78 protein-coding genes and 6 pseudogenes (1 of these 84 only partly in view) are annotated in these 115343 nt (G+C 68.0%); 52 read left to right on the top strand and 32 right to left on the bottom strand.

What is annotated here, in order from left to right:
- The 3 genes and pseudogenes from E4A48_RS16690 to E4A48_RS21455 all read left to right on the top strand — a co-directional run.
- Window positions 1-7753, top strand: the 3' portion of a protein-coding gene (locus tag E4A48_RS16690; protein WP_260607981.1) for a hemagglutinin repeat-containing protein. The gene continues 6341 nt to the left of window position 1, outside the view; 7753 of the gene's 14094 nt are visible here — the last part of the coding sequence; its start codon lies beyond the left edge, outside the window; the stop codon is at window positions 7751-7753.
- 2 nt (window positions 7754-7755) lie between these two features.
- Window positions 7756-8253 (top strand): hypothetical protein, encoded by a 498-nt coding sequence (locus tag E4A48_RS16685; protein WP_221887384.1) that lies wholly within the window; start codon window positions 7756-7758, stop codon window positions 8251-8253.
- Between the two features lie 337 nt (window positions 8254-8590).
- Window positions 8591-9307 (top strand): annotated as a pseudogene (locus E4A48_RS21455) (hemagglutinin repeat-containing protein); the annotation flags it as partial.
- A 377-nt stretch (window positions 9308-9684) separates the two neighbouring features.
- Here the strand turns inward: E4A48_RS21455 and E4A48_RS16675 are convergent.
- Window positions 9685-10395: pseudogene (locus E4A48_RS16675) on the bottom strand (alginate lyase family protein); the annotation flags it as partial.
- A 326-nt stretch (window positions 10396-10721) separates the two neighbouring features.
- Here E4A48_RS16675 and E4A48_RS16670 point away from each other — a divergent pair.
- A complete protein-coding gene (locus E4A48_RS16670) occupies window positions 10722-11375 on the top strand; it encodes a YceH family protein (protein ID WP_142742816.1) in 654 nt (217 codons plus the stop codon).
- A 211-nt stretch (window positions 11376-11586) separates the two neighbouring features.
- On the opposite strand, the gene E4A48_RS16665 is transcribed toward E4A48_RS16670, so the two are convergent.
- From E4A48_RS16665 to E4A48_RS16655, 4 genes and pseudogenes are all read right to left on the bottom strand, one after another.
- Entirely contained in the window at window positions 11587-12129 is a 543-nt protein-coding gene (locus E4A48_RS16665) for a DinB family protein (RefSeq protein WP_142742815.1), read from the bottom strand.
- 3 nt (window positions 12130-12132) lie between these two features.
- A complete protein-coding gene (locus E4A48_RS21260) occupies window positions 12133-12279 on the bottom strand; it encodes a hypothetical protein (RefSeq protein WP_230812408.1) in 147 nt (48 codons plus the stop codon).
- Between the two features lie 83 nt (window positions 12280-12362).
- Window positions 12363-12437 (bottom strand): annotated as a pseudogene (locus E4A48_RS21640) (GNAT family N-acetyltransferase); the annotation flags it as partial.
- 515 nt (window positions 12438-12952) lie between these two features.
- Complete coding sequence (locus tag E4A48_RS16655; RefSeq protein ID WP_260607979.1) at window positions 12953-18133, bottom strand: transducer protein car; 5181 nt, start codon at window positions 18131-18133, stop codon at window positions 12953-12955.
- A gap of 1516 nt (window positions 18134-19649) precedes the next feature.
- On the opposite strand from E4A48_RS16655, the gene E4A48_RS16650 reads away from it, so the two are divergent.
- Entirely contained in the window at window positions 19650-21431 is a 1782-nt protein-coding gene (locus E4A48_RS16650) for an autotransporter assembly complex protein TamA (RefSeq protein ID WP_039008540.1), read from the top strand.
- Window positions 21428-25273, top strand: a complete 3846-nt coding sequence (locus tag E4A48_RS16645) for a translocation/assembly module TamB domain-containing protein (protein ID WP_142742814.1) — start codon at window positions 21428-21430, stop codon at window positions 25271-25273. Before E4A48_RS16650 ends, E4A48_RS16645 begins: the two co-directional genes overlap by 4 nt.
- 24 nt (window positions 25274-25297) lie before the next feature.
- On the opposite strand, the pseudogene E4A48_RS16640 reads toward E4A48_RS16645, so the two are convergent.
- The 3 genes and pseudogenes from E4A48_RS16640 to E4A48_RS16630 all read right to left on the bottom strand — a co-directional run.
- Window positions 25298-25849: pseudogene (locus E4A48_RS16640) on the bottom strand (hypothetical protein); the annotation flags it as partial.
- A 185-nt stretch (window positions 25850-26034) separates the two neighbouring features.
- Window positions 26035-27447 (bottom strand): alpha,alpha-trehalose-phosphate synthase (UDP-forming), encoded by a 1413-nt coding sequence (locus tag E4A48_RS16635; protein ID WP_260607978.1) that lies wholly within the window; start codon window positions 27445-27447, stop codon window positions 26035-26037.
- Window positions 27448-28135: 688 nt separating this feature from the next.
- Window positions 28136-28699: a gluconokinase gene (locus E4A48_RS16630; protein ID WP_039008535.1), complete on the bottom strand. Its 564-nt coding sequence runs from the start codon at window positions 28697-28699 to the stop codon at window positions 28136-28138.
- A 150-nt stretch (window positions 28700-28849) separates the two neighbouring features.
- Here E4A48_RS16630 and E4A48_RS16625 point away from each other — a divergent pair, with 150 nt between their 5' ends.
- Window positions 28850-30229 (top strand): MFS transporter, encoded by a 1380-nt coding sequence (locus E4A48_RS16625; RefSeq protein WP_039008534.1) that lies wholly within the window; start codon window positions 28850-28852, stop codon window positions 30227-30229.
- Window positions 30226-32613 carry a GH36-type glycosyl hydrolase domain-containing protein gene (locus E4A48_RS16620; RefSeq protein WP_142742812.1) on the top strand — a complete coding sequence of 796 codons (2388 nt, stop codon included), beginning with the start codon at window positions 30226-30228 and terminating at the stop codon, window positions 32611-32613. The genes E4A48_RS16625 and E4A48_RS16620 overlap by 4 nt, the downstream gene beginning before the upstream one ends.
- A 71-nt stretch (window positions 32614-32684) precedes the next feature.
- On the opposite strand, the gene E4A48_RS21495 is transcribed toward E4A48_RS16620, so the two are convergent.
- Entirely contained in the window at window positions 32685-33365 is a 681-nt protein-coding gene (locus tag E4A48_RS21495; protein WP_345776673.1) for a hypothetical protein, read from the bottom strand.
- 573 nt (window positions 33366-33938) lie between these two features.
- Here E4A48_RS21495 and E4A48_RS16610 point away from each other — a divergent pair.
- Both E4A48_RS16610 and E4A48_RS16605 read left to right on the top strand, forming a co-directional pair.
- Window positions 33939-34349 (top strand): hypothetical protein, encoded by a 411-nt coding sequence (locus tag E4A48_RS16610; RefSeq protein ID WP_141696312.1) that lies wholly within the window; start codon window positions 33939-33941, stop codon window positions 34347-34349.
- 30 nt (window positions 34350-34379) lie between these two features.
- Window positions 34380-37820: a PAS domain-containing hybrid sensor histidine kinase/response regulator gene (locus E4A48_RS16605; RefSeq protein ID WP_058196035.1), complete on the top strand. Its 3441-nt coding sequence runs from the start codon at window positions 34380-34382 to the stop codon at window positions 37818-37820.
- A 161-nt stretch (window positions 37821-37981) separates the two neighbouring features.
- Here E4A48_RS16605 and mntP read toward each other — a convergent pair whose 3' ends face one another.
- The 3 genes from mntP to acs form a co-directional block, all read right to left on the bottom strand.
- Window positions 37982-38557, bottom strand: coding sequence for a manganese efflux pump MntP (gene mntP / locus E4A48_RS16595; RefSeq protein ID WP_039008526.1), 576 nt, complete (start codon window positions 38555-38557; stop codon window positions 37982-37984).
- A gap of 489 nt (window positions 38558-39046) precedes the next feature.
- Complete coding sequence (locus tag E4A48_RS16590; RefSeq protein ID WP_039008524.1) at window positions 39047-39712, bottom strand: response regulator transcription factor; 666 nt, start codon at window positions 39710-39712, stop codon at window positions 39047-39049.
- A 131-nt stretch (window positions 39713-39843) separates the two neighbouring features.
- Entirely contained in the window at window positions 39844-41787 is a 1944-nt protein-coding gene (gene acs, locus E4A48_RS16585; RefSeq protein ID WP_039008522.1) for an acetate--CoA ligase, read from the bottom strand.
- A 215-nt stretch (window positions 41788-42002) separates the two neighbouring features.
- On the opposite strand from acs, the gene E4A48_RS16580 reads away from it, so the two are divergent.
- From E4A48_RS16580 to E4A48_RS16560, 5 genes are all read left to right on the top strand, one after another.
- Window positions 42003-43409 carry a DcaP family trimeric outer membrane transporter gene (locus E4A48_RS16580; RefSeq protein WP_039008520.1) on the top strand — a complete coding sequence of 469 codons (1407 nt, stop codon included), beginning with the start codon at window positions 42003-42005 and terminating at the stop codon, window positions 43407-43409.
- A gap of 130 nt (window positions 43410-43539) precedes the next feature.
- On the top strand, window positions 43540-45198 hold the full coding sequence (locus tag E4A48_RS16575) for an MFS transporter (RefSeq protein ID WP_142742811.1): 1659 nt from the start codon (window positions 43540-43542) through the stop codon (window positions 45196-45198).
- 293 nt (window positions 45199-45491) lie between these two features.
- Window positions 45492-46928, top strand: a complete 1437-nt coding sequence (locus E4A48_RS16570; RefSeq protein ID WP_058196033.1) for a coniferyl aldehyde dehydrogenase — start codon at window positions 45492-45494, stop codon at window positions 46926-46928.
- 137 nt (window positions 46929-47065) lie between these two features.
- Window positions 47066-47851, top strand: a complete 786-nt coding sequence (xth, locus tag E4A48_RS16565; protein ID WP_058196032.1) for an exodeoxyribonuclease III — start codon at window positions 47066-47068, stop codon at window positions 47849-47851.
- Window positions 47848-48279 carry a GFA family protein gene (locus E4A48_RS16560; RefSeq protein WP_058196031.1) on the top strand — a complete coding sequence of 144 codons (432 nt, stop codon included), beginning with the start codon at window positions 47848-47850 and terminating at the stop codon, window positions 48277-48279. The genes xth and E4A48_RS16560 overlap by 4 nt, the downstream gene beginning before the upstream one ends.
- Before the next feature lie 66 nt (window positions 48280-48345).
- On the opposite strand, the gene E4A48_RS16555 is transcribed toward E4A48_RS16560, so the two are convergent.
- Window positions 48346-48597, bottom strand: a complete 252-nt coding sequence (locus E4A48_RS16555; protein WP_003466992.1) for a GlsB/YeaQ/YmgE family stress response membrane protein — start codon at window positions 48595-48597, stop codon at window positions 48346-48348.
- Window positions 48598-48726: 129 nt separating this feature from the next.
- Between E4A48_RS16555 and E4A48_RS16550 the strand changes: the two genes are divergently transcribed.
- Window positions 48727-49350 (top strand): 4'-phosphopantetheinyl transferase family protein, encoded by a 624-nt coding sequence (locus tag E4A48_RS16550; protein ID WP_052235096.1) that lies wholly within the window; start codon window positions 48727-48729, stop codon window positions 49348-49350.
- Window positions 49351-49477: 127 nt separating this feature from the next.
- Here E4A48_RS16550 and E4A48_RS16545 read toward each other — a convergent pair whose 3' ends face one another.
- Window positions 49478-51088 (bottom strand): alkaline phosphatase D family protein, encoded by a 1611-nt coding sequence (locus E4A48_RS16545; protein WP_142742810.1) that lies wholly within the window; start codon window positions 51086-51088, stop codon window positions 49478-49480.
- Window positions 51089-51187: 99 nt separating this feature from the next.
- On the opposite strand from E4A48_RS16545, the gene rsmG reads away from it, so the two are divergent.
- From rsmG to uvrD, 15 genes and pseudogenes are all read left to right on the top strand, one after another.
- Window positions 51188-51829, top strand: a complete 642-nt coding sequence (rsmG, locus tag E4A48_RS16540; protein WP_039008506.1) for a 16S rRNA (guanine(527)-N(7))-methyltransferase RsmG — start codon at window positions 51188-51190, stop codon at window positions 51827-51829.
- 88 nt (window positions 51830-51917) lie between these two features.
- Window positions 51918-52715: a ParA family protein gene (locus E4A48_RS16535; RefSeq protein WP_039008504.1), complete on the top strand. Its 798-nt coding sequence runs from the start codon at window positions 51918-51920 to the stop codon at window positions 52713-52715.
- Entirely contained in the window at window positions 52715-53638 is a 924-nt protein-coding gene (locus tag E4A48_RS16530) for a ParB/RepB/Spo0J family partition protein (protein WP_039008502.1), read from the top strand. Before E4A48_RS16535 ends, E4A48_RS16530 begins: the two co-directional genes overlap by 1 nt.
- 64 nt (window positions 53639-53702) lie before the next feature.
- Window positions 53703-54668 carry an NAD-dependent epimerase/dehydratase family protein gene (locus E4A48_RS16525; protein ID WP_142742809.1) on the top strand — a complete coding sequence of 322 codons (966 nt, stop codon included), beginning with the start codon at window positions 53703-53705 and terminating at the stop codon, window positions 54666-54668.
- Window positions 54669-54776: 108 nt separating this feature from the next.
- Complete coding sequence (locus E4A48_RS16520; RefSeq protein WP_039008499.1) at window positions 54777-55499, top strand: glycosyltransferase family 2 protein; 723 nt, start codon at window positions 54777-54779, stop codon at window positions 55497-55499.
- A gap of 1 nt (window position 55500) precedes the next feature.
- The gene (locus tag E4A48_RS16515; protein ID WP_039008497.1) at window positions 55501-55842 is read left to right on the top strand and encodes a lipid-A-disaccharide synthase N-terminal domain-containing protein; all 342 of its coding nucleotides are present in this window, start codon (window positions 55501-55503) and stop codon (window positions 55840-55842) included.
- A 188-nt stretch (window positions 55843-56030) separates the two neighbouring features.
- A complete protein-coding gene (locus tag E4A48_RS16510) occupies window positions 56031-56678 on the top strand; it encodes an REP-associated tyrosine transposase (protein WP_409976136.1) in 648 nt (215 codons plus the stop codon).
- A gap of 200 nt (window positions 56679-56878) precedes the next feature.
- Window positions 56879-58708: a DUF885 domain-containing protein gene (locus E4A48_RS16505; RefSeq protein ID WP_142742808.1), complete on the top strand. Its 1830-nt coding sequence runs from the start codon at window positions 56879-56881 to the stop codon at window positions 58706-58708.
- Window positions 58709-58870: 162 nt separating this feature from the next.
- Window positions 58871-59159: pseudogene (locus E4A48_RS16500) on the top strand (efflux RND transporter permease subunit); the annotation flags it as partial.
- Between the two features lie 110 nt (window positions 59160-59269).
- Complete coding sequence (locus E4A48_RS16495; protein ID WP_003476675.1) at window positions 59270-59752, top strand: hypothetical protein; 483 nt, start codon at window positions 59270-59272, stop codon at window positions 59750-59752.
- Window positions 59753-60052: 300 nt separating this feature from the next.
- On the top strand, window positions 60053-60289 hold the full coding sequence (gene rpmB, locus E4A48_RS16490) for a 50S ribosomal protein L28 (RefSeq protein WP_003467012.1): 237 nt from the start codon (window positions 60053-60055) through the stop codon (window positions 60287-60289).
- A gap of 10 nt (window positions 60290-60299) precedes the next feature.
- Window positions 60300-60467, top strand: coding sequence for a 50S ribosomal protein L33 (gene rpmG / locus E4A48_RS16485; RefSeq protein ID WP_170867542.1), 168 nt, complete (start codon window positions 60300-60302; stop codon window positions 60465-60467).
- 227 nt (window positions 60468-60694) lie between these two features.
- Window positions 60695-62113, top strand: coding sequence for a cardiolipin synthase (gene cls, locus E4A48_RS16480; RefSeq protein WP_039008489.1), 1419 nt, complete (start codon window positions 60695-60697; stop codon window positions 62111-62113).
- Window positions 62114-62228: 115 nt separating this feature from the next.
- Entirely contained in the window at window positions 62229-63635 is a 1407-nt protein-coding gene (locus E4A48_RS16475) for an FAD/NAD(P)-binding protein (protein WP_142742807.1), read from the top strand.
- Window positions 63636-63682: 47 nt separating this feature from the next.
- Window positions 63683-65884, top strand: coding sequence for a DNA helicase II (uvrD, locus tag E4A48_RS16470; protein ID WP_142742806.1), 2202 nt, complete (start codon window positions 63683-63685; stop codon window positions 65882-65884).
- Window positions 65885-66337: 453 nt separating this feature from the next.
- On the opposite strand, the gene E4A48_RS16465 is transcribed toward uvrD, so the two are convergent.
- Window positions 66338-68275, bottom strand: a complete 1938-nt coding sequence (locus E4A48_RS16465; protein WP_142742805.1) for a M61 family metallopeptidase — start codon at window positions 68273-68275, stop codon at window positions 66338-66340.
- A gap of 366 nt (window positions 68276-68641) precedes the next feature.
- On the opposite strand from E4A48_RS16465, the gene E4A48_RS16460 reads away from it, so the two are divergent.
- The 4 genes and pseudogenes from E4A48_RS16460 to E4A48_RS16430 all read left to right on the top strand — a co-directional run.
- The gene (locus tag E4A48_RS16460) at window positions 68642-69208 is read left to right on the top strand and encodes a sugar O-acetyltransferase (protein WP_142742804.1); all 567 of its coding nucleotides are present in this window, start codon (window positions 68642-68644) and stop codon (window positions 69206-69208) included.
- Window positions 69209-69287: 79 nt separating this feature from the next.
- Entirely contained in the window at window positions 69288-69734 is a 447-nt protein-coding gene (locus E4A48_RS16455) for a universal stress protein (protein WP_039008481.1), read from the top strand.
- A 1062-nt stretch (window positions 69735-70796) separates the two neighbouring features.
- Window positions 70797-71267, top strand: a complete 471-nt coding sequence (locus tag E4A48_RS16440; protein WP_142742802.1) for a hypothetical protein — start codon at window positions 70797-70799, stop codon at window positions 71265-71267.
- A gap of 174 nt (window positions 71268-71441) precedes the next feature.
- A pseudogene (locus E4A48_RS16430) lies at window positions 71442-71882 on the top strand (IS4 family transposase); the annotation flags it as partial.
- Between the two features lie 84 nt (window positions 71883-71966).
- On the opposite strand, the gene E4A48_RS16425 reads toward E4A48_RS16430, so the two are convergent.
- Complete coding sequence (locus E4A48_RS16425; RefSeq protein WP_039008479.1) at window positions 71967-72254, bottom strand: DUF2782 domain-containing protein; 288 nt, start codon at window positions 72252-72254, stop codon at window positions 71967-71969.
- A gap of 258 nt (window positions 72255-72512) precedes the next feature.
- Between E4A48_RS16425 and polA the strand changes: the two genes are divergently transcribed.
- Complete coding sequence (polA, locus tag E4A48_RS16420; RefSeq protein ID WP_039008477.1) at window positions 72513-75281, top strand: DNA polymerase I; 2769 nt, start codon at window positions 72513-72515, stop codon at window positions 75279-75281.
- 639 nt (window positions 75282-75920) lie between these two features.
- Window positions 75921-76400, top strand: coding sequence for a DUF421 domain-containing protein (locus E4A48_RS16415; RefSeq protein WP_142742801.1), 480 nt, complete (start codon window positions 75921-75923; stop codon window positions 76398-76400).
- A gap of 110 nt (window positions 76401-76510) precedes the next feature.
- Here the strand turns inward: E4A48_RS16415 and E4A48_RS16410 are convergent, their stop codons facing one another.
- The 5 genes from E4A48_RS16410 to E4A48_RS16390 form a co-directional block, all read right to left on the bottom strand.
- Window positions 76511-76786 carry a DUF2164 domain-containing protein gene (locus E4A48_RS16410; RefSeq protein ID WP_058196821.1) on the bottom strand — a complete coding sequence of 92 codons (276 nt, stop codon included), beginning with the start codon at window positions 76784-76786 and terminating at the stop codon, window positions 76511-76513.
- Window positions 76783-77682 carry an oxygen-dependent coproporphyrinogen oxidase gene (gene hemF / locus E4A48_RS16405; protein ID WP_142742800.1) on the bottom strand — a complete coding sequence of 300 codons (900 nt, stop codon included), beginning with the start codon at window positions 77680-77682 and terminating at the stop codon, window positions 76783-76785. The genes E4A48_RS16410 and hemF overlap by 4 nt, the downstream gene beginning before the upstream one ends.
- 433 nt (window positions 77683-78115) lie before the next feature.
- Window positions 78116-79090 (bottom strand): LLM class flavin-dependent oxidoreductase, encoded by a 975-nt coding sequence (locus tag E4A48_RS16400; protein ID WP_039008471.1) that lies wholly within the window; start codon window positions 79088-79090, stop codon window positions 78116-78118.
- A gap of 495 nt (window positions 79091-79585) precedes the next feature.
- On the bottom strand, window positions 79586-80149 hold the full coding sequence (locus E4A48_RS16395; protein ID WP_058196823.1) for a hypothetical protein: 564 nt from the start codon (window positions 80147-80149) through the stop codon (window positions 79586-79588).
- A gap of 158 nt (window positions 80150-80307) precedes the next feature.
- Window positions 80308-82689 (bottom strand): S9 family peptidase, encoded by a 2382-nt coding sequence (locus tag E4A48_RS16390; RefSeq protein ID WP_142742799.1) that lies wholly within the window; start codon window positions 82687-82689, stop codon window positions 80308-80310.
- Between the two features lie 372 nt (window positions 82690-83061).
- On the opposite strand from E4A48_RS16390, the gene E4A48_RS16380 reads away from it, so the two are divergent.
- The 3 genes from E4A48_RS16380 to E4A48_RS16370 all read left to right on the top strand — a co-directional run bounded on the left by E4A48_RS16380 (window position 83062) and on the right by E4A48_RS16370 (window position 86976).
- Window positions 83062-84462, top strand: a complete 1401-nt coding sequence (locus E4A48_RS16380) for a cytochrome ubiquinol oxidase subunit I (RefSeq protein ID WP_142742797.1) — start codon at window positions 83062-83064, stop codon at window positions 84460-84462.
- Window positions 84462-85478, top strand: a complete 1017-nt coding sequence (gene cydB / locus E4A48_RS16375) for a cytochrome d ubiquinol oxidase subunit II (protein WP_039008467.1) — start codon at window positions 84462-84464, stop codon at window positions 85476-85478. Before E4A48_RS16380 ends, cydB begins: the two co-directional genes overlap by 1 nt.
- Window positions 85479-85614: 136 nt before the next feature.
- Window positions 85615-86976 (top strand): AMP-binding protein, encoded by a 1362-nt coding sequence (locus tag E4A48_RS16370; RefSeq protein ID WP_142742796.1) that lies wholly within the window; start codon window positions 85615-85617, stop codon window positions 86974-86976.
- 1 nt (window position 86977) lies between these two features.
- Here the strand turns inward: E4A48_RS16370 and E4A48_RS16365 are convergent, their stop codons facing one another.
- The 4 genes from E4A48_RS16365 to E4A48_RS16350 form a co-directional block, all read right to left on the bottom strand.
- Window positions 86978-88546, bottom strand: a complete 1569-nt coding sequence (locus E4A48_RS16365) for a hypothetical protein (RefSeq protein ID WP_260607977.1) — start codon at window positions 88544-88546, stop codon at window positions 86978-86980.
- 601 nt (window positions 88547-89147) lie between these two features.
- Window positions 89148-89417 (bottom strand): hypothetical protein, encoded by a 270-nt coding sequence (locus E4A48_RS16360; RefSeq protein ID WP_080763479.1) that lies wholly within the window; start codon window positions 89415-89417, stop codon window positions 89148-89150.
- Between the two features lie 850 nt (window positions 89418-90267).
- Window positions 90268-91278 carry a chorismate transformation enzyme, FkbO/Hyg5 family gene (locus E4A48_RS16355; RefSeq protein ID WP_039008463.1) on the bottom strand — a complete coding sequence of 337 codons (1011 nt, stop codon included), beginning with the start codon at window positions 91276-91278 and terminating at the stop codon, window positions 90268-90270.
- Window positions 91275-92642 (bottom strand): NAD(P)/FAD-dependent oxidoreductase, encoded by a 1368-nt coding sequence (locus tag E4A48_RS16350; protein WP_260607976.1) that lies wholly within the window; start codon window positions 92640-92642, stop codon window positions 91275-91277. The genes E4A48_RS16355 and E4A48_RS16350 overlap by 4 nt, the downstream gene beginning before the upstream one ends.
- Window positions 92643-92771: 129 nt before the next feature.
- On the opposite strand from E4A48_RS16350, the gene xanC reads away from it, so the two are divergent.
- From xanC to fabG, 9 genes are all read left to right on the top strand, one after another.
- Window positions 92772-93041, top strand: coding sequence for a xanthomonadin biosynthesis acyl carrier protein XanC (xanC, locus tag E4A48_RS16345; RefSeq protein ID WP_003470209.1), 270 nt, complete (start codon window positions 92772-92774; stop codon window positions 93039-93041).
- Complete coding sequence (locus E4A48_RS16340) at window positions 93016-93750, top strand: COG4648 family protein (protein ID WP_039008461.1); 735 nt, start codon at window positions 93016-93018, stop codon at window positions 93748-93750. The genes xanC and E4A48_RS16340 overlap by 26 nt, the downstream gene beginning before the upstream one ends.
- A 54-nt stretch (window positions 93751-93804) precedes the next feature.
- Window positions 93805-94554 carry a lysophospholipid acyltransferase family protein gene (locus tag E4A48_RS16335; protein WP_039009408.1) on the top strand — a complete coding sequence of 250 codons (750 nt, stop codon included), beginning with the start codon at window positions 93805-93807 and terminating at the stop codon, window positions 94552-94554.
- 13 nt (window positions 94555-94567) lie between these two features.
- Window positions 94568-94855 (top strand): hypothetical protein, encoded by a 288-nt coding sequence (locus E4A48_RS16330; RefSeq protein WP_003470206.1) that lies wholly within the window; start codon window positions 94568-94570, stop codon window positions 94853-94855.
- Window positions 94852-95826 carry an LpxL/LpxP family acyltransferase gene (locus tag E4A48_RS16325; RefSeq protein ID WP_039008459.1) on the top strand — a complete coding sequence of 325 codons (975 nt, stop codon included), beginning with the start codon at window positions 94852-94854 and terminating at the stop codon, window positions 95824-95826. Before E4A48_RS16330 ends, E4A48_RS16325 begins: the two co-directional genes overlap by 4 nt.
- Window positions 95750-96397, top strand: coding sequence for a LolA-related protein (locus E4A48_RS16320; RefSeq protein WP_039008456.1), 648 nt, complete (start codon window positions 95750-95752; stop codon window positions 96395-96397). Before E4A48_RS16325 ends, E4A48_RS16320 begins: the two co-directional genes overlap by 77 nt.
- 85 nt (window positions 96398-96482) lie before the next feature.
- Window positions 96483-98849, top strand: coding sequence for an MMPL family transporter (locus E4A48_RS16315; RefSeq protein WP_039008454.1), 2367 nt, complete (start codon window positions 96483-96485; stop codon window positions 98847-98849).
- 10 nt (window positions 98850-98859) lie between these two features.
- Complete coding sequence (locus E4A48_RS16310) at window positions 98860-99342, top strand: phosphotransferase (RefSeq protein WP_039008452.1); 483 nt, start codon at window positions 98860-98862, stop codon at window positions 99340-99342.
- Between the two features lie 148 nt (window positions 99343-99490).
- Window positions 99491-100228, top strand: a complete 738-nt coding sequence (gene fabG, locus E4A48_RS16305; RefSeq protein ID WP_068830402.1) for a 3-oxoacyl-ACP reductase FabG — start codon at window positions 99491-99493, stop codon at window positions 100226-100228.
- A 21-nt stretch (window positions 100229-100249) separates the two neighbouring features.
- Here fabG and E4A48_RS16300 read toward each other — a convergent pair whose 3' ends face one another.
- Genes E4A48_RS16300 through E4A48_RS16285 form a run of 4 tightly spaced genes read right to left on the bottom strand, consistent with a single transcriptional unit; the run spans window position 100250 to window position 104674 of the window.
- Window positions 100250-101875, bottom strand: coding sequence for an NAD(P)/FAD-dependent oxidoreductase (locus E4A48_RS16300; protein ID WP_142742795.1), 1626 nt, complete (start codon window positions 101873-101875; stop codon window positions 100250-100252).
- The gene (locus E4A48_RS16295) at window positions 101872-102693 is read right to left on the bottom strand and encodes a glycosyltransferase family 2 protein (RefSeq protein ID WP_039008446.1); all 822 of its coding nucleotides are present in this window, start codon (window positions 102691-102693) and stop codon (window positions 101872-101874) included. The genes E4A48_RS16300 and E4A48_RS16295 overlap by 4 nt, the downstream gene beginning before the upstream one ends.
- A complete protein-coding gene (locus E4A48_RS16290) occupies window positions 102690-103466 on the bottom strand; it encodes a beta-ketoacyl synthase chain length factor (RefSeq protein WP_039009406.1) in 777 nt (258 codons plus the stop codon). Before E4A48_RS16290 ends, E4A48_RS16295 begins: the two co-directional genes overlap by 4 nt.
- Window positions 103467-103474: 8 nt before the next feature.
- Window positions 103475-104674 (bottom strand): beta-ketoacyl-[acyl-carrier-protein] synthase family protein, encoded by a 1200-nt coding sequence (locus tag E4A48_RS16285; protein ID WP_068830378.1) that lies wholly within the window; start codon window positions 104672-104674, stop codon window positions 103475-103477.
- Between the two features lie 219 nt (window positions 104675-104893).
- Here E4A48_RS16285 and E4A48_RS16280 point away from each other — a divergent pair, with 219 nt between their 5' ends.
- Together E4A48_RS16280 and E4A48_RS16275 are read left to right on the top strand one after the other, a co-directional pair.
- On the top strand, window positions 104894-105154 hold the full coding sequence (locus tag E4A48_RS16280) for a YcgL domain-containing protein (protein ID WP_058197214.1): 261 nt from the start codon (window positions 104894-104896) through the stop codon (window positions 105152-105154).
- On the top strand, window positions 105147-108467 hold the full coding sequence (locus E4A48_RS16275) for an ankyrin repeat domain-containing protein (RefSeq protein WP_039008440.1): 3321 nt from the start codon (window positions 105147-105149) through the stop codon (window positions 108465-108467). The genes E4A48_RS16280 and E4A48_RS16275 overlap by 8 nt, the downstream gene beginning before the upstream one ends.
- Before the next feature lie 169 nt (window positions 108468-108636).
- Here the strand turns inward: E4A48_RS16275 and E4A48_RS16270 are convergent, their stop codons facing one another.
- Together E4A48_RS16270 and E4A48_RS16265 are read right to left on the bottom strand one after the other, a co-directional pair.
- Entirely contained in the window at window positions 108637-110523 is a 1887-nt protein-coding gene (locus E4A48_RS16270) for a S8 family peptidase (RefSeq protein ID WP_039008438.1), read from the bottom strand.
- 64 nt (window positions 110524-110587) lie between these two features.
- On the bottom strand, window positions 110588-112954 hold the full coding sequence (locus E4A48_RS16265) for a YadA family autotransporter adhesin (RefSeq protein ID WP_142742794.1): 2367 nt from the start codon (window positions 112952-112954) through the stop codon (window positions 110588-110590).
- A 230-nt stretch (window positions 112955-113184) separates the two neighbouring features.
- On the opposite strand from E4A48_RS16265, the gene E4A48_RS16260 reads away from it, so the two are divergent.
- Entirely contained in the window at window positions 113185-114570 is a 1386-nt protein-coding gene (locus E4A48_RS16260; protein WP_237655257.1) for a sensor histidine kinase, read from the top strand.
- Here the strand turns inward: E4A48_RS16260 and E4A48_RS16255 are convergent.
- A complete protein-coding gene (locus tag E4A48_RS16255; RefSeq protein ID WP_039008432.1) occupies window positions 114546-115253 on the bottom strand; it encodes a response regulator transcription factor in 708 nt (235 codons plus the stop codon). The genes E4A48_RS16260 and E4A48_RS16255 overlap by 25 nt on opposite strands.
- Between the last annotated feature and the right edge of the window lie 90 nt (window positions 115254-115343).

Raw genomic sequence — 115343 nt, 5'->3', positions numbered from 1 at the left:
CGGACAGACCCGCATCGCCATCACTGGCGCGTTCGACAACGGCAACGGCAAGCTGGCCACGAACGGCCAGGACCTCAACCTCAGCGCAGCCTCGTTGAACAACGCCCAGGGACGCATCGAACACGCCGGCACCGGCACCGCGACCCTGAGCATCGGCGGCGCCGTCGCCAATGCCGGCGGCCGCATCCTGAGCCAGGGCCAGCTGCAACTCGGCGCCAATGCCGGCATCGACAACCAGAACGGCGCGATCGCCGCCGCCGGCGACGCCACGTTGACCGCGGCCAGTCTGAGCAACGTCGGTGGCAGTGTGTCGGCCCGCGGCGTGAACGCCCAGCTCGGTGGCGCGCTCGACAACCGCAGCGGCGTGCTGCAGGCCGCCGGCGGCACCCTGACCGTGCGCGCCGACAGCCTCGACAACCGCAGCGGCACGCTGCAGGCGGTTGCCAATGGCGGCAGCGGCGGCGATCTGCGTGCCGATATCGCGCACACGCTCAACAACGATGGCGGCCTGCTCGGCGCCAGCAACGACGCCACCGTTGGCGCCGAAAACCTCAGCAACAGCGCCGGCACCGTCCAGGCCGGGCGCGACCTGGCGCTGACCGCGCGCGGCCAGCTCGACAACCACCAGAGCGGGCGCATCAGTGGCGGCCGCGATCTCACGGTCGCGGTCACTGGCGCGCTGCTCAACAGCGGCGGCCAGCTCGACAGCGGCAACGCGATGACCATCTCCGGCAGCCGCATCGACAACAGCCAGGGCAGCATCGCCAACAACGGCGGCGGCCTGACCCAGCTCAGCACCGGCGGCGAACTGCGCAACGCCGGCGGCAGCCTGGGCGGCCGCGGCCGCGTCGTGCTCAACGCCGCCAGCGTGGTCAACAGCGATGGCCAACTGGTAGCGGGCGGCGACCTGGTCGCCAACAGCAACAGCTTCGACAACCAGCGCGGCAACGTCTACGCGGGCAATACGTTCCAGCTCCAGCGCGCCGGCGCCACGCTCGACAACCGCAGCGGCACCATCAAGGCCGAGCAGGCGGTGCGCCTGAACCTGCAGAGCCTGAGCAACAGCGGCGGCCGCATCGGCGCCGGCAGCAGCGCCGGCGGCGCCGGCGACGTGGTCATCGACACCGTCGGCTTCGACGGCGGCGGCAACATCCTCGCGCAGAACCTGCTCGACCTGACCGTGCGCAGCGACTACACCCACACCGCCGGCGCCGACATCACCAGTAACGGCGACTTCCGCCTCAACGTCGGCGGCAACCTGGTCAACGCCTCCGCGCTCAAGGCCGCGCGCAGCCTCAGCGTGACCGCTAACAACATCAGCAACCGCGCCGGCGCGACGATGCAGGCGGCCAATACCCAGTTGACGACCGGCGGAACCATCGACAACGCCGGCGACATTTCCGCCAGCAACAATCTGCAGCTCACGGCCGGCAGCATCTACAACACCGGCAGCCTGGTCGGCGGCAACGTACTGGTGGACACCGGCACTCTGGTCAACGGCGCCGACCTGGGCAGCGCCACCGACAACGCCGCCTACGGCTCGGCGTTGATCGGCGCCACCAACGGCATGACCCTGCTGGTCCGCGACCAACTGCTCAACCGCGACGCCAAGATCTTCAGCCTCGGCAACATCGCCATCGGCGGCGCGCGCGACGGCAGCGGCACGATCACTTCGCGCACCGGCGTGCTCAACAACCTGTCCGGAAGCATCGAGGCCGACGGCAGCATCCTGATTGCGGCCAATCAACTCAATAACCAGCGGCGGGTGCTGAGCACCAAGACAGGGCCGCTATCCGATGCCGAGAGGGCCGAAGCGAATGCGGAGATGCCCAGCGAACTCATCGAAGGTCGAGGTATCACCTATCCCAACGTGTCTTACTACATTCGCGTTCCATACAAAGGCAAAAGCCCGGGCGTTTATCGAGAATATTCGGTCGAAGAACGCGAGAGCCTGATTGCCGCCAGCGCCGAGGGCCGTATCGCCGCAGGTGGCAACATAGCCCTGTCCGGGAGCGTGATCAATAATGCATCGACAATCGCTGCCGCAGGTGGATTGTGGATCAATCAACGGGGCGTTGCCGGGCTTTCCGATGCAATGATCAGCAACGGCGAGGTTGTATCGAACCAAGCGTTGGCACTGAATCAGAAAGTGATCCAGCACGATGTCGAACACAAGGTGATCGCTTATATCGATGACTGTGCCGCCACCACCGTCACAGGTCCGAACGCACGCAAGAAGCCGATATGCGGGTATGAGAATGAGACCAATATTCTCTCCAGTACCACGGTAGATTCCAGCTACATCGCCCTTGCCGCCAACATGACCGGTGGGCAAGGCGTCTCGATCAACGGTGCCACCATCAACAACGGTGCCGTCGGCAGTGATGGGCGCAGCATCAGCGGCGCCGCGTTCAACGCCAGGCAAGGTACGGCGCTGAGCCGCCGTAGCGCGCAGAGCGCCAGCGGCGTCGGCAATAAAGCCGTGCAGGCGCAGACCGGCAAGGCCGCTGGCGGGGCAACGGTCAACAATCGCATCGTCAGCGCCAGCATCGGCCCGATCCGCATCGACGACGAACAGGGCGCGCTGGTTAAAAGTACTGAGACATCCGCGGTCGATGTTCATGCGCAAGGCGTACAGGCAGCGCTCACCGGCAGCGGCGACGCCACCCGTAGCCAGATCCAGGCCGGTGGTGCACAGGCCGTGCTGGCCGGCAGCAACGTCGCCGGCCAGCGCCAGCAGATCGACCCCGGCACCGGCACCGTGCCGCAGGTGGTCGGCGGCATCGGCGCCCCGCTGGGCAACATCACCTTGCCCATTGGCGGTCTGTACCGCCTGGTCGGCGCCAACGGCGCCAGCGTCAACGCGCTGGGCCGCGCCGCCAACGGCCTGGGCGGCGTCAACGCCAACCGCAGCGCCGGCCCCGGCCGTCGCTACCTGATCGAGACCGATCCGCGCTTCGTCAATTACGACACCTTCATCAGCAGCGACTACCTGCTCGACAAGCTCGGCGTGGATCCGCAGTGGACCCAGACCCGCCTGGGCGACGGCTTCTACGAACAGCGCCTGGTGCTGGACCAGATCACCCAGCTCACCGGCCGCCGCTACCTGGGCAACTACGCCGACGGCGTGGCGCAGTACCGCGCCCTGCTGGACGGCGCCGTGGCCGAGGCCGGCGCGCTGCACCTGGATGTCGGCGTGGCGCTGACCGCCGAACAGGTCGCCGCGCTGACCCACGACATCGTGTGGATGGTCGAACAGGAATACCAGGGCCAGAAGGTGCTGGTGCCGGTGGTATACCTGTCGTCCAGCACCGCGCTGACCCTGCGCAGCGATGGCGCCCTGCTCGCCAGCGACAACGGCGACGTCTCGCTCAACGCCACTGCCGGCCTGAGCAACAGCGGCACGATCAGCGGCGTCAATGTCAGCGCCACCGCCGGCAACTTGTTGAACCAGGGCCGCATCGCCGGCACCGGCACGGTGGCATTGCAGGCGAAGCAGGACCTGCTCAACCTCGGTGGTCAGATTGCCGGCCGCAACGTGCTGCTGAGCGCGGGCAACGATCTGCTCAGCACCACCCGCGACGCGTTGGCCGGTGGCGATATCCGTTCCGGCATCAGCGCCGACAACACCCTGCTGATGAATGCCGGCCACGACCTGACCCTCACCGGCACCGCCGTGCAGGCCGGCAGCAGCGCCGCGCTGCAGGCCGGCAACAACCTGGTGCTGCAGCCCACCGCGCTGCGCACCGAAAGCGGCTTCACCCGCGGCGGCGACGCCACCAGCCTGACGGTGGGCCAGGACCTGTCGTTGCTCGCCGGCAACGACCTGCAACTGCACGGCGTAGCCATCACCGCTGGCGGCGACGCCGCGCTGCAGGCAGGCCACGACCTGTCGCTGACCCCGGTCGCCGATGCCAACGGCAAGGCCACGGTACGCACCAGCATCGTCACCGACGGCAGCCTGCAACTGGCGGCCGGCCACGACATCACCATTCGCCAAGCCGAAGTAAAGGCCGGCGGCGACCTGATCGCCGCGGCCGGACACGACCTCAATGTGACCTCGGTGCTGGGCGAGAGCACCACCACGACTGACCACAGCCGCCAAGGCAAGACCAAGGTCACCACGACCACCACGACCCAGGACATCGACCAGCAGGCGCTCACTGCCGGCGGCAACCTGATCCTCAGCGCCGGCAACGACGTCAACCTGGTGGCCGCCAAGCTGGACGCGGGCAAGGGCCTGGCGGTGGTCGCCGGCCACGACCTCAACAGCACCACGCTGACCACGGTGGACAGCAGCGACACGCTGGAGACGCGCAAACGCTTCAAGCAGACCACCAGCACCAGCGACGAGACCGTCCACGGCACGGAGTTCAGCGCCGGCAGCGACATTGCCATGCAGGCCGGCCACGACGTCAACCTCACCGCAGCCACGGTCTACACCGACACCGGCAGCGTGTCCGTAGCCGCCGGCCACGACGTCAACCTGCTCGCCGCGCAGGAACAGCACGACGCCGAACAGGACATGCAGAAGAAGAAAAAGGGCTTCCTGTCCAGCAAGACCACCACCACGCACGACGAGTGGCACGACAGCACGGCAGTGGCGACCACGCTCAGCGGCGACAGCGTGCAGATCGCGGCCGGCAACAACCTGCTGTCGCAAGGCGCACAGGTCGCCGGTACCGGCGACGTGGTACTGGCGGCCGGCAACGACCTGACCCTGGAGACTGCACAGAACGAGCACAGCGAGGAGCACGAGAAGAAGACCAAGAAGTCGGGCATGTTCGGCAGCGGCGGGATCGGCGTGACGTTCGGCACGCAAAAGGTGCAGAACAATGCCGACACCACCGGTGTCAGCCATACCGGCAGTACGGTCGGTAGCGTCGAGGGCGATGTGACGCTGGTGGCGGGTAACCGCTATAGGCAAACGGGTAGCGATGTACTCGCCCAAGCCGGTGACATCACGGTGAAGGCCAAGGACATTGCCATCACTGAGGTGCAGGACACCACCGACGCCGAACAGCGCAGCAAGTTCAGCCAGGGCGGCTTGTCTGTCACGCTCAGCTCGGCGGCGATCAGCCTGGCGCAGTCGGCCAATGAAAGCTACAAGGCGAGCAAGGACACGAAGGGCGACACCCGCATGCAGGCTTTGGCCGCGGGGTCGGCCGCCTATAGTGCGTACGGCGCGGCCAGCTCGCTGGCTCAGACCGGCAGCGCGCTTGCCAGCGGCAGCGCGCAAGGGGCGGCTCAAGGCGCCAACGTCAGCATTGCGGTGACCATCGGCGGCAGCAAGAGCGAGAGCAAGAGCACTCAATCCGCGAGCGAGGCAAAGGGTTCCAAGTTGCAGGCTGGCGGTGATGTCAGCCTGATCGCCACCGGCGGCGGTGACGCGAGCAATCTGCTCATCCGTGGCAGCGATATCAGTGCGGGCAACAACGTGCTCCTGGTAGCCGATCACGATGTGACCATCGAGGCGGCAAAGAACACGGCCGAACAGCACAGCACCAGCAAAAGCAGCAGTGCGGCGATAGGCGTGGCGGTCACCTATGGCGCCGATGGATTTGCGGCGGGTGTGACGCTAAGTGCCAGCGGCTCGCGCGGCAAAGCCAACGGCGAGGATGTCAGCTACACCAACAGTCATGTGGCCGCAGGCAACGCTGCCACGGTGATCAGCGGCAATGACACCACGTTGAAGGGTGCACAGTTGTCTGCGGACAAGGTCGTAGCAGACGTCGGCGGCAATCTGAACATCGAGAGCCTGCAAGACACCAGTACCTATGCCAGCAAGGACAAGAGCATGGGCGGCAGTGTCACCTTCGGCATGGGGTTCAGCGCCAGCGCCAGCTACAGCAGCAACAAGGTCAACGGCGATTACGCCAGCGTAGGTGAGCAGAGCGGCATCCAGGCCGGCAACGGTGGCTTCGACATCAAGGTAGGCGGTAACACCGACCTGAAGGGCGCGGTGATCGCCAGCAGCCAGGAAGCGATCGACGAAGGCAAGAACCGCCTGAGCACAGGGACGCTGACCTATAGCGACATCGCCAACAGCAGCAGCTACGACGCCAAGGGCATCAGTCTGTCGGGTGCCTACAGCTATGGCGGCGCGAGGGGGGATGACAAAGCTAAGGGCACGGACGGACAGACGGCCCCGACCACCAACAACGGCAGCAACTGGTCCTGGCAGAACTTCCAGACTGGCAGCAGCGGCACCGCAGCCGGCTACGGCCATGAGAGTGGCGATGCCACTTCCACTACGCACAGTGGCATCAGTGGTGGAGCGCTGGTCATCACGGACGAAACAGGCCAGCAAGCCAAGACGGGCCAGAGCGTGGCAGATACGTTGGCAGGCCTGAAGCGGGATGTCGTCACCGGTGATGGTGCAAATGGGCTGACCAAGCAATGGGATGCGCAGCAACTGCGTGATCGCGTTGCGGCGCAGGCGCAGATCACCGCGACGTTCGGGCAGCAGGCGACAAAGGCGGTTGGTGATTACGCACAGCACAAGACGGATGAGGCTGCAGCGTTGCGGCAGCAGGCCGACGCGACGAGCGATCCGGAACAGAAGGCGCAACTCACGGCGCAGGCCGAGCAACTGGAAAGCCAATGGGGGGACAACGGTACGCTGCGGGTGTTGTCGCATACCGTGGTCGGAGGGCTAACGGGCGGCCTGGATGGCGCGACGGGTGCCGTTGCCGGCACGCTGACAGCACCGACAGTGGCATCGGTACTGAGGGACGCAGGCGTTACGGGTCCGCTGGCAGACGCGCTGACTGCATTGGCATCGACAGCGGCTGGTGCGATGACTGGTGGCACATCGGGTGCTGCGACGGCCAGCAACGAGGTGGCGAACAACTATCTCAGCCACGAAGAAGCAGCTCGGAAGGCTTTGCTTGAGAAAAAGCAAAGCGATGGGTCTATTAGCGATTTAGAAAAGAAAGAACTTGCAGACATTCAGCGTGTAGATAGTGCAAGAGATAAGGCAATAACTGAGGCGTGCGCTCCAGGGAACAAGGCAAGCGCTGCTTGTGTGAGTTTGGCGCAAGGAGCCTTAGACGCCGTAGAAGGCTACGAAAGTGGGCCTAATTGGATGATTTCCTACAAGAATCTCTATTCGAAAGATGCTGCAAACGCCAATAAAATAGCGTCTGGTTTGGATCCTGAGAGTAGGATTTGGGACACAAGCATAGCCAGGATTGCTAAAGACAGTGGGCGTCCTTATGACGCTGTGGCCAAGGATTTAGGGTACGCAATGGCCGCTCAGACTTTGGTAGCAACTTTGGCAGGGCTTCGCTATTCGAGAGGCGGTGCCTCAGAAGCTATAGTTGATCTTCCAGAGTTAACGGTTACAGCAGATAGTTCTAGTTTAGTCAGGCCAACTCCCAGGCAATCTGAAATAGATGTTGGGTCAGGGCTTGGTCCAGGTGCTCGATCACAAGTCAGTTTCAAAAATGGTCAAGAAGTTCCTTATGGAACGAAGAACAGTGTTCGCCCTGATTGGTGTGTTGGAAATGTTTGCAGCATCGAGGTTAAAAATTACAACATTGCAAAGAATCAAAGGGGACTGATTGACAACATTTCTAAGCAAGCGTTGCAGAGAGTGACGGACTTGCCTGCAGGCATGCAACAGAAAGTAGTTATTGACATTCGGGGTCAAAATGTAACTATGGCAGAGAAAAATGAGATAATTAAAAGTATTATGCAAAAAACTAATGGTATAATTGGGCCCACCGACATAGATTTCAAAGACAAATGAGAATGATCGGAATTAACGGCGGACATACAACATATGATTTGGGGACGCCATCGGATGTTGTGCTTTTTTTTGACTGCATAAACGCTTTTGTTACAGAAAAATATCCTGGTAAAGAATGGGGGCTATTAACGGATCGGCTTTATCGGAGATATCTGCGGTTTGATGATTTGGAGAGGTGCTCTGAGCTGATGGGGCTGGTTAAAATTTCATTTAACGAAATTTCAGCGTCATCCATTGAGTGGAATAAGTCAATTTTAGATGGCGATAGTAAGACGTTACTGGCTTTTAGAAGTTCTAATTTGAGTGGCGTTTTTTACAACTATTTCGAAGCCTTTTCAAAGGCCAAAGAATCCGCCACATCATTTTACGGTGAATTCAATATATATCAGCCGGTTAGAATTCTAGTTTCAGATTTTCCGAATTTGGTTATTGAAAAAATGAGGCCATTGAAAGATTATGATAGTCTTGAGCAAGATGCTACGCCCTTTTGGCTTCAATGAATAAATCAATATATTCGTTTTAACGGGATGTTGGTTCTGGTAGCCTGTTCGCTGCCAGTACCAGCAGATCGACCCCGACCCCGGCACCGTGCCGCAGGTGGTCGGCGGCATCGGCGCCCCGCTGGGCAACATCACCTTGCCGATCGGCGGTCTGTACCGCCTGGTCGGCGCCAACGGCGCCAGTGTCAACGCCTTGGGCCGCGCCGCCAACGGCCTGGGCGGCGTCAACGCCAACCGCAGCGCCGGCCCGGGTCGCCGCTACCTGATCGAGACCGATCCGCGCTTCGTCAATTACGACAACTTCATCAGCAGCGACTACCTGCTCGACAAGCTCGGCGTGGATCCGCAGTGGACCCAGACCCGCCTGGGCGACGGCTTCTACGAACAGCGCCTGGTGCTGGACCAGATCACCCAGCTGACCGGCCGCCGCTACCTGGGCAACTACGCCGACGGCGTGGCGCAGTACCGCGCCCTGCTGGACGGCGCCGTGGCCGAGGCCGGCGTGCTGCACCTGGATGTCGGCGTGGCGCTGACCGCCGAACAGGTCGCCGCGCTGACCCACGACATCGTGTGGATGGTCGAACAGGAATACCAGGGCCAGAAGGTGCTGGTGCCGGTGGTATACCTGTCGTCCAGCACCGCGCTGACCCTGCGCAGCGATGGCGCCCTGCTCGCCAGCGACAACGGCGACGTCTCGCTCAACGCCACTGCCGGCCTGAGCAACAGCGGCACGATCAGCGGCGTCAATGTCAGCGCCACCGCCGGCAACTTGTTGAGCCAGGGCCGCATCGCCGGCACCGGCACGGTGGCCTTGCAGGCAAAGCAGGACCTGCTCAACCTCGGCGGTCAGATTGCCGGCCGCAACGTGCTGCTGAGCGCGGGCAACGACCTGCGCAGCACCACCCGCGACGCGTTGGCCGGTGGCGATATCCGTTCCGGCATCAGCGCCGACAACACCCTGCTGATGAATGCCGGCCACGACCTGACCCTCACCGGCACCGCCGTGCAGGCCGGCGGCAGCGCCGCGCTGCAGGCCGGCAACAACCTGGTGCTGCAGCCCACCGCGCTGCGCACCGAAAGCGGCCTCACCCGCGGCGGCGACGCCACCAGCCTGACGGTGGGCCAGGACCTGTCGCTGACGTTCGACGGCCGAGTCGGTAGCAAGCTTAAGGCTAGGCGCAGATCCGCCGTACCGTCACCAAGCTGCGTCGCCAAGCGGGCGCTGTCGGGGTCGTAGGCCGCCGTTAGCGACAGTAACGGCAATGCGTCGCGCGGGGCGTAGGTGCTGCCGATCACATGGCCCGCTTCGCCGTTGCGCGAGCGGGCCTTGTCGAAGGCGACGTCGCTGCCGACGAATTCGGCATGGGGCTTGTCGCCGCGGAGGTAGGGCAGCAGCCATTGCATGCTATGCGCGAGCGATGCGCCGTTGCGCGCTTGCCAGTGATACAGGTCTTCGCCACGCTCGGAGAAGGCCAAGGCGAGCGTCACCAGGGGCCGCAGGTCATAGACATGGTAGGACAGCGCATCGCGCTCGATGAAGTCGATGCTCCGTCCGTCCGGTCGCAGGTTGTCGCCGATCTGTTGCTTGAGTCCATCCCTGGCGTAGGCGATCAATGCGCCGTCATCCAGCGCGATGCCGATCAGGCCGACACTCTTCAGGCGATGGCTGTGCCAGTTGTTGGTCGCGGTCTTGCGCTTGTGATCGCGCGATACGATCTCGGCGCGCGCGATGCGCCGCATCCAGTCGTCGATGTCGTGGCGGGTGCCGGTGGGGAGTTCCTTCCTGACGATGCGGTAGGCAAAGATCGCCGGCTCCAGGCCGGTCTCGTCGATGGGTTGACCGCTAGGCCGGTTCACTGCGGCCCATCGGCTGAGATAGTCGCCGGCCTTGGTCGCATAGCGCCCCTTGCCGGTCAGGGCATAGGCCACGGCCAGCGCCTGGATCTTGCGCATGTCGCCCAGGCTCGCTTCGGTGTCTGCCTTGGCGGGGTCGCCTTTCAGTCGGCCGGCGGTGCTCAGCACAGCGATGGGGTGCGCGGTATCGTGCAGTGCCGCGTCGGCCAGACGCAGTTGCGCGGTAGCCGCGTCGCTGTCGGTCCCGAGTTGGCGCCATTGCTGCTCGGTCGGCCAAAGGCGCTGCATTGCGGCGGCCGGTGCGCATGGAGAAAGCGCGAGGACAGCGATGGCGAGGCTGGCTCGCAACCCGGCGAAAGACATGGGAGGCACTTCTTGAGGCTATGACGGCTTTCGACGTGGGCGAATCTATGACGCGCGGCATGAACCGGGCATGGCTTCAGGCAAGAGGATGGGAGGCAGCGACCGTCGCTGCATCTGCCAGGCATGGCCCTGCACGCTGACGCCAAGATGGTGTTGCAAACGCATGCCTGCATGGAAGGGTGACAGGAAAATCCAAGCTGTTGCCGCACGCCGGGCTATCCTAGCCACCCCTGCCGCTCTGGTATCCCACGATGACGACCGATGCGCAGCCTCCTCTCATTCTCTCCGCCGTCGAGGCCCGTGCGCTCGGTTGCCTGATCGAAAAAGAGGCCACCACGCCGGATGCGTATCCGCTCACCGTCAATGCGACGGTGGTGGCGGCCAACCAGAAGACTTCGCGCGAGCCGGTGCTGTCGCTGAGTCCGGGCGATGTGCAGCATGCGCTGCGCCAGTTGGAAGGGTATGGGCTTGCGCGCCAGCAGTTCTCTTCGCGCGCGGTGCGCTACGAGCATCGCCTGGCGGCGGCGCTGGATCTGACTCAGCAGCAGGTGATTCTGATCGGGCTGCTGTTGCTGCGCGGTCCGCAGACGGCGAACGAGTTGCTGGCGCGGGCCGAGCGCATGGCGCGGTTCGCCGATGCCGAGGACGTGCGGCACCAGCTGGAGCGTCTGGCGCAGCGCCAGTTGGCGGTGCAGTTGCCGCGCGCCAGCGGCCAGCGCGAGGAACGCTACATGCATCTGCTCGGCGGGCCGATCGATGCCGAAGCGTTGGCGGCGTCGTTCAAGGCGCGCCCGGCGGCGTCCGGCAACGACGAGTTGGAAGCGCGGGTGCAGGCGCTGGAGGCCGAGGTGGCGGAGCTGCGCGAGATCGTTGCCGGATTGCAGGCGCAGAGCGGTAAGGCGTAGCGCCTTCGTGGCGCAGGCGGCGGCTGCAGCAGGGCGCTGGCGTCGTCGCTAGCGTGCCTTGGGCTTCGGCATCATAGCCGCGCGCATCGACTCGCCGAAGGCGATGCGGCGAGTTTTCTGCGAACCGCTCGGGGACGCTGGGCGCGTGGATCTTTCTTTCTCTCAGCATCGTTAGCGCGCATTGCTGTCGCGCCGCCGGCAACATCGATCCTCATTCGACTTCCATCTGCGCAATCAACATCAGCAGATCGGTCGCGCCCACTTCCGCGCCGGCCTGGCTGAGCAGGGTGGTGGCCTGGCCGCGGTGGTGGGTCTGGTGATTGAAGAAATGCAGCAGCACATCGCCGAAGCGCTGGCGATGGGCGTCGCCGCGAGTGTTGCGGTAGTGCAGCGTGATGTCCAGGTCCGCGGCGCTTACCTGCGCCATCCAGGTGGCGATGGTGGCGTCCAGCGTCTGGCGCTGCGTCAATAGCGCGACCAGGGTCGTGGCCTGCAGTGCATCTAGCGCGGCGGGAATCGGAGTGGCGGCGATCGCGCTCAATGCCGGATACCGTGCCGGGTGCTTGGCGAAACGTTGCAGCCAGATCGTATCGGCCACTACCAAGTGGTTGAGCGTGCCCAGTAACGAGCCGAAGAAAGCACCGCGCGCCTGCGCGACCGCCTGCTCCGGCAGCGTCGCCGCGGCCGCATACAGCCGCTCGTTCATCCACTGGTTGTAGCGCGCCAGCAACTGCAGTGATGCCAGAGCGTCCACGACTCAAGTCACCGCTCGTTGGTTCGAGGCGGACAGGTCGCGTGCGTACAGCTCGGCCTCGTGCGCATCCGCGGCGACCCGCATGCGGCCTTGCGCGGCGAAGCCGAGCGCCTGCAGCAGCCGGATCGAGCGCGTGTTGTCCGGCGCCACGATCGCGCAAAGGCGCGGCAGCGCCAGGCCGTCCTGGACGCATGGGCCAGTACCGCGCGCGCCGCTTCGCTTGCATAGCCATGGCCTTGGTACTGCTGCAACAGCGCGTAGCCCAGGTCCGGGCAAGGCAGGTTGGGGCGCAGCACCAGGTCGGCCATGCCGAGTCAGGCGCCATCGTCGCGACACTCCGCGGCGTACAGGCCGAAGCCGTTCCGGGTGTAGCTGAGTACTGCCATCGACGAGGTAGTTTCGCGCCTGCGCTGCGTCGCGCACGGGTTGCAGCAGGCGCAGACGCAAACGCACGGTTTCGATCACGGCGGGCACGGGTCTTCCTGGCAGGGACGACGAGGCCCCCAGCGTGCCGTGGCCGCCACGGCTTGGCAAGCGGGCGCGGGCCTGCGCGCCAGTGCTGTCTGCCGCATGCCGCGTCGCATGGAAATCCGAAATGCCGCGCTGGCTGCGCAGGCGCGCCTGCGATCGCACAGGTGTGGGCTGCAGTCCGCTGAAGCGGCGCCCGTGCTCGTGGCGACGGCGCCGTCGCGGCGGCCCGGGCCGACGTGTAGCGGCTGTACGTGGCGAGGGCGCGTCCAGGGGCGCCGTCACCCGGCAGCAGCCGAACTACGGGCTAGCGACCACAGGCCACGCCAGGAGATGCGGGCGTGGTCTGCAGCGGTCAGCGCCTGGTTCGGTCCGGGGAGGGAGACCACGTTTGGATTTCCGCCAGGACCCGATCGCGATCGGTCTGCGCCTCCGTGCCGCCATCTCCATAGGGATCGAGCTCGGGGCTTTGACTGCGGTCGTGCCGAGGCGACATATGCAGCGAGTACGGCAGCTGTTCCGGGTCGAGTTGTTGCGCACGCGCATGGTCGCCCTGTTCTGGCGACATCGCGCTCCATGCGGCATCGCTCGGGCGCTTGCCGCGCGGAGAAGGCGGGCCGAACTGCGAGGACCGCGCGATGGCCTGGCGCCCGATCGCCTGGGTACCGTCCAGCTGCAAGCGCTGCTGCAGGGCGCGACCGCCCGCTTCCAGCACTTCGGCGCCCTGCAGCTGGTCATAGAGACCATAACGGAACTGGATCTCCGCTTCGAACAGCTGGTGTGAGGTGCCGGCATTGGTGGACAGGTTCACAAGCGGCAAGCCTACCTGGTGACCGACCATGTTGGCGTCCGTATTGTGCACGGCGATCGCGGCAAGGCGGTACAGGTCCGGGGCGCTGCGGGCCTTGTCGAGTACGCTGCGCCAGTCCATGCCGGATGCAGTGGTTGAGATTCCCAGCATGTCGGCGTCCTGTTCCTGCACCTTGGCAGCAAGCGCGTCGTTGATGACGGTCATGGCTTGCGGCCTCATCTCGAAGACGAAGCGAACCTGGTTGATGTAGGGAATGTCCTTGAAACGGCGCAATACTTCGTCCAGGCCGGTGATCTGCCGGCGCACTTCGGCAAGGTCGCCCATCTTCGAACCCAGCCCCGAATGGCCGAGCGCATGGGTCACCACCTTGTCCAGCGATTCCCGCCCGAACATGTTCAGTTCCACGCGTGCGCCTGGAATCAGCCGGGCGCGGTGGCGTGCGGCAAGCGATTCTTCCTGCCGCAGCTCCTGCAGCAGCTGCAACACGACTGCACGCTTGATTCCCGAGCGCGAATGCCACAGCGAGCCGGCCGCCTGGCGCGTGGCGTCTCGGGCCTGCACGCTCTGCAGTCGCAACGGCGCGCCCTCCAGCGCCCCTTGTGCTTCGATGGTGCGAGCACCTTTGCCCTGGACGCGGTCGATCACGTGTTCGAGAAAGGCGATGCGTTCGCTGGGCAGTGAGGGATAGTCCAGCGAATCCAGTTCGGCGGCGCCTTCGGGAAACGTCTTGCGCAGAAGCTCGGCCATGTGTTGCCAATTGGCAGGCGTGATCGGACTCGCCGCTTTGGCATCCAGCGTGCGCTTGTAGCTGGCGGTGCCGAGCAACAGCCCGTCGGGCGCGTCACTCAATGCGGCGCCCAGCGGTAGCTGTGCATCGCCGCACGCCACGCGAACGCCCCCCAGCTGCAGGCTGCCGACATTGGTTAACGCAGTGATGAGGTTACGGAAGACGGCACCGAATGCGGTGGACGTTTGGCCGCCAGCGCTCAGGCCGAGACTGCCCTCCATGCTGAAATCGGCGCGTCCCTGAAACTCGAGGCCGATGATATCGGTCCATGCGTGATCCAGATGCAACTCCATTTCACTCCAGTGCATGCCCGCTCGCAAAGTGGCGCCGGTGGATAGGTTCCCGGAGATGGAACTGCGCCCATTGGCTGCGCTCGCCGCCGGCGGATGCGCAGGATCGGGGCCAGGCTTCTGCGCGCCATACTGGCGGCTATCACTGACGCCCGCTTCCAGCACGCTCAGCGCAGTGCTGGCATTTAAGTTGGTCTCGAACAAGTCCAGGCCGATCGCGCCTTCGTTCACGCCAGCGCGCAACAGTTTGCTGGTGTCCGGGTCATGCTGGTCGAACAGCAGTCGGGCGAATTCGGGGATCGTGGATGGAGAAAGAATGACTGCCGCGCCCACGCCATGCTGGTAAGCGCCGCCCAGGTTGAGGCTGGCGGAACTGCCCCAGCCGATCGACGATTTTGTTCCCAACGCTTTGTTTTCGTAGAGGGGCAGGCTCACCACCAGGGGATCGAGCTTGATCCTGGCGCTGGAGGTAGCGGAGATGTTGCCCTTGGCGTGGCGAACGAAGAATGCGACCAGTCCCGCGTCGCTGTCCTTCGAATCGCCGATGCGTTCGACCCCCAAGGCATGGATGGCTTCGCCGCCGGCGCCTACGTTGATCGGATTGATCTGGGCCCAGATCGGATACCCCAACGCGCCGCGCAACTCCGCCGCTTTCGAAGCGACAGAAAAGAAAGTGCTGCGGTTGAACAGATCCTGCAGCAGGTCGGTCATGCGCGAGGCCATCTCGTCAGGAGCCGCATCGGCTGGCAATCCCAGGCTCTTCAGCAATTGCAGCCGGCGCGCCGTGCCCGGCGTAGCGATTTGTTCGCGGAACGTGGCCACGACATCGTCGAAGGCTTCCAGTTCCTGCCAGGACGACAGGCCTAGCTTGGACAGGCCGCGTAGCGCGGACGCCTTCTGTCGCTCCTTGGCTTGCTGCAGCGACGGTACGGTATCGGTGCGCAGCAGCGCCTCGTACTCGACCAGGCTGCCGAGTAAGCACGCGGTACGCAGCGCGTGGGGTGCACCGCCGTTGCCGGTGGCCGGGTCGGGTTGAATCGCCGGCAGGCAGACACCGGCGGCCTTCAACTGGCCGCTGATCTTGCGCACTTCGAGCAAGAGTTCTGCCTCATGCGCGGACAGCGTCGCGGGCTGGTCCGCCGCCGCCGCCAGTGCCGCCAGGCTGCGATCCAGGGCCGGCAGCAGGTCGTCGCTGTGGCGCAGGCCGGCACGCTTGGCCGTGGTGGAGACGGCGGTCCGCGCGCTGCGCCAGCGTTCGGCGAGGCGATAGCTTGCGGTGGACGCCGTCGCTGCTGCACTGCGGTCCTTCAACGCAGAGAGGTCGGGAGCAATCACGCGCTCGCGGATGCCGATCTTGCGCAGCTCGCGCAGCAAGGTGCCGAGTTCGGCCTCGCGCATGCGCAGCAGCTGATCGCGCTGCGCTGGCGAGAATGCGCAGTGTTGCGGCTGCACCGGCCCCACCGCGGCGGCGATGCGCAACTCGGCCAAGTCCGGCAGTTCCTTGAACAGTTCGGTCGCACTGTTCATCACCTGCTGGGCATCTCCACGAAACCGGCTCAGGCGCACCTGCTGGGCGGTTTGTGGCAGCGCGATACCCACCGACCGCGCCGTGGCGCGACCGGTGGCCACGGCCGCATCGCCCAGCATTCTGGCCATGCTGCTGGCCTGCGCCTTGGCCGTGTCGGCAAACACGCTCACGGTGGAGCGTGCGGTCAGCGGATCGGTGGAAGTGGCGCCCAGCAAGGTAGTGCTCACGGCGGCATCGTGATGCCGTGTGCTGATGCGGGTGGGCTGCCGCGCATTCAAGATGGCGTTGGTCCCGGACTGGGTGCCGTCGGCGGCGGGTTCCTCCGGTGCCGGTTCGGGCGCCACGCGCGACGCTTGGCGGGTGCCGTCGGCGTCCGTCATCGACGGCAGCAGTGCATGCCAGCGGTCGCCGATGCGCAGCTGTAGCTGCCCGGTCCGCGTGCTGCGCAGCGATGTCGGCGGCTCTGCCGATGGCAGGATCAACGCCACTTCGTGCCAGGTGTCATCGGCCACATGCCGCTTCAGCTGTGGGCCGACATCGTCGACGTGGTCGAGCACGTGCAGGTGGCCATCCAGTCCGATCGCGATCGCCATCGGATGCTGCAGCCCTTTCAGTTCATGCGCCGGCTGTCCCGGCGCGATGAGATGCAAGGTATTTGATTCGGATAGAACCGCCAATGTCTGGTTAACGTGCACCGCCAGCTGCTGCACGGGCTCATCGAAGTCGGCCAGATGCATAGTGTCGACCTGCACCTGATCGGGAACGACCGCAAGTGGTCCGCCGGACGGCGTGCTGGGTGTGGAATTTGCGGGCAACCAGGTGGTGCGCCCGTCCAGTTTCAGTTCGACCAGTCGCCGTTTCCCCTCCAGTAATGCAAAGACCGAACGCCGGTCTATGAAACCGAAGGGACTGGTCTGCAGGAGATCCACTTCGGTCAACGGTGCGCCGCCGTCCCCGGTCGGCCGCGTCCACGGTTGCCCGGGCGCAGCCTGATAGTGCAGAACGCCATCGATATGGCCCAGGCGCGCGTGCCCATCGAGCAGGACCGGCTCGCTGACCTCGCTGTCCGCCGGCGCGTGCAGACCTTCGGCGCGGATCAGCAGCAGCGGCTGGTCGAGCAGGTACGCCGGGGAGAAGACGTCCTGCCCTCGCGGGCGCTGCAGCACCACACGGTTTCCTTGTTCGTGTTCCAGCAGCAAATGTACGGTGTTGTCGACGGCCAGTCCCATGCGGGTGACCACCCAACCGTCCTGATGCTGCTTGCCTTCGGGCAACTCCAGCCGCTGTGCCTGGATGCAACCGCTACCGCTCAGATTGGCGTGGTAGATGCGCCCCTTGTCATCCAGGATCAGCGCATCTTCACCGAACCCGCTGGGCAGCGGCAGCAGATCGACCGGCAGCGCCGGGCTGGGTTCGAATCCTGGGCCTGCGGCCCTGGGTCGCCACAGTTCTACTCTGCGCTTGCGCGCGTCCGTGGCATGCGATGTCAGACAGCCATCGTGCAACTCCTGCGGGATGCCGTTGGCATCGATGCGCACCAAGCTGCCAGGAGGGATCTGCGCAATCGGCGGCGTCGATGCCATTGCCGCGTGCGCGCGCCATAGCTGCCGGCCGTCGTGCACGTAAACGGCACCGTCGGCTTGCCGGCCGATCATTCGCAGCGTCGGCGCATTGTGCATGCCGAGCGGACGCAAAGGCGTCCAGCGGCCATGCGCGTCGGCCACGTGCAGATGGCCGGCGCGTTCGATGAAGGCGCAGCCGTCCGCGTCCTGCCAGATGTCGGTCAGCATACCGACCGGCGGCGCCGAGAGCTGGGCGGCGACTCGCTCGGCGGTCCGCGGTTCGCCGGCCAGCGCCTCGAGTTGCGGATCCACCGTCAGCGCGGCGACCAGCAGGCCAGGAAGGGACACGAAAAACGCTTCGTTGCGTGGTGCCAGCGGCGCGCGTTCATCGGCGGCATAGCGCAGCAACATGCCGCCATTGCCCAGGCTGGATTCGCTTTGGACGGCTGGACGACGCTCCAGCCATGCATCCATCGCACGCGCGAGCTGGCGGGTGTCGGGGGTGCCGGCCTGCACGCGTGCGCGTCGGCCGCCGGGCATGGCCTTGTTGGTGCGCATGTGCAAAGGCGGCTCGCCAGCGCGCACGGGCGATGTGCGGCTGGGCCGGGCCGTGAGCAGGGCCGCAGGCAGGGATTCGGCAGGAGCGCTCGGTCCAGGGCCGTCGTCACCGGCTGGCGGCTGCGCCCGCGTAACCGGAGATGGGGGGGCAGACGTGCTTGCTAGAAGGGTATTTAATTTAGTCATTTTCTCAGAACCGGGTCATGCAACCGGACAAGTAACCAGCTCAAATGCTTGGCGAACCTTGATTTTCATCGCGTGGATGTCAAGCGGCGAATGGGGCGCGTCCGGCTACGTAATGGGACGTCATTGACGGGACGTGCGCATCAGGGGGTGTCGCCCATAGGTGCTCATGAGCGCGCGTGTTCTTTTGTCCTTTTGCGCGGCATCGGCGCCGGCGCACTGTGCTGGCGTGTGAAAGGTTGCAGGCCTCGGCGAAAGGCCTGCTTCTGCCGATCCCACCATCGAGCCGCGCTGCGACTGCCTAACGCATCCCCCAGGGAGGTGCTTTTCAATCGATGCGCTTTTGCGCATATCGGCGCGACTGTAGCCGAATCCGGCGGGTGCGCTTGCCGATGCGGCCTAGGTCAGGTGGTGATGATGCGATCAGTGCTGCAGGGCTGGTGCGATACGCCATACCTAGCATGGTGATGCGTCAGTATCGGCCGATCGGCAGGGCAAGCGTTTTCTGCAGGATTCGTTTGCCTTGCATACTGTCCGCCTTGAGTATCTGGGTGCGCTTTCCATCATATCTGCCGCGATCATAAAACTTGATCGGATATGACGGGTATGGAATCTGGTGCGAATAAGTTTCCAGATTGCGAAACAAGGTTAACGCAACGGAATGGCGTTGATGGAGCATGGGCGAAAATTTGCGGCTGTGGACGAAGCTATCGAGATCGGGACGCGCGCCCAGAGTGGTTTCATAAGAAATAATCCGGCATTCACTGCTCGCGCCATACAGCGCATACGTGGCACGCAGCCGATGGTTTCGGACGCGGTGGGCCGGGAGTGTCCGCTACGGTGAATTCGTCCGCGCGCCCAGGCACGCGCCGCACAAGCGGCGTATCCCATTGGCCAGCGCCATGCCGGCGGTCTGGTCAAGGCAGAGCGTCCACCTCGCCGTCGGGCAAGCAGGATGCAGCAGGCCGGCCGCCGCGCGCGCAACGACCAAGTCGCGTGGCACAGCGCGGCGGTGTCGGGATCCGGCGCGGGCAAGCGCGGGCGTGCAGTCTCGGTCACGGTGGACAAGATTGCCCATGCACCGATGCCGAGCGCATCGGCATGGCGGGCGCTGTCCGCTAGGGATGGAGGCGCTACCGCCGCGCTCCTGACCCGGTCTGGCTTCGTTCGCCGCGGGGCGGTAGCGCAGCAGCGCGAACGCCGCTCGGCCATGCGCTGCGTGGGCCAACGACATGCCGGACGGCCCGGGACATGATCAGCAGATGCGGCGCTGGATCGCCGTTGCGGACGCTCAGTTAACAGCTTCACGCCATGTGTCGGTATTCTGGCGCCCATGCGATCGATCCTCCGCCTCTCCCTTCTCGTGTCCTTGCTGTCATTGGTCGGCCTTGCCCAGGCCAGCGGCACCATCGAAAAAGTCCAGATACAAGGCCTGGACAAGGACGACGACGCGGCGATGATCGAGAACATCCAGGTCTCGCTGTCGCTGTACCAGGCCATCGGCAAGGTGCAGGGCGAGTCGCGCCTGGAGTACCTGCTGAGCCAGGCCGAGCGGCAGACCCGGCAGGCGCTGGAGCCGTTTGGCTACTACACCCCGACCATCACCGTCGAAGCGCCGCGCAAGGACGAAACGCTCACCGTGACCGTGCACGTGGACAAGGGCGAGCCGGTGCGGGTGCGTACCTTCCACGTCGGCATCACCGGGCCGGCCGAGGACGATCGCTACCTGGGCGACGATCTGCGCAACTTCCGTCCCAAGACCGGCGAGGTCTTCGACCACACCACCTACGAAACCAGCAAGGTCACCATCACCCGGCGCCTGGCCGAGCGCGGCTACTTCGATGCCGATTTCACCCAGCGCCGGGTCGAGGTGACCCGCGCCGAGCATGCCGCCGACATCGACCTGAGCTGGGACAGCGGCCGCCGCTACAACATGGGCGCGATCCGCTTTCACCAGGACTATTTCAACCAGACGCTGTTCGATCCGCTGGTGTACTGGGACGAAGGCAGCTACTACCACGAAGGCAAGCTCGACCGGCTGCGCGAGTCGCTGGTCAAGCTCGACTATTTCAGCACCGTCGACATCCAGCCCAAGCCCGAAGAGGCCGACGCCGACGGCAACGTGCCGGTCGACGTGAACCTGACCCGCGCCAAGCGCAGCATCTACACCAGCGGCATCAGCTACGGCAGCGAGAGCGGCGCCGGCGTGCGCCTGGGCGTGGACCGGCGCTACGTCAACGCGCGCGGGCACAAGCTCAGCACCCAGCTGGACTACGCGCAGAAGCGCAAGAGCCTGATCACCAGCTACCGGGTGCCGGCGTTCCGCTGGCTCGACGGCTGGTACACCGCCTCGCTGCGCGCCTACGACGAGCAGACCGACTACATCGACCTGCGCAACCTCAAGCTCACCGGCAGCCGCAGCGGCGAGATCAACGAGCACTGGACCGCGATCGCCTCGCTCAATGCGTTGCGTGAGCGCTGGCGCTACGCCACCGACGAGGTGTTCGACGACGCGCTGTACCAGTACTCCACGCTGGTCTATCCGCAGATCGAAGCCGACTACGTGGGCGTGGACGACAAGGTATTCCCGCGCAAGGGCTTCAGCGGCAACCTCAGTCTGCGTGCCGGCGCCAAAGGGCTGGGCTCGGACGCCAGCTTCACCCAGGCGCACATGCGCCTGAGCTGGTTCCAGGGACTGGGCGACAACAGCCGCCTGCTCCTGCGCGGCGAAGCCGGCAGCACCTGGACCAACGCGCTGGTGGCGATGCCGCCGAGTCTGCGGTTCTTCGCCGGCGGCGACAACAGCATCCGCGGCTATGCGTTCCGCGAGGTCGGCCCGCGCACCGCCAAGCCGGACCGCTTCGCGCTCGGCGCCAAGCACGTGCTCACCGGCAGCGCCGAATACGAGCACTACTTCAAGGGCGGGCCGTGGGGCGGTGCGGTCTTCGTCGACAGCGGCAGCGCCTTCGACGATACCCCCGACTGGCATACCGGCGTTGGCTTCGGCGTGCGCTGGCGTTCGCCGGTGGGACCGGTGCGGGTGGACATCGCGCATGGCCTGAACGATCCGGACTCGCAGTTCCAGCTCTATCTCAACATCGGAGCCAACCTGTGAGCGCGACCGGCCCGGCCACGCCCGCGCCCGCGCCGCCGCCGCCGCGGCGCCCGCGCTTCTACCGGCGCAAGCGCTTCTGGTGGGGCTCGGCGCTGACAATGGCCGGACTCGGCCTGCTGGCCCTGCTGGCGCTGTACTGGTTGCTGCAGACCGTGGCCGGGCGCGACGTGCTGCTGGCGCAGATCGTGGCGCGGCTGCCTGCCGGTTCCTCGCTGACCTGGGAGCGCGCCGAAGGCCCGCTGGCCGGCCCGCTGACCCTGTACAACCTGGATTTTCGCTACGACCAGATCCACTTCACCGCCGAGCGCGCCTACCTGGATCCGGACATCCGCCCGCTGCTCGGGCGCAAGCTGCAACTCGACACGCTGCAGCTGCAGAACGCCACGCTCAACCTGGCCAAGAGCGACGAACCGTTCGAACTGCCGAGCTGGCCGCAGTCGCTGCCGCAGATCGAAGTGCCGCTGGCGCTGCAGGCCGATCGCATCCTGATCGATGGACTGCGCATCACCCAGGCGCAGCAGCCGATGATCGCTATCCGCACGCTGCGTGGCGGCATCGAAGTGGCCAACGGCGAATTCCGTTCGAGGCAGTTGGTGGTGACCAGCGACCGCGGCGATTTCCGCGTCGATGGCCACTACGTGCCGGCGCAGGACTACAAGACCGATCTCACCGCCACTGCGGTGTTGCCGGCCGCGCGCGGACGCACCCCGGCGCGGCTGGGCCTGGTCGCGCGCGGCAACCTGGACAAGATGGAAGTGGCGATCGCCGGCAACGCGCCGGCGCCGCTGCGCGCCACGCTGGTGTTCACCGGCCGTACCGATCCCACCTGGCGGTTCGCGGCCAGCAGCAAGGCCCTTGACCCGTCGTTGTTCGTGCCGCCCGGCGATGCCGCGTCCACCGCCAGCGAGCCGATCGCGTTCGATCTGAGCGCGTCGGGCAAGGGCGGCGATGCCAAGCTGCAAGGCCAGCTCGCCCATGGCGAACAGACGCTCACGCTGGACCCGTCCAACGTGCGCCTGGACAATCAGGTGCTGACCGTCGCGCCGCTGCAGTTGCGCGCCTTCGACGGCCAGGCGCGGTTGCGCGGTACGGCCGACTTCCACGATCCGGACAACGCCACGTTCCGCTTCTCGGTCAATGCCAGTGGCCTGAATTTCGCCACCGCCGCGGATCCGTCCACGCCGGCCGCGCCGGCCGTGCCGATCAAACTGGTCGAGGCCAACCTCGGCCTGGCCGGGACGCTGAAACAATGGTCCACCTACGGCGAGGCCACCGTCGCGCGCGGCAAGGACAGCGCGCAGCTGCATCTGGATGTCCGCGGCAACGACCAACGCGCGCAGCTGACGCAGGTGCAGGCGAAGATGCCAACCGGCACGCTCGACCTCGGCGGCGAAGTGGCGTGGGTGCCCGAGCTGAGCTGGGATCTGAACGCCAAGCTGGCCGGCTTCGATCCCGGTTATTTCGCGCCGGGCTGGGACGGCAACCTGTCCGGTCAGTTCGCCTCCAAGGGCAAACAGTTGCCGGCGCATGCCGATGGCAGCGCCGCCGGCTACCAGGCCAGCCTCGATGTGCCGCGCCTGAACGGCAAGCTGCGCAGCCGCCCGCTCGATGCCACAGGCAAATTCGCGCTGCAGGGCGCGCAGGGCGAAGGCAAGCTGCAACTGGCACTGGGCGACAGCCGCGTGCAGGCACAGGGCAAGGTCGGCGACCAGCTCGACATCGATGCGCAACTGCAGCCGCTGCAACTGGCCGACCTGCTGCCCGGCGCCACCGGCAGCCTGCGTGGCAGCGTGCAGGTCAAGGGCCGCCGCGACGCGCCCGACCTCACCGCCGACCTCACCGGCAACGGCCTGAAGTGGGACAGCTACGGCGCCGATAGCGTCAGCTTGCGCGGGCGCCTGCCGTGGCGCGGCAGCGGCGGCGAACTGGCTTTGCGCGGCAGCGCGATCAGCGCCGGCGTGGTGCTGCAGACCTTGCGCGTGGATGCGCGCGGCGCGGTGGAAAACCTGCAGCTCGGCGCCGACACCCACAACGACATGGGCGCGCTCGCCTTCGCCGGCCAATTGCGCCGCGACGGCGCGCGCTGGCAGGGCGGATTGAACACGCTGCGGGTGGCGCCGGCCAAGGGCGAGCCGTGGCAACTGCGGCAACCGGCCACGTTCGCCATCGCCGGCAGCGCCGTTACGCTTTCCGACACCTGCCTCGGCGCGACCGGTGGCGGCGCGCTATGCATGGCCGCGAACTGGCCCAAGCAGGGCCTGACCGTGCGCGGCGACGCGTTGCCACTGTCGCTGCTGCAGCCTTGGCTGCCGCCCAACAGCGGCCGCAAGATGTACCTGCGCGGCGAACTCACCCTCGACGGCAGCTTCAAGCCGGCCGGCAACGCCTGGCAGGGAGCGTTGCGGCTGGCCTCGCGCGAAGGCGGCCTGCGCCTGGGCGACAACGCGCGCGGCGAACTGCTGCGCTACGACCAGTTCAGTTTCGTCACCGATTTCACCGCCCAGCACATCCACTCCAAGCTCGGCGTCGGCTTCCAGGGCGACGGCTTCATCGACGCCACCGTGGACACCGGCTGGGACGCGTACGCGCCGCTCACCGGCGAGATCTACATGAACATGTCGCGGCTGTACTGGATGGAGCTGTTCTCGCCGGACCTGGTGCGGCCCAAGGGCCTGGTCGAAGGCCACGTCAGCCTGCGCCGCACGCGCTCGCAACCGTCGATGGGCGGCGACGCCACGCTCAGCAACTTCACCGGCGAACTGCCGGCGCTGGGCCTGACCCTGAGTGAAGGCAAGGGCCGCTTCGACGCGCAGCCGGATGGCTCGGCGCGCATCGTGGCCGCGGTCAAATCCGGCGAAGGCACGCTCAACGTCGACGGCGGCCTGTCCTGGTACGGCGACACCACGCCGCTGCAATTGAATATCCGCGGCAGCAACGTGCTGGTGTCCAACACCGCCGAACTACGCGCGGTGGCCAACCCCGACCTGCAGTTCGGCATCGCCAACAAGACGATGACATTGAACGGCCAGGTCACCGTGCCATCGGCGGACATCGATCTGGAGCGTCTGGACCGCGGCACCTCGGTGTCCGAGGACGTGGTCGTGCTGGACCCGGCCGACCCGGAACAAGCGCCGAGCTCGCCGCTGCAAATGGACCTGCGCGTGGTGCTCGGCGACCAGGTCAAGATGGCCGGCTTCGGCCTGAAAGGCGCGCTGACCGGCGCCATGCAGGTGCGCTCGCGCCAGGGCCGCGAGATGACCGCCACCGGCGGGCTGGATGTCAGCGGCCAGTACAAGGCCTACGGCCAGGACCTGACCATCACCCGCGGCCAGCTGACCTGGAGCAACAACATCGTCTCCGACCCGCGCATCAACATGCGCGCGCAACGCAAGGTCGGCGACGTCACCGCCGGCATCGACGTCACCGGCCGCGCCACCGCCCCCCGCGCCGACGTGTGGTCGGAGCCGTCGATGTCGCAATCCGAAGCGATGTCGTACCTGGTGCTGGGCCGCAGCCTCAGCAACGCCAGCAGCGACGAAGCCGACCAGGTCACCGCCGCCGCCAGCGCGCTATCGGCCGGCAGTGGCCTTCTCGCCTCGCAACTCGGCGCCAGGCTCGGCTTTGACGACGCCGGCGTCAGCCAATCGCGCACCCTCGGCGGCTCGGTGGTCGGCTTCGGCAAGTATCTGTCGCCGAAACTCTACGTCAGCTACGGGGTGTCGTTGGTTGGCAGCGGTTCTGTCTTGACCTTGAAATACCTGCTCGGCCGCGGTTTCGACGCGGAGGTGGAATCGAGCACGGTGGAGAATCGTGGGTCGCTTAATTGGCGGAAGGAGAAGTAAGTAGTTGTCCCTGAAGAATCCCCGTCAGGAGATGACCGCCGCAACGACTGCGGTGGATTTCGCCATCGGCGCGAGCACGCTGGCTTGGAGCCAAGCACGCAAAAACGCGATCCAACGCATCAGCCAGCGCAGGTTGTAGCCGGCAGCCGCATCGATGGCGTTCAGCGCATCGCCTTGCGCACCCTTGAGGCAGCAGCGGTCCAGCCGGTGCTCCTGCTTCAGATGCCCGATCACCGGTTCCACCGCCTGACGGCGCTTGATCCAGCGCCACTGCCTGCGTGTGAGCGACTTGGCCTTGCCTCGGTGCAGTATCCGTACGCCAGCCACCTCCCGCCCCCGGTCGCCCAGGTCCACGATGGCCACCTGCGGTCTTGCGGCCACGTCCTGCATCAGCGCGCTCGCCTGCTCGAGCTGCCCGGACAGCGTGTCGCCGTCGTAGGGATGACCCGGGAGGCGACGTGCGCCCACGATCAAGCCTTTCTTCGCCGTCACCGCAATGCCGACCTTCACTCCGAACTCATACGGCCTGCGTGCCTTGCCCTTGCCGATGCACTCCACTTCCGGCGCCTTCATCGCCTTGGCCGCGTTGATCGTCTGCGCCAGCAGTTTCTCCACCCCGGCCTCGCCCAGGCGCTGGCGGCAGCGCCTGGGCGAGGCATTGTCAAAGCGGCGCACCGGCTCGATCAGGGATAATCAGGAGGGAGTCGTGTTGCACTTGGAACTTGAGGCGACCAAGCCTCCCCCCGCTCTCGAAGGCGGCGTCAGGACGTGCGGCGGCGTTTGGACTGGGGAGCCGGCACGGGGTGATCGCCGGCCGATCCGGTGGAGGCTGACGGATCGGCGCACAAGGGGGCCAGGCAATCTGAGCGCCATTTGCCGAGATCCTCGGTTTGGACATTTTCAAGGAGTGGCCCATGTCTTTTCCGACGCTCTCCCAGGCGCATACCTAGCGCTGTCTCATAGGCTCCCGTGATGGCTGCACGGTCCTCTGGTGGAATCTGAAGTGCCTCTTTGAGCTGATAGGCTGATCCCGCGCCTTCGGATAGCACCAATACTCCGGGATTTTTGGGATCCTGCGCGGCAACGTACTCCTTGGACACCAAATTCATGCCGTCCGCTTTGGACGTAATGACGCCGACACGACTCATTCGATAGATCTCCGGCAAGGCGTTGCGGTTGACCGAATGGTCGATGTACATGATCGGCGACCACGACTTTGTCCCGTACCTTCGATTGATATTGTCCACGAGGGTTCGGGTGTCACGGGCCAACTTTGCATAGGCCGGCACATTCTGCCGTGACGGTGCAGCAATCTGCACGAATGTCACCTTGTTCCTCAAATCGGAACGTTTTTCCAGCATATCGCCAAGCGCGGCTAAGCGATCCGGTATTCCCTTGGAGTAATCCAGCCGCTCTACCCCGATCATCAACGTGCGGCCTTGCTTCCTTTCCTTCTTGAGATGATTGACAAGTTCCGCCGAGTCCTCGCCGGCTTGGAGGGCTTCCAGGCTTGGTATATCTATGCCAATGGGGAAATGCCGAACATTGGTCTTCTGACCAAAGGCTTCGATGCTTCGATCATCGATATTCTTTCCGACCTTCTCGTTCGCAACATAATCGCGAAAATTCTGCACATCCCTGGGGATCTGCATGCCCACTAGGTCGTAGGCAAAGAATGCCTTCATCAACTCCTTATGCTGTGGGATTTCCTTGAATACATCCGGCGTCGGAAACGGCGTATGGTTGAAGAATCCAATGCGCTGCTTGCAGCCCAGTTTCCGCAACTCCTCCGCCAAGGGGATAAGGTGGTAATCATGGATCCAGAGGACGTCATCCTGCTTCAGCATGGGGGCCAGCTTCGATGCGAACATCTTGTTGACCTGTCGGTAGCTGCCATAAAATTCCGGACTGAAATCGGCCCATTGCGCACTGTTATGCATGACCGGCCACAATGCGGAATTGCAGAATCCAGAATAATAGTTGTCGAACTGCTTGCGTGTCAGGTCGATGCCAGCGAGTTTTGATTTTCCAAAAGACTCGGTTTTAACCTCCTGGGTGCCGAGCCGTCCGCCGACTTTGCCGCTCCAGCCCAGCCATAGGTCTTCGTTGTCGCGCATCGTTTCCTCCAAGGCAACGGCGACACCGCCGGCAGCAGGCTTCTTGGGGTCGATCATGCGATTTGATACAACAACCAGACGGCCTTGCATATCGGGTTTTGACGTTTGCCGGGGCGCCTTCCCAATTGCGGGTCTGGGCCTTGAAGACAGCCCTTCGAATTGTTGAAACTTAGGTTGGGAGGAGCCTGCGGACTCTGGGGTTTCTGCCTTGGTCTGCTCAGTGTAGTGCTGCGTTGATGGAGTGTTTTGTAATACTGCCGATGAGCGCATGTTGCATTTTCCTTTCTGAATTGGTAATGAGTTCACTAATAACCCATTTCAAAATATAATCTTTGGGCAATTAAGATTTTCCTGGACAGGACGCTGGCGAGTGGTCTCGCCAGTATGTTTTGCTGCTGGCCAAGTTGCGTGCCCTCGATCGCATAGATTTTTATCGGGCCATCATCGACTCTTCATCAATTTATTCGGTAAAGTTTTCTATTATCTTCGATTCATGGTCAGTGCCACATGACTGCACCGAAGAAATGCGCAAAAAACCGAAGTTGCTCGCCCGGCCGATGGGCATATGGTCTACGATCAGGTTCGCGCGATCAGAGGCGGACTGAAGCAGTACCGGAAAGCGAGCCCGTAGCCTCATCGCCGAACACTAATGGCCGAGCTGGAGCACAATCCCCTATGGGGGCAGCTTGAGCGGTAACGGACGGCGCGACTCGATCGCGATCGCCCAAATGCCGCGAAAGACGCGTCAAACAGCGCCGACGCGCGCACCGCCAGGCGTGGCATCCAGCTGCGCGATGGCATCCGCCACCATTGCATCGAACGGCGCATCCACGTCCACCGAGCGTACGTCCGGCTCGTCCAGCGGCAGTTCCATGGTGTCGATCTGGCTCTGCAGCAGGCCGGGCGGCATGAAGTGGCAGCTGCGCCGCGACAGGCGTTCGGCGATCACATGTGCGGCGCCATGCAGGAACACGAAACACATCGGCACGCCGCTGTCGCGCAGCTGCTGCCGGTGCGCGCGGCGCAGCCCGGAGAAGGCCAACACCACGCTGCGCCCAGCGTCGATCGACTGGCGCAGGCGCAGTGCCAGCGCCGCTACCCAGGGCACGCGTTGCGCATCGGTGAGCGGCACGCCACGCGCCATCTGCGCCTTGGCCTCAGCGCTGTGAATGTCGTCCGCATCCAGGAACGCGAGGCCGTAGTGCGCGGCCAGGGCCTGCGCGACGCTGGTCTTGCCGCTGCCGGAAATGCCCATCACGACGATGGCTTCGCTGCGCTGCGGCAAGGAATTATGGGATGTCGCGTCCATCACGAGCGGTTATACCTTGCTGGGGCTTTGGCATGATGCACGCGCCGACGTTGGCGATGCGCGCAGTGTGGTGTAGCGTCGGCACGCCACGATCAGCGCAACCTGCCTGGCGCCGTTCCATCATCGCATGACCACCCGACAGGATCGCCGATGCCCACACCGCCGCAACGTGCCGATGCACCGCTGCGCTGGACCGAGAAGGTCGGCTATGGCATCGGCGACATGGGTTTCAATTTCTACTGGGCCAACATCTCCGCGTTCCTGCTGATTTTCTACACCGACACCATGGGCCTACCGGCGGCGGCGGTGGGCACGATGATCCTGCTGACCAAGGTGGTCGATGCGGTCACCGATCCGCTGATGGGGGCGATCGCCGACCGCACCCGCTCGCGCTGGGGCAAGTTCCGGCCGTATCTGTTGTTCGCGGCGCTGCCGATGGCCGCCAGCGGCGTGCTGGCCTACACCACGCCGGATCTGGGCCAGGGCGGGCGGCTGGTCTGGGCTTACGTCACCTTCGGTTTGATGATGCTGATGTACACGGTGGTCAGCATCCCGTACTCCGCGCTGTCGGGGGTGATCACCGCCGACAGCCAGCAGCGCACCACGCTGATCAGCTTCCGCTTCATCGCCGCCTTCGCCGGCACCACGCTGGTCAACTACGCCACGCTGGACATGGTGCGCTGGTTCGGCAACGGCGACGATGCGCAGGGCTGGCAACGGACCATGCTGGCCTACGGCATCGCCGCGGCGGCGCTGTTCGCGATCGTGTTCGCCACCACGCGCGAGCGCGTGCAGCCGCTGCCGCAACCGCCCACGCCGGTGCTGCAGGACATCGCCGACCTGCTGCGCAATCCGCCGTGGCGGGTGCTGTTCGCGCTGGCGCTGATCATCATGATCACCATCGTCATGCGTGCCGGTGCCGGCGTGTACTACTTCAAGTACTACATTGGTCGCCCGGAGCTGACCGGCTGGTTCCTGGGCAGCTATTCGGTGGCGCTGGCAGTGGGCGCGGCGGCCACGCCGCTGCTGACCCGGCTGTGCGACAAGCGCCGGCTGATGATGTGGCTGATGGCGGTGGTGGGCGGGCTCAGCTGCGCGATGTTCTTCATCCCGCGCGAGGCGATCTGGGCGCTGTTCGCGATCAACCTGCTGATCGGCCTGGCGCTGGGGCCGAAGTCGCCGCTGGCGTTCTCGATGTATGCCGACACGGCCGACTACACCGAATGGAAGACCGGGCGCCGCGCCACCGCGATGACGTTCTCGGCGGCGACGTTCTCGCAGAAGCTCGGTGGCGCGCTGGCTTCGGCCTGCATCGCGTGGATGCTGGCCGGCATGGGCTATGTGGCCAACCAGGCGCAGAGCGATGCGTCGCAGTTGGGGATCGTGCTGCTGCTGACGGTGATCCCGGGCGCGATCGCGCTGCTGGCGGCGTGGACGATGCGCTTCTATCCGCTCGACGATGCGGCGCTATTGCGTATCCAGCAGGAACTGGCCGCGCGCAAGCGCGCCGCGGAGGAGGCGAGCGCATGAGCGTCGAACCCGAGACGCGCGATTTGCTGGCGCCCAGCGCCGACGGCGAGCGCTACGAGCTGCATAGCGCGACGGCCCTGCCCAATGCCGGCGGCTTCCTGTGGAACCGGCGGATGATGATCCAGGCCACCTGCCGCGGTTACGCCACCGCGCAGTTCATGCAGCCGGAGCCGGCCAAGTACGCGCATGCGCCGAACCTGGAGGCCAGGACCTTCATGCAGCCGGAGCAGCCGTACTACGCGCATCATCCGGGGCGCTTCTTCTATCTCAAGGACGAGGACAGCGGCGCTGTGTACTCGGTGCCATACGAGCCGGTGCGGGCGACGCCGCAGGCGTTCCGCTTCTCGGTTGGCAAGCGCGACATCGTCTGGTGCGTGCGTTACGCCGAGATCGAGGTGGAGGTACGCCTGCAGTTGCCGGTCGAGGACACGGTCGAGCTGTGGCAGTGCCAGGTGCGCAATCTGGACGGGCGCGCGCGGCGCATCGCGCTGTATGCGTATTTCCCGGTCGGCTACATGTCGTGGATGTACCAGAGCGGCGAGTACCGCGCCGACCTGGGCGGCATCGTGTGCCGCAGCGTCACCCCGTACCAGAAGGTCGAAGACTATTTCCGCAACCGCGACTTCAAGGACTGCACCTTCCTGCTGCACGAGCAGCTGCCCGATGCCTGGGATACGCGGCAATCGGCGTTCGAGGGCGAGGGCGGCCTGCACGCGCCGAGCGCGGTGCTGCAGCCGCGGCTGGGCGGCAGCGATGCGCGCTACGAGACGCCGACCGCGGCCCTGCAGTACTGCCTGACGCTGCAGCCGCAGCAGGAGCACATGTTGCGCTTCCTGTTCGGTCCGGCACGCGACGCTGCGGAGATCGCGGCGCTGCGGCAGCGCTATCTATCTGCGCCCGGCTTCGCCGAGGCGGCGGCCGCGTACCGCGATTATCTGGCCGAGGCGGCAGGCTGCCTGCACATCGCCACGCCCGATCCGTGCCTGGACAACCTGGTCAACCATTGGCTGCCGCGGCAGGTGTTCTACCACGGCGACGTCAACCGCCTGACCACCGATCCGCAGACCCGCAATTTCCTGCAGGACCACATGGGCATGAGCTTCCTGCGCCCGCAGACGGCGCGCGCTGCATTGCTGCATGCGCTGTCGCAGCAGGACGCCAGCGGTGCGATGCCGGACGGCATCCTGCTGATCGAAGGCGCGGAGTTGAAATACATCAACCAGGTGCCGCATACCGACCATTGCGTGTGGTTGCCGGTGTTTCTGTCGGCGTATCTGGACGAGACCGGCGATGCGGCGTTGCTCGACGAGAGCGTGGTCGGCGCCGACGGGCGCGACGCCAGTGTCGCCGCGCGGCTGGATGCGGCGATGCGCTGGCTGCTCGGCGCACGCGACGCGCGCGGGTTGAGCTATATCGCGCAGGGCGACTGGTGCGACCCGATGAACATGGTCGGTTATCGCGGCCGCGGTGTATCCGGTTGGTTGTCGGTGGCCACCGCCTACGCGCTGCAGCTGTGGGCGACGCTTTGCGAACGCCATGGCCGCCACGCGCAGGCGGCGGCGTGCCGCGCCGGTGCGGCCGAGGTCAACGCCGCGGTCAATCGCGAGTTGTGGGACGGCGACTGGTACGCGCGCGGCATCACCGACGACGGCGTGCGTTTCGGCATCAAGGACGATGCGCAAGGCCGCATCTACCTCAATCCGCAGAGCTGGGCGTTGCTCGCCGGCACCGCCGATGCGGATCGGCGCGCGCGCCTGTTGCAGGCGGTCGATGCGCAGCTGGACACGCCGTACGGGCCGACGATGCTGGCGCCGCCGTATACCGCGATGCGCGAAGATGTGGGCCGGCTGACCCAGAAGCATCCGGGTTCGGCAGAGAACGGTTCGGTCTACAACCACGCCGCCGCGTTCTATCTGCATGCGTTGTACGCGATCGGCGACGCCGACCGCGCCTGGCGCGTGCTGCGCGCGATGATCCCGGGGCCGGACCTGGCCGACTACCTGCAGCGCGGCCAGCTGCCGGTGTTCGTGCCGAACTATTACCGCGGCGCCTGGCGCGAGTTGCCGCGTACCGCCGGCCGTTCCAGCCAGCTGTTCAATACCGGCACCGCGGCGTGGCTGTACCGTTGTTTGATCGAGGGCCTGTTCGGGCTGAAGGGCGAGGGCGAGGCGCTGTGCGTGCGCCCGCAGCTGCCGTCGCACTGGAGGCAGGCGACGGTGCAGCGCCGGTTTCGCGGCGCGGTGTTCGAGGTGCGCATGCAGCGCGCTGCGGGCTGTGTTGCGCAGCAGGTCAGGGTGGACGGGCAGGCGCTGGACGTGGCGCGGATCGCGGATATCGAGAGCGGCCGCCGTTATCGGGTCGAGGTGATGTTGCCGGAGGCGTGACGGGGCGTTCGGAACTCCCAATCCGGATGGTTGCGCTCGCGGTGAGCGACCGCCTGCCAGCTTGCGTGCGATCAGGGTCTTGCCGGTGCCGGGCGGGCCGTGCAGCAGCATGCCCTTCGGTGCCGGCGTGCGCCCGCACACGAACAGGTCACCAGTTTCAGGATCTGCTCCAGGGTGCTGTCGGGCAGCGCCACGTCGGCCCAGTGCCGGTGAATCGCGTCCATGCTCTGCAGCCGCTGCAGCAGCATGCGCTGCTGGCTGCGCGCTTCCATCCAGGCGTCCACGTGCCGGTGCAGCTCGGCGATCGGTTGCGACTCGGCCGCCGCGTTGGTTGCCACTGCCAGCGCCAGGGCGTGCAGTTGCGCCTGCGCGTGGGCGTCCGGTTCGGCGGCGATCGGGATCAGCGCTGCGGCATGGGTCGCGTCGGGCAGCACCAGCAGCGCCTGCACCTGCGGTTCCGGTTCGGCGCCGTCGTGCAGCGCCAGCATGCGCGCACTGAACAACTCGCCATGCGCCGCGGCGAGCTGCCAGCGGCCCTGCAGCTCGCGCAGCGGCCATGGCGCGCGGGTGACGCGGTACGGAAAGGCGGCGTCGTGGCGGCTGTCGCTGGCGAATTGCAGCAACGCCAGCAGCCGTTGCGCGAAGCCGCGCAGCAGCGCGGGCTGCAGCAGGTGCAGCGTGTCGCGCTGCACGCCGAACTGCCGCCACCCGTCCAGATAATCGCGCGCCTCGCCGAACCGGTGCGCGCTCATCCACGGCAGTGCCAGCAGCAGGAAGGCGAGCAGCGCCAGCCGCCAGCCGCCAGCGCCAGTCCGGCAGCAACGGGCGCAGCAACAGCGCCGGCCACCACGCGCGGCGGCGTTCGCGGCGCAGCACCGCGCGCGCGGCCTGCGCGGCCTGGGCGACGAAGTTGCGGTGGATCGTGGCCACGGCTTGTTCTACTGCCGGCAGGTGCCGCTCCACCTCGGCCTCGGCGGCGGCCTGCCGCGCCTGCGTCTGCTGCAACTGCGTCTGCGGCCGCAGCCGTTGCTGCTGCAGATAGCTCGCCCGCGACTCGGCTGGGACGGAAGACATCAACGTGGGCGGGCGGAGACGTTCAGTGCGCGAATCTTAGCGTGTCGCCTGCCATGCGCTGCGCCGCTTGCGCCACGTTGCGGACGAACCGGGCGCTGACGCGGGCTGCGTGCGGCTGGCGCGGCGAACGCGCGCGTCCATTGCGACGGGTCGCTGCCGTCGCGCAGCACCGTGCCTTGCGCGGGCCTGCAGCGGATAAGGGATCCAGCGTTAGAGCGGCGCAATCGGCCCGTCCAGCGATGCGCCACGCCATGCGCTCCAGCGCCGCGCCCGTATCCAACGGCAGAACGGAGGTGGCGCATATCGCCGCAGCCGGCATCCCGCTCGCGGGGGGCGCTGCCTGCCGGCCCGTGCATGACGATCCGCTGCGCCTCCACGCCGCACTCTTGCGATCGGTCTGCCGGCAATGCCTTGTCGCGCGTGTGCGGTTGGTGGCGCGAATGCCGCTGGCCGATCGGGTCGATCGGTGCATTGCGGCGCTGCTGCCACTGGCGCTGCTGTGCGTGGGCCTGCACCAGCCAGCGACGCTCCTGCTGGTGTGGGCACGGCCGGGCGCGCGCATGGACCCGGCCGCACCGTGGCGGGTGCCGACGAAGACGCGGGCGATGCGGGCCTGCTTTGGCCTGGTGCGGCGCGGCGCCTTGCTGTGGGCGGCGCGTTAGACTGCAGCGAACGCACCGGGGACGTCGCTCTTGGTTTCCAGCTGGATCCTGCTGTTGGTGTCGGTCGGCTACGCGGCGCTGCTGTTCGCGGTGGCGTGGTGGGGCGATCGGCGGCCGCTGTATCCGCAGCGGCCGTGGCTGCGCCCGGCGGTGTACAGCCTGGCGCTGGCGGTGTACTGCTCGTCGTGGACGTTCTACGGCGCGGTCGGCAGCGCGGTGCGCAATGGCGCCGGCTACCTGCCGATCTACCTGGGGCCGTTGCTGCTGCTGCTGTTCGGCTGGCGCATCATCGAGCGGCTGGCGCTGATCGCGCGCAGCGAGAACACGGTGTCCATCGCCGATTTCATCTCCTCGCGCTACGGCCGTTCGCGGCGCCTGGCGGCACTGGTGGCGGTGATCGCGCTGGTCGGCGTGGTGCCGTACCTGGCGCTGCAGTACAAGGCGGTGGCGATGAGCCTGCAGGTGCTCAGCGGCCAGTCCAGCGCCGGGGCGCCGTTCTACGCCGATCCGGCGCTGTACGTGGCGCTGCTGATGGCGCTGTTCGCGACCCTGTTCGGCACCCGCCAGGTGGATGCCACCGAACACCACCACGGCATGATGCTGGCGATCGCGCTGGAATCGGTGGTCAAGCTGCTGGCGGTGGTCGCGGTCGGCGTGTTCGCCTACCTGTGGCTGAGCGGGCGCGACGGCCAGGTGCTGCAGTCGGCGCGCACCCTGTTCCAGAACACGCCGCCAGTCGGTTTCATCTCGCAGACCCTGCTCAGCTTCCTGGCCATCGTGTGCCTGCCGCGGCAGTTCCACGTGGCGGTGGTGGAGTGCAGCGACATCGGCGACATCCGCAAGGCGCGCTGGCTGTTCGGGCTGTATCTGGTGGTGATCTCGGCGATGGTGGTGCCGATCGCCGCGGCCGGCATTGCGCTGTTCGGCCAGTCCGGCGAGGTGGCCCACGACAGCATCGTGCTGGCGCTGCCGCTGGCCGAGGGCCGCACCGCGCTGGCACTGGTCGCCTACGTGGGCGGGTTCTCCGCCGCCACCGGCATGGTCATCGTTTCCAGCATCGCGCTGGCGACGATGATCAGCAACGATCTGGTGATGCCGGTGTTGTTGCGCCGGCGCGGGCACCAGGCGGCCGGCGCCGACGTCGCCTCGCGGGTGTTGTGGATCCGCCGCCTGGCGATCCTGCTGCTGGCGCTGATCGCCTACGGCTACTACCGCAGCAGCAGCGACGACAGCTCGCTGGCCTCCTACGGGCTGATGGCCTTCGCCGCTGTGGCGCAGTTCGCGCCGGGCGTGATCGGCGGGCTGTACTGGCGCGGCGCCAGCCGCAAGGGCGTGGAGACCGGCATGGCGCTGGGCTTCGGCACCTGGATCTACACCTTGCTGCTGCCGGCGCTGACCCAGGCCGGCTGGCTGGCGCCGGGATGGCTGCACGACGGGCCATTCGGCGTCTCCTGGCTGCAACCGCAGCAGCTGTTCGGGATGAGCGGTTGGGACCCGATGGCGCACGGCACGTTCTGGTCGCTGCTGGTCAATGTCGGCACGATGATGCTGGTGTCGGCGCGCTGGCGTCCGGGCCTGGACGAGCGGCTGCGCGCCGCGCCGTTCCTGGAGCCGTATTCGCAGCGGCCGGCGGTGGCCGGCGACTGGCTCGGGCACGTGCACGTGATCGACCTGCAGGCCCTGGCCGAACGCATGGTCGGCGAACGCCACGCGCGCCGCGCCTTCGCCGAACAGGCGCAACTGCTCGGCCGCGAGCCGCAGCGCAGCGCGGTGGCGGACCGGGTCTGGGTGCAGTTCACCGAACGCCTGCTCGCCGCCTCGATCGGCGCGGCCTCGGCGCGGTTGGTGCTGACCAGCCTGCTGCGCGGCTCGGGCATGGACCTGGGCGAAGTGGTGGCGGTGCTCGACGAGGCCGGGCAGGAGCTGCGCTTCAACCGCGAAATCCTGTCCACCACGCTGGAGAACATCAGCGCCGGGGTCAGCGTGGTCGACCCGGCGATGCGTCTGACCGCGTGGAACCGGCGCTACCAGCAGATGTTCGGCTATCCCGACGGCATGCTCTACGTCGGCCGCCCGGTCGCCGACCTGATCCGCTACAACGCCGAGCGCGGCGAACTGGGCGAGGGCCGGACCGAGGACCAGATAAGCCGCCGCATCGCGCATCTGCGCGCCGGCACCTCGCATGTGTTCGAGCGCACCCGCAGCGACGGCAAGGTGATCGAGATGCGTGGCCAGCCGCTGCCCGGCGGCGGCTACGTGACCAGCTACAACGACATCACCGACTACAAGCGCGCCGAGCAGGCGCTGCTGGAAGCCAACGAGACGCTGGAGCAACGCGTGGCCGAGCGCTCGCGCGAGGCCGAACTGGCGCAACAGTCCAAGACCCGCTTCCTGGCCGCGATCAGCCACGACGTGCTGCAGCCGCTCAACGCGGCGCGGCTGTTCGCCTCCGCGTTGCGCGAAGCGCACCAGAACGAGGAGCAGCGGCACCTGGCCGAGCGCGTGGACGCCTCGCTGCGCGCGGCCGAGGAGCTGCTCGACGGCCTGCTCGACGTGTCGCGGCTGGACGCCGGCGGAATGCTCCCGACCATCGAGGACTTCGATGCCAGCGTGCTGCTGCGCGAACTGGCCGCACAGTACACCCCGGTCGCCGCCGGCCGCGGCCTGCGCATGCACGTGTACGCGCGGCCGATCTGGGTGCGCAGCGACCGCCGCCTGCTGCGCCGCGTGCTGCAGAACTTCCTCGCCAATGCGCTGCGCTACACCCGCCAGGGCCGCATCGTGCTGGGCATGCGCGGCCGTAGAGCGGCGCTGGAGCTGCAGGTGTGGGACACCGGCCCGGGCATCCCCAAGCATCACATGCAGCAGATCTTCGAGGAGTTCCAGCGCTACCAGCAGCCATTCGACTGGGGCGAGCAGGGGCTGGGCCTGGGCCTGTCGATCTGCCAGCGCATCTCGCGCCTGCTTGGCCACGACCTGGATGCGCGCAGCGCGGTCGGCCACGGCAGCATGTTCGCCATCGCCGTGCCGCGGGTGGCGCCGGTGCCGCAGAAGCAGCAGCGCCAGCAGCGCAGCGTCGCCGCCAGCGACTCGCTGGCCGGGTTACGCGTGCTGTGCGTGGACAACGACCAGGAAATCCTCGACGGCATGCGCGCGCTGCTGGGGCGCTGGCAGGTGGAGGTGATCTGCGCCAGCACCGTGGACGAAGCGCTGCCGCTGGCGGCGCGCGCGCCCAATGTGATGCTGGTCGACTACCACCTGCACGACCGCCTGGACGGACTGGATACGCTGGACGCGCTGCGCGAGGCGATGGTCGGCCCGGTCGCCGGCGCGCTGCTCACCGCCGATGGGCGCGACGAACTGAAACTGCTGGCGCGCGAACGCGGTTACCGGCTGCTGACCAAGCCGGTCAAGCCAGCCTCGCTGCGCGCCTTCCTCACCGCGTACCACGATCCGATCAAGGGCGATTAGCGCGCTGCGGGCCACTGCGCAGACAGTGGCGTATCGGCAATGTACCTGCACGCCGCGCTGCCGGCGCGCAGCGGCGACAAGTGCCTCTTCTCCACCTACCTGGAATTCACCGCCAAGCCACCGCCGCGGGGCCGAGCCGGCAGCGGCGCAGCGTGTGCGGATCAGCCCGCGCCGTGCAGGTGCTCGTACAAAATGGTGCTGCCGATCGCGATCAGCAGCGCGCCGCCGACGATCTCCGCGCGCTTGCCGGCCAGGGTGCCGAGCACGCGGCCGAGCATGATGCCCAGGGTCACCATGGTCAGCGTGCACAGGCCGATGACCAGCGCGACCTCGGCGATGTTCACATTGAGGAAGGCCAGGCCGACGCCGACCGCCATCGCATCGATGCTGGTGGCCAGGCCGGTCGCGGCCAGGTTCCAGAAGCCGTGGCGCTTGGGCGCCGCTGCGGCGTCCTCCGGTGCTTCTGGCTTGAGCCCGGCGACGATCATGTGCACGCCGAGCGTGCCGAGCAGGCCGAACGCGATCCAGTGGTCGAACGCGACCACGTACCTGGCCGCGACCTGGCCCAGCAGCCAGCCCAGCACGGGGGTCAGCGCCTCGATGCAACCGAAGATCAGGCCGGCGCGCAACGCGTCGTGCCATAGCGGCTTGCGCATGGCCGCGCCCTTGCCGACCGCCGCGGCGAAGGCATCGGTGGACATGGCGATACCGAGCAACAGAATCGAAAGAAACGACATGTGGGGAGGGCCGCGCCGGGGCAGGAGACGAACGACGAGCGCGCGTGCCCGGCTTTCGCCACGCAAGCTCGCCGCTGGTCTCGCCAACCGAGATGGCTGCCCGCACCACGGCGCAACGGCCGAGTGTGTTGATGCGGGCGCTGTCCGGACATGCCGGACAGCAGGCTACTCCCCAAGGGACGCGCAGTCTAACAGCGGCGAATGCCGGCGAATACGCCTCGAACGCACGCGAACCTGCAGCTTTTCTTCTTAGCAACAGCTATATGCGCTGCGTGTCGAAGGTGCTGCGGCATCGGTGCACCGATGGCAATCCGCTGCGTATCAGCACTCGCTGGGTATGCAGGCGATGGCCTGTGGTGCGCGAACAGCAGTCGGGTTAGCCCCGCCTGCAAGCCTGCAAGTGGAGCCGCGCCGGCCTTGCGCGCACAGACCAAGCCACGCCATGCCGCGGTGAGCCTTGGCGCACGCATCTGCGAGGACGTGGCGCGCTCAATCCTCTTCCAGCGGCAACACGATGGCGTCGTTGTCGATGGCCAGCTTGCCGGCCATCAGCACCGCCTGGGTGCGGTTGGTGACGCCCAGCTTGCGCAGGATCGCGGTGACATGCGCCTTGATGGTGGCTTCGGACACGCCCAGGTCGTAGGCGATCTGCTTGTTGAGGCGGCCGGCGCCGAGCATCTGCAGCACGCGGAACTGCTGCGGGGTCAGTTCGCGCAGGCGCTGGCCGACCTCGCGTTCGGCGCGGTCGGTGGGCGGCACGGTGTGCGCCTCCGGCGGCGCCCAACGCTCGCCGTCCAGCACCGTGCTCAGGGCCAGGCCGATGGTGTCCGAGTCGGCCGACTTGGGAATGAAGCCGAACGCGCCATGGTCCAGTGCGCGGCGCATCACCGTCGGTTCCTCGCGCGCGGACACCACCACCACCGGTAGCTGCGGATGCAGCGCGCGCATGTGCACCAGCGCGCTGAAGCCCTGCGCGCCGGGCATGTTGAGATCCATCAGCAACAGGTCGGCATCGGCGTGATGGTCGGCCAGCGCGTACAACGCCTCGACGCTGTCGGCCTCGTACAGTTGCACCCCCGGCATCACCCGCTGCACCGCCCCGCGCAGCGCCTCGCGGAACAGGGGATGGTCGTCGGCGATCAGCAGGGTGGGCATTTGGGGGGCCGGGAATGGGGAATGGGGAATGGCAACGGCAAAAGCAGGATTTCGGGTGCCTTAAGTTGATGAAGCGATCGGGAAATGGCGTTTCCCATTCCCGATTCTCGATTCCCCATTCCCGACGCGCGTCAGCGCGTCAGCCGCTCGTTCACCAGCGAATCGACCACCGACGGATCGGCCAGGGTCGAGGTATCGCCGAGCTGGTCGGGCGCGTTTTCGGCGATCTTGCGCAGGATGCGGCGCATGATCTTGCCCGAGCGGGTCTTGGGCAGGCCAGGTGCCCATTGCAGATGGTCGGGCGCGGCGATCGGGCCGATCTCCTTGCGCACCCAGGCCACCAGTTCCTTGTGCAAGGCCTCGCTGGGCTGCTCGTCCGCTACCAGGGTCACGTAGGCGTAAATGCCCTGGCCCTTGATGTCGTGCGGGAAGCCGACCACCGCGGCCTCGGCCACTTTCGGGTGCGAGACCAGCGCGCTCTCCACCTCGGCGGTGCCGATGCGGTGGCCGGAGACGTTGATCACGTCGTCCACGCGGCCGGTGATCCAGTAGTAGCCGTCGGCGTCGCGGCGGCAACCATCGCCGGTGAAGTAGCTGCCCGGGTAGGTGCGGAAGTAGGTGTCGATGAAACGCTGGTGGTCGCCGTAGACGGTGCGCATCTGCCCCGGCCACGAATCGCGCAGCACCAGGTTGCCTTCGGTGGCGCCTTCCAGGATCTCGCCGTCGGCGTTGACCAGGGCCGGTTGCACGCCGAAGAACGGCAGCGTCGCCGAGCCGGGCTTGAGGTCGATCGCGCCGGCCAGCGGGGTGATCAGGATGCCGCCGGTCTCGGTCTGCCACCAGGTGTCCACGATCGGGCAGCGGCCATCGCCGACCACATCGAAGTACCAGCGCCAGGCCTCGGGATTGATCGGCTCGCCGACGCTGCCGAGCAGGCGCAAGGACGCGCGGGAGGTGCGCTTGACCGGCGCCTCGCCCTCGCGCATCAGCGCGCGGATCGCGGTCGGCGCGGTGTAGAAGATCGTCACCTGGTGCTTGTCGATGACCTCCCAGAAGCGCGCTACGTTCGGGTAGTTGGGCACGCCCTCGAACATCAGCGCGGTGGCGCCGTTGGCCAGCGGCCCGTAGACGATGTAGCTGTGGCCGGTGACCCAGCCGACATCGGCGGTGCACCAGTAGATGTCGTCCTCGCGCAGGTCGAACACCGCTTCATGGGTGTAGGCCGCGTACAGCAGGTAGCCGGCGGTGCTGTGCAGCACGCCCTTGGGCTTGCCGGTGGAGCCGGAGGTGTAGAGGATGAACAGCGGATCCTCGGCGTTCATGCGCTCGGGTTCGCATTCGGCCGGCTGGCTGTCGACCACGTCGTGGAACCAACGGTCGCGCGGCGCCTGCATGTCCACTGCGCCGCCGGTGTGGCGCACCACCAGCACGGTTTCCACGCTGGTGGTGCCGGGCAGCTTCAGCGCCGCATCGACGTTGCCCTTGAGCGGGATCTTCTTGCCGCCGCGCAGGCCTTCGTCGGCGGTGATGATCAGCTTGCTGCTGCAGTCGATCACCCGGTCTGCGATCGAATTGGGCGCGAAGCCGCCGAACACCACTGAGTGGATCGCGCCAATGCGCGCGCAGGCCAGCATCGCCACCGCCGCGTCGGGAATCATCGGCAGGTAGATGGTGACGCGGTCGCCCTTCTTGACTCCGAGCGCGCGCAGCGCGTTGCCGAGCCGGCACACGCGTTCGTACAGTTCGCGGTAGCTGACGCCGTAGGACGGCGCGTCCTGGCTGTCCGGTTCGAACAGCAGCGCGGTCTTGTCGCCGCGCGTGGCCAGCTGCCGGTCCAGGCAATTGACGCTGGCGTTGAGCTCGCCGTCGTCGAACCAGCGGATATGGAAATCGTCCAGGGCGAAGTTCACGTCCTTGATCCGGGTCGGCTTCTTGAACCAGTCCAGGCGCTCGGCGGCCTGGCCCCAGAACGCCTCCGGCTGTTCCACCGATTGCCGGTACAGGGTCTGATACTGGGTCTTGTCGATCCGTGCCTGGGCGGCGAACTGCGGATCGACGGGGTAGATATCGGCCATAGTGCCCTCTGCAATGAACGGGGCGCCGCATGCAGCGGCGCGTCATCGCGCAGTGTGCCGCATTCACTGTTAAGCGCGCACGCGCCGGGCTTTAGACGATGGTCGTAAACGCCGCCCCGTTCGACTAATGGCCAATAGGCGCAACCGGCCGCGGCGCGCACTGTGCACCCAGCCGTGCCTGCGCGCGGCGGACATCCATTATTCGGGAGGGAGTAATGAGCCACCGCATCGCATCCTTGGCATGGCGCCCGTTGGCGGCCGCGCTGTTCGTTGCGCTGATCGCGCCAGGCGCGGCCTTCGCCCAGAGCGGCAAGACCCCGTCGGCGCGCGAGCAGGCGCTGGAAGCCCGCGTGGCCGAGCTGGAGCGGCAGGTGCAGCTGCTGCTGTCCTCGCAGCAACAGCAGCAGGGCCAGATCGCGCAGGCGCAGAGCGAGGTTGCCGCGGTGAAGTCGAGCCAGGCCGCGCCAGCGGCGCTGCCGGCCGGCAAGGCGCCGATCCAGGTGACCACGATCACCCCCGGCGCCGCGCCAGGCACCACGTTCAAGGTCGGCGGTTTCATCAAGGCCGATTTCCTGGCCACCCGCACCGGCGACGGCCAGCTCGCCGACGACGCCACCGGCCGCGCGCTGTATCTGCCCGGGCAGACCCCGGTCGGCGGCGGCAAGTCCGGTACCGACTACAACGCGCATGCCAAGTTCTCGCGGATCAACGTCGGTGTGGACAGCGTCAGCGACGCCGGCAACAAGGCCGGCGCGCTGGTGGAACTGGATTTCTTCGGCAATGCGCTGGGTACGCAGACCGCCACCAACACCTACGGCGCCACCCTGCGCCACGCCTACATGTACTGGAACCACTGGCTGGCCGGTCAGACCTGGTCCAACTTCATGGACCCGGCGGCGCTGCCGGAAGCGGCCGACTTCATCGGCCCCACCGACGGCGTGATCTTCGTGCGCCAGGCGCAGCTGCGCTACACCAATGGCGGCTTCAGCGTCGCCCTGGAGAACCCGGAGACCACCGTCTACAACCGCAGCGCGAGCGGCGCGATCACCAGTGCCAGCTCCGACCGCGGCGCGCTGCCGGACCTGACCGTGCGCTACGGCTGGAAGGGCGACTGGGGCAGCTTCGGCATCGGCGGCCTGCTCGGCCAGCTGAAGGTGGACAACCGCGCCACCGGCGCAAACGCCAGCAAGGCGGCCGGCGGCCTGACCCTGGGCGGCAAGTGGGTGGCGGGGGACAGCGACAGCCTGTTCTATCAGCTCAGCGGCGGCGAGGGCATCGGCCGCTACGTCGGCCTGGGCATCGCCCAGGACGCGGTCTACGATGCGGCCGACCGCGACCTGGACACGGTCGGCGTGGTCGCCGGCTACATCGGCTGGCGTCATGCCTTCTCGCCCAAGCTGCGCAGCAACCTGATCTACGCGCGCAGCGACTACGACAACGACACCGCGCTGACCGGGCTGGGCGTGACCAAGAACGTGCAGAGCCTGCGCGGCAATATCTTCTACACGCCGCTGCCCAAGGTCGATGTCGGTGCCGAATTGATGGTCGGCAAGCGCGAGATCGAAAGCGGCGCCAAGGGCGACATCACTCGCCTGCAGTTCACCACCAAGTACAGCTTCTGAGGCCACGGCCGGCGCGGCGCCCTGGGAGGGCGCGCCGCGCCGCCGCGGACTCGTCCGCACCCGCGACGGACCGCGTCACCCGACCGCCACCGCCACCGCCACACCACCCGCTTCGGAGGGGAAGCTTCCTATGTCCAGCACCGCCATCAACCCGTCGGGCAAGCCCCTGACCCAAGGTCACAAGAAGGTGATCTTCGCCTCCAGCCTGGGCACCGTGTTCGAGTGGTACGACTTCTATCTGTACGGCTCGCTCGCCGCGATCATCGCCAAGCAGTTCTTCAGCGGGGTCAACGAGACCACCGGCTTCATCTTCGCGCTGCTGGCCTTCGCCGCCGGTTTCGCTGTGCGCCCGTTCGGCGCCGCGTTCTTCGGCAGCCTGGGCGATCGCATCGGCCGCAAGTACACTTTCCTGATCACCATCGTGCTGATGGGCCTGTCCACCTTCATCGTCGGCATCCTGCCCAACTACGCCAGCATCGGCATGGCCGCGCCGATCATCCTGATCGTGCTGCGTCTGGTGCAGGGCCTGGCGTTGGGCGGCGAGTACGGCGGCGCGGCGACCTACGTGGCCGAGCACGCGCCGCCGGGCAAGCGCGGCCTGTACACCAGCTTCATCCAGACCACCGCCACGCTGGGCCTGTTCCTGTCGCTGCTGGTGATCCTGGGCACGCGCATGACCCTGGGCACCGAAGTGTTCGAAGACTGGGGCTGGCGCATTCCGTTCATGGTCTCGATCGTGCTGCTCGGCGTGTCGGTGTGGATCCGCATGCAGTTGAGCGAATCGCCGCTGTTCCAGCAGATGAAGTCCGAGGGCAAGGGCTCCAAACAGCCGTTCCGCGATAGCCTCAAGGACGGCAATTTCCGCCTGATGCTGCTGGTGCTGCTCGGCGCCACCGCCGGCCAGGCCGTGGTCTGGTACGGCGGCCAGTTCTATTCGCTGTTCTTCCTGACCCAGACGCTGAAGGTCGACGGCACCACGGCCAACCTGCTGATCGCGGCGGCGCTGGCGCTGGCCACGCCGTTCTTCGTGATCTTCGGCTGGCTGTCGGACAAGATCGGGCGCAAGAAGATCATCCTCGCCGGCTGCCTGCTGGCGGCGCTGACCTATTTCCCGATCTTCAAGGGCCTGACCCACTTCGCCAACCCGGCGGTCGAGGAAGCGCGGCAGAGCGCGCCGGCCACGGTGGTCGCCGATCCGGCGACCTGCAGCTTCCAGTTCGATCCGATCGGCAAGGCCAAGTTCACCAACTCCTGCGACATCGCCGCCGCGGCACTGGCCAAGGCCGGCGTGCCTTACGCGATCAAGCCGGCTGTGGCGGGTTCGCTGGCGCAGGTCAGCATCGGCGGCACACAGGTACCCGCCTACGAGGCCGCCGGGCTGGGCAAGGACGAGGCCAAAGCCAAGTCCGATGCGTTCGGCAAGCAGCTGAAGGGCGCGCTGACGGCCGCCGGCTATCCGGAGAAGGCCGATCCGGCACGCATCAACAAGCCGATGACGCTGCTGCTGCTGTGGATCCTGGTGATCTACGTGACCATGGTCTACGGCCCGATCGCCGCCTACTTGGTCGAGCTGTTCCCGACCCGGATCCGCTACACGTCGATGTCGCTGCCTTACCACATCGGCAACGGTTGGTTCGGCGGCTTCCTGCCGACCATCTCCTTCGCCCTGGTCGCGGCGACCGGCAACATGTACTACGGCCTGTGGTACCCGATCGGTATCGCGTTGATGACCTTCGTCATCGGCCTGTTCTTCCTGCGCGAGACCAAGGACGTGGACATCACCAAGTAAGCGCTGCCCCTTGCGCCGGGATGCTCCCGGCACCGCGACGCCGGCCTTGCGCCGGCGTCGTCGTGTGCGGCATGCGCCGCGCGCGCAGGGGCTGAGGGTCGGCGGCCTGCACACCTGCTGGCTCGACGCGCACGGCCTGGTCGTGCCGGACGGCATCGTGGCGCATGACGCAGTGGCTCCGCTGCAGTGCGTCCTGTAGAAGCGGCTTCAGCCGCGACACATCAGGTCGGCGCAGACCATGCCTGCTGGCACCGCCCGCATCGCGCCATACGCCGCCATCGTATAGTGCGTGCATGGCCATTTCCGCCCCCACCTCCAGCGCCACCGACACACCGCTTGCCGACCTGCCGGTCACCCTGCAGCGGCTGCGCGCCGCCTGGCAGGCCGCCAAGCCCGACCAGGCGCAGCGCCGCGACGACCTGCTGCGCCTGCGCGCGGCGCTGAAGCGGCGCCTGCCGGAGATGGCCGACGCCATCGCCGCCGATTTCGGCCATCGCTCGCGCTACGAATCGCTGCTTGCCGACGGCATGACCGTGCTCGGCGAGATCGATCACCTGCTGCGCCACCTCAAGCGCTGGATGCGGCCGCAGCGCGTCGGTGCCGGCTGGCGGCTGTGGCCGGCGCGCGCCGAAGTGCGGCCGGTGCCGGTCGGCGTGGTCGGGGTGATCGCGCCGTGGAACTATCCGGTCAACCTGGCGCTGATTCCGCTGGCCACCGCGATCGCCGCCGGCAACCACGTCTACCTGAAACCGTCCGAGCACACCCCGCGCACCGCGCAGTTCCTGCACTCGCTGCTGGCCGAGGTGTTCCCGCCGCAGCGGGTGGCGCTGGCGCTGGGTGCGGCCGAGGTGGCCGGCGCCTTCGCCGCGCTGCCGCTGGACCATCTTGTGTTCACCGGCTCCACCGCGGTCGGGCGCAAGGTGATGGCCGCCGCAGCGCCGAACCTCACCCCGCTGACCCTGGAGCTGGGCGGCAAGTCGCCGGCCATCGTCTGTGCCGATTACCCGCTCGCGCAGGCGGCCGCGCGCCTGGCCACCGGCAAGTGGTTCAACGCCGGGCAGACCTGCATCGCGCCGGACTATGTGCTGATCGACGCCGGCCGCAGCGCGGCGCTGGTGCAGGCGCTGCGCGCGCAGGTGCTGGCGCGCTACGGCGACTTCGCCGCGGCCGACGATTACACCCGCATCGTCAACGAAGGCCAGTACCGGCGCCTGCGCGGCTATCTGGACGATGCGCGTGCGCGCGGGCTGGAGGTCATCGAACTGGCCAGCGTCGAACCCGGGCGCGCCGAACGCGAACGCCTGATCGTGCCGACCGTGGTGCTGCAGCCCGGCGACGACGCGCTGCTGATGCAGGAGGAGATCTTCGGCCCGATTCTGCCGCTGCGCAGCTACCACACGCTGGACGAGGCGATCGCGATGGTCAACTGCCGCGACCGGCCGCTGGCGCTGTACCCCTTCAGCCACGACCGCGCGCAGGTGGAGGCGATCCTGCACGCCACCGTCGCCGGCGGCGTCACCGTCAACGACAGCCTGTTGCACTTCGCCGCCAATGCGCTGCCGTTCGGCGGCATCGGCCCCAGCGGCATGGGCGCCTACCACGGTCGCGCCGGCTTCGACGCCTTCAGCAAGGCGCTGCCGATCCTGTGGCAATCGCGCCGGGCCGCCAGCGATTGGCTGAAACCGCCGTACGCCAGAATTGCGCGGCTGGTCGATCTGCTGCTGCGCTGATCGCGCAAACCCCAGCAGGGAGCGGCGGCCGCAGCCGCCGCGGCGCACGCCGCCGAGCAGGCGCTGGCGTGGCGGGATTGGCTGTCGCGGCGGGCAACGGTCAAAATACCTGCCGACCGCCCGCTACGGATTTCCCCTTGAAGATCGCCTCCTGGAACGTCAACTCGCTCAACGTGCGCCTGCCGCACCTGCAACAGTGGTTGGAGGCGTTCGCACCGGACGTGGTCGGCATCCAGGAAACCAAGCTGGAAGACCACAAGTTCCCGGACGCGGCGCTGGCAGCGGCCGGCTACCGCAGCGTGTTCGCCGGGCAGAAGACCTACAACGGCGTGGCGATCCTGTCGCGCGCCCCGCTGAGCGACGTGCAGATCGGCGTGCCCGGGCTGGACGACGCGCAGCAGCGGGTCATCGCCGCCAGCGTCGGCGACCTGCGCATCGTCAACCTGTACGTGGTCAACGGCCAGGACGTGGGCACCGACAAGTACGCCTACAAGCTGCGCTGGCTCGAGGCGGTGCACGACTGGCTCGCCGCCGAACTGCAGCGCCATCCGCGCATGGTGGTGCTGGGCGACTTCAACATCGCCCCGGACGCGCGCGACGTGCACGATCCGCTGGTGTGGAGCGACAACCACATCCTCACCTCCAGCGCCGAGCGCGGCGCGCTGCACAAGCTGCAGGCGCTGGGCCTGCACGACGGCTTCCGCCTGCATCACGAAGACGGCGGCATCTTCAGCTGGTGGGATTACCGCCAGGCCGGCTTCCGCCGCGACCTCGGCCTGCGCATCGACCTGACCTTGGTCTCAGACGCGCTGAAGGCGCACACGCGCGCGGCCGGCATCGATCGCGAACCGCGAACCTGGGACCGCCCCAGCGACCATGCGCCGGCCTGGATCGAACTGGACGTCGAAGGACCTAGCGCATGAGCGAACGTCATCCGCGCCGCTGTATCGACAAGGTCGGCCACACCGCGATCGCGCCGCTGCACCGGCTCAGCTGCCACTGCGGGGCGGTGCAGATCGACCTGGAACTGCCGCACGGCATCGTCGATCCGCGCCGCTGCAACTGCTCGCTGTGCCGCCGCCGCGGCGCGATCGTCGCCTCGGTGCCGTTGGCCGCACTGCACGTGCGCGAAGGGGCCGAGGCGCTGCGCCTGTACCGCTTCAACACCCATACCGCGCAGCATTATTTCTGCGGCGTGTGCGGGATCTACACGCATCACCAGCGCCGCTCCGATCCCGGCGAATACGGCTACAGCGTCGGCTGCCTGGACGGCGTGGATCCGTATGCGCTGGCCATCGCGGTGCCGGTCAACGACGGCGTGCAGCATCCGTTCGACCGCGCCGCCTCGTGAGCGGCGCCGCAAACGCAAACGCCCGGCGGGCCGGGCGTTTGCAGACACCTGCAGTGGCGTTTGCGCTTAGCGCGCGCGGCCGCGGGTGAACAGGTTGACGATGGCCAGCAGGATCACCGCGCCGATCAACGAGTACAGGAACGTCCACAGCGTGATCGCCTGGTTGATGCCGCCGCCGAACAACCAGCCGGCGATCAGCGCGCCGACGATGCCGACGACGATATTCAGGATGATGCCCTGCTGTGCGTCACGGCGCATGATGATGCTGGCCAGCCAGCCCACGATGCCGCCGACGATCAACCAGATGATGATGCCCATGGGTAACACTCCTAGATTCTGTCCGCACCGGGAGCGGTGTGGCGTGCGCCATTTAAAGAGCGCTGCCGTGAAGCGCCCGTGTACCCGGGCAGGCCTGTCGCAGTGGCCATTGTGGTTTGTGGACGCCGCGTGAGCGAGTGTGCCGAAGCGCCGTTGCACCCGGACCCGCCGCAATGGCGGTTCGGCCCGGTGGCGCTGTGGCTGCGCCCGCATCCGCCGCGCACGCCTGGCGAGGCGCAGGCGCGGCGCCTGCTGTCCGCCGAGCTGGCCACGCCGGAGGCGCAACTGCCGTTGCGCCGCGACGAACGCGGCCGGCCGTGGCTGCACGCGCCGCTGGCGCATGTCGGCACCGGCTGGAGCCACAGCGGCGACTATCTATTGGTGGCGATCGGCGCGCACGCGCGGCTGGGCGTGGATATCGAACACCAGCGCGCGCGGCCGCGGCTGCTGGAACTGGCACAGCGCTTCTTCCATCCCGACGAGGTCGCGACGTTGCAGGCGCTGCTCGAACCGGCGCGCGAGGCGTTGTTCTTCCGCCTGTGGTGCGCGAAGGAAGCGTTGCTGAAGGCGCACGGGCACGGGCTGTCGTTCGGGCTGCACCGGCTGCGCTTCGGCGAAGATGCCGACGGCGTGCTGCAACTGGCCTGGTGCGACCCGGCGCTGGGTGTTGCCGCGCGCTGGCGGGTGCACGAGTGGGTGCCGGCGCCGGGCTATCGCGCTGCGCTGGCGTGGTATCCGCTCGAGTCGACATAGCGCGCCCGGCCCCCTGTAGGAGCGGCTTCAGCCGTGACAGGCTCTACAAAGACAGAGAGTGCCGGTCGCGGCTGAAGCCGCTCCTGCAAGGAAGCGACAGCGAGGCGCTTGCATCCGCCGCCGCGGTTCACGCCTCCACTGCACCGGCGCGGCCGTCCTCGACCACGAAGCGCTTCAGCGTGGACACCGTGGCCAGGCGGTCGCTGCGCTCGGAAATGGCTTGCAGCCGGGTCTCCATCCGTGCCTGGCTCAGCGACACCGACACGTAGCCGCGCTGGCGGCTCTCGAAGTAGCGCACGTGCGGGTTGCGCGGCAGGATCTGCGCGATCGCCTCATATGGCGGGCCGTTGGAGGTCACCGAGGTGCCGACGAATTCGGTGGCCAGGGTCCGCGACTGCGGATCGGCGGCATCGGCCTTCAGGTCGGTGACCCAGTACGAATGGATGTCGCCGCCCCAGAACACCGGGTTGCGAAGCTTGCTGTCGGCGATCGCGCGCAGCATGCGCTCGCGCGTGGCCGGATAGCCGTCCCAGCCATCGGTCCAGTGGCCGAGGTGGCCGTCCTTGGGGTCGCGCTGCAGCATCGGCGCGACCAGCAGATCCTGCGCAATCACATTCCAGCGCGCGCCCGAACGGGCGAAGCCGTCGTGCAGCCAGCGCTCCTGCGCCGCGCCGAGCATGCTGCGCGCGGGATCGTCGATATCGGTACAGCCGCTCGCGGCCACATGCCCGCCGCGCCAGCCGTTGGGCAGGATGCAGGGCTGTTCGTTGCGGTACTGGCGGCCGTCGAGCACGAAGAAGCGTGCCAGCGCGCCGTAGTCCAGCGCGCGGTACAGGTGCATGTTCGCGCCGCGCGGGCGGTGTTGCGCACGCAGCGGGAAGTGCTCGTACATCGCCTGGTAGGCGGCCGCGCGGCGGCGCAGGAACTGCGCGGTGGGGATCTTCGGATCCTGCGACCAGCGGTTGGCGTAGTCGTTCTGCACCTCGTGGTCGTCCCAGGTCGCCACGCAGGCGGCGGCCGCGTGCAGCGCCTGCAGGTCCGGGTCGGTGCGGTACAGCGCATAGCGGTTGCGGTAGCCGGCCAGGTCCAGGCATTCGCCGCTGCCGTGCGGGCGCACGATCTGCGCGGCGGCCTCGCCGTGGCTGCTGTACTCGTAGATGTAATCGCCGAGGAAGAACACCAGGTCCGGCCGCTCGGCGGCCAGGTGCCGGTAGGCGCTGAAATAGCCCTGTTCCCAGTGCGAGCAGGAGACGAAGCCGAAGCGCGCCTCGGTCAGGCTGCCTGGTGCCGGGGCGGTGCGTGCGCAGCCGAGCGGACTCTGCGCGCCCAGCGCTTCGAACCGGTACCAGTACGGCCGGCCGGGTTGCAGTCCGCTCACCTCCACGTGCACCGCGTGGCCCCATTGCGGATGCGCCGTCGCCACGCCGCGCTGCACCACCTGCGCCATGCCCGGATCGGTGGCCACGCTCCAGCGCACCGGTACCGCCTCGCGCAGGCCGCCCTGGCCGTCGGCCGCCAGCGGCTGCGGGGCGAGCCGGGTCCACAGCACCATGCCGTCGGCCAGCGGATCGCCGGCGGCCACGCCCAGCGTGAAGGGATCGTCGAACCCGCGCGCCCGCGCGAACGGACCCAGCAGCGGCGTGGCGGCCAGCAGGCCCAGCCCGGCCAGGACCCGGCGCCGGCCATGATCGGGTGGCGCGGCGTTGGTGGCGGAGGGGGGGGCCTGGAGATTCGACATACCGCTGCACCACGACTGCAATAAACCGCTGCACATGATCGGCCGCGATGATGTCGGCTACATGGCGGTGACGGTGGCGGCACCTGCGATAATCGGGCGATGAACGATGCCTCCCTTCCCGACTCCGTCCGTGCCGCGCTCGACCAGGGCCTGCGCGCGCAAGCCCTGGATGCCGCCGCGCTGGCGCCGCCGCTGCTGGCCTACCTGGCGCTGCTGGCGCGCTGGAACCGCACCTACAACCTCACCGCGGTCCGCGACCCGCACGAGATGGTGACCCGGCACCTGCTCGATTCGCTGGCGATGCAGCCGTTCGTGGAAGCAGGCACGCTGGCCGACCTGGGCACCGGCCCGGGGCTGCCCGGCATCCCGCTGGCGATCGCGCGGCCGCAGCTGCGGGTGACCCTGGTCGAGAGCAACGGCAAGAAGGCGCGGTTCCTGCGCGAGGCGGTGCGCCAGCTGCGCCTGGACAATGCGCGCGTGGCCGAAGCGCGCGCCGAGGCGGTGGACGAACCCGATGCCTACGATATCCTGACCGCGCGCGCGCTGGACACGCTGGCCGGCATCGTCGCCGTCGGCGGCCACCTGCTGCGCCCGGGCGGGCGGCTGCTGGCGATGAAGGGCGTGCGCCCGGACGAGGAGATCGCCGCGCTGCCGCCGGGCTGGGTGGCGCAGGCGGTGCACCGGCTGCAGGTGCCGGGGCTGGGCGCGGACCGCCACCTGGTGGTGGTCGAGCGCGGCTGAGCCGCCGGGCGCGCCGACGCCGATTTCCGCCCCGGGGGGGTGTGACCGCATAATGCCCGGTCCCACCCATCGCCGACGAGGCTCCCGCATGGCCCGCATCATCGCCATCGCCAACCAGAAAGGCGGCGTCGGCAAGACCACTACGGCGGTCAACCTGGCGGCGGCGCTCGCGCGCCAGCCGCAGCGCGTGCTGCTGGTGGACCTGGATTCGCAGGGCAACGCGACGATGGGCAGCGGCATCGACAAGCGCGAGGTGGCGGCGTCCACCTGCGATGTGCTGCTGGGCGAAAGCAGCGCCGCGCAGATCCGGGTGACCGCGCCGGAAGGCTTCGACCTGCTGCCCGGCAACATCGACCTGACCGCCGCCGAGATCCAGCTGATGGACCAGCCGGCGCGCGAGCAGCGGCTGAAGACCGCGCTGGCGCCGCTGCGCGCCGAGTACGACTTCATCCTGATCGACTGCCCGCCGGCGCTGTCGCTGCTGACCCTGAACGCGCTGACCGCCGCCGACTCGATCATCGTACCGATGCAGTGCGAGTACTACGCGCTGGAAGGGCTGACCGCGCTGCTGGAGACCATCGAGGCGCTGCGCGCCGACCTCAATCCGACGCTGGAGATCGAAGGCGTGCTGCGCACCATGTTCGACGTGCGCAACAACCTGGCCAATGCGGTGTCGGCGGAGCTGACCAACCATTTCGGCGACAAGGTGTTCCGCACCATCGTGCCGCGCAACGTGCGCCTGGCCGAGGCGCCCAGCCACGGCCAGAGCATCGTCGGCTACGACCGCACCTCGCGCGGCGGCGTGGCCTACCTGGGCCTGGCCGGCGAGATCGTGCGCCGTTGCGAGGAACGCAACCGGCCCGTCCCGGCCATGGAGAGTTACTGATGAGCGCCAAGCCCCCCGCCCTCGGCGCGAAGAAGCGCGGCCTGGGCCGCGGCCTGGAAGCGTTGCTGGGACCGAAGGGCGGCCCGGCCGCGCCGGCGCCCAACGACGCAGCGCAGCCCGGCGAGAGCCTGCGCCAGCTGCCGGTCGGGCAACTGCAGCCGGGCAAGTACCAGCCGCGCCAGGAGATGGACGAGGGCAAGCTGCAGGAGCTGGCCGAGTCGATCAAGGCGCAGGGCGTGATCCAGCCGATCGTCGCCCGCGAACTGGCGCCGGGCAGGTTCGAGATCGTCGCCGGCGAACGCCGCTGGCGCGCCTCGCAGCTGGCCGGGCTGAGCGACGTGCCGGTGGTGGTGCGCGAACTCGACGACCGCACCGTCATCGCCATGGCGCTGATCGAGAACATCCAGCGCGAGGACCTCAACCCGCTGGAGGAAGCGCAGGCGCTGCAGCGTCTGATCGACGAATTCGCGCTGACCCACGCCGAGGCCGCCGAAGCGGTGGGCCGCTCGCGCGCCTCGGTGTCCAACCTGCTGCGCCTGCTCGAGCTGCCGCCGGCGATCCGCGCGCTGCTCGAGGCCGGGCGCCTGGAAATGGGCCATGCGCGCGCGCTGCTGACGCTGTCGCCGGACCTGGCCAGCCGCCTGGCCTCCGACGCCGCCGACCAGGGGTGGTCGGTGCGCGAGGTCGAGCACCGCGCGCAGCAGTTCGCCGCCGGCAAGGTGCCCAGCAACCGCAAGGCCAAGCCCGGCCGCGTTGCCCCGCAGGCCGACATCGCCTCGCTGGAGACCGAACTGTCCGAATCGCTGGGCACCAAGGTCGCCATCGCCCACGGCCGCGGCGGCAAGGGCAAGCTGGTGATCCACTACACCGACCTGGACACGCTCGACGGCGTGCTGGAGCGGCTGCGCGGCAAGGCCGGCTGAGCCGCCATGTCGATCCGCGCATGACCTCCGCCCTGGTCCCCGCCATCGCGCGAGGCGCACGCCGATGACGGTCCTGGTCACCGGCGCGGCCGGCTTCGTCGGCGCCTACACCTGCCGTGCGCTGGCCGCGCGCGGCGAGACGGTGGTGGGGCTGGACAACTACAACGACTACTACGACCCGCAGCTCAAGCGCGACCGCGTGGCCGCGCTGTGCCCGCAGGTCGATATCCGCCGGCTCGACCTCACCGACCGCGATGGCCTGAGCGCCCTGTTCGACGAGATCCGCCCCGCGCGCGTGGTGCACCTGGCCGCGCAGGCGGGCGTGCGCTATTCGCTGCAGAATCCGTACGCCTACGTCGACAGCAATCTGGTCGGCTTCGTCAACGTGCTGGAACTGTGCCGGCACCGCGGCGTGCAGCACCTGGCCTACGCGTCGAGCAGCTCGGTGTATGGCGATTCGGCCACGCCGCCGTTCTCCGAAGACCAGCGCATCGACCAGCCGCGCTCGCTGTACGCGGCGACCAAGGCCGCCAACGAGCTGATGGCCTATACCTATGCGCAGCTGTACGGCCTGCGCGCCACCGGCCTGCGCTTCTTCACCGTGTACGGCCCGTGGGGCCGGCCGGACATGGCGCCGCTGCTGTTCAGCCGCGCGGTGCTGGCCGGGCGCCCGATCGAGGTGTTCAACCACGGGCGCATGCGCCGCGACTTCACCTTCGTCGCCGACATCGTCGCCGGCGTGCTCGGCGCGCTCGACCATCCGTCCGTTGAGGCCGTGCCGCACCGCGTGTTCAACCTTGGCAACCACATCCCGGTGGAACTGGAGCGCTTCATCGGCGTGATCGAGGCGGCCGCCGGCCGCACCGCCGAGAAGGTTTACACGCCGATGCAGCCCGGCGACATGGTCGAGACGATGGCCGATACTGCGCGCGCCCACGCCGCGTTCGGCTTCGATCCGAGCACCCCGATCGAGGTCGGGCTGCCGCAGGTGGTGCAGTGGTGCCGTGATTATTTCGGTGCCGCGGTCTGACACTGTAGCCCCGGGTCACCGGCCCAGGGCAAAATGCGCGGTCTTTTTGCGTCGTTGCCGCCGTTTCCCGCATTTTTCCATTGCGTTGCCGTCGAGCCTAATCGAGCCATGAACCAGCCTTCCCTTTCCGTCGTCGTCCCGGTGTTCAACGAGCGCGACAACGTGCCGCCGCTGGTGGCCGAGATCGTCGCCGCGCTGCGCGGGGTGACCGACTTCGAGATCGTCTATGTCGACGACCATTCGCGCGACGACACTCTGGCGGTGCTGGAGGGGTTGAAGGCGAGCACGCCGCAGCTGCGGGTGCTGCACCACGTCAGCCAGAGCGGGCAGAGCACCGCGGTACGCAACGGGGTCAAGGCCGCGCGCGGCGCGTGGATCGCCACCCTCGACGGCGACGGCCAGAACGACCCGGCCGACATTCCCAAGCTGCTCGCCGCGCGCGCCGCGACGGACGCGCAGGTCAAGCTGTTCGCCGGCTGGCGCGTGTCGCGGCAGGACTCGGGCAGCAAGCGCTGGGCCTCGAAGTGGGCCAACGCGATCCGCGCGCGCATGCTGCGCGACGACACCCCCGACACCGGCTGCGGCATCAAGCTGTTCGAGCGCGACGCGTTCCTCGACCTGCCGTACTTCGACCACATGCACCGCTATCTGCCGGCGCTGATGCAACGCGCCGGCTGGCGGACCCTGAGCGTGCCGGTGAACCATCGCCACCGCACCTCGGGCGTGTCCAAATACAACAACCTCAACCGAGCCCTGGTCGGCATCCGCGATCTGCGCGGCGTGGCCTGGCTGATCGCGCGCAGCCGCCGCACCGTGGTGCAGGAGCGCTGAGATGGAGGCGAATTTCCTCAACGAACCGATCCAGGCGCTGTACTGGACCGGCCTGCACGTCACCGGCTGGAAGCTGATCGGCTACGTCGGTGCGCTGATGTTCGGCGGCCGCTGGCTGGTGCAGTTCGTCGCCTCCAAGCGCGCCGGCAAGCCGGTGATCCCGCGCCTGTTCTGGTACATGAGCGTGGTCGGCAGCCTGATGACGCTGAGCTACTTCCTGTTCTCGGCCAAGCAGGACTCGGTCGGCGTGCTGCAGAACCTGTTCCCCGCCTTCACCGCGTTCTACAGCCTGTACCTGGACATCAAGCACCGCGGCTGGCATCGGGATCGTGCGTCGCATTGAGGCTGGTGCCGAAGCGAGGTTAGTTCTGCTGCTGTTCTCGTGATCAGCAGCAGTCCTGTAGCGGCTCCTGCTCCCCCGGAGGCCGCTTGGCTGTTGCATCTTGTGGGAGGGACTTCAGTCCCGACGCCTTAACGTTTCCGCCATCGCGCTTTTGAGCATTTTCCGATAGATCTTCGAGGCGATTCCCGATGGCATCGCCATGGCTCTATTGCGACGCTGGTGGCATGCAAATGCAACCTGCCAAAGGCTATCGCGCGCTGCGCACCGGGCGCTGCACCGAATCGGGCCGCATCTACCTGGTGACCACGGTGACCTGCGAACGCCAGCGCTTGTTCGAGGACTGGCGCTGCGCCTGGGCCGCCGCGGCCTGCCTTGCCGATTCCGCGACATGGCACGATGCGCGGTTGCTGTGTTGGGTGTTGATGCCCGATCACTGGCATGGATTGCTTCAACTCGAAGGTAGCGGCTCATTGGCGAGTGTCATGCAGAACGCCAAAGGCAGGGCGGCCAGGGCGGTAAATCTGGCACGTGGCCGCGGCGGGACCGTGTGGATGCCGGGCTTCCACGATCATGCGCTGCGCCATAAGCGAGACATCCTGCCCAGTGCGCGCTATATGGTCGCCAATCCGTTGCGTGCGGGCTTGGTGGACAGGCTTGGCACGTATCCGTATTGGGATGCGGTCTGGTTGGATGTGGCGAAGGATCGCAGTGCTCGTCCCGACAGCCTAATCCGGATGACGCACACAGGATGGCGCACAGAAGACGTGGGTGAATTCGGAGCGCGTCGTGCTCCGCTCGTCGCGACTGAAGTCGCTCCCAAAATGACTCGCCGGTAGCGCGTGAGGGCACTGTGTGAGGAGCTTCAGCGCCAACGGCCGCTACAGGGTATAGATGTTCGGCCCGATTGATTCGGCAAAACGTAGCGCGTCGTTGTTGTCAGTCTCCGATCAGTGCAGTGCCAGGACTTCCTGCCCACCCCGCCGCTGCGCCGGGGATGCGATCATCGGGATCTCGTTCCCACTGTCTGTCGCTGCCTATGCCGATCGCCAAGGCCCCGCTGGCCGCTTCCCTGTTGCTCGCGCTCGCACTCGCCACGCCGGCGCTTGCTGCAGCGCCGGCCGTACCGCCGGCGGCGGCCACTGCCTCTGCTGCCGATGCGCGCTTCCAGGCCATCTACGAAAAGGAGTGGAAGTGGCGGCAGGCGCAGGTCGGGCAGGCCGACGAGGACAGCGACAGTAGCGGCGACAACCAGCAGCTGCCCGACGTCGGCACGGCGGCGCAGGCGGCGCGGCTGAAGCTGTGGGACGACGTGCTGCGCCAGCTGGATGCGATCGACCCGGCGCAGCTGTCGGCCGACAACCAGGTCAATCTGGCGGTGTACCGCCCGCAGATCGAGAACCTCGCCGCCGCCGTGCGCCTGCGCGCCTACGAAATGCCGTTCAATTCCGACAGCGCGTTCTGGTCCGACCTGGGCTTCATGGCGCGGCGCACGCTGCGCACCCCGGCCGAGTACCGCGCCTACATCGCGCGGCTCGACGACGTGCCGCGTTACTTCGCACAGCAGACCGACAACATGCGTGCCGGCCTCAAGCGCGGCTTCAGCGTGCCGCGCGCGGTGCTGGAAGGGCGCGATGGTTCCATCGCCAACGTCGCCGAGCTCAAGGACCCCACCGCCGCGGCGCTGTACGCGCCGTTCAAGCAACTGCCGGCGCAGATCCCGGCCGCCGAGCAGCAGGCATTGCGCGAACAGGCGCAGGCGGCGATCCGCGACAAGGTGACCCCGGCGTACGCCCAGCTGCTGCGCTTCTATCGCGAAGAGTACGTGCCGCAGGCGCGCATCACGCTCGCCGCCGAAGCGCTGCCCGATGGCAAGGCCTACTACCAGCAGCAGATCCGCGAATACACCACGCTGGAGATGCGCCCGGAGCAGATCCACCAATTGGGCCAGCAGGAAGTGGCGCGGATCCAGAAGGAGATGGACGCGATCATCCGGCAGGTCGGCTTCAAGCCGCCGGCCGGGCAGCAGACGTTCCCGGCATTCCTGCAGTTCTTGCGCAGCGACCCGCAGTTCTACGTCAAGACGCCGCAGGAACTGCTCGACCGCGCGGCGTGGATCGCCAAGCGCGTGGATGGCGAAGTCGGCAAGTTCATCGGCACGCTGCCGCGCGGGCGCTTCACCATCGTGCCGGTGCCGCCGGAGATCGCGCCGTTCTGGACCGCCGGCCGTGGCGGCGTCGGCACCTATTGGCTCAATACCTACAACCTGCCGTCGCGCCCGCTGTACAACCTGCCGGCGCTGACCCTGCATGAATGCTCGCCGGGCCACTCGCTGCAGGGCGCGCTGGCCGAAGAGCAGGGTGCGCAGCCGGCGTTCCGCCGCGAGAACTACATCTCCGCCTACGGTGAAGGCTGGGCGCTGTACACCGAGAAGCTGGGCAAGGAGATGGGCATCTACGAAACCCCGTATGAGGATTTCGGCCGCCTCAGTTACGAAATGTGGCGCGCCTGTCGGCTGGTGATCGACACCGGCGTGCACCACAAGGGTTGGACCCGCGAGCAGGCGCTGGGCTACCTGCGCGAACACACCGCGCTCAGCGAGCACGAGGTCACCACCGAGGTCGATCGCTACATCTCCTGGCCGGGGCAGGCGCTGAGCTACAAGCTCGGCGAGATCGCCATCGTCAAGCTGCGCGCCGAGGCCGAGCAGGCACTGGGCGCGGACTTCGACATCAAGGCCTTCCACGACGCGGTGCTGCAACAGGGCTCGGTGCCGCTGCCGGTCTTGCAGCAGCAGGTGCGCGCGTTCATCGCCGAGAGCAAGCAGCAGGCCGCCGCACGCAAACCCGCCGCAACCAAGCCCGAATAACCGTCACGCGCTCCCTTCTCCCGCCGGGAGAAGGGAGCGCGCGGCGCCGGATGAGGGGGCGACCGCCAGGGTGCGACCGCTACCCAGTGCGGTGAACCCGCCAGTGCGCGAGCGCAAACGAGACGGCGACCGCCAGCACCCGCTCAGGCGACGACCATCGACGCCGTGTTGAACCGGCTGGTGATGATCGCCTTCGTGCGCAAGCTGCGCGAGGACGGCCTGGCGCTGGCGCACGCGCTGCGCGAACGCGCGCTGGCGCGGTTGCCCGGTGCTGATGACCGCGCTGGTGGCGACGCTGGGCTTCGTGCCGATGGCGTTCAACGTCGGCGCTGGCGCCGAGGTGCAGCGGCCGCTGGCCACGCTGGTGATCGTCGGCATCGTCTCGTCCACGCTGCTGACCATGCCGGTGTTGCCGGTGCTGTATTGCTGGCTGCACAGGCGCGACAATTGAGATTCCGGTCCGGTCGCCGCGTTGGGTGGTTCGCTATCTTTCTGGCAGCGTCTTGCTGGATCCGAGCAGGACGACTGCAGTTTGCGAACGAGCGATAAAGGACGGCGCACATGATCGATTGGCCCAACATCCTCGCCACTCTAGCCGCCGCCGCGATCGGTGGTTGGGTGGCCGCTGGTGTGGCGAGCAGGCAGATCCAAGCCTCCTTGCAGGTTGAGCGGGAGAAGGTGAGGCAGGAGACATCGAAAGAGCTGATAGAAGCGATCGACTCCTTCGTGCATATTGCTTATCGCCATGACAATGAGGAGAAACGCCATGAACGGCAGCGCTTGCGGCGTAGGATTCTTTCGCTCATGGCATTGGCGTTGCCAGAACAGTTTTCCGACACCCAGCGGCATCTGGATATGATCGACCGCTGGTGGTGGAGGAAGCAGTACCAACCCTCTGCGCTGCCAATACAGGGAACGGGATTCACCGCGACCAATGACTTCTTCGAAGGGGTAAAGACGAGGTTGTTCCGCGACGTATTTGGGCAACGCATCGAATTCAGCGGCGAAAGCGAGCGCACCGACGCAGCGCCGAGCGGAAATTAGCTACGCCATGTACGGGCGGCGGTGTGAGGCGTGCTTGACGTGATGAGCGCGGCATGTGCGGTCCGCCCGCCGCTTGCGTACGCCTCTCTGGTAAATGCTTGCGGCACAAGGGAAAGGCATGCATAATGCGCGGCTCGCTGTGCCCGGCTCCGGTCGGAACGGCGGCCGGATGCGCGATCTCCGGCCGGCCTCTCCCAGCGTAACCGTTTGATTTCCCACGTCGCGTGGCGGCCCACAAGGCTGCCGGGGCCGCCGTCTCCCAGGCTATGGGCGACTCAAACTAACTTATCGAGGTGCGTAATGTCCCGCGTATGCCAAGTGTCCGGCAAGCGTGTGCAGACGGGTAACAACGTCTCCCACGCCAACAACAGAACCCGTCGCCGCTTCCTGCCCAACCTGCACGAGCGCCGCTTCTGGGTCGCCAGCGAGAACCGCTGGATCAAGCTCCGTGTCTCCGCGCATGCGTTGCGCACCATCGACAAGAACGGGATCGATGCCGTTCTGAAAGAGCTGCGCGCGCGCGGCGAAAAGGTCTGAGGAGTAAACAATCATGGCAGGCAAGCGTGACAAGATCCGTATGATTTCCTCGGCCGCCACCGGCCACTTCTACACCACGGACAAGAACAAGAAGAACACTCCGGGGAAGATGGAAATGATGAAGTACGACCCGGTCGTGCGTAAGCACGTGCTGTACAAGGAAGGCAAGATCAAGTGATCGACTGATCGCCGGATCGCCGGATCGCGTTTCCAGCTCGACACCGAACCCGCCGTAAGGCGGGTTTCGTGCGTCTGGGGTCCGCATGTTGTGTGCTGGCGACAGGCCGTCGCCGCTGCGCGAGGCAGGCGCCCAGCGCGTGCCGCCAGCCGTGGCAAGGCACGCAATGGTTGCGTTTGCCGCCGCAGCCCGCAGAATCGGGCGACTTGGCGTGCGAAAGGGTCGCGATGCTGCCGTTATGGTTGGAAGGCACCTGGTTGCTGGCGCTGGATTGGCTGATCCGGCTGGTGGCGTTGCTGTGGATCCCGGCGCGCACCACGCCCGGCGCGGCGCGCAGCTGGCTGCTGCTGGTCGGGTTCGTGCCGGTGCTTGGCCTGCCGCTGTACCTGCTGCTGGGCCACCCTTGGCTGTCGCGCGAGCGCATCCAGCGCCAGGCGCAGGCTTCGCAGGTGATCCGCGAGCAGCAGGTGCCGATGACCGCGCTGCGCTGGACCCCGCCCGCCGACACCGCGATCGCCGAAGTGGTGCCGCTGATCGAGCGCCAGGGCGACTTCATGCCCACCCATGGCAACACGGTGGAATTGCTCGATCGCTATGCGGATTCGCTGCAGGCGCTGATCGACGACATCGACGCGGCGGTGGAGCGCGTGCATCTGCTGTACTACTTGATGTTCGACGATGCGGTCGGCGACGCGGTGGTGGCCGCACTGCTGCGCGCCGCCGCGCGCGGCGTGCGCTGCCGCCTGCTGCTCGATGCGCGTGGCGGCAAGCGCGGGCTGCGCCGCTACCGCAAGCGCCTGCGCGCGGCCGGGATCGAGGTGCAGGCGCTGCTGCCGGGCGGCTTGCGCTGGCGCCGCAGCGGGCGCATGGACCTGCGCAACCATCGCAAGATCGCGGTCATCGACAACCGCGTCGGCTACACCGGTTCGCAGAACCTGGCCGCGGCCGAGTTCGTGCGCGGCCATCCCAACCGCGAACTGGTGGTGCGTCTGCAAGGGCCGGTGGTCGGGCACCTGGAGGCGGTGTTCGCCAGCGACTGGTTCATCGAGACCGGGCAGCGCCTGCGCGTGGCCGACGGCACCGCGGTGCACGGTGCCGATACCGCCACGCAACTGCTGCCCAGCGGCCCGGCCTACCCGTTCGAGAACGCGCGCGATGCGGTCAACGCGCTGATCCATCTGGCGCGGCGGCGGATCGTGATGGTCACGCCGTACTTCGTGCCCGACGAAGCCACGCTCAGCGCGCTGCGCATCGCCGCGCTGTCCGGGGTGGACGTGCAGCTGATCCTGTCGGAGAGCAGCAACCAGCGGCTCACCGCCTGGGCGCAGGAGGCCTACTACGACGAACTGTTGCGCAGCGGGGTCAAGATCGCGCTGTACCGGCCGTGCTTCCTGCATGCCAAGCACCTGAGCGTGGACGAGGGCATCGCCCTGGTCGGCTCGATCAACCTGGACATCCGCTCCTTCGCGCTGAACGCGGAGATCGGCGTGCTGTGCTACTGCGCCGAGGTGGTGCGGCGGCTGCGGGCGGTGGAGGCCGACTACCTGACCGATGCGCGCGTGCTGTCGCTGCAGCAATGGCGCAAGCGGCCGACCTGGCGACGTAGCCGCGAAGGCATCGCCCGCCTGGCCGATGCGCTGATGTGAAAACGCACGCGCATGACAGCATGATGTCGCCGCCATGCGCGATCTGTGCGCCGACATGAGCGATGGTTCTTAGCCGCGGGCCGAGCCGGCGAGGGCATCCCTTACAATCGTCGGCATGAGCGAACTGCTGCCACATGCCTCCGATGACGACGGCGACTGCGATATCGCCATCGTCGGCGGCGGCGCGGCCGGCACGCTGGTGGCGCTGCATCTGCTGCAGCGGACCACGCGCGCGCTGCGGCTGCAGCTGATCGAACCGCAGGCCGCGCTGGCGCAGGGCGTGGCCTATGCGACGCCCTGCGCGGAGCACGTGTTGAACGTGCCGGCCGGGCGCATGAGCGCCTTTGCTGAGGTGCCCGACGACTTTCTCGACTGGCTGCAGCAGCAAGCCTTGTATCCGGCGCTGCAGCGCGCCGCGCTGGCGCAGGCCTATGTGCAGCGCCGCCACTACGCCGGCTACCTGCGCGCGCGGCTGGCGCAGGCGCTGGCCGCAAGCCCGGCGCAGCTGCAGTGGCGTCAGCAACGGGTGCTGGCGCTGGACCGCAGCGAGCGCGGCCAGACGCTGCAACTGCAGGGCGGCACGGCGCTGCGCGCATGCGCGACGGTGCTGGCGTTAGGCAACAGCCTGCGCCCACTGCCGGCACGCGGCGCTGGTAGCCTGCCGGCGCACGTGCGCGTGGACGCCTGGAACTACGAGCAGCTGCGCGCGATCCCGCGCGAATCCACGGTGTGCATCGTCGGCGCCGGCCAGAGCATGGCCGACAGCGTGTTGACCCTGCTCGCCAATGCGCACCGCGGCCCGGTACACGTGATCTCGCGGCACGCATTGCTGCCGTTGCCGCATGCCGAGCATGCCGGCCACGCCGCGGCCGACTTCGACCCGCAGCCGTTGCTGGCCTTGCCGTTGCGCCAGCGCCTGCACGCGCTGCGCCGGCACGCCGCCGCGGCGCAGGCGCGTGGCCTGCCGTGGCAGAGCGTGATGGAGCGGCTGCGGCCGTTGGACCAGGCGCTGTGGCAGTCGCTGTCGGCCACCGAACAGCGGCGTTTCCTGCGCCATGCCGTGCGTCACTGGGACGCGCACCGGCACCGCATCGCTGCGCCGGTGTTCGCGCAACTGCAGGCGATGCGCCGGGTCGGCCAGCTGCGCGTGCACCGCGCGCGGCTGGACACGGTATTCCCGGTCGGCGCCTGCGTGCAGGTCAACGCGGTCGGTCCCGACGGACTGGCGCTGCAACTGGACGCGCACTGCGTGATCAACGCCACCGGCGTTGAGTTGCGCGCGCAGACCATGCGCAACCCGCTACTGCTCCAACTGCTGGGCTGCGGCCACGCCGTGCCCGGCGCGCATGGCATCGGCGTCGCCACCGATGCCGACGGCGCGCTGCTCGACGCCGACGGCCGCGCCGATCCGCGCCTCCGCGTGCTCGGCAGCCTGCGCATCGGCAGCCTGTGGGAAAGCCTGGCGATCCCGGAGTTACGGGTGCAGGCACAGCAGCAGGCGCAGGCGTTGCTGGCGTTGTAGGGGACGCGGGCCGGTCCCGGCTCCCGCACATGGCGTAAAATGCGCGGGTGGATGTCTCCCATTTGCTCGATGATCTGAACCCCGCCCAGCGCGAGGCCGTCTCCGCTCCGTCCGGCCATTACCTGGTTCTGGCCGGCGCCGGATCCGGCAAGACGCGCGTGCTCACCCACCGCATCGCCTGGCTCAACGAAGTCCACGGCGTGCCGGTGCATGGCATCTTCGCGGTCACCTTCACCAACAAGGCGGCCGGCGAGATGCGCCACCGCACCGACCTGCAACTGCGCAACGGCAGCCGCGGCATGTGGATCGGCACCTTCCACGGCCTGGCGCACCGCCTGCTGCGCCTGCACTGGCCCGACGCCAAGCTGCCGGAAAGCTTCCAGGTGCTGGATTCGGACGACCAGCTGCGCCTGGTCAAGCGTGTCGTGCAGCAGCTGGAACTGGACGAGGGCAAGTTCCCGCCCAAGCAGATCGTGTGGTGGATCAACCAGCAGAAGGACGAGGGCCGGCGCGCGCAGCACATCCAGCCCGAGCCGCGCGACGAGTGGACCACCACCTTGCGCAGCGCCTACGCGCTGTACCAGGAACGCTGCGATCGCGCCGGCCTGGTCGATTTCGCCGAGCTGCTGCTGCGCGCGCACGAACTGCTGCGCGACAACCCGGCATTGCTGGCGCATTACCGCAGCCGCTTCAGCGAGATCCTGGTGGACGAGTTCCAGGACACCAACGCGATCCAGTACGCGTTCGTGCGCGTGCTCGCCGGCGACAGCGGGCGCGTGTTCGTGGTCGGCGACGACGACCAGGCGATCTACGGCTGGCGCGGCGCCAAGGTCGAGAACGTGCAGCGCTTCCTGAAGGATTTCCCGAACGCGCAGACCATCCGCCTGGAACAGAACTACCGCTCCAGCGCCAATATCCTCAATGCCGCCAACGCGGTGATCGCGCACAACCCCGACCGCATCGGCAAGCAGCTGTGGACCGATTCGGGCGACGGCGATCCGATCGATCTGTACGCGTCCTACAACGAGATCGACGAAGCGCGCTACGTGGTCGAGCGCGTGCGCCAATGGGTGCGCGACGGCGGCAGCTACAGCGAGGCGGCAGTGCTCTATCGCAGCAACGCGCAGTCGCGCGCGTTCGAAGAATCGCTGATCGCCGAGCAGGTGCCGTATCGCGTCTACGGCGGCATGCGCTTCTTCGAGCGCGCCGAAATCAAGGACACCCTGGCCTACCTGCGCCTGGTCGCCAACCGCGCCGACGATGCGGCGTTCGAGCGCGCGGTGAACACGCCCACGCGCGGCATCGGCGACCGCACCCTGGACGAAGTGCGGCGCCTGGCGCGCGCGCAGTCGCTGTCGCTGTGGGCCGCTGCGCAACAGGCCGCGCAGCAGGGCGGCGAACTGGCCGCGCGCGCGCGTAACGCACTGGCGCAGTTCCTGGGGCTGATCGAGCAGTTGTCCGCCGAAGTGGCCGGCCTGCCGCTGCCCGAGCAGATCGACCAGGTGCTGGCGCGCTCGGCGCTGCGCGAGCATTGGAGCAAGGAAAGCCGCGGCGGCCTGGATTCGGAATCGCGCACCGACAATCTCGACGAACTGGTCTCGGTCGCCTCGCGCTTCGTGCGCGCCGACAACGACGCCGACGCCGACGAGGGCCGCCAGGCGATGACCGAGTTGGTCGCGTTCCTGGCTTACGCCTCGCTGGAGGCCGGCGAAGGCCAGGCCCAGGCCGGCGAAGAGGGCGTGCAGCTGATGACCCTGCATTCGGCCAAGGGCCTGGAGTTCCCGCTGGTATTCCTGGTCGGCATGGAAGATGGCCTGTTCCCCAGCGCGCGTTCGCTGGAAGAGAGCGGGCGGCTGGAAGAAGAGCGGCGCCTGGCCTACGTCGGCATCACCCGCGCCCGCCACAAGCTGGTGCTGAGCTACGCTGAGTCGCGGCGCATCCACGGCCAGGACAACTACAACGTGCCCTCGCGCTTCCTGCGCGAAATCCCGCGTGAGCTGCTGCACGAAGTGCGGCCGAAGGTGCAGGTGTCGCGCAACGCCTCGCTGGGCGCGCCACGCAACCTCGGCCACAGCGCCATCGAAGCGCCGGCGATCCGGCTCGGCGCCAACGTGCAGCATCCCAAGTTCGGTGGCGGCGTGGTCATCGACTACGAAGGCAACGGCGCGCATGCGCGCGTGCAGGTGCAGTTCGACGAGGTCGGCGCGAAGTGGCTGGTGATGGCGTACGCGAACCTGACGGTGCTCTGACGGGCGGGGTGCTGTGACGCTTTGTGTGGGCGCCAGAGTGGCGACTGTGCAGAGCGCGCCGAGCGCATGGCGCCGGTGAAGTGCGGCATCGCGTGGCGAACGCAGCCTCGCAGCCATCCTGCTTCGGAAGCAGTCGGGACTGATGTCCCTCCTGCAGTGCACCCAGTCAACCCGAAAGCGGCGCAATCCCTGCGTGCGTTTTTGGCCTCTTCTCGTGGCCGCAGGCGCCGCGACGCCTGCATTCCCGCGCGTCTGCCTACAAACACGGCCGGGTCAGGGGAGCGCGTTCATTCCCAGAAGCTGTACTTGCGCGCCAGCGCCAGCGGTTCGCCGCCGCCGCCGCGCCCGGGCGCCCGATGCACAGCGTTTCACAATGGTGGCGCCAGGCCCGCTTTGCCCTCGGGCGGCCTGCCCGCGCAGTGGCTGCCGGTACCGACCCGGCAGCCCGTCGCGTCAGCGGCGCGCGGCGATGATCTGGCTCAAGCTGTCCGGCGTACCGTCCACCCGCACCAGATGCGGGTACTGCAGGCCGTCGTGGTAGTTCACTGGCACGTCGCGCACGCCGCCCTGGAACTTCAGCGTCAGCACGATCGGCGCGGTGCCGCCCTTGGCCTCGGCGATGGCCTGCTTGAGCACCTCGCGCGTGTACTCCTGGCCGTTGACCGCCAGCAGCGTGGCGCCGCTGCTGATGCCGGCCTTGAACGCGGGGCCGTCCCAGACCACGTCGTTGATGCTGGCATCGTCGTTCATCACCAGGCCCAGCGACCAGGCGAAGTTGTAGCGGTGGCGCGCCGACTGGTGGCGGCTGTCGTATTGCTTCTCGAACGCGCTGGGCTGGTCGGTATAGACCAGCTTCCAGCCGCTGGCCTGCAGCCCTTCCAGCAGCGGCGGGTTCACCGCATCCACGCGCGGCGCGAGGTAGCCGGCCCAGTCGAACACGGCCACGCCATTGAGCGCGGCCACCACGTCGTCGAAGGTGTAGGTCCTGACCGTGTGGCTGCCATCGTCCACGCCGAAGAAGGCCTTGGCGAAATCGTCCAGCGACTTGCGGCCGTGGCTGAGCGCGCGCAGCTTGGCATCCACCGCCAGCCACAGCATCTGCCCGCCGCTGTAGTAGTCCTCGCTCATCTGCCAGCTGCGGTACGGCAGCGGCGCGCGATGCGCGGCGGTGGGATCGTTGGTGGTGTCCTCCAGCGAACGCCATTGGAAGCCTTCGCGGTTGCGGTCGTAGTTGGCCGCGGTCATCGCCAGCGCATCGCGGAACTGTTCCGGCGTCCACATCCCGGCGCGCGCAGTGAGCACATAGCCCCAATACTGGGTCTGCCCTTCGTAGACCCACAGCAGCGAATCGCCCATCGGCACGTTGAAGGTGGGCGTCCACAGATCGGCCGGACGCCGGAACTTGCCGTTCCACGAGTGCGTGTACTCGTGTGCCAGCAGATCGCGGTCGGGCGCGTTGTCGGCCCAGGCGCTGAAGTAGTCCGCCTCCAGCCCGTTCTCGCTGGACTGGTGGTGTTCCAGGCCGTTGCCGCCGAGCACGTCGGACAGCGAGAACAGGAAATCGTAGTGGTCGTAGTGATGCGAGCCGAACAGCTTCAGCGCCTGCACGGCAAGGTTGCGGTGCGCCTGCAACTGCGCGGGCGTGATCTCCAGCGACGCCGGGGTATCGGCGACGACGTCCAGATGCACCGGCGCGCTGCCCGGCGGGGTGAGATCCACGCGCTTGAAATAGCGCCCGGCGTAGATCGGCGAATCGACCAGCGTTTCGAAGTCCACCGGCTTGAACGTGGTGCTGGCGCCGGACTGCGTGGCGGTCTCCAGCGCGGTGCCGAACTGCCATCCCGCCGGCAGGGTCACGCTGGGCAGCACGCTGATGCCGTGCGTGTAGTGCCCGGCCGGATACAGCGCCAGCTTGTTCCATTCCAGCTGCAGCATCCTGTCGGTCATCTCGAAGCCGTCGTCGCGTGGCGACAGATACTGGAAACGGGCCTCGATCGCGGACACGCCCGGCGGCACGTCCACATGGAAGGTGTAGACATCGAAGGTGTCGCGGCGCCACGCCAGCGGCGCGCCGTTGGCGGTGAGCGTCAGCCCGGCCAGCATTGCCACCGGCCCGCTCGGCGAATGGTCGCCGGGGATCCACTGCGGATACTGCAGCGTCAGCCGCCCGGGCGCGACCGGGATGGTTTCGCGCACCCGGTAGATGCCCTGGCGCACGTCGCCGGCATCCACCTGCAGCGCGATGCTGCCGGGGTAGGGCGTGTCCTGCGGCGCCGGCACATCCGGCATGCGCAGGATCTGCGCGCCGGCCGTGCCTGCGATTGCCAGGCAAACGCCCAGGGCCAGGGCCGAGCAGGCGCGGCGGGGAGTAGGAATGGCGGCGACGTACATGCGGGCGCTCCGGCGGCTTGGAAGTGGGAAGGGCGAGCGCGCGACGTTAGCACCTGCGGGGCGCGCTTGGTGCGGCTGCCGGGAGTGCGGTTGCGCCGTGGTCACGTCTTTGCGTGGTCTGGGGGATGTCGCGCCTGGGCGATGTACCGGTCGCTACGTTGCGCGCCGCTGCACGGAGCGTCGAAGTCGTGGTCGCGAGGGACGATGATCGCTGCGCTCGCATTGCAGCGCGGATCAGCACCGCTACGATTCTCGCCAGGAAGCACGCCAAATGCGGCGGGTGTAACGCGACCGGCAAGGTCTACCGGGTAGGCCCGTCACGCCGCGATGCGATGATGCAACCTCCACATCGCCTGGGAGGGCAGGATGCTTAGCGAGAAAGACAAGATGCTAGCCGGCGCGCTGTATCGCCCCGGCGATGCGCAGTTGCAGGCCGACCAGGCCGCGGCCAAGGCGTGGATGCTGCGTTATAACGCGGCGCTCGCCGAAGCGCCTGCGCTCCGGCGCGCATTGCTTGGCGAGCGGTTGGGCGCAGTCGGGCGCGGGGCGGTGGTGCGGCCGCCGTTCCATTGCGACTACGGCTACAACGTCTTCCTCGGCGAGGACGTGTTCCTCAACTTCAATTGCGTGATCCTGGATGTCTGCAAGGTCAGCATCGGCGATGGCACGCAGATCGGGCCGGCGGCGCAGCTGTATGCGGCCGACCATCCACGCGATGCGGCGCAACGTGCGGCCGGGCTCGAGTTCGGCCGGCCGCTGACGGTCGGCCGCAATGTCTGGATCGGCGGCGGGGCGATCGTGTTGCCCGGGGTGACGATCGGCGACGACGCGGTGATCGGTGCGGGCAGCGTGGTCACCGGCGACGTGCCTGCCGGCGCACGCGTGGCCGGCAATCCGGCACGCGCGCTGGCGGCGCGATCGCCCGGAAATTGATCCGGGTCAAGGCGCGGCGTTCGCGCCGGGTGTCCAATGCTGCCCATGCCGCTGCGAGCGGCGTTACCGGAGCACGCATATGTACCAGCGCATTCTGATTGCGATCGATGGTTCCGAGTTGTCCGACAAGGGCTTGCAGCAGGGGTTGGCGCTGGCCGCCCGGCTCGGCGCGCACGTGGACATCGTCACCGTCTCCGAGCCCTGGGCCATGGGCATGTACGACGCGATGGGCTGGAGCGTGGGCTACGAGGCCACGCCCGAGTACCGTCAGGACCGCGAGGACGGGGCGCAGAAGATCCTGGCACCGGCGCTCGACGCGGCTGCCGCGGCCGGCGTCACCGCACATGGCTGCCACGTGCTTGACCGTTACGCGGCCGAGGGCATCATCGACATCGCCACCGCGCACCAGTGTGACCTGATCGTGATGACCTCGCATGGTCGCCGCGGCATGAGCCGGGTGCTGCTCGGCAGCCAGACCGCCGAGGTGCTGGCGCACAGCCACGTGCCGGTGCTGGTGATTCGCTGAGGACCAGGGCCGCGTTGGGCGCGCGTCCGACGATGCGTCCTGTAGATACCGTCTTCAGCCGCGACCGGGGCGTTTCCGGCGGCTGAAGCCGCTCCTACAGGGCGCGCGGTGTGCTGGCTGGGTGCACTGTAGGAGGCGCTTCAGCCCCGACGGCGCGGAGCATCCGCACACCAAACATGCCTGCGCTCGCGGCCGATTGCCCGAGCCCGGCTAAAGCCCACCTGATTAGCACGCTACTTCAGCCGAAAAAACTGCACGCGGTTCATTGCCATGATCTGACTCCTGCACGAGTGGCTTGCCGTCAATGTGCAGGTGCACAGGCTCAGGGCCTGCGACTGGCTGAAGTAGCGTGCTAATCAGGAAAGCCCATCCCATTACACACATCTCGCCAAAACGGTTGGCGACGGGTTTCGGCGCTTGCAAGTGATTGATTCTCATAGCTTGCCAAAGTCATCCGAACACTTCTTGGCTGCGGAGCGAGACTTACTGCAACCAACTGATTTTAAAGGTACTTTTTGACTTTCGTGTAATAGGATGCGTTGGAACAGCTACTGGAGCAGCTGCGTCCGCCGCGCGCCGTTGGCGAACACGAAAAGGCCATCTCAGCCGGTGCAACGCCAAGAAGCCGATGATCTGGCGTTTGGTGAAGGCTCGTGAATCCCCCGCGTCAATGCTTCGTCGTCCCAGCCATAACTTCGGCCAGCCACAACGTGAATCGGAGAGCTCTGCGCCAGACTTAATTCTACGGTCACTACAGGAGATCAAGATGGGTCTATGCGCTTCAAGGCCGAGCGTGGCAGGTTCACCCGAGCATTATGCAACCCACACCATCTGGTCGTTGAGTGCAATCCGCAGGCCTAAAATCCGAGTGGTTTTTATTTAATTTTTAGTCAATAAGATGTTTAATAAAATACGTGGCGGAATGTCGTCAGGATCAAACAGTGTTTACGGCTCCTCTGAGGCTTGTGGCGATAAAAGTTCGACCGCAAACGAGTCGGGTCAATCGACAACGCCATCTGGCTCTTTATCTGGACTGAAGCGCCCCCCGGAATGTCTGTTAGAATGAGTGTGCCAAAGCACATCTCGAAAGCCGAGATGCAAATGAAGCTGAACGCAGGGAATATTACTTATTCTCAGCTTCATGAGATTGCAAATGATTTCCGAAGCTCCGCAGGCATGACTCTGGCAATTACGGGTAGTTTCGCGCTCCAGCTTCATGCCGGAAGACCCTTCCATCGCCCAATCAATGACATTGATTTTGTTGTCGCCAATCTGGCCGAGCTCAAGGCCAATCTGGAGCAGAGCGCGATATTTGACGCGTCGAACATATCGGTCGCGGAAGATAACGGCTGGGTCATTCATCGGCCTTCTAGACAAATCTTCGATGTCTTACAAGCTGGAGGGCGCTTTGGTAGCTTGGAAAATATTGAGTATGCTGGCGGATTACCGGTCATATCTTTCAATGAGTTGGTTAATTCGCTTAAACGCCGAGATGGAAATTCATCTGATTTGGACTTTGCCAAATCGCTTTGATTGCAATCCTATTTTTTGAAAATAAAGTTAAAAAAGGTGGATCCGGATCAGCCAATTTAAATTTAAAAAATTTCCTGAATTTGATACGCCCAGGGTTCCGTAGACACTCAAGGCCCTCGTTGCGCGTAGCGCCGTTCAAACTCTACAGGGGCAGGTCGCCAGTTGAACGTGGAGACGCTGGAGCAAGCGGTGGAGTTGATCGACTGGTACCGAGCGCGTTGGGAGATTGAGTTGTTCTTCCTGATCCTCAAGCAGGGTTGCCGCATCGAGGCCCTGCAATTGGGAGATGTCGAGCGCATCGAGACGGCACTGGCGCTGTACCTGGTGGTGGCCTGGCGGATCAACCGGCTGATGCGGCTGGGGCGATCGCTGCCGGACCTACCCGCAGACCTGCTGTTCGAGGCTGACGAATGGCAGGCGGCCTATGTGCTCAACAAGAAGAAGCCGCCCAAGCAGGTGCCCACGTTGAACACGGTGGTGCGGTTAGTGGCACAGTTGGGTGGCTTTCTGGGGCGCAAGGGCGATGGTGAGCCGGGCGCCAAGACGCTGTGGCTGGGGTTGCGAGACGTCGCCGTGTTCGTGCAGGGGCTGCGGTTCGCTCGGAAAATGGCGTGAGATGTGTGTAATGGGATGGGCTAAAGCCCGACACAGGCGCGCGCTCGGGAACTGGAGACGGAGCGCCAATCCCCGATCCCCGCCTTACCAGCTATACAACTTCCAATACACCGGCGACACATTGTCCTTGTTGCCGTCCATGTGCCCGTCGCCGTTCTGGTCGTACAGGTAATAGGCCGGGGCGCTGGCCGGGGTCACCTTGACCATGCGCAGCTGGCCGGAAACACGGTATTCGTCCACGGTGTCGCCGTTGTCCATTTTGCGGTGGGCCACGTCCGCGCCGCGGACATCCACCGGCGGGCCGTCGGGGCCGGTACCGGTCGAGGCGCAGCCGGCCAGCAGCAACAGCGGAACCAGCATCAGGGCTTTCATCGCAGCGTTCTCCACAGCCTAAAGTCGTCGCCGCCGATTATGCGCCGCGCCGCCGCATTCGGCGCGCGATGTCCCGGACCATGGCCCCCTTTTTGCGGAAGGTGCCCCGCAGGGGCGGATGAGGGTCCGGGCGCAGCCTCGCGCACCCAACTCCGCGAGACGCTTTCGCGCCGCACCCTCACCCCAACCCCTCTCCCGGGGGGGAGAGGGGCTCAGGCGCTTCCCGGTCCCGCGTTCCACCCAGCGTAGAATTGCTCGATGAGCCGATTAGTCCTGATCGACGGGTCCAGTTACCTGTATCGCGCGTTCCACGCGCTTCCCCCGCTGACCAACCCCGCCGGCGAGCCCACCGGCGCGTTGTTCGGCGTGGTCAACATGCTGCGCGCCACCTTGAAGGAACGCCCGGAGTACGTGGCCTTCGTGGTCGATGCGCCGGGCAAGACCTTCCGCGACGACCTGTACGCGCAGTACAAGGCCAACCGCCCGCCGATGCCCGACGAACTGCGCACACAGGTCGAGCCGATGTGCCAGATCGTGCATGCGCTGGGCATCACTATCCTGCGCGAGGGCGGGGTGGAGGCCGACGATGTGATCGGCACGCTGGCCCTGCAGGGCGCCGGCGATGGCCTGGATGTGACCATCTCCACCGGCGACAAGGACTTCGCCCAGCTGGTGCGCCCCGGCGTGCAACTGGTCAACACCATGAGCGGCAGCCGCATGGACTCCGATGCGGCGGTGATGGAGAAGTTCGGCGTGTGGCCGAGCCAGATCGTCGACCTGCTGGCGCTGATGGGCGACGCCATCGACAACGTGCCCGGCGTGGACAAGTGCGGACCCAAGACCGCGGCCAAGTGGCTGGCCGAATACGGCTCGCTGGACGGGGTCATGGCCAATGCCGATGCGATCAAGGGCAAGATCGGCGAGAACCTGCGCGCGGCGCTGGCGCGGCTGCCGCTGAACCGCGAACTGGTCACGATCAAGACCGACGTGGCCCTGCCTGGCGGCCCGCGCACGCTGGGCCTGCGCGAGCAGGACCCGGAGCAGCTGCGCGGCCTGTACCAGCGCTACGGCTTCACCCAGGCGCTACGCGACCTGGACGGCGGGGTGGCGGCCCCGGCCGGCGCCGCCGAGGTCACCCCCAGCCTGCGCGGCACCGCCGCCGGCTATGCCCGCGCTGCCGCGCCGATCGACGCCACACTGGACCCGGCGCTGGCCGCCAAGGGCGAATACGCGACGATCCTGACCCAGGAGCAGTTCGAGGACCTGCTTGCGCGCCTGCGCGCGGCCGACGGCTTCGCCTTCGATACCGAGACCGACGCGCTGGACGCGATGCGCGCCAACCTGGTCGGGCTCAGCTTCGCGATCGAGCACGGCCGCGCCGACTACCTGCCGCTGGGCCACGACTACCCCGGCGCGCCGGCGCAACTGGACCGGACCCTGGCACTGGCGGCGCTGAAGCCGCTGCTGGAGGACCCGGCCAAGCCGAAGGTCGGCCAGCACGGCAAGTATGACCTGCACGTGCTGCGCCGCCACGGCGTGGACGTGCGCGGCTATGCCGACGACACCATGCTGGAGAGCTTCGTGCTCAATTCCACCGCCAGCCGCCACGACATGGATTCGCTGGCGCGGCGCTACCTGGGCTACGAGACGGTCAAGTACGAGGACGTGGCCGGCAAGGGCGCCAAGCAGATCGCGTTCTCGCAGGTGGCCATCGACGACGCCACCGGCTACGCCGCCGAGGACGCCGACATCACCCTGCGCCTGCACCGCGCGCTGTCCGCGCAGCTGGACGCCGAGCCGGCGCTGGCGCGGGTCTACCGCGAGATCGAGATGCCGCTGGTGCCGGTGCTGGCGCGGATCGAGGCCAACGGCGTGAGCGTGGACATGGCCGAACTGCGCAGGCAGAGCCAGGACCTGAGCCAGCGCATGCTCGCCGCGCAGCAGAAGGCCACCGCGCTGGCCGGGCGCACCTTCAACCTGGACTCGCCCAAGCAGCTGCAGGCGCTGCTGTTCGACGAACTGAAACTGCCCGCGCTGCTCAAGACCCCCAAGGGCCAGCCCAGCACCAACGAAGAGGCGCTGGAGGCGATCGCCGAGCAGCACGAACTGCCGCGGGTGATCCTGGACTACCGCGGCCTGGCCAAGCTGCGCAGCACCTACACCGACAAGCTGCCGGAGATGATCAATCCAGACACCGGCCGCGTACACACCAGCTACCACCAGGCCGGCGCCGCCACCGGGCGGTTGTCCTCGGCCGATCCGAACCTGCAGAACATCCCGATCCGCACCGACGACGGCCGCCGCATCCGCCGCGCCTTCGTCGCCCCGCCCGGGCGCAAGCTGATCGCCTGCGACTACTCGCAGATCGAACTGCGGATCATGGCGCACCTGTCCGAGGACCCGGGCCTGCTGCGCGCCTTCGGCGCCGGCGTGGACGTGCACCGCGCCACCGCCGCCGAAGTGTTCGGGCGCAAGCTCGAGGACGTCACCGGCAACGAGCGCCGCGCCGCCAAGGCGATCAACTTCGGCCTGATGTACGGCATGAGCGCGTTCGGCCTGGCCCGCAACCTGGGCATCGGCCGCGGCGAGGCCCAGGACTACGTGGCGCTGTACTTCAGCCGCTACCCGGCGGTGCGCGACTTCATGGAACGCATGCGCGAGCAGGCGCGCAGCCAGGGCTACGTGGAGACCCTGTTCGGCCGCCGCTTGTACCTGAACGACATCAACGCCAAGCAGCAGGGCCTGCGCGCCGGCGCCGAGCGCGCGGCGATCAACGCGCCGATGCAGGGCACCGCCGCGGACATCATCAAGCGCGCCATGGTTACCGTGGACGCCTGGCTGGAACAGCACCGCGAGCGCGCGCTGATGATCCTGCAGGTGCACGACGAACTGGTGTTCGAGGCCGATGCCGACTTCGTCGACACCCTGCTGCCGGAAGTGACCCGGCTGATGGCCGGCGCCGCCGCGCTGAAGGTGCCGCTGGTGGTGGACAGCGGCGTCGGCGACAACTGGGACGAGGCGCACTAGTCTTTACCGGGGATTCGGGACAGTTACTGCTAACGGGATGGGTGCTGCGCGGCTGGGGCGCCGGGCGGTGGGCCTGAACGTCTTTATGCGCCGCGATGCATGCTCTGGCAGAAGAATCGCTCGCGGCGAAGGCAGGTATTCGCGCGGAGGCATTTGCGCCTGGATCGCCGTCGTCGCGCGACTGCGGAGCGGGACCGCATCGATGCTGCAGCATCGACGCGACAAGGCCTAACAACGCACCGGTTCGCGATCCAATCGGCATTACAAACGATCGGTCGCCGCGTTCCCGTGCATGGATCCAGATCCTATAAAAATCAATTGTTTCTGGAACCCTGCGTTGCGCTGGATTTCACGAATGAATCGGTCCTTAATTCGATGAATTTTTAACTGAAATCTTCACGAACTAGCAAGGTGCAAAGTGTTTTTATATCCCTCGACAGGCGCAATACCTGTCGCGGATCTCCTCCCATCCCCTGGAGCAGATCCAGGAACGGCGACTCCTCCCCAAGTCTCCGTTCCCTGGCCCCGCCGACCTCCCCCTGGTCCGCGGGGCTTTTTTATTGGACCCTGGAAAATCCAGTGCACTGCCATCGCCAGCGGCGTAAGGTCGCCGCTCCACCCAACCCTGCGAGCCGTGCGATGCCCGATCTTTTCCATCTGTCGATGCCGTGGTGGGAATTCATTTTCCGCGCGGTGGTGGTGTATATGGCGGTGCTGACCATGGTGCGGGTGTCGGGCAAGCGTGCGATGGGGCAATTGACCCCGTTCGACATGCTGCTGATCGTGCTGCTCGGCAATGCGGTGCAGAACGCCTTGTTGGGCCAGGACACCTCGCTCGGTGGCGGCCTGTTGCTGGCGGCCACGCTGATCGCACTGAACTTCGGCGTCGGCCTGATCACCTCGCGCAGCGATCGCGCCGAACGCTTCATCGAAGGCGAGCCGGTAGTGCTGGCGCGCGACGGCCACGTGTTCCGCCAGGTGCTGCGCCGCGAACTGGTCAGCAACGCCGACTTCGAGGCGGCGATGCGCCAGCAGGGCTGCCTGGGCCTGGACAACGTGCGCCTGGCGCTGCTGGAGACCAATGGCCACATCACCATCCTGACCAACAAGGACGGCTGAGCGCAGGGCTTTCGGCAGCGCCCAGGCGATTGGCCGCGAGCGGCTCAGCCGCGACCGGGCTTTTCCGGTAACGCCCGGTCGCGGCTGAAGCCGCTCCACAGGAAGTGGCGTCATCGCGATTCGCGGCGCGGCTCGGTCGGCTGTTCGAGCTGGTAGAGCGCGTCGTCGAGCGCGTCCAGCTGGGTGACCAGCTGGGTACGCGCGTCCTGCAAGCCGCGGTTATAGAAATGCGCGCCGATGCGCTCGGCGACGAAATCGAGCAGGAATTGCGCCTCGAAGCCGCCGATCTCCTGCTGCAGCTCCTCGCGCAGATAGCGTTGCAGCTGCTCGGCGATGCGTGCCTTGTCCTCGCGCCCCAATACGCGCGACGGCAACAGCGCGCTCATGCCAGCCAGTCGCGTGGTACCAAGTAGTCGGCCAGGCGTGCCTCGGCACTGCCGGGCTCGGGCTGGAAGCCGTATTCCCAGCGCACCCGCGGCGGCAGGCTCATCAGGATGCTCTCGCTGCGGCCGCCGCTCTGCAGGCCGAACAGGGTGCCGCGGTCGTAGACCAGGTTGAACTCGACGTAGCGTCCGCGCCGGTACAACTGGAACTCGCGTTCGCGCTCGCCCCACGGCAGCGTGCGGCGGCGCTCGACGATCGGCAGATAGGCGTCCAGGAAACCGTCGCCGACCGCGCGCTGGTAGGCGAAGTCGCGCTCGAAGTCGGCATGCAGGTCGTCGAAGAACAACCCACCCACGCCGCGGGTCTCGTTGCGGTGCTTGAGGAAGAAGTACTCGTCGCACCAGCGCTTGTGCGCGGCATAGCGGTCCTCGCCGAACGGCGCGCACAGCGCCTGCGCGGTGCGGTGCCAGTGGCGCACGTCCTCGTCGAACGGGTAGTACGGGGTCAGGTCGAAACCGCCGCCGAACCACCAGGCCACGGTCTGGCCGTCGCGCTCGGCGTGGAAGAAGCGCACGTTGGTGTGGGTGGTGGGCAGGTAGGGGCTGTGCGGGTGGAACACCAGCGACACGCCGGTGGCGCGCCACGAGGCGCCGGCCAGTTCCGGGCGGTTGGCGCTGGCCGAAGGCGGCAGGCGCGTGCCGGACACGTCGGAGAAGCCGATCCCGGCCTGCTCGAACAGCGCGCCGTCGCGCAAGATGCGGGTGCGTCCGCCGCCGCCCTCCGCCCGTTGCCACAGGTCTTCGGCGAAACGGGCGCGGCCGTCGGCGGCCTCGATGGCGGCGCAGATGCGGTCCTGCAATCCGGTGAGATAGTCGCGGACTCTGTCGAAATCGTGCATGGGCGCATTCTAAGCGGTCGCCACCGTGGCGTCTGCACGCCGTGATGCTGTGCATGGGCGGCCGCGCCGGACGCGACCATCACGCTGCCGCACCGCGGCATGCGCGCAGCGCGGCCATGCCTAATGCCTTGGAGAACGTGTCCAGCAGCACCGGGCGCCGGCCGGCGCGCACGCGTCCTCCACGTCGTCCACGGAGGCTTCGTCCACGACCAAGCTCGCGCCATGGCGCGGCGCAGTTGCTTTTCGGATAGCGCCCGGAATGGGCTTCCAGTTCCTGTTGCAACAGTGTGGTGATGCCGGGGGCGGACCGTAGGACGATTCGTTCAGCTGCAGGCGCAGCAGCTGCTCGCCTGCGGCGAAGCCGCCGTTGTCGTCGACCAAGGGGCCGGTGGGCGACACCGTGGGGCAATCCTGTTAAGGAGGCGCTTGGCGGTCAGGCAGGGGCGGCGTTCAGTGCCGGTATCACCTGTTCTCCGAACAGGCGGTAGGAGGTCTGTACCGCGTCGCGGTCTTGGCGATGGCCGGCGAAGAAGCCGACGATGTTGCCGGCACCGGTGGCATACAGCTGGGCCATGATCTGCTCGCCGACGTCGCCTGGGCTGCCGGAGATGATGTCCTCGTCCAGGATCGACGGCATCTGCGCCTGTGCGGCCTTCGCGTGCGCCAGGGCATGTGCGCGGCTGTCGGCGACGAAGATGCAGCGGCGGATCGCCAGCTGCTCGGGGCTTTCCGCTCGCCCGGCCCGTTGCGCCGCCTGCCGGTAGGCATCGAACAGCTGTACGATCTGCGCGGTGGGCAGGAAGCCGGTGCAGACCTTGTGGCCGCGGCGGGCCGCCTCCGCCGCCGCGTCAGGGCTGCGCACCGTGGCCCAGATGGGGGGAGCCGGCTGTTGCAGCGGGCGTGGCACGATGAGCAGGTTGTCGAACGACCAGTACCGCCCCCGATGCGACAGGCCCGGGCTGTGCAGCGCTTGCTCGATGATATCCAGGGCTTCGCGGTACATCGGCGCGATATCGTCCTCGCCGATGCCGACCGCAACTGCCTCGCGCGGATTGGAGCCGCGGGCCACTCCGATCTCCAAACGGCCCTGGCTGAGTTGGTCGAGGACGCCGATTTCCTCGAGCAAACGCCATGGGTGCCACATCGGCAATACCCAGCCCAGCACGCCGATGCGCAGGCGACGGGTGCGCGCCGCGACGCTGGCCGCCAGCAGTCCCGGCGCAGGGCAGGCGCGCGCGCCGCTGAAGTGGTGTTCGCTGAAGAAGATGCCGTGGAAGCCTTGCGATTCGGCCTGTGTCCACGTCTCGCTGCGCCATGCGTATTCGTCGCTGCATAACGAGGCATCGAAATGCAGGGGGTTCTCGTCGGAAGAGATGTTCAGTTGTTCGAAAATCCATGACTTGATCATGCACGCCTTTACGGAAGGAGAACGGTCATGAAGACCGCACGCAAGATTGCCCCTTGCCGCGTGGCGAAGGCTTGCGGCTGCCAAAACTCTTCGAGTGGACGAAGCGCCAGCGGGCGAGGGGAGCGCGGCACGTTTTCAATGGAGCCGTTACTTTGCACGCGGCGCGGCGCCAGCGGGGCGCTATAAGTCACACATAGCTCGCGTAGTCGGACTTGTCTCGTTATTACGACGGCGCCGCATGCGCCAGCGGCTGCTGCGCGCGCTCGCCGTGGCGTATCGACACGGCGTTTTGGCCAATCGGGGCTGGTCGCCAGGAGCGCACGCAATCTGCAGGAAGATGCGCCATGCAGGTGGCCTGGCTGCGCCGAGCCGCGTGGGATCGGCCAGAGAGGACTCATGCCGCCGTCGAACGCAGCCGATTGCCCGCGATCAGGCGCAAATCCGTTGCAGCATCACCGCGGACTCGATGCTGCCTGCAGTGGCGGTGACGTGCGCTCAGCGGCGGAATTCGGCGCGGATCGTTGGCCGGTACAACTGGTAGACGATCCAGCCATGCAGCACGGCGAAGACCAGGGAGGTTACCGTGGCGGTGGCCATGCTGATCATGCGCCCGGCCTGCAGCTGATCAAGCAACTGCGTGCCGTCGGCGCTATGCCGCATTGCCTCGGGCGGCATCTGCTGCATCGCACCGAAGAATTGCCACAGCAGCGGCAGGCTGGCGAAGTTGGCCAGGGCGGTGACGACCAGGAAGGCCACGAAGCCCAGCCGCGCCCATTCGCGCCGTTGCAGCAGTCCCCAGGCGGCGGCGCTGAACAGCAGCGCCAACAGTGCCGACAGCAGCGACAGGGCCAACATGTGGTCCAGGCACCATTGCAGCAGCGCCGGCAGGGGCATGCCAATGCGCAGCACCACTGCTTGCAGCGCGCCATCGGGCAGCAGCGCCAGCACCGCCAATTGGCCCAGCGCGTACAGCAGCCAGACCACGCCGACCACCAGCGAGATCTGCGCCATCGTGTCGATGATCGGGTTGCGCGCGGCGGGCAGGGGCGGTGGCAGCATCGGCGGTCCTTCGGTGGAGTGGCGCAGCGGGGGCGTCGCGAAGCGTTCGGCAAGGATAGGGCGGGTCGCTGCCGGCGCAAGCGAGCTGCGTCCCTATCGGGAAGCCGGCGTGTCGCTCGTCGCGGCTTCAGCCGCGACCGCTTGCCACAGGCAGGGCCTTACCTCAACTGCTGCTCGAACAGTTTCAGCACCCGCTTGTATTCGTCCAGCCACGAATCGGCGCGGGTGAAGCCATGCTTTTCCAGCGGGTACGGGGCGATCTCCCAGTTGTCCTTGTGCAGCTCGATCAGCTTCTGGCTCATGCTCACCGAATCGCGGAAGAACACGTTGTCGTCGATCATGCCGTGGGCGATCAGCAGGTGGTCGCGCAGGCCGGCGGCGTATTCGATCGGCGAGGAGGCGCGGTAGGCCTGCGGGTCCAGCTCCGGGGTGTTGAGGATGTTGGCGGTGTACTCGTGGTTGTACTGGGTCCAGTCGCCGACCGCGCGCAGCGCGGCGCCGGCCTTGAAGGTGCCGGGGCTGCGGAACAGCGCCATGTAGGTCAGGAAGCCGCCGTAGGAGCCGCCGTAGATGCCGGCGCGGTCGCGGTCGCCCTGCTTGTCGGCGACCAGCCAGTCCAGGCCGTCCAGGTAATCGTCCAGTTCCGGATGGCCCATGTTGCGGTAGATCGCGGTGCGCCAGTCGCGGCCGTAGCCGGCGCTGGCGCGGTAGTCCAGGTCGAGCACCACGTAGCCCTTTTGCACCAGCAGGTTGTGGAACATCTGCTCGCGGAAGTACGGGGTGTAGCGCGCCGAGACGTTCTGCAGGTAACCGGCGCCGTGCACGAACATCACGATCGGGTAGCGCTTGCCGGGTTCGGGATGCTGCGGGCCGTAGTACTTGCCCCAGACCACGCCGGCGCCGTGCATGGATGGCACCTGCACGTACTGCGGCTGGATCCAGGCGCGCGCCTTGAACGCCGCGCTGCGGGTGTCGGTGAGGGTGCGCGCGCTGCCGCCGGTCACCGGCAATACCGCCAGTTGCGGCGGCAGGTAGCTGCCCGAATAGCGCACCAGCAACTGCTGGCCGTCCGGCGACAGCGCGAAGTCTTCCACGCCGTCGAGCGCGGTCAGCTCACTGATGCGGTCGTCGCGCAGATCGAGCTTGCAGACCTCGTAGTCGCCCGGCCATTTGCGGTTGCACAGGAACAGGAAGCCCTGGCCGTCGGCCGTGGCGACCGGCGCGGAGACTTCCCACTTGCCCGAGGTGCGTTGCCGCGGCGTGTCGTTGCCGCGCTGGGTGTACAGGTGCGCATAGCCGGATTGCTCGGACAGCAGCCACAGCGTCTGGTTGTCGGACAGCCAGCCGAAGTCGTTGAAGCTCCAGTTGATCCAGGCCGCGTCGCTGAGACGGTGGCGGCTCTGCAACGTGGCCTTGTCCAGGTCGACGCTGGCGATCCAGCGGTCCTTGTTGTCCACCGCGCGCAGCATCACCGCAGCATTGCGGCCGTCGGCGCTCCAGTGCAGCGCCGGACCGGCGCCATCGCCGTCGGTCTCCACGCGGATCGCGCGCGGCCCCTGCAGCGGTTCCTGCTTGGCCGCCTTGCGCAGCGCCGCCAGCGGATCGGCGTCGATGCCGGGCAGGCCCGCCACGTCGAGCTTGCGCGCGCTGCCGGAGACCACGTCCACCAGCCACAGGGTCTGCGCCAGCGGCGGATTGCGGCCGACGCGGGTGCGCGCTTCCTGGAATTCCTCGTAGCCCGATTCGGTCACGTACCTGGGCATCTTGCCGTCGCGGCCTTCGTCGCCGTCCTTGGCGTGGGTGACCACCAGCAGGTGGCGGCCGTCCGGCGACAGCGCACTGTCGTCGATGGCCACGTCCTCGCCCAGGTACACCGGCGCCGGCGCGCGGCTGGCGTCGGCGCGGCGCCAGGCCTGCTCCTGCTGCCGCGCCAGCTCGCGCTGCGCGCGATCGCGGGCCAGGGTTTCCAGGGTACGCAGTTGCTGCTCGCGCAGTGCGTCGGGCTTGGGCGCGGCGTCGGGATCGCGCTCGGCCTTGAGCACCGCGGCCTGCAGCGTGCCGCCGCCGGCGCTCCAGCGGTACCAGTCGTTACCGACGCGCCACAGCGCGCCGCCGTCGGTGCCGAACTGCGGGCGCGCTGCGGCCTCGTTGCTGCGGGTCAGCTGGGTCAGCGCGCCGCTGCGCAGGTCGCGCAGGAACACGTCGCCGTTGCGCACGAACAGCATGCGCTGGCGCGTCGCGTCGTAGACCGGATCGGCCGCATCCAGCGCGCTGCGCTGGGTGTCCTCGACGCGCTGCGCGGCGGCGCCATCGACGTCCTGGCGGTAGGTGTCGCGCACAGGGCTGCCGGCGCGCTTGAGCTGGTACTGCACCTGGCGTCCGTCCCAGGCCCACCAGGCCGCTTCGACCGGCGGTCCGATCCAGTCCGGATCGGCCATCGCCTGCTCGATCGTCAACGGGGCAGCGGCGTCCTGCGCGACGGCCAGCGGCGCCAGGCAGGACAGGGACAGCAACACAACGCACAGGGTTACGCGACGCATCTGGATTCCGGACGAACGGGAAGCGGCGAGGGTAGCAGTCGCGGCGCGGCGGCGACTGCGCCGTTGGTCATGGGGTCGGGACCGGGGACCCGGGGGTGTGCGCGAGTGCGCTGCATTCTTGCTTTGCTTTAGGAGAGAGGCTGTTTCTTGTTCAAGGAAAATCGGCACTCTTTCATCGAGCCGCTTGACCATGCTTCCTGCTCCGGCACGCTCCTGCGGTCCCCGGTCCCCGGTCCCCGGTCCCCGGTCCCCGGTCCCCGGTCCCCGGTCCCCGGTCCCCGGTCCCCGCTACCCCTGCGACAACCCGTCACACGCAATTTCACGACCAGGGGCTAACAATGACGCTCGGTTTCGGTTTCATGAGCGACGTCGATGGACGCAGTGCTGCTCTCGCGCATCCAGTTCGGATTCGTCATCAGTTTCCACGTGTTGTTCCCGGCCTTCACCATCGGCCTGTCGAGCTGGCTGGCGTTCCTGGAATGGCGCTGGCTGCGCACCCGCGACACGCTGTGGCGCGATCTGTATTTCTTCTGGCTGAAGATCTTCGCGGTGTCGTTCGGCATGGGCGTGGTCAGCGGCATCGTGATGAGTTTCCAGTTCGGCACCAACTGGTCGGTGCTCAGCGAGCGCGCCGGCAACATCCTCGGCCCGCTGCTCAGCTACGAGGTGCTGACCGCGTTCTTCCTGGAGGCCTCGTTCCTGGGGGTGATGCTGTTCGGCTGGCGCAAGGTGCCGGAGAAACTGCATTTCCTGGCCACCTGCCTGGTCGCGCTGGGGACGCTGATCTCCACCTTCTGGATCCTGTCGGCCAACAGCTGGCTGCACACGCCGGCCGGCTACGCCATCGTCGATGGCGTGTTCCAGCCAGCGCACTGGCGCGAAGTGATCTTCAATCCGTCGTTCCCGTACCGGCTGACGCACATGGTGCTGGCCGCGTTCATCACCACCTGCTTCGTGATCGGCGGGGTCAGCGGCTGCTACCTGCGGCGCGGCGTGCATGTGGACGTGGCGGGGCGGATGCTGAAGCTGGCGGTGGCGTTCGCCGCGATCGCGGTGCCGCTGCAGATCGCCGCCGGCGACGCGCATGGCCTGAACACGCTCGAGCACCAGCCGATGAAGGTGGCGGCGATGGAGGCGCACTGGCATGGCGAGGCGCCCGGTGCCGGCGTGCCGCTGGTGCTGTTCGCGGTGCCCAACGAGCAGGCCGAGCGCAACGACTACGAAGTCAAGATTCCGCGCGTGGGCAGCCTGATCCTGACCCACACCCTGGACGGCGAGATCGCGCCGCTGACCTCGGTGCCGGCCGACGAGCGGCCGCCGGTGATGCCGGTGTTCTACGCGTTCCGGATCATGGTCGGGCTGGGCATGGCCATGCTGCTGCTGGCGTTCGTGTCGCTGTGGTTCTGGTGGCGCGGCACGCTGTTGCGGCGGCGCTGGCTGCACGCGGCCTGGAACGCGATGCTGCCGGCCGGGTTCGTGGCCTTGCTGGCCGGCTGGTTCGTCACCGAGATCGGGCGCCAGCCGTACGTGATCTACGGCCTGCTGCGCACCCGCGATGCGGTCAGCGCGATCAGTCCGGCGATGGTGTGGGTGTCGCTGGGCGTGTACGTGGCGGCGTATGCCTTCGTATTCGGCTTCGGCGGCTGGTACATCCTGAAGATGCTGCGCAAGGGGCCGCTGCCGCACGAGCCCGGGCCGCACCTGCAGGATGGCGACAAGACCCCGGCGCGGCCGCTTTCGGCGGCCGACGACGACCTCGAGGAGACGCGCTGATGGACATGCCCACCGTGCTGCCGGTGATCTGGTTCGGGGTGATCGGCTTCGGCGTGCTGATGTACGTGCTGCTGGACGGCTTCGTGCTCGGCCTGGGCATCCTCGCCCCGTTCGCCGAGGACGAAGCGCAGCTGGACCTGATGATGAACACCGCCGCGCCGATTTGGGACGGCAACGAGACCTGGCTGGTACTCGGCGGCGCCGGCCTGCTGGCGGCGTTCCCCAAGGCCTATGCGCTGATCCTGTCGGCGCTGTACCTGCCGGTGCTGCTGATGCTGGTCGCGCTGGTGTTCCGCGGCGTGGCGTTCGAGTTCCGCTTCAAGGCGCATCGCTCCAAGTACCTGTGGGGCTGGGCGTTCGCGCTGGGTTCGCTGTGCGCGGCGTTCTGGCAGGGCGTGATCCTCGGCGCGCTGGTCGAGGGCATGCCGCTGCAGGGCGGCAAGTACCTGGGCGGCGTGCTCGGCTGGTTCAGCCCGTTCTCGATGCTGACCGGCGCGGCGGTGGTGTTCGGCTATGCGCTGCTCGGCGGCAGCTGGATGATCCTGAAGACAGAGGGGCCGATGCAGCGCGTGGCGCGTTCGCTGACCCGGCCGCTGGTGCTGGTGGTGGTGGTGTTCATGGGCCTGGTCAGCGCCTGGCTGCCGTTCCTGGATTCGCGGATCATGGCGCGCTGGTTCCACGGCGGCAATTTCTGGTGGCTGTCGCCGGTGCCGCTGCTGGTGCTGGTCAACGCGTTCGCGCTGTGGCGCGCGGCGATGGCGCAGGGCCGCGATGCGCGCCCGTTCCTGCTGACGCTGTGCTTTTTCGTGCTCGGGTTCTTCGGCCTGGTGCTGGGCATCTGGCCGAACATCGTGCCGCCGGGGCTGACCATCTGGGAAGCGGCCTCGCCGCCGTCCTCGCAGGGCTTCGTGCTGGCCGGGCTGGCGGTGCTGCTGCCGGTGATCCTGGGCTACACGGCTTGGTCGTACCGGGTGTTCCGCGGCAAGATCACCGCCGACAGCGGCTATCACCACTGAGTGCCGTAGCGTCGGCGCGGCGCTTGCCGCGAGCGCGTGAGCGGCACGCCCTGCTTGCCAGCGGCGGCGGCGGCGGCCAAGCTACGGACTCGCGCCGCCCGTTGCGGGCCAGTCGCCCGCCGAGCCGTCGCCACGCATGCCTGCCGCCTCTTCTGCTGTTTCCACGCCATTGCTGCATCCGCTTGCGGTCGGCGACCTGCACCGTCCGCTCGCCTACGCTGGCGGCCAGCACATCGACCTGGCCACTTTCCTCGGCCATGTGCGCGGGCTGGCCGCGGTGCTGCCGCCGGGCCGGCATGCGCTGAACCTGTGCGAGGACCGCTACCGGTTCATGGTCGCGTTCTGCGCGGTGGCGCTGCGCGGGCAAACCTCGCTCTTGCCGTCCTCGCGCGCGCCGGCGGTGGTGGTCGAGGTGCAGCGCAGCCACGCCGACAGCTATTGCCTGGGCGACCTGCTGTTGCCCGAACCGCCGCCGCGCTACTGGCAGCTGCCCGAACCGTTGCCCAGCCTGGATGGCGCCATGCCGCAGTTGGCGGACGACACGCTGGTCGCGATCGGCTTCACCTCCGGCAGCACCGGCGCGCCGAAACCCAATCCCAAGACCTGGGGCAGCTTCCTGACCAGCACCCGCCAGGATCTGTTGGCGCTGGTCGGACTGTGGGACGCGGACGCGGTGCCGCAGGTGGTGGCCACGGTGCCGCCGCAGCACATGTACGGCATGGAGCTGTCGGTGCTGATGCCGCTGGTGACGCCGCTGGCGGTGCACGCCGGGCGGCCGTTCTTCCCCGATGACGTGGCGCGCGCGCTGGCGCAGGTGCCGGCGCCGCGGCTGCTGGTGACCACCCCGGTGCACCTGCGCGCGCTGGTCGATTCCGGCGTCGCCTTGCCGCCGTTGGCCGGCATCGTCTCGGCCACCGCGCCGCTGGCGCAGGAACTGGCTGCGGCCGCCGAGGCGCGCTTCGGCGGCGAAGTGCGCGAGATGTTCGGTTCCACCGAGACCTGCGTATTCGCCAGCCGCCGCACCGCCTGCGAAGCGCCGTGGACGCCGCTGCCCGGCGTGCGCGTGTCGCCGCAACCCGACGGCACGTTGGTGCACGCACCGCACCTGCCGCAGCCTGTACTGCTGGCCGACCTCATGGAGGTGGACGCCGACGGCCGCTTCCAGGTTCGCGGACGCCAGGCCGACCTGCTGGAGATTGCCGGCAAGCGCGCCTCAATGGCCGACCTGACCCGGTGCCTGCTGGCCGTGCCGGGCGTGGTCGACGGCGCGATCCTGCAACTGGAGCCGGAACCTGGCCGCGCGGTCGGCCGCATCGCCGCCGTGGTTGTCGCACCGAGCCTGGACGAAGCCGCGATCCTGGCAGCACTGCGCCGCGAACTGGACCCGGTGTTCCTGCCGCGCCGCCTGCGCAAGCTCGACGCCTTGCCGCGCAACGAAACCGGCAAGCTGCCGCGCGATCGCTTGCTGGCGTTGTTGGCGGGGGAGTGCGAGGGCTGAGTCAGATCGCGACGACGCGGATGAAGCCCGCCTCCGGCCCGTTGGCCTGGCTGGCCTGTAGCGGGAACGTGCTCCACGCCTTGAGCGAGCGGCCGGCGACGCTGGTGTCGGCGCCCATCAGCGCCTTTTGCACCCACACCGGCGGGCCGCTGGGAACGAGTACCTGGCGGCGCGGATACTTGTCTTTTTCTTCCTTGGTCTTCAGCGCGTTGTAGGCCGCTTCGGTGATGCTGTCGCTATCGCTGGCACCGAGCACGCGATGCAGGATCTGGCCGCCGCCGTAGGCGTGCGTGGTGCTGTTGAAGCCGCTCAGGCTGCCCTTGTCCATGATCTGCAAGGTGCCTTTGCGCACCTGAACCCAGGCTCCGTCCTTGCCGCCGGGGACCACGGCGGCGGCCTCCTCGGTGCCGATCTGCTGGTCCGGTTCGCTTGGCAGCACAAGTTTGGCGCCCACGTCGATCTTGAGCAGCGTCTTTTGCTTGGCATCCAGCAGCTTCGCCCGCTCACGGCTCTTGGCGATGAAGGTCTTGAGATCTTCTGCGGTGAATACGTCCAACTGGACCAGTGGCCGCACGCCATTCTGCGCGGGGCCGGTTGCCGCCAATGGCTCGAGATCGGCAAAGCGCTGGTAGTGACCGAGATAGCCGATCAAGTCGCCGGCTTTGATCGGGGCAGGGGTTGGCAACACATAGACCGCGTCCTGGCGGTCGGGCTCGGCGCCGGCGGCGGTCAGCTCGGCTTTGTAGGCATACAGTCCTTTTGCGTCGGCAGGAACGGTCTGCCCGCTGACGACCTCGGAGATGACGAAATACCCCTTTTTGTTGGGATTTTCGGCACCCAGCCGCAGCTTGGCGCCGCGTGGCGCATAGCCGACCTTCTGATGCTGCGCGTCGCGCAGGTTAAGGCCTACGCCTGCCTCCGGGATGGAAGGATTGGAGGCCCTGTCGCGGTCCTTGGCCTTGTCGCCGACCACATAGGCCACGCTCTTCCAGAACGCCGGGCGCGGCTTCTTCGGATCGGCTTGGTAGCCGGCCCAGTCGAGCAGGTGGAGATAGACGCTGTAGAAGATCAGCGAAGGCTCTTTCGCCTTCTGATCGGGTGTTGCCGCAGGCTGGGCTGCCGGCTGTGGCGTGGACGGTGCCGTGTTGGCCGCGCCCGGTCCAGCAGGGGCAGGCTGCGCGGTCTGCTTGGGCGCAGGCGGAAGCTCCAGGCAGTGGCGGACCAACACGAAGCCGCGCGAGTAGGTGGCCTTGCCGGCGCTGAAGTCGACGTTCGGGTATTTCGAGTCGATGCGATAAGCGACGACCTCGCCATCGCCGATGCAGCGGATGCCGTCTTCCTGCGCCAGGGTGTTGCCGGTTTGCGTATCGAAATGGATGCCGCCGTGCCATTGCCCATTGGCGCCGATGGGGTAGAACCCGTCCTGCGCGTTGGACAGCGCATCGAAATAGACCTGCGGATCGTCGATGTCGGTCGGCTTGGCCCCGGCCTTGCCTGCTTCTGCGCTTTTCTGGAACGGATAGACCAACTTGCTGATCTTCGCCAGTTTCTTCTGCTCGGTATCGGCCATGAAGATGTCTTCCTTGTAGATGAATCAGCCCGAGAAATCGAGCATGCGGTCTGGCTCCAGAGGCTTGTGTGTGAGCTTGTTAAGCGATCATGGTGCAGGCGATTGCCCCATGTGGGGCGAATGCGTCCAAGCCCCATATTGCCGCAAGCGGTAACGGTGTCAGCAGCGCTGGGTAGACAAAGTTAGTCTTCTATTTCAGACCTTGTCAAGTTTGGAATTTCCGATTATTCGCACTCCGCTTTCATGGCAATGGCTCACTGGCAACGGGAGGCGATGCCCCCACTGCGTTGAATAGCGACTGCGGCTACTGGACGGTCGTGTCTTTTTGGTGTGAGTCACGCCGCCATGGCGAGCGCACGAACTGATAGTAGATCGCTTCTGCTTCGGCTGGCGGATGTTCCTCGGGCAGCCGACCGGAACGATTCGACGTAAACACTTTGGTTCGGCTTGCCTTGCTGGATGAGCGGGTTGGAGCCTAGACGACCGATGCCTTGCAGCGGAACCCCGTGCCATTATTGGTACGAATCATCTACTGCATGCCGTGATTGTGCGCCAACCGATTCAGCACACGGGTCACGCATGCCCAGTCGTTTTATTGCTGTCAGTTCTGACCTGAGAAGAAGAGACAGACGCCTAGAGGTTGATGTGATGCTTTGCACGCGGCTGCTTTATCCCATAGCGGTTGGGCGACCGAACCGGCCAGCAAGCCGAAGACCAACGACACGATTAGGAAAAACTTGATGCGATCCTTGGGCGGGTCCAAGCGTTTGCTCCACGTGTGTACATAACGCACGCCGTATCCCAAAAGGTACAGGGCTGGAAACGCAAAGGCAGCAACTAAGGAGAGATATCCTATAGAAAAATGCGACATAGCAACGTTCCAGTGTGCAGGCGAGTGATAAGACGCTGACTGCGGGGCGGTCAACTGAACAGCGATCCAACTCTACCTAGGGCTCACAGCCCTAACCGTGCGGGCTGTCGCTTTTCGGGCGGCGGCGCCGAGATTGCGGCCCTCACCTGGCGGACGATGACCAACTGACTGCGCGCGCAGTCGTCGTTCGGCAGCATCGCTCGCTGACAGAGGAAGGCATCAACTACGCGCACGTCCGCTTTCGAGCACAACAAGGGCGTGCCGACGCAAATGACCTAGCCGAGGCGAGTCCGGCTCGCATCAGCCATCGTCGGGCCGAGGACGCAACGCCGGCCGACAGCTTGCTGGCCCGGCAGGGCGAGCGACATCATCTCCGCCAAAATCCACCACATCCACGGCACGCTATCTTTCACCATTGCCGTTGGACCGCCGGTGATCGCCGCATGCCCATCCACCGCCGACTTCTAAGGTGTCCGGGATCTCCGGCAACGGACGCGGTTGGATTCCGGTCGTTCCTGCTTGGATAGCGGATTCCTGAAAATTTTCATGCTCTCAGTCCATCCCGAGGCGCCGGGCTACTTGCCCCGTCAGAGTGTCTCGCTTTGGAAGCAACGCGGTCGCACTGGCCAGGCTCGTGACCAGCAGGGACTAGCCGAGGCGCAAGCCATTGCCGCGCAGCTGCGGCAGCGATCGCAACGGCTCGGGTGTGATCTCGACCGACGCGCAGATCAGCAGCCGCTGGAACCAACGTCACCAGCCCGGCATGATCGGCGCCTCGTTCATGAGTTGTATTTCAGGCCAGCCGCATTACGAGCGAGGGCGCTGTGCGTTTCGGCGTAGGCCCGCACGCTCAACCATGCACGCCATCGATCTCCACCGCCAGTTCGTTGCGGCAGATCACCGCGTGCAGCAGCAGGCGCGGGACGCGCGCGCCGAAGCGGGCGTCGAGGGCGGCGGCGACCAGCGGCAGGTCGGCGGCTTCGCGCACATAGACCTTGAGCCGGGTGCCATCGCCGAACTGTGCAGGCAGGTCCGGGCGGTGGGTGCGGGCGGCGGCCAGCAGTGCGTCGAAGTTGGCGAAGGTTTCCTCCAGCTGCGCCAGCAGCTGGCCGCTATGCATCGAGGCGTGGCCGACCACGCTGGCGGTGCCGGACAGCAGCAGCGGCATGTCGCTGCCGGCCGGCGGCAGCATCGCGCGGGCGAAGCTCGGCGATTGCGGGCCGTACTGGCGCGGGTAGCGGTAGGCGCTAACCTGGCGCGGGTTCTCCAGCGGCGTGCCGGCCTGCGCGGCGGCCAGCCAGTAGATCTGCATTACCCGGGCGTCGTCGCAGCGGCCGACCGCGGTGGCGGCCGGCAGCTGGCTGGCGTCGAAATCGCCCAGCCCGCGCGCACGGCCGACGCAGAACTGGCGGTAGCGCTCGCGGTCGCCATTGCCCAGGGTGATGGCGTCGAGATAGTTCCAGATGCGCAACATGCGCGGCGTGGCGCTGCTGGCGACGAAGGCGGTGATCTGCGCGTAGGCCAGCGCCGAGGCATCTTCGATCGCCAGCGCCTGCTCGTCGATCTCGATCACGCCGAACTGCAGGTGTCCGTCGCTGGCCCAGGCGATGTCGCCGTCGCGGCCGCTGCTGACCGGCGCGTCGGTGCGCCACACTTCGAGCATGCGCGGGCCGTACGGTTGCAACGGCACGCGCAGGTAGCGGGGGGCGTGGTGGCGCGGGGCGTCGTTGCCGAAGCCGAACACCGCCAACACCCGTTCGTCGCGCAGCAGGTCGCCCAGGTTGGTTTCGGCGACGTAGTCCACCTGCAACCGCGGATGCCGCTGCTCGTGGTGCGCGAACGGCGGGTGCGGCCGGCTCATGATTTGTCTCCGTGCAAGGTGTCGCCGTGGAACTGTTCGCGTGCCTGGCGGCGACGATGGCGCCAGGCGCTCCATGCGCGCGGCAGCATCGCCAGCGCGGACATGGCGTAGATCGCGCGGAACACGCGCAGCCGGCGCAGCACGGCGCGGTTGTCGAACACGTCGCCGGCCAGCATCGCCACCACCGCCTGTTCCACCTGCAGCACATTGCGCGGCTGCGCGAACAGTTCGCGCATGGTGGGCGAGGTGAAGCGGTAGATGAACCACTTGAATTCGTGCAGGCCGCGCCGCAGATGCCGCTCCAGGCCGCGCTGCAGGCGCGCTTCGCTGGCCGGATCGCGCAGCGCCGCATCCACCATCGCCGCGCCGCGCTCGGCGCTGTGCATGGCCAGGTACACGCCGGAGGAGAACATCGGATCGACGAAGGCGTAGGCGTCGCCGAGCATCAGCCAGCGCGGCCCGCTCATGCGCGTGCATTCGTAGGCGTAGTTGCCGGTGGCATGCACCGGCGCCATGCGCTGCGCGCCTTGCATGCGCGCGGCCACGTCGGGATTGAGCGCCAGGGTGCGCAGCAGGAACGCCTCGCTGTCGCCCTGGCGGGTCTTCATGTACTCCGGATCGCACACCGCGCCGACGCTCATCACGTCGTCGGGCAGCGGGATCAGCCACATCCAGCCGTGCGGGTGGCGGTAGATGCTGATGTTGCCGGCGTCCTCGCCGGGGCGCCGCGCCACCCCGCGGAAATGGCTGAACAGCGCCGCCGACTGGTGCCGCGGGTTGGCGCGCTTGAGCTTGAGCTTGTTGCCGAGGAAGGTGTCGCGGCCGCTGGCGTCGATCAGGTAGCGCGGGCGAAAGCAGCGCAGCCCGTCGGCGTCGCGCGCATGTACCAGCGGCTGCGCGCCGTCGAGCTGCACGCTCTCGACCTTGATGCCTTCGCGCAGGTCGGCGCCGGCGGCGCGGGCGTGGGCGAACAGCACCCGGTCGAAGTCGGCGCGCGGCACCTGGAACGCGTAGTCGGACTGCGCGCCCAGCGCCTGCGCGAAGCGGAAGGTGTTGTAGCCGCCGCTGTCGTTGGGGAAGTCGGCGCCGAGCTTGAGCACGCCGATCGCGCGCACCTGCTCCAGCACCCCCAGCCGCTGCAGGATCGGGATGTTCATCGGCAAGAGCGATTCGCCAATGTGGAAGCGCGGATGGTGGTCCTTCTCCAGCAGGGTCACTTGCCAGCCCCGTTGCGCCAGCAGGATCGCCGCGGCGCAGCCGGCCGGGCCGCCGCCGATCACCAGCACGTCCGGCGTTTCCGCCGCGGGCGCCTGCGGCGTGGCAGGTGAGGGCGCGGGCGCGCGGACGGGAGCGGTGGAATTCATCCTGAAAAACCTGCGGTAGACATGTCAGACAAATGCCATGATAGCTTGCCTGCAAGCGGCGGACAGTTGCGTCGCTGCGCGCGATGCACCATCTTGTCGCTCCTGCCCTCACCGCCTGGAAGCCCCTGGATGTCTTCGCAAACCGCCGCCGAACGTGAACTGGCCGAGCTGCTGGTCGAGAGCCTGAATCTGGAGGACGTGCAACCCGGCGACATCGATCCAGAAGCGCCGCTGTTCAATACCGGGCTGGGCCTGGACTCGATCGACGCGCTGGAGCTGGCGCTGGCGATCAGCAAGCGCTACGGCTTCCAGCTGCGCTCGGACAACGACGAGAACCGCCGCATCTTCGCCTCGCTGCGCGCACTGTCGGCGCATGTCGAAGCCAACAAGACCAGCTGATCCGCCCGCTGCCGCCGCGCCGTGGGCGCTGGCGCTGGGGGTGTTGCTGGCGCTGGCGTATTCGCCGCTGGCGCACTGGGCCAACGCCACGCACCGTTCCGACCTGGCCGTGCTGGCCGGCGCGGCGCTGGTGCTGATGCTGCTGGTGGAGCCGATGGCACGGCTGCGGCTGTGGGCCTGGGCGCTGGTGCTGCTGGCGCTGGCCGGGTTGCTGCCGCTGTGGCGCTCGCCGCACGCGCTGCTGTTGCTGGCCGCGCCGCCGGTGCTGTTCACCGCCTGGGTGGCCTGGTTCTTCGGGCGCAGCCTGCAGCGCGGGCGCACGCCGCTGATCTCGCGCATCGTCGAGGCGCTGTACCGTCAGGCCGGGTTGCCGCTGACCCCTGCGCAGCTGCGCTATACGCGCCGGCTGACCCTGGCGTGGAGCCTGCTGCTGGCCGCCATGACCTTGCTGAACCTGGTGCTGGCGCTGTGCGCCGTGCCCAGCGGGGTGCTGGCGCAGCTGGGGCGGGCCTCGCCGTTGCCGATCGGCGACGCGCGTGCCTCGCTGATCGCCAATCTGCTGGGCTACGGGGTCATCGGTGGCTTCTTCGTCGGCGAGTATTTCCTGCGCGGGCGCTGGTTTCCGCAGCGTCCCTACCGTAATCTGCCTGACTTCCTGCACCAGCTGGCGCGGCTGGGGCCGGGTTTTTGGCGCGATCTATTGCGTTGACGCGTGCATCGGGGGATGCAGAGGCTTGTGCAGATCATCAAGGACAAACTGAAGATGCCGCGGGCAGGGATGCCGTCGCGCATGGCCTGGGCCGTGTGGAATACTTTGCAGTTGCTGTTCACCCTGAGCTTCACCGGGGTCGGCATCGTCGTGGCGCTGGGCCTGTTGCTGCTGTTCGGGCCGCGGCTGCCGCTGCGCATGGGCGCGCGGGTGTGGGCGCCGGTGCTGTTCTTCGGCGCCGGCGTGCGTTTCCACGTTGAAGGCCAGGAACGGGTCGACTGGTCGCGCAACCACCTGTTCGTCAGCAACCACCAGTCGATCATCGACATCTGCGCGCTGTTCGCGGCGCTGCCGGTGCCGCTACGCTTCCTGCTCAAGGACGAGATGCTGCAGGTGCCGTTAGTGAGCTGGTATGCGCGCGCCACCGGCATGCTCTTCCTGGACCGCGACAGCCGCCGCGCCGGGGCCATGGTGCGGCGCCAGGCCGCGGCGCTGCTGCGCCAGGGTCAGGACCTGTGCCTGTTCCCGGAAGGCACCCGCAGCCGCAACGGCGAACTGGCCGCATTCAAGGCCGGGTTGTTGCAGGCCGCTATCGATGCTGGCATTGACGTGGTGCCGGTGGCGTTGGACGGGGCGGGCAAGGTGCTGCCGTCGACCAGCCTGTTCCGGGTCCGGCCCGGGGTGATCCGGGTGCGGATCGGCTCGCCGATCAACGTGAATGGCGCCGATGGCCCGCTGGACCGGCAACAGCTGACCCAGCGCGCACAGCAGGCCGTCCGTGCCATGCTCGAACCCAGGATCTGAGTCGCCAAGCCTTATGGATTTCGTCGTACCGCATGATCATCCCAGCCTGCCAGGGCATTTCCCGGGCCACCCGGTGGTGCCCGGCGTGGTGGTGCTGGACCACGTGCTGCAGGCCGTCGAGGCCGTGCACGGCGCCTGCGGGCCGCTGCGCCTGCCGCAGGTGAAGTTCCTGCAGCCGCTGCTGCCCGGGCAGCCGGCGCGGGTGGAACTGGACGGCGCCGCGCCGCGCTGGCGGTTCCGCGTGCGTCGCGGCGAGGACCTGCTGGTCAGCGGCGAGCTGGTCGCCGAGGCGGCGCCATGAGCGCCAGCTGGAAACACCGCCCCGAAGGCGGCGGCCGCTTCGCGCTGTGGCTGATCCGCAGCATCGCCCGATACGGCGGCCGCGCGCTCGGGCGCCTGCTGCTGTATCCGATCACCCTATATTTTCTGTTGGTGCGCGGCCCGGAGCGGCGCGATTCGCGCGACTACCTGGGGCGCGTGCTGGACCGCCCGGCCACGCTGCTGGACGTGGCCCGGCACATCCATACCTTCGCCTCCACCATCCTGGACCGGGTGTTCATGCTGTGCGGGCAGATGCAGCGCTTCCGGGTCGACATCCAGGGCCTGGAACAGCTGCATGCGCAGATGGACCGCGGTCGCGGCGTGCTGATCTTCGGCTCGCACCTGGGCAGCTTCGACGCGCTGCGGGTGCTGGCCACCGAGCGCCCGGACGTGCAGGTCAAGGTGCTGCTGGACAAGGCCCACAACCCGGCGATGACCGAACTGCTGGGCGCGCTGAACCCGCAGCTGGCGGCCAACATCATCGACGCCGGCATGGACAGTACCTCGATCGTCATGGCGATCAAGCAGGCCACCGATGAAGGCGCGCTGGTCGCGCTGCTGGTCGATCGCCCGCGCCCGGAAGACCCGGCGCTGCCGGCTGCGTTCATCGGCCAGGGCGCGCTGTTCCCGACCTCGCCGTGGCTGATCGCCGCGGCGCTGAAGGTGCCGGTGGTGCTGGCGTTCGGCCTGTATCGCGGCGGCAACCGCTACCAGCTGGTATTCGAGACCTTCAGCGAAGGCCTGGACCTGCCGCGCCGGCAGCGTGCGCCGGCATTGGCCGCGCTCATCCGCGATTACGCCGCCAGGCTGGAACATTACACGCGCTCCGCGCCGTACAACTGGTTCAACTTTTACGATTTCTGGAACAACCGCCATGCCGATGCGCCGCACCTTGCCGTGGATGCTGATACTGCTGTGCAGCGCCGCACCGCTGTGCGCCGCGTCGCCTGAGCCGCTCGACCCCGGCTGGATCCTGCAGAAGCTGGCGCGGCCGGTCCCGGTCAGCACCGAGTTCGTCGAACTGCGCGGCTCGGCGTTGCTGAAGGCGCCTTTGCGCGTGCAGGGTCAGTACCGGCGCCCGGACACCGACACGCTGGTGCGCGAAGTCACCGCGCCATACCACGAAACCACTACCTTGCGCGGCGGCGAAGCGACGCTGGAGCGTGCCGACAAGGCGCCGCGGCGTTTCTCGCTGGCGCGGGTGCCGGAACTGACCGGCCTGCAGAACGGCTTCGGCGCACTGCTGTCCGGCGACCGCGCGCAGTTGCAGCAGCACTACACGCTGAGCAGCAGCGGCACCCGCGAACGCTGGCAGCTGCAACTGCAGCCCAAGGATCCGGCGCTGGCCGCGCAGGTGCGCAGCCTGCGCCTGTACGGCCGCGGCGCCGAACTGCGCTGCATCGAGACCACCCCGGCCAAGGGCGACGTGCAGCGCACCTTGCTGGCCGGCGCCGCGCGCGACGCGGCCAGCCTGGCCGAGACCGAGGCGCTGACCGCGCTGTGCCACGGCGACGCGCGCTGATGCCGCCCGTGTGCGATAACGCGCGGCGGCCCGCGCCGTCCGCCGCTGCGCGCGCGGTCCTGCGGGCCTGTGCCGGGTCGCAGCGATGAAACGCGGATTGAGTTCGAAGGCGCGCATCTCGCTGGCGCTGCTGTGGCTGGCGCTGTTGACCGTGGCCGGCATCTGGCTGGGCAACGTGCTGCAGGTATCGGGCGACTTGCGCAAGTTCATGCCGGAAGCCCAGACCCCCGCGCAAAAACTGCTGCTCGACGAACTCGGCGAAGGCCCGGGCTCGCGGCTGCTGCTGTTCTCGCTGTCCGGCGCCGACCCGGCGACGCTGGCGCGGCAGTCGCAGGCGATACGCGCGCAGCTGGCCGCGCAGCGCGACACTTTCGAACTGGTCGCCAACGGCGCCGATGCCGGCCTGGACGCGATCCCCGAGCGGCTGCTGGCCTACCGCTACCTGCTCAGCGACAGCTTCGACGCCCACCCGCTGGATGCGGCGACGCTGGCCGACGCGCTGCAGGCGCGGCTGCAGGACCTGGGCTCGCCGGCCGCGGCGATGGTCGAGCCGCTGCTGCCGCGCGATCCGACCCTGGAAGTGCTGCACCTGGCCGAGAGCCTGCAGCCGGCCGGCGGCCCGCAGCAGCGCGACGGGGTCTGGTTCGACCGTGCCGGCAAGGACGCGCTGCTGGTCGCGCAGACCCGCGCCGCCGGCTTCGATCCCACCGGGCAGCAGCAGGCGGTGGACGCGATCCATGCCGCCTTCGCCAAGGCCAGCGCCGGCAGCGGCAGCCGCAGCCGCAGCCGCCTGACCCTGACCGGGCCGGGCGCGTTCTCGGTGGAGATCGGCGGGCGCACCCAGAACGAGGCGCAGTGGATCGGCATGCTGGATACGCTGGGCCTGATCGTGCTGCTGCTGGTCGCCTACCGCAGCTGGAAGATCCCGGTGCTCGGCGTGCTGCCGCTGGCCAGCGCCGGCCTGGCCGGGCTGGGCGCGGTGGCGCTGCTGTTCGACGGCGTGCACGGCATCACCGTGGCGTTCGGCTTCACCCTGATCGGCGTGGTCCAGGACTATCCGATCCACCTGTTCAGCCATCAGCGTCCGGGCCTGGATCCGCGCGCCAACGCGCGCCACCTGTGGCCGACCCTGGCCACCGGCGTGGTCTCCACCTGCATCGCCTACGTCACCTTCCTGTTCTCCGGGGTGGACGGCCTGCGCCAGCTGGCGGTGTTCACCATCGCCGGGCTGCTGGTGGCGGCGCTGACCACGCGCCTGCTGCTGCCGGCGCTGATCGACCCCTCGCCGCGCGACCACGCCGATTCGCCCGCGCTGGCGCGGCTGTGGCGCGGCATCGCGCGGCTGCCGCGGCCGCGCTGGTCGCTGCTGCCGCTGGCGCTGGCCGCGGCCGCGGCGATCGCGTTCGCACCTGGCCCGTTCTGGCAGAACGACCTGTCCAAGCTGACCCCGGTACCGGCCGACGGCCTTGCCCGCGACGCGCATTTGCGCAAGGAACTGGGCGCGCCGGACGTGCGCTATGTGCTGGCCGTGCCGGCGGCCTCCGCCGATGCCGCGCTGGCCGCCTCGGAGCGGCTGCGCCCGCGGCTGGACGCGCTGGTCGCACGCGGCGAGCTGGCCGGTTACGACATGGCCGCGCGCTACCTGCCCAGCGCGGCGACCCAGCAGCGGCGCCAGGCGGCGTTGCCCGACGCGGCGCAGGCGCGCACGCTGACCGCTACCGCGGTGGCGGCCACGCCGTTCCGTGCCGACGCCTTCGCCCCGTTCCTGGCCGACCTGGAGCGCGCCCGCCGCGCGCCGCCGCTGACCGCGCGCGACCTGCACGGCACGCCGCTGGCGACCACCGTCGATGGCCTGCTGCTGGACCGTGCCGATCACGCCACCGCGCTGGTATCGCTGACCGGCCTGCGCGACCCGGCACTGCTGGCCGCCGCGGTACAGGGCAGCGGCGCGCAATTGATGGATCTGAAGGAGGCCTCCGAATCGCTGGTGGCCGCCTACCGCGGGCGCGTGCTCGGCGCGCTCGGCATCGCCGCGCTGCTGCTGGCGTTGACCGTGGCGATCGCGCTGCGTACGCCGCGCCGGATCGTGCGCGTGCTGCTGCCGATGGCGCTGACCACGCTGCTGATCCTGGCGCTCCTGCGCGGCTGCGGGGTCGAACTGAACCTGTTCCACCTGATCGCGCTGATCCTGGCCGCCGGCCTGGGCCTGGACTACGCGCTGTTCTTCGACCACGCCGGCGACGACCGCGCCGACCAGCTGCGCACCCTGCACGCGCTGATCGTGTGTAGCCTGATGACGCTGCTGGTGTTCGCGCTGCTGGCCGCCTCCAGCATCCCGGTGCTGCGCGCGATCGGCAGCACGGTGGCGTTGGGCGTGCTGTTCAACTTCGTGCTGGCGTTGCTGATTTCGCGCCAGACGGCCAGCGACACGCCGGCGATCGCGGCGCATTAGGAGACATGGCATGACCGAGCTTCCGCGCGGACGCGATGCGATCGCGGCGCTGGTGCCGCACCAGGGCCTGATGTGCCTGTGGGAACAGGTGATCGCCTGGGATGCGCAGCGCATCGTGCTGCGCAGCCAGACCCATCGTGCCGCCGAGCATCCGCTGCGCAGCGACGGCCGCCTGCGCGCGCTGCACCTGTGCGAATACGGCGCGCAGGCGATGGCAGTGCATGGCGGTCTGCTCGCTCGTGCCAGCGGCGTGGCGGTGCACGGCGACCTGCTCGACCGCGCCAGCGGCACACCGGCGCGCCTGGGCATGCTGGTCGCGCTGCGTGGCGTGCAATTGCATGTGGCCGATCTGCAGGATCTGCCGGATGCGATCGAGTGCGAAGCCGAGGTACTGCTGCAGGCCGAGGACAGCCAGCAATACAGCTTCCGCCTGGTGCACCGCGCGCAGCTGCTGGCCGAAGGTCGCGCCACGGTGATGCTACGGGCGGCGTAGCTTTTTGTAGGAGGCTTTAGCCGCGTCGCTTTACTGACAGTGCCTGTCGCGGCTGAAGCCGTTCCTATAGAGCGGGCGCGCGCTTTGGCGCACAGCCTGCGAATCGTTAGGATGGCGACCCGCCCCCATTCCGCCCGAGGAAATCCCGATGTCACAGCCTTCTTCCCCACGCCGCGCCCTGGTCACCGGCGGTAGCGGCGATCTCGGCGGTGCGATCTGCCGGCAGCTGGCAGCGCAGGGACTGCATGTGATCGTCCACGCCAACGGCAATGTGGCGCGCGCCGCCGCGGTGGTGCAGGACATCGCCTCCGCCGGCGGCAGCGCCGAGGCGGTGGCGTTCGACGTGGCCGATGCCGATGCCAGCAGCGCGGCGCTGGCGACGCTGCTGGAGGTCGGGCCGATCCAGGTGGTGGTCAACAACGCCGGCATCCACGACGACGCGCCGATGGCCGGGATGAGCGCGGCGCAATGGCACCGCGTCATCGACGTGTCGCTGCACGGTTTCTTCAACGTGACCCAGCCGCTGCTGCTGCCGATGGCGCGCACGCGCTGGGGCCGCATCGTCAGCGTGTCGTCGGTGTCGGGGGTGCTCGGCAACCGCGGGCAGACCAACTACGCCGCGGCCAAGGCTGCGCTGCACGGCGCCAGCAAGTCGCTGGCGCGGGAGATGGCCAGCCGCGGGATCAGCGTCAACGTGGTCGCGCCCGGGGTGATCGAAGGCGCGATGGCCAGCGAGGCGTTCGCGCCGGAGGCGATCAAGCAGATGGTGCCGGCCGGCCGCCCCGGCAAGGCGGATGAGGTCGCCGCGCTGGTCGGGTTTCTGTGCTCGGACGCGGCCGGCTACATCAATGGCCAGGTGATCGGTATCAACGGCGGCATGGGCTGAGGCTCGCGCTGCGGCCTGCGCTCACGCGGCGCGCGCGTACCAGGTGCTGGCCAGCGAGCGCTCGCCCTGCAGCGTGTCGGCGAGCAGCGCGTCCAGGCCGTGGTCGGCGATCTGCGGATGCTGCGCGCGCGCCTGGTCCAGCACTTCGCGTGCCAGCCAGCTCATCCGCGCGACGTTGCCGCACAGGCGCGCGACGAAGGCCGCGTCGTCCAGCACTTCGCGCAACGCCCCGTTGAGCTGGTGGAACCAGCCGATCAAGTACTGGTCGAGCAGCCGCGCATCGGTTTCGGGACGGCCCTGCGCGTCGTTGTGGCGGCCCCAGTCGCGCAGCAGCGCCTGCATGCCCAGGTTCAGTTCGCGCGCGCGGGTGAACTCGTGCCGCAGCCGGCCCAGCGTGTGCAAGTCGGCGATGCGTTCGGAGAAATACAGCGGCGCCAGCAACGACCAGTAGTAGGTGTAGTCCCAGATCACCTTGATCGGCATCACTTGCGCGTCGCCGAACAGCGGGTACTGGTCCTGGTACAGGGTCAGGGTGTTCTCGTAGAACGAGAAGTACAACTGCTGGTACAGCTCGGCGTAGGGCGCGATGTCGCGCCCGGCGCGGTCGCGTCCGATCAGTTCGCAGATGTAGGTGTTGGAGATGGCGATGAAGTCACTGCCCGGCGAATAGAACGGATCCAGGAACACGCCGGCCTCGCCGGTCAGCGCCCAGCGCTGCGCCGAGAACACCTGCTTGCAGCCATAGGAGAATTTGCGCAGGAACATGAAGTCCTGCAGCGCATGCTGGCTGTGCGCAAGCGTGCGCGCGACTTGCGGCTGGTGCTGGTGCAGCCAGGCCATCGCTTTTTCGTGCGTGTTCATCGTCTCCAGCGGGTGCATGGCCGCGTCGCAGACGATGCCCAGCGAATGCGCGCCGGAGGACAACGGGATCAGCCAGAACCAGTAGCCAGGGCCGCACATGTGGTTGGTCGAGCGCCAGCGGTCCGGCGGCGTGCAGCGCTGCAGCCAGCCGCCGTCCTGCGACCAGGCATTGGGATCCACCACCCCGTCCACCCGCCACCACACGGCATTGGCGTGGTGCGCGTTGTCCTGAGCCAGGTCCAGCTTGCGCTTGAGCAGGCCGGCGCGGCCGCTGGCGTCCACCACCCAGCGCGCGCGCAGCGTCGCCGCTTCGCCGTCGCGCTCGTAGCGGACCTGATGGTCGGCATCGTCCTGGGCCAGGTCGATGCCGCGCACCGTGCAGCCGTCGATGAACGCAATGTCCAGCGCGCGTGCGCGTTCGCCGAGGAAATTCTCGAAACGGCCGCGGTCGATCTGCCACGACGGCGTCGGCAGCAGCTGGCTCACGCCCAGTTCGGTGCAGCGGTCGATGTCTTCGCGCCCGTCGGAGAAGAAGAAGCGGAAGCCGAACTTGCGGATCTGTTCGCTGTCCAGGTGCTCGCGCAGGCCGAGCACCTCTGCGAAATAGTGCGCACCGATCTCCACCGAGGATTCGCCGACCTTGAACGCGGCCTCCCGCACCGGGTGCGCGCGCCGTTCCAGCACGCTGATGCGCAGGTGCGGATCTTGCTGGCGCAACTGCAAAGCCAGGGTCAGCCCGGCCAGGCCGCCGCCGGTGATCACCACATCCGCATGCCGTTCGTTCATGTCGTCTCTTGCTTGTCGAAAGGGGTGGGCCGCGCCGTGAACTCGCCGGCGCTGTCGTCGATCAGCACCGGGTTGGCGCGGGCGCGGCGGTATTCGCGCAGCACATGGCCGTACTGCCAGACCTGCGCGATGACGTGCGAGGTGATTTTCCACAGATCGCGCACCAGGCGGAAATGGCTCTTGCGGAAACTGCCGGGCGTCTGATTGGCGTAGCGCGTCTGGATCGGTACCGCGACCACGCGCGCGCCGGCCTGGCGCGCGGCGGAGATCAGCAGCTGCGCCTCGAACACGAAGCCTTCCCCGGGCACGTCGGGCAGGGTGTACACCGCCTGCGGATACAGGCGCTGCCCGCTCTGGCTGTCGATCAGGCGGAAGCCGCAGGCCCAGGCGATGCCCCAGTCGCCGAAGTCGTTGCCGATGCGGCGGATGGTCGGCTGGATGGCGCGCTTGCGCAGGCGTGCGCCGACGATCACGCAGCCGGGGTGGCGATTGGCCGCGGCCAGCAGGCGCGGAAAATCGGCGGCGCTGTGCTGGCCGTCGCCGTCCATGGTCATCACCGCGCGTGCGCCCTGGCGCTGCGCCTCGGCGAAGCCGCTGCGCAGCGCGGCGCCCTTGCCGCGCCGCTGCGGATGGCGGATCAGGGTCAACGGCAAGTCGGCGATGCAGTCGCTGGTGCCGTCGTCGGAGCCGTCGTCGACCACGATCACCCGCGGGCAGTGCGCCAGCGCGTCGCTGACCACCTCGCGGATGCGCAGCGATTCGTTCAGCGCCGGGATCAGGATTGCGGCATCGGCGGCGCTCAGCGCGATCCGGCTCATGCCTGCAGGTCCACGTGCAGGCAGCGGCCGCCGCCGGCGTCCAGGGTGCAGCCGGCGGCGCCGGCGGCCAGTGCGTCGAACAGCACCAGCATCGGCGCCATTGCGTTGCCGGCGGCATGCCGCGCCAGCGCGCCGTCGCCGGCGGCCGCGTCGCCGTCGGCCAGGCGCACGCGCAGGCGCGGCTTGCCGGGCAGCGCCGCGGCGCCGAGCACCAGCGCGGCGCCGAGCAGGCTGTCGCTTTGCGAAACGCGTGCGAGCGGACCGGTCGAGCGGCTGTCGTAGGCAGCCAGCAGCACCGCCGCCTCGCCGGCGGCCAGTTGCGACAGCGCTTCCAGCAGGCCCTGCGCGAAGCTGGCGCGGTGCGCGCTGATCGCGGTCGCCGCCGCGGTGGCGCCGGCGCCGATGGTCCAGTAGCCGGCGGCGGCGTTGTGCACCGAGTTGTGGAACTTGGTCGGCGAGATGGCCAGCGGATCGCTGGCCAGGGTGGTGCACATGTAGTCGGTGATCGCCACGTCGCCGTGGGTGGAGGTGAACACGGATGGCAGCGTGGCCGGATCGCGGCCGGCGTCCTGGCACGCGGCCAGCGCCACTTCCAGCGACACCGCCACCGTGTCCGGCGCGCGCCGCCGCTCGTTGGGGGCCAGCAGTTGCGAGGCCGGCCGCGGCGGGGTATCCACGATGCCGCCGCGGCCGGTGGCGAAGGCGTGCGCGGCGGCCCAATTGGGCAGGCCGGCGGCCCAGAAACCGATGCCTTCGATGGTCGCGGTCAACATCGGCGTGCTCATGCGCGGCCGAACAGCAGCGAGCAATTGTTGCCGCCGAAGCCGAAGGAATTGTTCATCGCGTAACGGACCTGTGCGTGGGCAGTGGCGAAGCGGATCTGCGGGCCGCATTCGGGATCGGGTTGTTCGCTGTTGAGGGTGCCGGGGAGCAGGCCGTCGCGCAGCGCCAGCAGTGCGAACACCGAATCGACGATGCCTGCCGCACCCAGCGTATGCCCGGTCCAGGCCTTGGTCGAACTGGCATGCAGGGTGGCCGGGAACAGTGCGGCGACCGCGCCGGCCTCGACGCTGTCGTTGGCCGGGGTGGCGGTGCCGTGCAGGTTCAGGTAGCCGACCTCGGCAGCGTCCACGCCTGCGCGGCGCAACGCCCCGTCCATCGCCAGGCGCGCGCCCAGGCCCTGCGGGTGCGGTGTGGACATGTGGTGCGCGTCGCTGGATTCGCCGTAGCCGCACAGCAGGGCCAGCGCCGGCGGCGCGGCGTCCACATCGGCGCGCTCCAGCAGCGCGTAGCCGCCGGCTTCGCCCAGCGACAACCCGATCCGGCGCACGTCGAACGGCCGGCACGGCTCCGGCGACACCACTTGCAGCGAATTGAAGCCGAACAGCACGCTGCCGCACAGCGTGTCCACGCCGCCGACCAGGGCCGCATCCACCACCCCGGCGGCGATCAACCGCGCCGCCTGCGCGAACACCTTGGCGCTGGACGAGCAGGCGGTGGCGACGGTGACGCACGGGCCGCGCAGGCCGGTAGCACGGCGCACGAAATAGCCCGGCGAATGCGGCGTATGCACGATCGGACGGTTCAGGTCGGCAGGAAAACGCATGCCCTCGGCGTGTTGTTCGAGCCGGGCATAGGCCTCTTCGCTGGCGCCGATGCTGGCGGTGGACGTGCCGATCACCACCGCCACGCGCTCGGCGCCGTGGCGCTGCGCGGCAGCGGCCACCGCCGCGAACATGCCGTCCTGCTGCAGCGCCAGCCAGGCCAGGCGGTTGTTGCGGCATTCCCATGCGGCCAGCGCCGGCGGCAGCGGCAACGTCTCCAGCGCGTCCACGCGGCCGATCCAGCAGGGCAGCGGCTGCGCGCCGAAGTCGTTGCGGCGCAGGCCGCTGCGGTTGTCGCGCAAGGCCGTGGCCTGCGCCTGCAATCCGCTGCCAAGCGCGGTGGTCGCGGTATACGCACGAATTGCGACGGGGGCCATGCGGGGCGACGGGGACGCTGCGGTCACGCGATATTCCGGAAAGGATCGGTCGCAGGAGTATATCGATGCGCTCCGCACTACCGTGAAGCGCGCGCCCACGCTGAACGTGAACAGGCACGGCGCGTAAATTTGTAAATGCCGTGCAGCGCGCGCGCTTTCGCCGCTGGCGCATTTCCTCCACAATCGCTTGCCTTTCCACGCCAGGCGCACGCCACGCGCATGCAAGCCTACGTCTACAAAAGCCAACGCAAGCCGGATACCTATCTGTACCTCGCTGCGCGCGACGACTTCGCCTGTCTGCCGCAGTCGCTGCTGGCGTCGTTGCAGCCGCTGCTGTTCGTTCTGGAAGTGGCGTTGACCGCCGAGCGCACCCTGGCCCGGACCGACCCTGCGGCGGTCCGCGCGAACCTGGTCGGCTGCGGCTTCCACCTGCAATTGCCGCCGCTGCCCGACGGCCGGACCGATCGACACGATGACTGAATCCCCCTTCCGCGCGCGCGCTCCCTGGATCGCCGCGGCGCTGGGCGTGCTGCTGGCGCTGCTCGCCGGGTTCGGCCCGCTGGCCGCGGCGCTGGGCGCGTGGCTGGCGCAACCGGCGTTCGCGCTGGCGCTGTCCTGGTCCCGCGGCAACCGGCCGCGGCCGGCCAGCGTGCAGGCGCTGGGCCGCGAACTGTTGCCGTTGCTGGCGTTGTGGGCCGGCGGACTGGGCCTGGTCGCGCTGCTGGTGGCGTGGCCGCTGGCGGCGCTGCACGACAGCGGCAGCCTGGCCGCGGCGCTGGCGTTGAGCGTGGCCGCCAGCGCGGCGCTGCTCGGGCTGTGGCGGACCTGGCCGCTGTGGCACGGAGGCGAATGCGAGGGCGGCGCGCTGGGCGCGCGCTGGCAGGCGCTGGCGCAGCAGGACGTGCAGGCCTGGCGCGGCCTGGCAGTGGCGGCGCTGGTGTTGCTGCTGGCCGGGGTCGGCGTGCTGCTGGCCTGGCCCGGGCTGCTGGCCGCAGCGGCGCGCTGGCCGCTGGCGCTGGCCTATGCGCTGCTGTCGCCGTTGCTGCATGCCCTGCTGCAGCGCGTGGCGCCGCCGCAGGCGCTGCCGCTGCCGGTGCGGGCCACCTCTGCGGACTTGTTCGCCGAACTGAGCGCGGCCTCCGCGCCGCGTGCGGATGAAGTGCCGCCGGCCGCGGACGAACTGCATGCGGCGCTGTACGCCGCCGCGCGCGGCGGCCGCGTCGATCGCGCCCTGCAGCTGCTGCAGTCCGGTGCCGACCCGCATGCACTGCCGGCACCGGAGTGGCGCGACCAGCGCAGCCTGCCGGTGCTGGCCGCGGTGTTGCCGGACCTGCGCTTGCTGCGCGAGCTGATCGTGCGCGGGGTGGACGTCAACCAGCCGCACCTGGGCATGACCCCGCTGCTGGCCGCCACCCGCGACAGCTGGCACGGCCGCCCCGAGGCGGTGATGACCCTGCTCGCCAACGGCGCCGATCCGCGCGCCAGCGACAGCGACGGCAACACGCCGCTGCACCACGCCGCGCGCAGTTCCGATCCGGGCGTGGCGGCCTTGCTGCGCGATGCCGCGGCCGAGCTGGACGCGCTGAACCGCGACGGCCTGACCCCGCTGGCGGTGGCCTGCCACGTCGGCAACTGGCGTATGGGCAAGTTCCTGCTCGAGCGCGGCGCCAAGCCCGAGCCGGCCGAGGGCAGCCCGGTGCTGCTGGCCGCGGCCGGTACCGAGGAAGACGATCCAGCCGGCGTGCAGATGCTGCTCAAGCACAAGGCGCGGGTCGATGCGCGCGATCGCCAGCGCCGCAGCGCCTTGCACGAGGCGGCGCAGGCCGGGCATGTGCAGATCGTCGATGCGCTGCTCGGCGCCGGCGCCAACCTGGAAGCGCGCGATGCCTTGGGCCGCACGCCGTGGCTGGAAGCCGCGCGGCATGGCCGCGTTGCGGTGCTGGAACACCTGCTGCCGCACAAGCCCGACCTCACCGCCGTCGATGGCGACGGCCGCAACGCGGTGCTGCTGGCCTGCACCGCCGACCAGGTCTCGCCGGGGCTGATCCGGCGCCTGCTGGAACTGGGTATCGCGGCCGCGCAGCCGGACCAGAGCGGACGCCGCGCGGTCGATCTGGCCGCCGAGGCCGGGCGCTGGGCGATCGTGTCCGCGCTGGACCCGGACTACCCGCTGCCGGCCGCGGTCAGCGACGGCCAGGGCGAGGTCGGCAGCGCCAGCCTGCCGGATCGGCCGCCACTGGAACTGCTGCGCGAAGGCCTGCAACTGGGCCAGCGCGATGGCCTGGCGGCGTTGGCGCGGCTGTGCGCGGCCGAGGAACTGGGCGCGCTGCTGCACGATCCGCCTCTGGCGCTGAACCCGCAGGCGGTGGAGTGGCTGCTGGCGCATGGCGCCGCGCCGGAAGTGCTCGACGCCTGCGGCGATACGCCGATGTTCGCGCTGTTGTCGCGCGGCGTGGAAGCGGTGCCCAGCCTGCAGGCGATGCTGCGCCAGGGCGTGTCGCCGGCCGGGCGCGGCGGCCTGACCCGGCTGCTCGCCGCCTGCGCGCAGCACGACCACGCCTCGCGCGCGCTGGAGCAGTTCGCGCTGGAACTGCTCGAACGCGGCGCCGACCCGTTCGCGCCGTCGCCGGCCGGTGATCCGCCGCTATCGCTGGCGGTGCGCCTGGGCTGGCTGCGCCTGCAATTGCAACTGCTGGAACGCGGCGCCGACCGCGAGGCGCGCGACAGCCACGGCATGACCGCGTTGCACTTGGCTGCCGCGCTGGGCCGCGAGGCCTCGCTGAAGCTGCTGATTCAGCAGGGCGCCTCGCCGGAGGCGCGCGCGGCCGACGGCCAGACCCCCCTGGGCGTGGCCCTGGCCAGCGGCCGCCGCGACCTGGCCGACTTGCTGGACTGGCGGATCTGGCCGTTGCCGCGGCGCGCGCTGCGCGAGGCCGACCTGCCGGCCGCGGCGATGGTCGGCGACGCCGACGCGATCCGCCGCCTGATCGACCTCGGCTTGCCGGTGGACGCGATCGATGCGCAGGGCTGCACCGCGCTGTTGCGCGCCGCCGGGGGAGGCCATGCCGCGGCGGTGGACCTGCTGCTGGCGCGCGGCGCCAACCTGCAGCACGCCGCGGGCAGCGGCGCCACGCCGTTGTCGGCGGCGGTGAGCATGCGCCAGACCGACATCGTCGCCGCGCTGCTGGCCGCCGGCGCGCAGATCGAACACCGCCTGCCCGGCAGCGTCACCGTGCTGATGCTGGCTTGTGCGCTGGGCCTGCCGGACATCGCCGCACGCCTGCTGGCGGCCGGCGCCGACGTGCATGCCGGCGACGCGCAACAGCTGGCGCCGCTGCACTGCGCCGCACTGTATGGCTTCACTGCGCGCGACAAGTCGCGCCTGCTGGCGCTGCTGGACACCTTGCTGCTGGCCGGCGCCGAAGCCGACCGTAGCGCCGCCGGCGGGGTGACTCCGCTGCTATTGCTGCTCGGCGCGCGCGCCGAGCCGGGTACCGCCTGCGAAGAGCCGGTGGTGCTGGCCGGGGTGGAGCGGCTGCTTGACGAAGACGTGAGCGTGGATGTGCAGGACCCGCGCGGCTTCGGCCCGCTGCACCTGGCCGCGCTGCATGGCCTGCCGCTGCTGGTGCAGCGCCTGCTGCGCGCCGGTGCCGATCCGGACCTGCGCGACACCTTGAACCGCCCGCCGCGCGAGATCGCGGTGATGCGCGGCTTCGTCGATGTCGCCGGGCAGTTCCAGCCGGCGCTGCCGGGCGTGTCGTCGATGGCTCGGTTCCTGCGCGAAGGCCGCTGACGGCGGCTGTCTGCGCGTTGCCGTGATCGCATGGCGTCGCTCGCTTTCGCCACCCCGTCAAAAAAACAGCCCGCCGTATGGCGGGCCGGTCGATCCTCACGAAAACGGGCGCGGGAGGATTCCCCTCCCGCGCCCGCCGGCGCGGCGGCGAACGGCGCCGCCGCTTGCCTTACTGCCGCGCCACCAGGGTCAGGCCGCTGTAGCTGCCGGACAGGCGCAGGTAGTACGTGCCTGCGCTGGACGGAGTGATGCGGATCGTCTGGGTGGTGCCGGCACGCACCGAGCGCGCGTCGTAGCTGCTGCTGGTCGGCGTCTTGCCGGCCGTGGCGTAGAGCGCGACGTTGCCGGTACCGCCGAAGGTCATGAAGCTCACCGCCTTGCCGGCTTCGGCCTGGAAGCTGTACAGCCTGTCGCCGCCCTGGCTGCCGAGGTTGCGCAGTTCGACCTTGTTGCTGAGGGTTTTGGTCGGCGGAACGCAGCTGCTGTCCGACGGGTCGCACGGCGGTGTCGTCGCCATCTGCAACAGCATGTCGACGTCCAGGATGCCGGCGCCGATCGGCGTGCTGGTCGGGATCGCCACCGGGAACGGACGCGCGCTGACGCGCAGCAGGTCGCGCATGCCACTCCAGGTGAACGGGGTCTTGGCCACGCTCTGCACCATCGCCACCGCCGCGGCTACGTGCGGCGAGGCCATCGAGGTGCCGGCCATGCCGCCGATCTTCCAGTCGCCGGTCGGACCCTGCGTACTGGCATTGACCACCTGGAAGATGTAGCCGTTCGGATTGCCGTCGATCTCGCCGCCGCCGCCCGGCGCAGCGATGTCCACGCGCGTGCCGTAGCTGGAGTAGCTGGCGCGGCCGCCGTTGATGCGCGTGGCGCCGACGCTGATCACGCCGTTGCAGGAGGACATGGTGTAGGTGCCGGCATCGGCGTTGGCGTTGCCGGCGGCGACCACGATGATGCTGCCGGCGGCGTTGATCTTGTCGATCGCGTCCTGGTACAGCTGCGGGCAGCTTACCGGTCCGCCGCTGCCCAGGCTCATGTTGATCACCTCGGCCGGATTGGGGTTGGCTGGTAGCCCATCCACCGGCAGCCCTGCCGCCCACAGCATGCCGTCGGCGATGTCGCTGCCGAAGCCGCCGCACGCGCCGAGCACGCGTACCGGCAGGATCTTGGCGTCGTGGGCCAGGCCGGAGGTGGCCAGGTTGTTGTTGGTGACCTGGGCGATGGTGCCGGAGACGTGGCTGCCGTGCCAGGAGCTGCTTCGCGCCGCATTGCCTGGCGCGCCGAGGGCGGCGCAGTAGTCGGCGTCCACCCAGTCGCCCAGGTCGAAACCGCCCGGTGCGCGTCCGTCCTGGTCGCGGCGCGAGACGCGATGGTCGGTGATCATGTCGTAGCCGGGCAGCACATTGGCGGCCAGGTCCGGGTTGTCCTTGACTACGCCGGTGTCGATCACCGCCACCACCACGCCCTTGCCGGTGGAGCGGGTCCAGGCCTGCTCGGCGTTGACGCCGCCGACCGGGTTGTGGAAGTTCCACTGCAGCTGGGCGTAGCCCGGATCGTTCGGCGCGGTCGCCGTCGCCGTCGCGGCGGCCTGCGGCACGGCCACGCTGGCGTCGTCCAGGATTTGGTACAGGCGGTCGGCCTCTACCGACAGCACCGACGGATCGGCCTTGAGTTCGGCAATGAACGCGGCGCGTTCGCTATCGCTGAGGGCGCGCGAGGTCTGCACCACGTGCCAGCCCGGCACCGCCATCTCGCGCAGCACCCTGGCGCTGAGCGCACCGCGCGCCGGCAGGTCGTTGCTGGCCGTTCTGGCCTGCTGCATGCTGCTGCGCGATACCGCGCTGGACAGGGAGCCGTCGAGCAGGCGCCGCGCCTGAGTGCTGCTGTCGCGGGTCTTGACGATGAAGCGCTGGCCCAGCCTCGCGGTCTGCGCGGATTGCGCAACCGCGTCATGCACGCCACCCATGCCGATGACCGGCGTGGCGGCGTGGGCGCAGCCGGCGGCAAGGACGGCGGCAAGGGCAGCGGCGAGTTTGTCGGAGGAAATCATCGGCAGGTCCTGGAAAAGGAGAAGGAAGAGAGGAAACCCACGGCGCGTTGCGCGCCGCGTGCGATCACAGGTCCACGCCCACGCCGATGCCGGCAGAGGATTCGCCGCCGCTGAACGCGCCGCCCAGGCTGAACGAGGCGCGCGCGCCGATCTTCCTGGCGTAGCCGATCGACAGCGCCTGCTCGCCGCCCTGGAAGCCCGCGCCGGCCGACACGCGGCCGCGCGGACTTTGCGTGCCGGCGGCGTTGACCGCCATGTTCAGCATCGCCGCGCTCATCGCGCCCAGCTTGTCCATGCGCCGGTCCATGCCGTCCAGGCGATGCTCGGTGTCGGTACGCAGCTGGTTGAAGCTGTCGTCGAGCGCGGTGACGCGGGTGTCGGTGTAGGCGTTGGCGCTGCTGAGCGTGGCGCTGTCGCCAGAACGCATCTGCGCCACGTTGGCCGCGTCGGTGCCGGCGCTGCCGGCGGCGACGTTGGCGATCTGGCGCTCGTTGCCGCTGCTGCCGACCGAGACCGTGTTGGCGCGGTCGGCGAGCGAACCCTGGCCCAGTGCGACAGCGTTGGCGGCGGTGGCCGAGGCGCCCTGGCCGAGCGCGGTGGCGGACGCGGCGGAGGCGCTGGCGCTCTCGCCGACCGCCACCGCATTGGTCGCGACCGCGGCGATGCGGACGTTGGCGCCGACCGCGGTGCTGCCGTCGGCGTTGACCTTGGCGTTGGCGCCGATCGCGGTGTCGTTGGGGCCGTAGGCCAGCGATTCGGCACCCAGCGCCAGGCCGTTGTCGCCATTGGCGGTGGCGCCGGAGCCCACTGCGACCGCGTTGGTACCGGTGCCGGTGCTGGGGGGCGCTACGTCGCCGCCGCCGATGCTGACTCCCTGGCCGCCGCCAGAATTGGCGATGGCGTCGATGCGGGTGTCCAATCCGGTCAGCGCCGTGTCGAACGCGCCCATCGCCGCGCCGATGCCGCTATAGCGCGTGCCCTGTACCAGATAGCTGCCGCCGATCAGGTTGCCCTTGGCATCCACCCTGCTGCCGGCGCCGAACGCGCCGGCCACGCCGCGCAGCTGCGCCAGGTTGACCGCATCGGTATCGGTGGTGCCGGCGGCCAGGTTGGTGAGCTGGCGCTCGGCGCCGGCGTGGCCGATGGAGATGGTGTTGTCGCGCTCGGCGACCGAGCCGGAACCCAAGGCCACGCTGTTGTTGGTGATCACCTGCACATCGTTGACGAAGGTGGAGTTGCCGACCCGTGCACCGGCACCGATCGCGACCGACTGGTCGCCATAGACGTCCGCGCCGGTGCCCATAGCGATGCTGTCGTTGAACATGAATGGGGGGCCTTCGCGGAAGAAGTCGCCGTTCCAGACCATCGCCTTGCCGATGGCGATGCTGCGGGTGCCGCCGGCCCAGGCGCCGCTGCCGATGGCGGTGGCGTCCTGCTGTAGCGCCAGCGCGGAAGACCCGACTGCGGTGCCGTTTTCCATTGGCGCGAAGGCTTGCGCGCCGACGGCCAAACCGCGATCGCTCAGCGCCCGCGCACCATTGCCCACGGCGGTCGCCCATTCGCCGGTAGCCTGCGTCTGTGCGCCCAGGGCGACCGCAGCATATTTGTTGGCGGTGGCGCTCTGGCCTACCGCGACGGTGCGTTCGGAACTGGCCTCGGCCAGCGCGCCGACCGCGGTGGAACTGTAGGCGATGGCCATCGCGCCGCCGCCCACCGCGGTGGACAGCGGGCCGGTGGCCTGGGTGGCCTGCAACTGCATCCCTTCCGCGCCTAAGCCGTCTTCGCCCACGTCGACGATGCCGCCGACGGCGACGCTGGAGCGGTCGCTGGCGATCGCGCCGGCACCGGCGGCCACGTTGTACTTGCCGCTGGCCTGGGCGCCGGCGCCCAGCGCGGTCGCTGCCACGCCGGAGGCGGAGGTCTGCTGCAGGATGACCACACCGTTGGGCTGGTAGGAGAAGTCCAGGTCGAGCATGCCGCCGACGGCGGTGGTGGAGACCTCGGTGGCCAGGCTGTTGTGGCCCGCCGCCAGCGCGTGTTTGGCGTAGCTGACCGCGCCTGCACCGAGCGCGACGGTGCCGGTGCCGACCGCCGAGGCCGCCTCGCCGGCGGCCAGCGCCTCGTCGCCGTCGGCGTAGGCGCCGGCATTGCTGCTGTCGCTGCCGGTGGCCTGGAAGTAACGCGCGGTGTCGCCGCTCGCATCCGCTGGCACCGCGTTCGCGTCGGTCGGCGCCGCATCGGCGGTCGCAGCCGGGGGCGCAGCCGCGATCGCTGCCGGGGCAGTGGCGGCCTGCGCCAGCGATGAGGTGGCCAGGCAAAGCGCGCAGGCAAGCGCCAGCGCGCTGCGGGCGCCAGTGCGCGAAACGGCTGGCGTGGCATGGCGGATCGGGCGATAGACGGCGGTGCCGCGTATGGTCGTGCATGCGTTCATGGCGATCTCTCGGTGCTGAGGCGGATGGACAGGAGCCGACGTCAGCGACGCGCAAGCGCGCCGCTTCGGTATCGGTGGTCTTGGGAGGCGCCGCTGACCCCGGGCGCGCTCCGTGCAGCGAACTTATGCGCCGCGTCATTTGCTTGTCACCCGCAACTTCTCGCACGATCATCACCGGGTTCTCACCGAGCAGGTGGGATGGGGAGCGCGCTCGAATGGTGAAGGCGTTAGTGAATTGGTTCGATCGGGCGCCGGTCGTGGACGAGGTGGACCGGCGCAACGTACGCGTGATCCAGCTGTTGCTGCTGTTCCTGGCGATCACCATCCCGGCCACGTTCGCGGTCGCGGTGACGCTCGCCTGGCCGCAGCTGCAGGGCCGTGCGGTGCCGCCGGGCCTAGTGGTGTCGCTGGCGATGAGCCTGCTGATCGCGGTGTGCGCCACGATCGGCTTGGTGCGCGTGCGCCGCGGCGCGCTGCGCGGGGGTGTCGGCTTGCTATTGGCCGCGATGCTGGCGTCGCTGCTGGTCAACGCCGCGGTCAACGGCCTGCAGCGCCAGTTGCCGGATCAGCTGGCGCAGATGCTGGTGCTGATCCTGGCCGGGCTGGTGCTCGGGCGCCGCGCGCTGTGGATCACCTTCGGCGCGCTGCTGCTGATGCTGGGCCTGGGTGTGGGCCACGATGCGCTACTGGAATTCGTCGAGGAGCCGGGGCGCGCGTTCTACAACCTGCCGTCGGTGCTGTTCAGCTATCTGCTGGTGACCCTGCTGCTGGATCGCACCACCGAAGCATTACGCGAGAGCCTGCGCGAATCCAATGCGCGCGGGCAACGCCTGCAGCAGGAAATGCTGGCGCGCGAGCGCGCCCAGGCGCAGCTGATCCATGCGCAGAAGCGCGAGATCGTCGAGCGCATGGCCGGTGGCCTGGCGCACGACTTCAACAACGTCCTGGCGGTGATCGTCGGCTTCTCCGCCACGCGCCACGACGACGACGCCGGCAGCGACGGCGCGCGCGTGGCGCAGCTGCAAGACAGCCTGGCGTCGGTGGAGGAGTCGGCACGGCGCGGCATGGCCATCATTCGCCGGCTGCTGCGCTTCAGCCGCCGCGATGGCGAGCAGGCCGAGGATTTCGACGCCGCGGCCGCCATCGATGCGCTGCAGCCGATGCTGCGGCAACTGCTGGAAACGCGCATCGTGCTGCGCTGCGCCTTGCCGGCGACGCCGGCGCCGATCCACCTGGATCGCAGCCAGTTCGAACTGATGCTGCTCAACCTGGCCAGCAACAGCCGCGACGCCATCGCCGAGCGCGGGCATCTGGACATCGCCGTGCGCAGCGAAGCGGCGTGGACGATCATCGAGATCGCCGACGACGGCCAGGGCATGCCGGCGGACGTGATGGCACGCGTGTTCGAGCCGTTCTACAGCACCAAGCCCGCCGACAGCGGCACCGGGCTCGGCCTGGCGGTGGTGCACGATCTGGTGGTGCGCGCCGGCGGCTGCATCCAGGTGCACAGCGAACTGGGTGTGGGCACCCGCTTCCGCATCGCCTTGCCTCACGCCGCCGCGGCGGCCGGCAATGCGCGTGTGGCCGCCGCTCAGCCGGACGGATCGAAGATGTAGCCCTTGCCGTGCACCGCCGCCAGCGGCAGGGCGACGCCGCAGCGGCGCTGTGCCTTGCTGCGCAGGCGGTGCACCATCGAGTCGAGGCGGTGCGCGTCGAAGTCGTACACGCGATCGGTCAGCGCCGCGATCAGCGCTTCGCGAGCGACCAGCAGGCCGGGCCGCTCGACCAGGCGTTGGCACAGGCGGCGCTCGCTCGCGGTCAGCGCGGCCGCCGCGCCGGACGGAGCCAGTAGACACCAGCCGTCTTCGCTGAGCTGCCAGCGTCCGCGTACCGGTTGCGGTGCCGCGCTGCCCAGGCGCCGGGTCAGGCTGTGCAGGGTCGCCGCCAGCAGGTCGATCTCCACCGGTTTGGCCAGGTAGGCATCGGCACCGCCGGTGAGTCCGCGCACCCGGTCCTCGGTCTGGCCGAGGCTGGTCAGCATGACGATGCCGATGCCGGAATACCGTTGGCGCAAGTCGCGGGCCACGGTGAAGCCGTCGGTATCGGGCAGGCCGACATCGAGCACGATGATGTCGGCGGGATCGGCCTGCAGTTGCGCCTGCAGTTCGGCGCCGCTGCCGCAGCCGTGGGGGTCGAAGCCGAAACGACGCAGGCCGGGAATCAGGATGCGCTCGCGCAGCATCGGATCGTCTTCCAGGACCAGGACGCGCAGGGCGGCAGCAGCGGGATGGGCATTCATACGCAGACGCAGTGTAGCCGGCGCCGACGCGCTTTCGCGTGCCGGCAACACTTACGGGAAGCAAACGCTGGCGCTGGCAGACTCGCTTTT

Origin of the sequence: Xanthomonas translucens pv. cerealis, assembly GCF_006838285.1 — a bacterium.
Lineage (GTDB): Bacteria > Pseudomonadota > Gammaproteobacteria > Xanthomonadales > Xanthomonadaceae > Xanthomonas_A > Xanthomonas_A cerealis.
The sequence above is the reverse complement of the archived record's forward strand: the minus strand, read 5'-3'. Positions and strand labels throughout refer to the sequence as shown.

Coding starts and splice junctions, on each gene's coding strand:
- E4A48_RS16685 (WP_221887384.1), top strand. CDS start 7,756: ATGATCGGAATTAACGGCGGACATACAACATATGATTTGGGGACGCCA.
- E4A48_RS16670 (WP_142742816.1), top strand. CDS start 10,722: ATGACGACCGATGCGCAGCCTCCTCTCATTCTCTCCGCCGTCGAGGCC.
- E4A48_RS16655 (WP_260607979.1), bottom strand. CDS start 18,133: ATGCGCACCAACAAGGCCATGCCCGGCGGCCGACGCGCACGCGTGCAG.
- E4A48_RS16650 (WP_039008540.1), top strand. CDS start 19,650: ATGCGATCGATCCTCCGCCTCTCCCTTCTCGTGTCCTTGCTGTCATTG.
- E4A48_RS16635 (WP_260607978.1), bottom strand. CDS start 27,447: ATGATCGACCCCAAGAAGCCTGCTGCCGGCGGTGTCGCCGTTGCCTTG.
- E4A48_RS16630 (WP_039008535.1), bottom strand. CDS start 28,699: ATGGACGCGACATCCCATAATTCCTTGCCGCAGCGCAGCGAAGCCATC.
- E4A48_RS16625 (WP_039008534.1), top strand. CDS start 28,850: ATGCCCACACCGCCGCAACGTGCCGATGCACCGCTGCGCTGGACCGAG.
- E4A48_RS16620 (WP_142742812.1), top strand. CDS start 30,226: ATGAGCGTCGAACCCGAGACGCGCGATTTGCTGGCGCCCAGCGCCGAC.
- E4A48_RS21495 (WP_345776673.1), bottom strand. CDS start 33,365: ATGAGCGCGCACCGGTTCGGCGAGGCGCGCGATTATCTGGACGGGTGG.
- E4A48_RS16610 (WP_141696312.1), top strand. CDS start 33,939: ATGCGCTCCAGCGCCGCGCCCGTATCCAACGGCAGAACGGAGGTGGCG.
- mntP (WP_039008526.1), bottom strand. CDS start 38,557: ATGTCGTTTCTTTCGATTCTGTTGCTCGGTATCGCCATGTCCACCGAT.
- E4A48_RS16590 (WP_039008524.1), bottom strand. CDS start 39,712: ATGCCCACCCTGCTGATCGCCGACGACCATCCCCTGTTCCGCGAGGCG.
- acs (WP_039008522.1), bottom strand. CDS start 41,787: ATGGCCGATATCTACCCCGTCGATCCGCAGTTCGCCGCCCAGGCACGG.
- E4A48_RS16580 (WP_039008520.1), top strand. CDS start 42,003: ATGAGCCACCGCATCGCATCCTTGGCATGGCGCCCGTTGGCGGCCGCG.
- E4A48_RS16575 (WP_142742811.1), top strand. CDS start 43,540: ATGTCCAGCACCGCCATCAACCCGTCGGGCAAGCCCCTGACCCAAGGT.
- E4A48_RS16570 (WP_058196033.1), top strand. CDS start 45,492: ATGGCCATTTCCGCCCCCACCTCCAGCGCCACCGACACACCGCTTGCC.
- E4A48_RS16560 (WP_058196031.1), top strand. CDS start 47,848: ATGAGCGAACGTCATCCGCGCCGCTGTATCGACAAGGTCGGCCACACC.
- E4A48_RS16555 (WP_003466992.1), bottom strand. CDS start 48,597: ATGGGCATCATCATCTGGTTGATCGTCGGCGGCATCGTGGGCTGGCTG.
- E4A48_RS16545 (WP_142742810.1), bottom strand. CDS start 51,088: ATGTCGAATCTCCAGGCCCCCCCCTCCGCCACCAACGCCGCGCCACCC.
- rsmG (WP_039008506.1), top strand. CDS start 51,188: ATGAACGATGCCTCCCTTCCCGACTCCGTCCGTGCCGCGCTCGACCAG.
- E4A48_RS16535 (WP_039008504.1), top strand. CDS start 51,918: ATGGCCCGCATCATCGCCATCGCCAACCAGAAAGGCGGCGTCGGCAAG.
- E4A48_RS16530 (WP_039008502.1), top strand. CDS start 52,715: ATGAGCGCCAAGCCCCCCGCCCTCGGCGCGAAGAAGCGCGGCCTGGGC.
- E4A48_RS16525 (WP_142742809.1), top strand. CDS start 53,703: ATGACGGTCCTGGTCACCGGCGCGGCCGGCTTCGTCGGCGCCTACACC.
- E4A48_RS16520 (WP_039008499.1), top strand. CDS start 54,777: ATGAACCAGCCTTCCCTTTCCGTCGTCGTCCCGGTGTTCAACGAGCGC.
- E4A48_RS16515 (WP_039008497.1), top strand. CDS start 55,501: ATGGAGGCGAATTTCCTCAACGAACCGATCCAGGCGCTGTACTGGACC.
- E4A48_RS16510 (WP_409976136.1), top strand. CDS start 56,031: ATGGCATCGCCATGGCTCTATTGCGACGCTGGTGGCATGCAAATGCAA.
- E4A48_RS16505 (WP_142742808.1), top strand. CDS start 56,879: ATGCCGATCGCCAAGGCCCCGCTGGCCGCTTCCCTGTTGCTCGCGCTC.
- E4A48_RS16495 (WP_003476675.1), top strand. CDS start 59,270: ATGATCGATTGGCCCAACATCCTCGCCACTCTAGCCGCCGCCGCGATC.
- rpmB (WP_003467012.1), top strand. CDS start 60,053: ATGTCCCGCGTATGCCAAGTGTCCGGCAAGCGTGTGCAGACGGGTAAC.
- cls (WP_039008489.1), top strand. CDS start 60,695: ATGCTGCCGTTATGGTTGGAAGGCACCTGGTTGCTGGCGCTGGATTGG.
- E4A48_RS16475 (WP_142742807.1), top strand. CDS start 62,229: ATGAGCGAACTGCTGCCACATGCCTCCGATGACGACGGCGACTGCGAT.
- E4A48_RS16465 (WP_142742805.1), bottom strand. CDS start 68,275: ATGTACGTCGCCGCCATTCCTACTCCCCGCCGCGCCTGCTCGGCCCTG.
- E4A48_RS16460 (WP_142742804.1), top strand. CDS start 68,642: ATGCTTAGCGAGAAAGACAAGATGCTAGCCGGCGCGCTGTATCGCCCC.
- E4A48_RS16455 (WP_039008481.1), top strand. CDS start 69,288: ATGTACCAGCGCATTCTGATTGCGATCGATGGTTCCGAGTTGTCCGAC.
- E4A48_RS16440 (WP_142742802.1), top strand. CDS start 70,797: ATGAGTGTGCCAAAGCACATCTCGAAAGCCGAGATGCAAATGAAGCTG.
- E4A48_RS16425 (WP_039008479.1), bottom strand. CDS start 72,254: ATGAAAGCCCTGATGCTGGTTCCGCTGTTGCTGCTGGCCGGCTGCGCC.
- polA (WP_039008477.1), top strand. CDS start 72,513: ATGAGCCGATTAGTCCTGATCGACGGGTCCAGTTACCTGTATCGCGCG.
- E4A48_RS16415 (WP_142742801.1), top strand. CDS start 75,921: ATGCCCGATCTTTTCCATCTGTCGATGCCGTGGTGGGAATTCATTTTC.
- E4A48_RS16410 (WP_058196821.1), bottom strand. CDS start 76,786: ATGAGCGCGCTGTTGCCGTCGCGCGTATTGGGGCGCGAGGACAAGGCA.
- hemF (WP_142742800.1), bottom strand. CDS start 77,682: ATGCACGATTTCGACAGAGTCCGCGACTATCTCACCGGATTGCAGGAC.
- E4A48_RS16400 (WP_039008471.1), bottom strand. CDS start 79,090: ATGATCAAGTCATGGATTTTCGAACAACTGAACATCTCTTCCGACGAG.
- E4A48_RS16395 (WP_058196823.1), bottom strand. CDS start 80,149: ATGCTGCCACCGCCCCTGCCCGCCGCGCGCAACCCGATCATCGACACG.
- E4A48_RS16390 (WP_142742799.1), bottom strand. CDS start 82,689: ATGCGTCGCGTAACCCTGTGCGTTGTGTTGCTGTCCCTGTCCTGCCTG.
- E4A48_RS16380 (WP_142742797.1), top strand. CDS start 83,062: ATGGACGCAGTGCTGCTCTCGCGCATCCAGTTCGGATTCGTCATCAGT.
- cydB (WP_039008467.1), top strand. CDS start 84,462: ATGGACATGCCCACCGTGCTGCCGGTGATCTGGTTCGGGGTGATCGGC.
- E4A48_RS16370 (WP_142742796.1), top strand. CDS start 85,615: ATGCCTGCCGCCTCTTCTGCTGTTTCCACGCCATTGCTGCATCCGCTT.
- E4A48_RS16365 (WP_260607977.1), bottom strand. CDS start 88,546: ATGGCCGATACCGAGCAGAAGAAACTGGCGAAGATCAGCAAGTTGGTC.
- E4A48_RS16360 (WP_080763479.1), bottom strand. CDS start 89,417: ATGTCGCATTTTTCTATAGGATATCTCTCCTTAGTTGCTGCCTTTGCG.
- E4A48_RS16355 (WP_039008463.1), bottom strand. CDS start 91,278: ATGAGCCGGCCGCACCCGCCGTTCGCGCACCACGAGCAGCGGCATCCG.
- E4A48_RS16350 (WP_260607976.1), bottom strand. CDS start 92,642: ATGAATTCCACCGCTCCCGTCCGCGCGCCCGCGCCCTCACCTGCCACG.
- xanC (WP_003470209.1), top strand. CDS start 92,772: ATGTCTTCGCAAACCGCCGCCGAACGTGAACTGGCCGAGCTGCTGGTC.
- E4A48_RS16340 (WP_039008461.1), top strand. CDS start 93,016: ATGTCGAAGCCAACAAGACCAGCTGATCCGCCCGCTGCCGCCGCGCCG.
- E4A48_RS16335 (WP_039009408.1), top strand. CDS start 93,805: ATGCCGCGGGCAGGGATGCCGTCGCGCATGGCCTGGGCCGTGTGGAAT.
- E4A48_RS16330 (WP_003470206.1), top strand. CDS start 94,568: ATGGATTTCGTCGTACCGCATGATCATCCCAGCCTGCCAGGGCATTTC.
- E4A48_RS16325 (WP_039008459.1), top strand. CDS start 94,852: ATGAGCGCCAGCTGGAAACACCGCCCCGAAGGCGGCGGCCGCTTCGCG.
- E4A48_RS16320 (WP_039008456.1), top strand. CDS start 95,750: ATGCCGATGCGCCGCACCTTGCCGTGGATGCTGATACTGCTGTGCAGC.
- E4A48_RS16315 (WP_039008454.1), top strand. CDS start 96,483: ATGAAACGCGGATTGAGTTCGAAGGCGCGCATCTCGCTGGCGCTGCTG.
- E4A48_RS16310 (WP_039008452.1), top strand. CDS start 98,860: ATGACCGAGCTTCCGCGCGGACGCGATGCGATCGCGGCGCTGGTGCCG.
- fabG (WP_068830402.1), top strand. CDS start 99,491: ATGTCACAGCCTTCTTCCCCACGCCGCGCCCTGGTCACCGGCGGTAGC.
- E4A48_RS16300 (WP_142742795.1), bottom strand. CDS start 101,875: ATGAACGAACGGCATGCGGATGTGGTGATCACCGGCGGCGGCCTGGCC.
- E4A48_RS16295 (WP_039008446.1), bottom strand. CDS start 102,693: ATGAGCCGGATCGCGCTGAGCGCCGCCGATGCCGCAATCCTGATCCCG.
- E4A48_RS16290 (WP_039009406.1), bottom strand. CDS start 103,466: ATGTTGACCGCGACCATCGAAGGCATCGGTTTCTGGGCCGCCGGCCTG.
- E4A48_RS16285 (WP_068830378.1), bottom strand. CDS start 104,674: ATGGCCCCCGTCGCAATTCGTGCGTATACCGCGACCACCGCGCTTGGC.
- E4A48_RS16280 (WP_058197214.1), top strand. CDS start 104,894: ATGCAAGCCTACGTCTACAAAAGCCAACGCAAGCCGGATACCTATCTG.
- E4A48_RS16275 (WP_039008440.1), top strand. CDS start 105,147: ATGACTGAATCCCCCTTCCGCGCGCGCGCTCCCTGGATCGCCGCGGCG.
- E4A48_RS16270 (WP_039008438.1), bottom strand. CDS start 110,523: ATGATTTCCTCCGACAAACTCGCCGCTGCCCTTGCCGCCGTCCTTGCC.
- E4A48_RS16265 (WP_142742794.1), bottom strand. CDS start 112,954: ATGAACGCATGCACGACCATACGCGGCACCGCCGTCTATCGCCCGATC.
- E4A48_RS16255 (WP_039008432.1), bottom strand. CDS start 115,253: ATGAATGCCCATCCCGCTGCTGCCGCCCTGCGCGTCCTGGTCCTGGAA.